Consider the following 111,802-nt stretch of genomic DNA (forward strand, 5'->3'; position numbering starts at 1 on the left):
TTTCCCTTTCCGGCGGTTCCGACTCTATCAGATCCTTTCGGGCCTGATCCCCGGTCAGCGGGGTTTGTCTTCGCGGCTGTTGGGCCGTTCCGACGTTCCTAACCTTAGCGCGCCCTCTCGGCGATTCCCAAATCGAAGCCGTTCGGAGTCGATCAGGTCGTCGAGTCCCAATTCGAATTGAATTCGGGCGTGCCGAAATCAACCCTGTCGGGAGGTCGAGCTGGTGGTTGGGATGCCGCTGCTGCGGCGGAAGTGCTGCCGAAGAACCGTTACGGCTCGGTGGCAACCCGAAGAACTTTACGGATCAGCCAGGGGCGTGTCAAGCGACCCCTGTCAAGATCTTTTCGGCCCCGGGGTCAGTCCAGGTCGGTGAGGCGTCCGCCGGCGTCCGGCTGGGCGTGCTCGACCCGGCGCAGCAGGCGCGTGAGCACCTCGCCCAGCGCCGTGCGCTCGTCGGGTGACAGGTCCTGGAGCAGGTCCTCCTCGAAGACCGTCGCCAGGCGCATTGCCTCCAGCCACTTCTCTCGCCCCTCGGATGTCAGCTCCACGATGACTCGTACGCGGTTCGACTCGTCTCGCTCACGGGTCACCAGAGATTCGGCGACCATGCGGTCGATCCGGTGGGTCATCGCGGCCGGGGTGAGGCCGAGGCGCTTGGCGAGGTCGCTGGGACCCAGGCGGTAGGGGGCCCCGGAGAGGACGAGGGCCTTGAGGACCTCCCACTCCGTGTTGCTGATGCCGAGGGTCGAGGTCTGACGGCCGTAGGCGACGTTCATACGGCGGTTCAGGCGGGAGAGGGCCGAGACGATCTGCTCCACCTGGGGGTCGAGGTCCTGGAACTCGCGCTGGTACGCGGCGATCTGCTCTTCGAGGGTCGGCTCGCTGGGGCCGGGGGTGTCGCCCATGTGCGCAGTATCGCACGGTCGTTCTTTGCCTCGAAGTCCTTGGATCTGTACTCTTTAGCTTCGAACTTTAGTTTCGAAGTCTTCACTCCTAACTAGTGGAAGAGGTGAACGTGACCAGGGCGATGGGCGCAGCGATGCGCCGGATTCACGTGGGCAACGCACTCAGCGCGTTCGGGCTCGGCTTCACGGTCCCGTACCTGTACGTCTATGTGGCACAGGTGCGAGGTCTTGGGGCCATGACGGCGGGTCTCGTACTCGCCGTCTTCGCGGTGGCCGCGCTGGTCGTGCTGCCGTTCGCCGGACGGGCCATCGTCCGGCGCGGCCCGCTGCCGGTGCTGCTCGCCGCCCTGGTCACCGCCGCTCTGGGCGCCCTCAGTCTGGGAATCGCGAGCAGTGCCGCCGCCGTGCTGTTGTCGGCCTCCCTGCTGGGCGCCGGGCAGGCCGTGATGCAGCCGGCGCTCGCGACGATGATCGTCGACTGCTCGTCCGCCGAGACGCGGTCGCGTGCCTTCGCCATGCAGTTCTTCCTGCAGAACCTCGGGCTCGGTGTCGGCGGCCTCATCGGCGGTCACCTCGTCGACACCACGAGCGCGGCCTCCTTCACGCTGCTCTTCGCGATCGAGGCGGCGATGTTCCTGCTGCTGGTCGTGGTGATGGCGACGGTGCGGATGCCGCACGCGCCGCGTATCGGTGACGCGCCCCCGGCCGCGGGACGGAGCAGCTGGAAGCAGCTGCTGGGCAACCGGGCCATGGTGCAGCTGTGCGTGCTGGGCTTCGTGCTGTTCTTCGCCTGCTACGGGCAGTTCGAGTCGGGGCTCAGTGCGTACGGGGTCGAGGCCGCCGGGATCTCGACGTCCGCGCTCGGGACCGCGCTCGCCGCCAACACGCTGATGATCGTCGTCGCGCAGTTCGCCGTGCTGCGGTTCGTGGAGCGGCGCCGGCGGTCGCGGGTGATCGCCGCTGTGGGGCTGATCTGGGCCGTGGCGTGGGTCGTCGCCGGGTACGCGGGGCTCGGGCACGGCAGCCAGGAGATGGCGACGGCTGCCTTCGTCTCGACGTACGCGCTGTTCGGGCTGGGTGAGGCGATGCTGTCGCCGACCGTGGCCCCGCTGGTCGCGGATCTCGCGCCGGAGGGGATGGCCGGGCAGTACAACTCGGCGTTCGCCCTGGTCAAGCAGCTGGCGCTGGCCGTCGGACCGGCTGTGGGCGGACCGCTCGGGGCCTCGCTGCACGCGCCGTACATCGTGGCGTTCCTGGTGTTCTCGCTGGGGATCACCGTCCTGGCCGTGCGGTTGGGGCGGCAGCTGACCGATGTGCAGGACCAGCCGTGGCTCGGGAAGAGCCGGGTCGTGGCCCGGGGCGGGGCGCCCGTCTCCGCGGACGTCTGATTCCTGTCCCCCTCTATGTGACCGGTGTGCGCGGCAGGGCGAACTCGCACCAGACCGCCTTGCCGCCGCCGGGGGTACGCCGGCAGCCCCAGTTCGACGCGATCGTCGCCACGATGGCGATGCCGCGGCCCGATTCGTCGCCCGGTTCCGCGCGGCGGCGTCTGGGGAGGTGGTCGTCGCCGTCGGTGACCTCGATGATCAGGCGTCTGTCGGTGCGGCGCAGACGCAGCCGCATCGGCGGGGTGCCGTGCTGGAGCGAGTTGGCGACCAGTTCGCTGGTGGCCAGGACGCCCAGGTCGTGCAGGTCGGTGGGGAAGCGCCAGCTGGTCAGGACGCCGGAGGCGAAGGCACGCGCGCGGGGGGCCGCTTCCACTCCGCCGAGCAGTTCCAGGGCGGCGTTGCGGAAGAGCTCGCTGTCCGCTCCCTTGCGGGCGGGGTGCTGGAGGACCAGGACGGCCACGTCGTCGTCGTGGTCGGGGGTCACTCCCGCTGAGCGGACCAGGCGGTCGCAGACGACCTGGGGTGTGCCGGTGGCGCCGGCCAGGGCCCGTTCCAGGGCGGCGATGCCCTCGTCCAGGTCCGCGTCGCGCCGCTCGACCAGGCCGTCCGTGTAGAGGACGGCCGTGGAGCCGGGGGCGAGGGGGATCGAGCCCGAGGCGTGCATCCAGCCGCCGGTGCCGAGCGGGGGGCCGGTGGGTTCCTCGGCGCGCAGGACCGTGCCGTTCTCGTCGCGGACGAGGATCGGGAGGTGGCCCGCCGAGGAGTAGATCAGCTTGCCCTCGTTCGGGTCGTGGATGGCGTACGCGCACGTGGCGATCTGGTTGGCGTCGATCTCGGCCGCCAGACCGTCCAGGAGCTGGAGGACCTCGTGCGGGGGGAGGTCGAGGCGGGCGTAGGCGCGGACGGCCGTGCGCAGCTGGCCCATGACGGCCGCCGCGCGGACGCCTCTGCCCATGACGTCGCCGATGACCAGTGCCGTGCGGCCGCCGCCCAGGGTGATGACGTCGTACCAGTCGCCGCCGACCGCGGCTTCCGTGCCGCCGGGGTGATAGGTGGCGGCGATGCGCAGGTCGTCCGGTTCTTCGAGTTCCTGCGGGAGCAGGGAGCGCTGGAGGGTGACGGCCGTTTCGCGCTGGCGGCGTTCGCTGGCGCGCAGGCGCTCCGCGGCTTCGGCGTGGTCGGTGACGTCGGTGGCGAAGACGAGGACGCCGCGGCCCTCGCTGCCGCCCTTGCCGTCGCCCTGGGCGACCGGGGTGCACGTGAAGCTGTAGGAACGGCCGTCGGATGCCTTGCGGGACTTGACCGTGCGCGGTTTGCCGCTGCGCTGGACCTGGTCCAGGAGGGGGAAGAGGCCGAGGGCGTCCAGCTCGGGGAGGGCCTCGCGGGCCCGTTCGCCCAGGGGGCGGATGCCGAAGGCGGTCGTGTAGGCGTCGTTGACGTAGGCGATGCGGTGGTCGGGGCCGTGGACCAGGGCGACGAGGGACGGGACGCGGTCGAGGACCTCACGCACCCGCAGTTCGTCGACGGCGGGAACGGACGGTGTCTCGTCGGTCAGTTGTTCGGCGCGGGCGGCGGGTACGGAGCCTTCCCCCCGCCGGTCCGGGGAGGCCGTCTGCTCGGTCCGCGCTGCGGCGCGGCGCTGCGTTCCGGGGAGCCGGGCGCTCCAGCGCGTGAAGTTCACGAATCCTTGCCTCGTGTAGTGGTCGGCGGCCGGCACCGGAACCGGCCGGGGCCCCGAGGGGCCCGCACCGGGGCGCGTGGTGGCGTACCCACGGTGGTGGACCAGTCTGGCAGGGCGCGGACCGGACCGACATCCGTCAGACGCCGGGCCGGCCGCTGGAGTTCCTGGGTCCGGTCAGGACGACCCCTTCGGGTTGTGCGGGGGGTCTTGAGAAGGCTTTCCACCGGCCGCTAGTTCGAACTCCGCCCGGGGGTGTTCGAGTGAACCCAGGGAGACGATCTCCCGTTTGAACAGCCCGGCCAGCGCCCATTCGGCCAGCACCCGCGCCTTGCGGTTGAAGGTGGGCACCCGGCTGAGGTGGTAGGCGCGGTGCATGAACCAGGCGGGATAGCCCTTGAGCTTGCGTCCGTAGACGTGGGCGACGCCCTTGTGCAGGCCCAGTGAGGCGACCGAACCGGCGTAGGCGTGTTCGTACGTCTCCAGTGGCTCGCCGCGCAGGGAGTGCACGATGTTGTCGGCGAGGACCTTGGCCTGGCGGACCGCGTGCTGGGCGTTGGGGGCGCACTCGCGGCCCGGTTCCGCGGCGGTGACGTCGGGGACGGCGGCGGCGTCTCCCGCGGCCCACGCGTGCGTGGTGCCGTCGACCGAGAGTTCCGGCGTGCACTTCAGGCGTCCGCGGCCGTTGCGGGGCAGGTCGGAGGCGGCAAGGACCGGGTGGGGTTTCACGCCGGCCGTCCAGACGACCGTACGGGTGGGGAAGCGGGCCCCGTCGCTGAGGACGGCGACCCGGTCGGCGCAGGACTCGAGGCGGGTGTGGAGGCGGACGTCGATGTTGCGACGGCGCAGCTCGGTGACGGTGTAGCGGCCCATCTCCTCGCCGACCTCGGGCAGGATGCGGTCCGAGGCCTCGACGAGGATCCACTTCATGTCCTCGGGCTGGACGTTGTGGTAGTACCGCGCGGCGTAGCGGGCCATGTCCTCCAGTTCGCCGAGCGCTTCCACGCCCGCGAAGCCGCCGCCGACGAAGACGAAGGTGAGGGCCGCGTCGCGGATGGCGGGATCGCGGGTGGAGGAGGCGATGTCCATCTGCTCGATGACGTGGTTGCGCAGGCCGATGGCCTCCTCGACGGTCTTGAAGCCGATGCCGTGGTCGGCCAGGCCGGGGATCGGCAGGGTGCGCGAGACGGAGCCGGGGGCGAGGACGAGCTGGTCGTAGGACAGCCGCTGTGCGCCCGTGCCCTCTTCCGCGGTGGCCAGGGTGGCGACGGCGGCGGTGCGTTTCGCGTGGTCGACGGCGGTGACCTCGCCGATCAGGACCCTGCACCGGTCGAGGACGCGGCGCAGCGGTACGACGACGTGGCGGGGGGAGATGGCGCCCGCGGCGGCCTCGGGGAGGAACGGCTGATAGGTCATGTACGGGTCGGGGGTGACGACGGTGATCTCCACCTCGCCGCGGTCCAGCTCCCGCTTGAGTCTGCGCTGCAGGCGCAGGGCCGTGTACATCCCGACGTAGCCGCCACCGACAACGAGAATGCGCGCACGTTCCTTCACCATCCCATGACGCACCCGTCGCTTGCGTTTGTCCACAGCCTCGACGAATTGTGTGACCGGAGCGGGAGAGCGCGCGGAGTTGGCCGGATTAGCGACATGTGGCGCATCCGCGCAGGTCAGGCCGGGTGGTACAGGGGGCGCGCGGGGGTACATTCGGGACGTATGCGGCCCGTACTCCGATCGGTGGGCGCTCTGTGCGGAACGTGCCCCTTCTGAATTGACTCCCACTCAACTATGTTCGTGTGTCGACGGGGTGTAGGGGGATGCGCTCACCGGGGTCCGCGACGGGCGGGCCGCGGAGGGGCCGGTTCCCGCGTCCCGGCATCGTATGGCGGGGAGTCTCCGGGGGGAGACGTCATTACCGGGGGAATACTTATGCATGTTCAGGACTCTCATTGGTCGCCCGCGTCCGCAGTCGCGGCGGGCGGTATGACGATGAGCGCGGCGGGCAGCGGACGCGACGCGTCGCGGACGACGCCACTGCGTGTGGACGCACAGCGCAATCTGGAGCACGTACTGCGGGCGGCGCGCGAGGTCTTCGGCGAGCTGGGGTACGGCGCGCCGATGGAGGACGTGGCGCGGCGCGCGCGGGTCGGTGTGGGCACGGTGTACCGGCGGTTCCCGAGCAAGGACGTCCTGGTGCGCCGGATAGCCGAGGAGGAGACCTCCCGGCTGACCGACCAGGCGCGTGCGGCGCTCGGGCAGGAGGACGAACCGTGGTCGGCGCTGTCGCGCTTCCTGCGGACGTCGGTGGCCTCCGGCGCGGGGCGGCTGCTGCCGCCGCAGGTGCTGCGGGTCTCCGTCGAGGACGGTGCCGGGGGCCCGCGGGTGCCGCAGCAACGGACCCAGCCGGGCACGACGGAGCTGCGACTGGTGCCTGACCAGCCCGTCGCGGTCGCTGCGGTTCCGGCGGTGGCGGCCGAGGACGACGCCGGGACGGCGGCGCTGCTCGAGGTCGTGGGGCGGCTCGTGGACCGGGCGCGTGCTGCCGGTGAGCTGCGGGCGGACGTGTCGGTGTCGGACGTGCTGCTGGTGATCGCCACGGCCGCGCCCTCACTGCCGGACGCCGCTCAGCAGGCGGCCGCTTCGGCCCGGCTGCTGGACATCCTGCTGGAGGGTCTGCGCTCGCGACCGGCCTGAGCCATGGAGACCCGGGGCGACCAGGCCCCGGGTCGGGCTGAGCTTCGGGCTCGGGCGGCATGCGTCCGGGCCCGTAAGTCTGGGTCGGGTGGAGCTGTTCCGGACCGGGTGAAGCTTTCCGGGCTGGGGCGCCACGTCCGGGGCCGGAGCGAAGCGGGAGAGCCTTCCCCGAATGGATGACGGCCAGTACTGCCGTGCGATAAATCCCCACGGATGAGTGATGGTCCGAACTTCGGGCTTCTGACCATAAGCCCATATGGCACGCTGACCCGGTGGTCTGGACGGGTTGGACGGCTGCCGGGGGCTTTCCGCGATGAGCGTTGACGGGCGGGACGAGTCGAGCCGCAGCGGGCACGGCGACGCCACGGCCGGCGGTCCGGTCCCGCCGAAGGTGCCGAGTCAGGGCGGGCGCGCGAGCGTGCCGCCCGCCGGGCACCCGGCCGACGGCTCGGTCCCGGCCCAACGCGACAGGCGCGAGGACGGCGCCCTGCCGCCGCACGAGATGCCGCCGTCCGACGCCGGCCTCATCGACCGGATGCGCGCGGGCGACGACACGGCGTACGAGGAGCTGTACCGGCGCCATGCGCAAGCCGTGCGCCGGTACGCCCGCACCTGCTGCCGCGACGCCCACACGGCGGAGGATCTGACCGCCGAGGTCTTCGCCCGCATGCTCCAGGCGGTACGCGGCGGCGCGGGCCCCACGCAGGCCGTCCGCGCCTACCTGCTCACCTCCGTCCGGCGCGTCGCCGCCTCCTGGACCAGGTCGGCACGGCGCGAGCAGCTCGTCGACGACTTCGCGGTGTTCGCCGCCCGGTCCGCGCACGGGCCGGACGTGTCCGGCGACGACACGCTCGAACTGGGCGCGGACGTCCGGGCGATGCACGAGGCCGAGCAGTCCATGGCCATGCGGGCCTTCCGGTCGCTGCCGGAGCGCTGGCAGGCCGTGCTGTGGCACACCGAGATCGAGGACGAGTCCCCCAGCGCGGTCGCCACGCTGTTCGGGCTGGACGCCAACGGCACGCGCGTGCTCGCCAGCCGGGCCCGCGAGGGGCTCAAGCAGGCCTACCTCCAGGCCCACGTCAGCGCCACGCTCACCGGCGACGAGGACTGCGCACGCTACGCCGACCAGCTCGGCACCTATGCCCGCGGGCGGTTGCGCACCCGCGCCGAGCGGGGGCTGCGCAAGCACCTGGACGAATGCGCCAAGTGCCGGCTGGCCGCGCTGCAGATCGAGGAAGTGGCCGGCGGTATCCCGGCCGTCGTGCCGGTCGCCGTCATCGGCTGGTTCGGGGCCGCCGGTTACGCGAAGGCCGCCGGGCTCATCGCCGGCGGTGCGGGAGCTGCGGCCGGTGCGGCCGGTGCGGCGGCGGGCGGCTCGGCCGGCGGGGCAGCCGCGGGCGGCGGTGGATCGGTCGGCGGGGCCGGTGCGGCGGGTGGCGGTTCGGCAGGTTCCGCCGCCGCGGGCGGCGGTACTTCGGCCGGTGGAGCTGGTGCGGCCGGTGGCGGGGGTGGGGCGGCGGTCTCCGAGGGGGTCGGCGCGCCGGTGAAGGCCGGTATCGCGGCCGGGGTCGTCGCCGTGGGTGTGGTGGCCGCGGTGGTGATGGCACTGACCGGCACCGAGAAACCGAAGGCAGAGTCCGAGGCCGACCCCTCACCCCCTCCGCCGTCGTCGGTGGTGCGCCCGGGCGAGCCCACCCCCAAGCCCTCGCCCTCCTCCTCGTACCCCGGCCCGGGGCCGAGGCCACCGGGGGCCCTGCCCGCGCGTGCCGAGACGCCCGCACCGACACCGAGCCCCAGGACCAGCCCGGGTCCGGACCCGGAAGCGACCCCGACACCGACCCGGACGCCCGCGCCACGGCCCGCGTCCCCGAAGCCGACTCCGCCCCCTGCCCCCACACCGACGCCCGCTCCCCCGCAGCCCCCGCCACCCCCGCCCGCCCCGGTCGTCTACCAGTGGAGCGAACTGTCGTACGACGTCAGCGGCGACGGCACGAAGCCCGAGATGCGGATCGGTTCGAGCAGCTGGGTCTGGCAGCGGTCCGGCCTGTCGGTCGGCGGCCGGCGCTACGCCCACGGTGTCACCGTGCACGGCCACTCGTCCGTCACGATCGACCTCAACCGCGCCTGCACGTCCTACGACGCGCTCGTGGGAGTGGACGACATGACGCTGAGGCTCGGCAAGGTGCACTTCTCCGTGTACGCCGACGGGGTGCGGCTGTGGCGGTCCCCGCTGGTCGAGGGCGGTGATCCGGCCGTGCCCGTCCATGTGAACCTCACCGGCCGCAGTACGGTCCGGCTGGTGGTGGAGCCGCGCAGCGCCTTCGACGACCTGATGCCGGTGGACTGGGCGGAGTCCCGGTTCACCTGCGGCTGACGGTCGTACGGTTCAGGCCACCGGGCCGGTGGCGTATCGGACACACGCCTCGTCCAGCTCGCGCAGGACGTCGTCCGCGGTGAGCGCCGCGCCCCGGGCACGCTCCGCCTCGCAGCGGGCATCGCCCAGAGCGGCACGGGCGGCGGCCTCGGCGCGTCTGGCCGGGGGGATCTCCGGGATGGAACGCGGGCGGCCGGACCGCCAGTGATCGCCGGTGCCGAGCAGCCGGGCCGCACGCGGAAAGTCGCCGAGGTCGGCCAGCAGGCCCGCCGCGCCGTCCACGACCGTCGCCCGGACGATGTCCGAGCACCGTTTCTCCACCGCTTCGCGCAGGGCTTCGGTGGCCTTGGCCAGGCCGGAGCGCGGACCGGACTCCGTCGCGCTGATCGCGGCGTCGAGCAGGCGCAGCATCACCATGAACTGCGGTGGCGGTGTGCCGGGGGCGGTGTTGGCGAGGGCCTCCTTCCACCACGCTCGCGCCCGGCCGGTGTGCCCGTCCTCGAAAGCCATCTGGGTGCGCATCAGCAGGACATACGCCTTGGAGTCCCGCACGCCGTAGCGCTCGGCGGCGGCGGTGGCCTCGTCCAGCGAGGACAGTGCGGACGCCCGGTCGCCCGCCCGGTAGGCGATCTCGGCGAGCCGGGCGATGAGGAACGGCGACTCGGCATGGGCGCCCACCTCGTAGGCGAGCCGCAGGGCCTCCTCGTACTCCCCCTTGGCCTCCTCGAAACGGCTGCGCGCCATGGCGGCCTCGCCCGCCGCGCTGCACACCTGGGCGCGCAGCCAGCGGTCGCCCGAGCGGCGGCTGAGGACCCGCAGTTCGGCGAGGTCGTCGTCGACGCCTTCCAGGGCGCCGGGTCCGTCGACGACCGTGTGCGCGCGGAACATCAGGGCGACGGAGATCTCCCAGTCCCCGCCGTGGGCACGGCAGTTGTCGACGGCGGCGTCCAGGACGGTCCGGACCTCGCTCGGATCGCCCAGGAAGGAGGAGAGGATCGGGCAGACCAGCCCGGGGATACGGGCCGCGTGCGGGCCGCCTTGCGTGTAGTGGGCCCACACCCGCTCCATGTAGGGCAGCCGCTCGACGACGAACGTGTCCATGGCCGCGACTTCGGTCATGAAGAACAGGTGAAGCAGGCGCACGTCCATCCGCAGGGCGTGCAGCGGATGCCCCGCCTCGCCGTCCGGCGCGGTGAGGAAGTGGTCGATGTGGCCGGGTTCGGGCTCGCCGCCGGGCGCCGCACGGCCCGACATGTCCAGGGCCGCACCGAGGCGAAGGGTCCGCTCGAGCCACTCCATGCCCTCGTGCCGGTAGTTGCGCAGCCACCAGAACCAGCCCATGGCCAGGGCCAGGGCGCCGGCTTCCGCCTCTTCCCCGGCGGCGAGGGCCCGGTCGAGGGCCGCGCGAATGTTGTCCAGCTCGGTCTCCAGGCGGGAGATCCACGGCAGTTGCCCGGCGGAGCGCAGCTGCGGATCGGCCCGCTCGGCGAGCGCACGCGCCCAGGCACGGTGCCGGAGCTCGGCGGTGGCGCGCAGTCGCGGGGTGTCGGCGGCGCGCTCGACGGCGTACTCGTGGATGGTCTCCAGCATTCGGTACCGCATGCCGCGGGAGCCGTCGTCCGCGCCGGGGGCCGCCACGACGAGGGACTTGTCGACGAGGGCCCCGATCAGCTCGGCGGCGGGTCCGGAGCACACGGCCTCGGCTGCCGTGAGGTCCCAGCCGCCCGCGAACACGGACACCTCGCGCAGCATCGTCCGCTCGGCGTCGTCGAGGAGGTCCCACGACCAGTCGACGACGGCGCGCAGGGTCTGCTGGCGGGGCAGGACCGTACGGCTCCCGGAGGTGAGGAGGCGGAAGCGGTCGTCGAGGCGGTCGGCGATCTGCCGGGGCGTGAGCAGCCGGAGCCGTGCCGCCGCCAGTTCGATGGCGAGCGGCAGCCCGTCCAGCCGTCGGCAGATCTCCGCCACCGCCTGCTCGTCGCGGAGCACGGCCTGCGCGTCGGGACGGACGGCGGTTGCCCGCTCGGCGAACAGCAGGCGGGCGTGGTCGGGGGGCAGGGGCTCGACCGGGCGGACCGACTCGCCCGGGACGCCCAGGGGTTCGCGGCTGGTGGCCAGGATCGTGAGCCCTGGGCAGCGGGTCAGCAGGGTCTCGGCGAGGTGGGCGGCGGCGCCGATGACATGTTCGCAGTTGTCGAGGATCAGAAGGAGGCCGCGCGGCGCGCAGAACTCCACGAGCAGCTCGACCGGGTCGTCCTGCACGGCCGTGTGCTCGCTGGTCATCAGCATGGTCTCGCGCAGACCGAGCGCGCTGACCACCGCTCCCGGCACCGCCTCGGGCCGGTCGAGCGGGGCGAGCTCGGCCAGCCATGCCTGCGGGAGCCCGGCGGCGGCCTCCTCGGCGAGACGGGTCTTGCCGGAGCCGCCCGGTCCGGTGAGGGTGACGAGTCGGGCCCTGTGCAGGTCGGAACGGATGGCGTCGATCTCGGGTTCCCGGCCGACGAACGAGGTCAGACGCGGACGGATGGCCCCCGGCCGGGTGCGCTCGCGCTCCGGTGACGCGGGCGGGCGCCTCTCGTCCTTCGGGGCGGGGTCGAGCAGTTCGGCGTGGAGGGCGCGCAACCGGGGCCCGGGGTCGGTGCCGAGGCCCTCGGCCAGGGCGCGGCGGGCGGCCTCGTACGCGGCCAGGGCGTCGGCCTCCCGGCCGGTGTCGCGCAGGGCGCGGACGAGGAGGGCGTGCAGCGGCTCGTCGTAGGGGTGTGCGGCGGTCAGTTCGCGCAGTTCGGGTACGACGTCCGGCCCGCGTCCCAGCCGTAGCCGGGCCTCCGCCCTGGCCCGGGTCGCCTCCAGCCGCCTGGCCTCCGGGCGGGTGGCGGCGGAGCGGTCGGGGAGGTCGGCGAGGGCCGGGCCGTGCCAGAGGGCGAGGGCGGCGTCGAGGTGCCGTTCCGCGAGGGCGGGGTCATCGGCGGTGAGGGCGTCGAGGCCCTGCCGGACGAGCCGTTCGAAGACGAAGAGGTCGATGTCTTCCTTGCCGGCGGCGAGTCGGTAGCCGCCCGTCTCCAAGGTGACGGCGTCCTTGCCGAGGGCCCTGCGGAGACGGCCGACGAGGGCCTGGAGGGCGGCGGGGGCGTCCTGGGGCGGGTCCTCGGCCCAGACGTCGTCGATCAGCGCCTGGGGGGCGGCGACGCGGGAGGGGCGCAGGGCGAGGGCCGTGAGCAGGGCACGGAGCCGGGGGCCGCCGACGGGTACGACCGAGCCGCGCTCGTCCTCTGCCGTGGTGACACCCAGGATTCTGTACCGCACGGGGTCATTGTCGCCGGGGTGGTGGTGAGGAGCGGGGGGTTTTCGGTGCGGGGCGTTGCTCGAGGGTGGGTGTGCCGGGTGCTGGGGGTGGTGGCTGGGGCCGGGTGGGTCCGCAGCCCGGCGGATCGGGGTGCGCTGCGCCCACCCGTGCCGCCCTTGGCGGCACGATTGCCCGCAGCTGGGTGAGCCACGACGCGCCCCCACCCGCCGTCGTAAGCAAGGGGCCGTGCCGGGGGGTGTCCGCCCGCAGCGGTTGGCGCGTCGACGCCGGTCAGTCGGTAAGAGGCCCCATCGCGCCGTTCCGAGGACGGACACCCCCCGGCGCGGCCCCGACCCCCACCCGGCGGTCAGGCGAAGGCCCGCACCCCCACCCAGCTCCCGCTCCCGCTCCCGCTCCCGCTCCCGCACAGGCGCTACACCCGCCGCCCACCACCGGCCCCCGCCCCCAAAGCCCCTCGCTGCGGCGCGATCCCCGACGGGACGGCCCGCTGCCGTGCCGGTGTGCCCGTCCAGCACGTGCCGCGGCGGGCCAGGAGGCGGCGCAGCCACAGCTCCAGGGAGACCAGGTCCGCCAGGCCGTCCAGGGGGAGAGGTTCGCCCGCCGCGGCGCCGCGCAGCGCCTTGCGGACCACGCGGGCCTCGATCAGGCCCGCCTCCGCCAGCAGCGGGGTGTCGAACAGGGCGACCAGGGAGTCCGCCGCCACGCGCAGCCCCGTGCGCTCCGTGGCCGCGGCCGTCGCCTGGGTCGGGGCGCCCCAGCCGGGCGGCAGTTCGCGGACCCCGGCCCCTTCCAGCACCGTACGCAGGATCGCCGCCCGCGAACCCGGCCGCACCCGCAGCGCCTCGGGCAGGGCCCGGGCCGCGCGCACGACCTGGTTGTCGAGGAACGGCGCGTGCAGCCGCTGGAAGCGGACCTCCGCCGCCTGTTCCAGCACCCGCAGGTCCGCCGCATGCCGCCCCAGCGCCGCCCGCGCGCGGAAGTCTCCCGGCCGCTGTCCCGGCCCGACCAGCTCCGACCGGTGGGTGGACGCCTGAAGGCGAACCGATACTTCAGCAAGCGCCTCACCGGTCAGCCAGCGAGCCGCCGGCCCGGGTCTGCCCCAGGTCAGCGCGGCGAGCGACGCGTCCAGCGCACCGCCGGGCGCGTCGAGGCCGTCGTCGGAGCGGGGATCCAGCAGCCGCTCGGCGAGGGCCTCGATCCCCGACCGGTACGGCATACGGGACAACCGCCGCGCAGCCGCGTACACGCGCGCGGGCACCAGCACCGACCCGTCGGCCTTGGCGAGGGCGGCGACGGGCCGTACGAGATGCCGCCGCCGGCGGTCCATCAGCAGGTCGGCGAGGCGGGCGGGATGGGCGTCCAGGACCTGGCGCGCACCGTAGCCCGTGAAGTGGTCCGCGCTGCCGGCCGCCAGCCGGGCCCGATGGCGGGCCGCCGACACCAGGCACGGCCCGGGTTCGTCCGTCAGGGGCCCGTCCAGGTCGGCGTAGGGGAGGGTCTCCTCGCCGCCCGTCACCACGACGTGGTGCAGCCTCGGGTTCGCGGCCAGCGCGCCCGCCCGCTCCAGTTCCGCCTCCCGGCCTCCGACGGCGAGGTCGTTGAACGTGACGGCCAGCAGCCGTTCCCCCGCGCCCGTGCCGTGCCCCAGCACCGTGCCCGGCATCCCGGGCAGGCCCGCGGCCAGCAGCGCCAGCGCCCCGGAGGCGGGCCCGCCGGACAGGTCCGCGCCGATCCCCGGCACCGGCATCCCGCGCGCGGCTCGCCGCTCGGCGGGACCCATACCGGGGACGGGGCCGGGGTCTATGTCGGCGCCCGGGACGTGCCGCGGCGCGGACAGCCGCGTCCGCACGGCCTCCACGAGCGCGTCGCGCACCGCGTCGACCGCGCTGTCGGGATCGGCCGGGGGCGCCGCCACGGCCAGCGAGGCGACCGGCTCGTACCCGGCGATCTCGCGCGCCCCGGCGCGCAGGATGAGGGCGTGCCCGGGCGGAATGCGCTTCACGCCGTCGTACGGCGTGGAGTCGTGCAGCGCGGCCGGCACGTCGGGAGCCGCCAGCAGTGCTGCGAGATGCCCGAAGTCGAGGTTGGCCTCGACGAGGTCGGCCAGCGGCAGCGCGGCGGTCGCGTACGCCGTACCGCCGGCCCAGGGCGTGTGGAACACCGGCCGTGCGCCCGCGAGATCACCGCAGACGGTGATCCGCCTGCCGACCTGGACGATCGCGGTGTAGCTGCCCGGCCAGGCGGTCAGATGCCGAAGTGCGCCGCCGCGCGCGGCGAACAGGGCGACGCGCAGCTGCTCGTCGGTGGCGCCGCAGATGCCGAGAACGGCGATCCTGGTCCGGTCGTCGGCCTTCACGACCCGTACCTCGTCGGGGCGCCAGTCACCGACCGCCCACAGCGGATCGGGGTCGCCCCACAGGAGTTGGGACCCCACCGGGTGCAGCGTCTCGCCCTCGGTGCCGGTGGCCCCCGCCGAACCGGCAGCGACGGCTCCCGCGGCGGTGCTGCTCCATCCCACCAACCACCGCATCGCCGCCTCCACAGGCTGTGGACAACCAGTGCACCGTACGAACCGGTTCACCATGCTGCCATGAAGGAGGCGTTCCAGAGGGTGCCGACGCCGCTTGCGCTCCGCCGAATGCGCCCCGGCGGAGCCACCCACACGGTCGCGAACACCCCGAACACCCGGACGCGACAAGAAGATCCGGGCGGAAAGCCGGACGAACCGACGGCCGTCGGCACGGAGGACGAGACGGCCGCCCGCACGGGGGACGAGACAGCAGCCGGGACGAAAGACGGGACGAACGACCGACGGGGATCACGAAACACGAGACACGAGACACGAGACACGAGACACCGAAGGGAAGACGCACAAGACGCCGAAGGGAGACACAAGAGACCGGAGAAAGGCACAGGGGACGCCGGAAGAAGCGGAGCAGAACGAAGAAGCGGCGAAGAATCAAGGCACGCCAGCGACATGTCTGCGGTACTACTGCGACGCGAATGCGCCCCCGAAACGCGCCCCAATCACGCCCGACGCGCCCTCAACTGCCATGGTCGGAGCCCTGATAGCCCGCGACCGGCGGGGGCGATTTTCGGCCAAATCGATGTCACGCGCGCAGCTTCGAACACTCTCCGTACAGGCGCGGCACCCTGCCGCCCGGTCGCGCAGTCCGGGAGACGGAGCACGCCTCCCGGACCGTTCCGCCGCCCGCGGGGATGTAGGCGGCGGTGTCCCCCAGCCCACTGGATCCAGTACAGCGGGCCGACCCACGCGACGACCATGGAACCGCTCCCGCGATGGCCGGAGAAGAGCGCACGGGCGGGCGCACGGCCACACAGTGGGAGCACGTCGCAACAGCCCGTATCTGAACCGCACTTCAGTACGGACCACAATCCCGCCAACCGGAACAATGCCCCTTAACGCTTGGGATGCGGCGAACTACGCTGGGTTTACGAATGCCGCGTGGTTATGCCAGTGCGGCAGCCGTCTGTGTCGAGGGGTGGCGCATGTCCAGGGAGCAACGCGGGCCGAACGAAAAACTCGGCGCCGTTCTCGCCCTCGCGGGAATCTCCAACGCGGGCCTCGCGCGGCGCGTCAACGACCTTGGCGCCCAGCGCGGTCTGACGCTTCGCTATGACAAGACGTCGGTGGCACGCTGGGTGTCGAAGGGCATGGTGCCGCAGGGTGCCGCCCCGCACCTCATCGCCGCCGCCATCGGCCAGAAACTCGGCCGCCCGGTGCCGCTGCACGAGATCGGCCTGGCGGACGCGGACCCCGCACCCGAGGTCGGCCTCGCCTTCCCGCGGGATGTGGGCCAGGCGGTGCGATCCGCGACCGACCTGTACCGCCTCGACCTCGCCGGCCGCCGGGCCGGCTCCGGCGGCATCTGGCAGTCGCTGGCGGGATCGTTCGCGGTGAGCGCATACGCAACGCCCGCCTCACGATGGCTGATAACCCCGGCCGACAGTACGGTCGCGCGCGAGGTGGGCCCCGGCGAGGGCTCCGGCGCACCGCTCAAAGTCGGCCACAGCGATGTGCAGAAGCTGCGGGAGGCCGCCGAGGACGCGCGGCGCTGGGACTCCAAGTACGGCGGCGGCGACTGGCGTTCGTCGATGGTCCCCGAGTGCTTAAGGGTGGAGGCCGCACCCCTGCTGCTCGGCTCGTACTCCGACGAGGTCGGCCGGGCCCTCTTCGGCGCCTCCGCCGAACTCACCCGCCTGGCGGGCTGGATGGCCTTCGACACGGGCCAGCAGGAAGCGGCCCAGCGCTACTACATCCAGGCCCTGCGCCTGGCCCGGGCCGCGGCGGACGTACCCCTCGGGGGCTACGTACTGGCCACCATGTCCCTCCAGGCCACCTACCGCGGCTTCGGCGACGAGGGCGTGGACCTCGCCCAGGCCGCCCTGGAACGCAACCGCGGTCTGGCGACGGCCCGCACCATGAGCTTCTTCCGCCTCGTCGAGGCCCGCGCGCATGCCCGCGCCAACGACGCCCAGGCGGCCGGCGGCGCCCTGAAGGCGGCCGAGAGCTGGCTGGAGCGAGCCCGTCCCGGCGACAACGACCCGAGCTGGCTCGGCTTCTACTCCTACGACCGTTTCGCCGCCGACGCCGCCGAGTGCTACCGCGACCTCAAGGCGCCCCGCCAGGTCCGCCGCTTCACCGAGCAGGCCCTGTCGCAGCCCACGGAGGAGTTCGTCCGCTCGCACGGCCTGCGCCTGGTCGTCTCCGCGGTCGCCGAACTGGAGTCGGGGAACCTCGACGCGGCGTGCGAGCAGGGAGTGCGGGCGGTGGAGGTCGCCGGGCGGATCTCCTCGGCCCGTACCACCGAGTACGTGAAGGACCTCCTGCACCGGCTCGAGCCGTACGGCGACGAGCCGCGGGTGGTGGAGCTCCGTGAGCGCGCACGACCGCTGCTGGTGGCTCCCGCCTGAGCGGGTGCCGGGGTGCCGTGATCTTGTGGCCGCGCGTCGGTCGTGGCTTGTCGCGCAGTTCCCCGCGCCCCTGGAAGACGACGGCTCTCCCGGCGTTTGAAGGCACTGTCAGTGGCGCAGTGCAGTATCGAGGCGGGAGGTGATGTGCGTGCGGACGGCGTACGACTGCGACGTGCTGGTGATCGGCGGCGGCATCGTCGGTCTGTCGACGGCGTATGCGATCACCCGCGCAGCACCGGGCACCCGTGTCACCGTCCTGGAGAAGGAGCCGGGCCCGGCCCGCCACCAGACCGGCCGCAACAGCGGCGTCATCCACAGCGGCGTCTACTACCGCCCCGGCTCCCTCAAGGCCCGCTACGCGGTGCGGGGCGCGGCGGAGATGGTCAAGTTCTGCGCCGAGTACGGCATCCCGCACGCGGTCACCGGCAAGCTGATCGTCGCCACCGACCGTTCGGAGCTGCCCCGCCTGCACGCGCTCGTGCAGCGCGGCCGGAACAACGGGATCCCGGTGCGGGAGCTGGGCGCGTCCCAGATCGAGGAGTACGAGCCCGAGGTGCGCGGACTCGCCGCGATACACGTCGGCACGACCGGCATCTGCGACTTCGTCGCGGTCGCCCGCCAGCTGGCCCACGGCTCCGGCGCGGAGATCCGCTACGGCACCCGGGTCGTGCGCGTCGACCGGCGCCCCGAGCGGGGAGTCGCCGTGCTGACGGCCGCGGGGGACGTCGTACGCGGGCGGGTCCTGGTGAACTGCGCGGGCCTGCAGTGCGACGAGATCGCCCGGCTCACCGGGGACGACCCGGAGGTGCGGATCGTGCCGTTCCGGGGCGAGTACTACGAGCTGGCCCGGCCCGAGCTGGTGCGCGGCCTGGTCTACCCCGTGCCCGATCCGGCGTTCCCGTTCCTCGGGGTGCATCTCACGCGTGGCATCGACGGGGGTGTCCATGTCGGGCCGAACGCGGTTCCGGCCCTGGCCCGCGAGGGATACGGCTGGAGCACGGTGAGCCTGCGCGAGCTGGGCTCGACCCTGGCCTGGCCCGGCTCCTGGCAGATCGCCCGCCGGCACTGGCGGTACGGCGCGGGGGAGCTGCGGCGATCCCTGTCCAAGAGGGCGTTCACCCGGGCGGTGGGAAGGCTCCTGCCCGGGGTGTCCGAGGACGACCTGGTCCCGACGGCCGCGGGTGTGCGCGCACAGGCGGTCCTCCGCGACGGAACCCTGGTCGACGACTTCCTGATCCGCGAGGGTGCCAGGACCGTCCACGTCCTGAACGCACCGTCGCCTGCCGCTACGGCATCTTTGCCGATCGGCAGGGAGGTGGCACGCAGGGCACTGAGCGCACTGTGAGCTTCGCGGACGCTGGGCGTCGCTGCTGAGGCAGGGTGGGTCCGCAACCGGCGTCGCCCGGTACGTGGCGTGGGTGCTGGGGCCGGGTGGGCCCGCAGCCCGGCGTAGCGGGGTGCCTCCCCCAAGCTCTCGGCTTCGCTCGAGCAGGGGGCACCCCCACGCCCACCCGTGCCGCCCCCAGCGGCACGCATGCCCGCAGCCAGGGGCGGCGGCCCCCACGCACCCGCACCCGCCGTCGGACGCAAGGGGACGTGTCGGGGGGTGTCCGCCCGCAGCGGTTGTCGCGTCAACGAACAGTCAGTCGGCACGCAACCCCATCGCGACGTTCCGAGGACGGACACCCCCCGGCGCGGCCCCGACCCCCACCGGCGACCACGCGCCACACCCCAGCCGTAAAATCAGAGGCACTGTGTCTGACTCCGCGAACACCCCCGAAGTCCCGAACCCGCACACGGCCCCGCAGCCCCACGCGGCCCCGCAGCCGCACACGGACCCGCACCCGCACACCCCCGGCGTCTCCGTCCGCCGCACCCGGGCCAAGGGCGAGCCGCGCTTCCCCGACGGGCCGAAGGCCGACCCCGCCGGTTCGCACTTCGAGCGGCGCATCCGCAGTTTCCAGCCCCGCCGCAGCCGTGTCACCGCCGGTCAGGCGGACGCGCTGCAGCGCCTGTGGCCCAAGTGGGGCCTCGACATCGACGGCAGCCGGACCCTCGACCTCCCCGAGCTGTTCGGCAACGACAACCCCGTCGTCCTGGAGATCGGCTTCGGCATGGGCGAGGCGACCGCCCAGATGGCCGCCGCCGACCCCGCCACGAACATCCTCGCGGTCGACGTCCACACCCCCGGCCAGGGCAACCTGCTCAGCCTCGCCGACCGTAACGGCCTGTCCAACATCCGCGTCGGCAACGGCGACGCGATCATCCTCCTGCGCGAGATGCTCGCCCCCGGCTCCCTCGGCGGCCTCCGCGTCTACTTCCCCGACCCCTGGCCCAAGAAGCGGCACCACAAGCGCAGGATCATCCAGCCCGACTTCCTCACCCTCGCCGCCACCCGGCTCCGGCCCGGCGCCCTCGTCCACTGCGCCACCGACTGGGAGCCGTACGCCGAGCAGATGCTCGACGTCCTCACCACGCACCCCGGCTTCGAGAACACACAGGCGGACGGCGGTTTCGCGCCGCGTCCCGACTTCCGTCCGCTGACCCGTTTCGAGGGCCAGGGACTGGACAAGGGACATGTCGTGAACGACCTCCTGTTCCGCCGCGTACAGCACGTGGACCAGCCCCCCGCCGGCGCCTGACCACCCCTGGCACCTTTCCCGCCTGCGGACAGCGCCCATCCGTCGTTAGGGTCAATTCCGTGGCCACCAGCCCTCCGCATCCGTCGTACCCCGTCGGTCCCACCGACGGCGCGCCCTTCGCCGGCTCAGGCACAGCCGGCTCCTCGCGGCACGCCCACTGGTGGCACCGCGCCTGGGTGCGCTACGGCGCGCTGAGCACGCTCCTCGCGATATCCGGCCTGGTCATCCTCGCCCTGGTCCGCGAGGAGACCGGCACGGAGGGGTTCCTGGTCGGGCTGGGGCTTGCCGTCCTGCCGGTCCCCCTGCTGATCGCCGCGTTCCGCTGGCTGGACCGCGTCGAACCCGGCCCCTGGCGGAACCTGGTGTTCTGCTTCGCCTGGGGCGCCTGCGCGGCGGCGCTGATAGCGATCGTCGCCAACAGCTTCGCGACGAGATGGATCGCGACGGCGACGGCGGACCCGTCCAGCGCGGACACCCTCGGCGCGACCGTGATAGCGCCGGTGGTCGAGGAGTCGGCCAAGGCGGCGGCCGTCCTGCTGGTCTTCCTCTTCCGCCGCAGGGACTTCACCGGCATCGTCGACGGGGTCGTCATAGCCGGAGTGACGGCCACCGGCTTCGCGTTCACCGAGAACATCCTCTACCTGGGCACGGCCTTCGGCACCGACCAGCTCACCGGCGGCACCGGCATCGCCTCCGTCACTGCGGCGACCTTCTTCGTACGCATCATCATGTCGCCGTTCGCGCACCCGCTGTTCACGGTCCTCACCGGCATCGGCTTCGGCATCGCAGCACTCGCGGCCCATCGCCGGCCGCTGCGCCGCGTCGCCTTCCCGCTCGGCGGGCTGCTGCTCGCGATGGGCATGCACGCGATGTGGAACGGCTCCTCGGCGTTCGGCGAGTACGGGTTCTTCGCCGTGTACGCGGCGTTCATGGTGCCGATCTTCGGGCTGCTGACGTGGCTGGTGATCTGGACGCGGCAGCGGGAGCTGAAGACCGTGCGGGCGGAGCTGCCCGCCTACGCCGTGGCCGGCTGGCTGCCCCCCGCCGAGCCGTACGCGCTCGGCTCGATGCGGGCCCGGCGGATCGCCCGGCAGTACGCCCGTCGCCACGCGGGCAGGCCGGCGGCCCGGGAGGTGGCCCGGTACGAGGCGTACGCGACGTCCCTGGCGTTCCTGCGGCACCGGGCCCGGCGGGGCGGCGCCCGGGCGGACTTCGCCGTACGGGAGCGGGAGCTGCTCGGCGAGCTGTGGCGGCGCCGGGAGGTGGCCCGCCCGGCGCTGGACCACGCGGCACGGATCACCGCCCCACCGGTCCCGGTGGTGGCCCCACCCTGGCCGGTCCACGGGGTGTACGGCTACGGCTACGGCCATCAGCCGACGCCGTACCCCGCGTACAACCCGTACCGCACCTAGGCCCGGCCCCGAACCCCGCGAAGTCCCGGCCCGCTCACACCGAACCCCGCTGAGCCGACCGAAGCTCAGGCCGAAGCGCGCGTGAGCCGCTCGACCTCGGACTCCGAGAGCGTCAGCTCCCCGACGCCGACCAGTGCGGGCAGTTGCTCCACCGTCCGTGCGGAAGCGATCGGCGCCGCGACGGTCGGCTGGGCGGCGAGCCAGGCGAGAGCCACCGTGGCCACGGGCACGTCGTGCGCCCCGGCGATCTCGTCGAGGGCGCCGAGCACCCGTTGCCCCCGCTCGGTCTCCAGATGCTTGGCGGCACCGCCGGCCCGCGCGCTCTCGACGGTCGTGCCGGTCCGGTACTTGCCCGTGAGGAAGCCGGACGCGAGCGCGTAGTAGGGAACGGCCGCGAGGCCGGCCCGCTCGGCGAGGTCCTGGAGCTCGCCCTCGTAGGTGTCGCGGGACACCAGGTTGTAGTGCGGCTGGAGAGCCACGTACCGGGCGAGCCCCTCGCGGTCGGAGAACTCCAGGGATTCCCGCAGCCGCTCGGCGGAGATGTTGGAGGCGGCGATGTGCCGCACCTTCCCGGCCTTCACGAGGCCGTCCAGCGCGCCGATGATCTCCTCGACGGGCACGTCGGGCCGGTCGAAGTGGGTGTAGTAGAGGTCGATGTAGTCGGTGCGCAGACGCCGCAGGGAGGCGTCTGCGGCGGCCGTGATGTTGGCGGCGGACAGACCTTGGAAGTCGGGGTGCTGGCTGACCTTCGTGGCCACGACGACGTCGGAGCGGTTGCCGCGGGCCTGGAGCCACTGGCCGAGGATGGTCTCGGACTCCCCGCCCCGGTTGCCGTCGGCCCATGCCGAGTAGACGTCGGCGGTGTCGACGAAGTTGCCGCCGGCGGCGGTGTAGGCGTCGAGTACGGCGAACGACTGGTCCTCATCGGCCGTCCAGCCGAAGACGTTGCCGCCGAGGGCGAGCGGGAAGACCTCGAGGTCGGAAGAGCCGAGCTTGCGCAGAGAAGTCATGCTTCACCACAACACCCGTTGAGGAACGCCTCATTCCGCGACCAACGCAAAAGCCCTGTAAACACTCCGGCCCGGTATGCGCCGCCCAGCCCCACACGTCAACGCCGACGGCCCTGCGCCAAACGCCGACGGCCCTGCGCCGGAACGCCGACGGCCCTGACGTCGGGGGTCGCCGTCAGGGCCGTCGGTCTTCAGTGCCGGTGCTTCAACGCGTGCGTACCGCTTACGGGTTCAGTCCCTTGCCGCGCAGCCACGCCATCGGGTCGATGCCGCTCGCGGACCCGCCGTAGTGGACTTCGAGGTGCAGGTGCGCCCCGGTGACGTTGCCGGTGGCGCCCACCCGGCCGATCACGTCGCCGGTGCTGACCTTCTGGCCGACGCTGACGCCGATGGAGGACTGGTGCGCGTACCAGATCTCGGTGCCGTCATCGAGGGTGAGGACGGTCTTGTAGCCGTACGAGCCGTTCCAGCCGGCCTCGGTGATGGTGCCGCTGTGCACGGCCTTGATCGGCGTGCCCGTGGGGGCGGCGAAGTCGAGGCCGGTGTGGTGGCCGGAGGACCAGTAGGCGCCGGCCTCACCGAAGGTGGAGGTGAGGGTGTAGGCGGAGGTCGGCAGCGTGAACTGCTTGGCGAGGGCGGCGAGCCGCTCGGCCTCGGCCTTCTTCTCGGCCTCCTCCTCCGCCTTCTTCTTGGCTTCGGCAGCCTTGGCCTTGGCTTCCTTCTCCGCCTTGGCGACGGCGTCCGCCGCTGCCTTCTCGGCGGCGGCCGCGGCGTCCTCGGCGGCCTTGGTCTCGATCTGTTCCTGCTGGTGCTCGACCTGCGCCATGATCCGGGCACGCAGCGCGTCACCGGCGCCGGCGTGGGCGCCGGACGTGCCCTTCGCGGTGTCCGCGGTGGCGGTGCCGAGGCTGCTGAGCGGGGTGGCGGAACCTTCGGGGGTGTCGTCGTCCGAGATGAGGGAACCCACCGAGGGCAGGTCCGGCACGGAGATGGACACCGGGGGCTTGCCGGTCTGGGCGCTGGCCATGCCGCCGGCACCCACGGCGGCTATGACGCCGACGCCCAGGACGGTGGAGCTGCGGGCGAGGCCTCCGCCGCGCTGCTTGGTGACGCGATGCCGGCCACGGACGGGACGGATGGACTCCTCGGTGGGGTTCCACTCCTGGAACGGGCCCTCGTCGGTGCGCTGACCGCCGTAGCCGAAGGTGTCGGTGTCGCGCGTCGGCGCGTACGGGGCCGCGGGGGCAGGCCGGTTGGACGCCACGTGGGCGTACTCCTTTCCTTCCTTCTCGCCTACCGGGTTAGCTGACGGGTTCGGAGCAGGAAGGTCTCCTACGCGCGTATACCTGCCGTGCTTCCACGGTGGTATCCGCCCGATTCACCCCAAGTGGTGGTTCCCCGGTTCCCTTTCGGGATTCGGCGCGTGCGCGCGGCGCCGTCTTCTGTGACGGCTGGGACGACCGCGCTGCGTTATCGAACGTTAATGGAGGCGCGAGGGGTATTCCAGCGATTCCGCTTGATCATTAACCTTTTTCGCGTGGACTTACCTGCCATGACCGGCTTAAATCGGGCGAGTTGACCGCCCCGCAAGTGACTGACGGGTTTTGACGGTGTGTCAGTTGTTATGCGGAACGCGGTGGTTCGCTCACCGAACGTAATGGGGTGCCGAGAAAAGCACCGAGGGCCGGAATCCTTTCGGATTCCGGCCCTCGGCCTTCAGTAGCGGGGACAGGATTTGAACCTGCGACCTCTGGGTTATGAGCCCAGCGAGCTACCGAGCTGCTCCACCCCGCGTCGTTGTGTCACCAGTGTACGCCATCCGCGGGACCGCTCGCACACACCCACCGTTCCGGCCTGTGCGCAGCTCAGCTCAGCAGGTGGCGGTTCGGGGCCTTGGCCCGCTCCTCGTGCTCCGGGAGGACGAGGACCTCCACCCCCTGGGCCGCCAAGAGGCCGCTGCCGTCGGCGTCCGTCACGAAGGTGTCCGGCTCGCGCCAGGCCGTGACGACCCGTCGGACGCCCGCGTCGAGGGTCAGCCGGGCGCAGGGTGCGGGGCGGGATGCGCGGCGGGCGCACGGCTCCAGGCTGCTGTACACCGTCGCGCCGGGCAGGCGCGGGTCGGCCGGGTCGAGCTTCGCCAGGGCGGCCTCCTCGGCGTGCACCACCGGGTCGCCGCCCTCGCGGGAGTGGCCGCGCGCCAGTTCCGTGCCGTCGGCGGCGACCACGACAGCGCCCACACTGAACGCGGTGTCGGAGGGCGGACAGTGCTCGGCCAGCTCACAGGCGCGGGTCAGCCAGTGGTGGTCGGCGGCGGCGGGCAGGGCGCCGGTGCCCGGGGCGGTCGGCTCGTAGCGCATCAGGACGACGTCCTCGATCCGCCGCGATTCCAGCAGCCGGAGCCGGCCTCCCTGGTAGCCGCCGGGGCCGAAGAGCCGGGGCGCCCGGGGGTCGCCCACGAAGAGCGGGGCGAGGACCAGCTGGAGTTCGTCGGCCAGGCCCTGGGTGAGGAGCTGGGTGTGGATCAGGCCGCCACCCTCGACCATGAGCCGCCCCACGCCCCGGACGTCGTGCAGATGCGTGAGCAGCCGCCGCCAGTCGAGGTCGGCGCCGAGCGGGACGACATCGGTGGCCAGACGGAGCGCGCGGGCACGGTCGGCGCCCTGGTCGGTGGTGTAGAGGACCTTCTCGCCACCCGTGTGCCAGAAGCGGGCGTCCGGGTCGAGGTCGCCGGAGCCGCTCACCGTGACCTTGAGCGGGTACTCGGGTTTGCCGGCGGCCGTGCGGGCGGACCGGCGCTGCTCCGAGTTCACCAGCAGGCGCGGGTTGTCGGCGCGGATGGTGCCGGCGCCGATCAGGATGGCGTCGGCGTCGGCCCGGACCTCGTCGACCCGGTCGAAGTCGGCCGGGCTCGACAGGAGCAGCCGGTCGGGTCCGGTGTCGTCCAGGTAGCCGTCGAGGGAGACGGCGGCGGACAGCAGGACGTACGGGTGAGGCATCGATGCTCCGCGGCTGGTCGGGACGGCGGGACGGGACAGGGCTTGGTTCAAGTTTGAAACAAACCTACACTGGCAGCATGACGACTCGCTGGCTCACCCCCGAGGAGCAGCGCGCCTGGCGCGCCTACATCGCCGCCTCGCTGCTCCTGGAGGACGCGATCGACCGGCAGCTCCAGCAGGACGCCGGCATGCCGCACCTGTACTACTCCATCCTGTCCGTCCTGTCGGAGGCCCCGGAGCGGCGGCTGCGCATGACCGATCTCGCGGAGCGGCTGAAGATCACGCGCAGCCGGCTGACGTACGCGGTCACGCGGCTGGAGAAGGACGGCATGCTGCGGCGCGAGGCCTGCCGGTACGACAAGCGGGGCAGCGTCGCGGCGCTGACCGACGAGGGGTTCGCCGTGCTGGAGCGCGCGGCACCGGGGCACGTCGAGACCGTGCGGAGCTCCCTTTTCGACCGCCTCAGCAAGGAGCAGGTGGGCCAGCTGGAGGAGATCTCCGCGGCGATCGCGCAGGGACTGCAGGAGGACGGGGCGCGGGCGGCGGCGGACGAAGTGCCGTGGCGGCGGAGGTCGTCGACGGCCTGTTCGTGACGCGCGCCACACCGACCCGGTTTCTCGCCGCACCTCGTTGCTTCAAATTTAAAGCACGAGTAGGGTTCCGGTCGTGGATCTGCTTCAAATCTGAAGCAGTACGGCTGTGCAGCCGAACAGGAAACGGAACCCGGAGGCCCCGCATGTCCGACACCCCCGCCGTCCTCGCCACCCCGCGCTCCCGCGTCCGGGTCCCGCTGCGTTTCCACGACGGCTACGAAGCGGACGCCGAGCTCGTCACCTTCCACGGACTGGCCGACGGCCAGGAGCACGTAGCCGTGATCCTCGGCGAGCCCGGCCCGGTCCCGCTGGTGCGGCTGCACTCCGAGTGCCTCACCGGGGACGTGTTCGGCTCCGCCCGCTGCGACTGCGGCCCGCAGCTGCGCGAGGCGGTCGAGAGCATCGCCGAGCGCGGCGGTGTGCTGCTCTACCTCCGCCAGGAGGGCCGCGGCATCGGCCTCTACAACAAGCTCGACGCGTACGCCCTGCAGGACGAGGGGCTCGACACGTACGAGGCGAACGCGGCGCTCGGACTGCCGGAGGACGCCCGCGACTACACGGCTGCGGCCCAGATGCTCCGGGCCCTGGGCATCGGCGAACTGGACCTGCTCTCCAACAACCCGGACAAGGCGGGCCAGTTGCGGTCCCTGGGCGTCGACGTCCGCGAGCGGATCCCCACGGGTGTCTTCACCACCGCCCACAACGTCCGCTACCTGCGCGCGAAGGTCCTCCAGACCCAGCACACGCTGCCGCTCGCCGCGCTGACGGAGCTCCACGCCGGCTGAGCGGCCGCCGGTCCGGCCGGGCACTGAACGGGGCTGCTTGCCCCTCGCTTCCTCGGGTACAGCCTTTGCAAGAGGGTGACCTCATCAGTACCCGGAGCTTTTTGGAAGTGACCGTTCGTGACCGATCTCGGCGGCCCCGGCAACCACCGGGCGAAGGGACCGGGCGAGGGCCCGGAGGCCGTCGCCGCACAGATCGCCGATGCCGTGGAGAGTCTGGCGGAGTTGTGGTCGATCGCCGCCCAGGAGGCGTCCCTGCGCCTGTCACCGCACCAGTTGCGGGCCCTGCACACCGTGCAGGCGGCGCCCGGACTGAACCTGACGGCCCTCGCGGACGGCCTGGACATCGGCCTCCCCACGGCCAGCCGCCTCTGCGACCGCCTGGCGGCGGCGGGCCTCCTGGAACGGACCCCGCACCCCGACACCCGCCGTGTGGTGCAACTGTGGCTCACCTCACACGGACAGCGCGTCCTGTGCGATGTCGCCGGCCGCCGCGCCCAGGCCCTGGCCGCAGCGCTCGCGGCGATGGAACCGGCCGAACGGTCGGCGCTGAGCAAGGGGTTGCGGGGGTTTCTGACGGCTCGGGACGCGCTGGTACCAGGCGCCGACGGGACCGAGTGAGCACGGGAGACGTCGGTACGACGACTTCCACCGGCCGCCGGTGAGCCCGGACAGCGCAGCCCCACCGCAGCGGCACGCAACGGGGTCAGACCCCGCCCCAGGACGGCACACACCACGAGCGCTTCACCGCAACGCCAGCACCACCCCCCGAACCATGGCGGCGCACTCAGCCATCAGCTCGCCCGCGGCAACGCCCTCAGGCCCCGAGCCATGGCGGCACCCACCAGCGCCCGGTTCGCCTCGACGCCCGTCAGACCCCGAAGCCACGGCGGCATCACCGTCAGCAGCAACCGCCCTCAGGCCCCCGAGCCATGGCGGCTCACGCCGCCCGCGGTGAGGACCGCCACGCAGGTGTCGTCCCTGACCGGGCGGGCCGCGCTCCCCGCGTCCCGGAGGACCACCGCGGCCGCCACCGCCGGGTCACAGCCGGGCAGCACCCCGTCGTCGGGCGGCGTCCAGCGGCTGGGCAGGCCGTCGCTGTGCAGCACCAGCAGACTGTCCGCGTGCCAGGGCACCCGCTGCACGGGCACGGACGCCGGCGCCTGCGCGCCCACGATGCCGGGCTGGGACAGCAGCGCCTTCCACGCGCCGTCGGTCCGCAGCCGGGCCCCGACGTTGCCGATCCCGGCGAAACTCAACTGCCCTTCCCGTACATCCAGTTGCGCCACGGCGACGGCCGCGCCCCGGGTGGGGCGCAGGGCCCGGCCCAGACCGCGCAGGATCTCGGCCGGCGGCAGCTCCGCCAGGCCGCGCAGTTCCTTCACCGCCGCGGTGGAGGCCTCGGCGGCCTTCTCCCCGTGACCGAGCCCGTCGGCGAGCAGCAGGGTCAGACGGTCACCCGCGCGTACCCGGCCCCAGGCGTCCCCCGACTGCTCGGCCCGGCCCAGGGGGACGTTGACACCCCCGGCACGCGGACCCGGCGGGGGCGGCCCCTGGTTGCGGACGGCCGGCTCGTGGCCGATCCGGGCCATCACGACGGTGCCCCGGCCCGGCGCGCTGTGCAGATCGAAGTCGTTCGCTATGCGCCGGCACGTCCCGAGCCCGGCTCCGAGCGAGGCGGCGACGGTCGTGCTGTAGCCGTCGCGCATCGCCGCCGCGACGTCCGGGATGCCGGGTCCGTGGTCGAGCGAGACGAGCTGCACGGCCGTCCGGGGGCCGTCGTCGTAGGCCCGCTCGACGATGTTGATCAGCACCCGCCCGCCCTCGGCGTGCCGCAGCAGGTTGGTCGCCAGCTCCGTCGCCACGAGCGCGGCGGTCGCGGTGCGGTTCGGGGGCAGGCCGGCGCAGGCACTGGCCTCCTCGGCCGCCACCCGCACGTCCCGCACCCGCGTCGAGTCGTCCTCCACCGGCATGTCCCAGACCCTGCTCATCACGGCACCGTCCGGGCGGGCGGCACGACGGTGGCCCAGGCGGTGACGGTGACGGTGGTGCCCTCACCGGGCCGGCTGTCCACCTCGAACTCATGCACCAGCCGCTTGGCCCCGCTCAGGCCCAGCCCGAGCCCGCCGCCGCTGGTGTAGCCGTCGGTGAGCGCCTGGTCCAGGTCGCGGATGCCGGGACCGGTGTCGACGAAGGCCAGCCGCAGCCCCTGCGACGAGCCGACGTCCAGCGGGGTGAGCTCCACATGGCCGCCCCCGCCGTGGACGAGGGTGTTGCGGGCCAGTTCGCTCGCCGCGGTGACGAGCTTGGTCTGCTGCACGAGCCCGAAGCCGAGCTCGGCGGCGGCCTGCCGGACCTGCTGCCGAACCCACGCCAGATCGGCGTCCGAGCCGATCGGCAGGCTGGCCGGACCGGCATGGCGGGAAGCCTGCATCACGGACTCCCCTCGCCCCGGCGGATGCTCACGCCGAGGTACTCCATGGCACGTTCGACGTCCAGGGCCGTCCGCAGGCCGGGCAGGGTGAGCCCCAGCTCGACCAGGGTGATCGCCACCGCCGGGCGCATCCCGGCCAGGACGGTACGGGCCGCGAGCAGCTTGGCTCCGGCGGCGATCTCGGCGAGGACCCGGCCGAGGAACGAGTCGACGATCTCCACGCCGGAGATGTCGATCACCACTCCGGTCACCCGGCTGTGCGAGATCCGGGCCGTGATGTCCTGCTGGAGCTGCTCGGCCATCCCGTCGTGCAACTCCCCCTGGAGGGTGACCAGCAGGACATCGCCCAGCTGGAGGACCGGCACGGTGAAACCGTGCCCGCCCACGGGCCCGTGTCCCGCGAGGCCGGTCACCGCGTGCCCGCGTCCGCCGCCGCGCCGGCCGCCCTCAGCGGTGCGATCTCGACCCCCTGCTCGCTGAGCGCGTAAGCGAGCGCGTCCGCCAGGCTGGAGCGGGTGAGCACCGTGCCGAGGTCGATGCCCAGGTGGACGATGGTCTGCGCGATCGCGGGCCGGATGCCGGAGACGATGCACTCGGCGCCCATCAGCCGCGCCGCCGCCACGGTCTTCATCAGGTGCTGGGCGACCAGCGAGTCGACCGTGGGCACGCCGGTGATGTCGAGGATGGCGTACCGGGCGCGCTCGGCGACGATCGCGTCCAGCAGGCTCTCCATGACCACCTGGCTGCGCGCGCTGTCCAGGGTGCCGATCAGCGGAACGGCGACCGTGCTCTCCCAGAGCTTGATCACCGGAGTGGCCACCTCGTGCAGCTGCTCGCGCTGCCGGGCGATCAGCTCCTCGCCCGCGCTGAGGGTCGTCTCCATCACGACCAGGCGCAGCGTGCCCATGAGCACCGTCAGCGCCACCACGGCCTCCTGCGCCTCGGGGGCGTAGGGCTCGGGGAACTCGGCGCGCAGCAGCTCGATCACCGGCTCGCGCAGCGCGGCCACCTCGGTGGCGACACCGTCCGGGTCGATGCCCGTGCGGGCACGGGAGGCCGCCATCCGCCCCAACTGGTCGCGCACGGACTCGAATCCGGACGCCCGGATGTCGTCGAGCCGCCCGGAGGCCGCCACCGCCGCGAGCGCCGCCGTCACGGCCCGGCCCGCCTCCACCGCCTCGTCCCGGGACACGGTGAAGACCGTGCGGAACAGCGCGGCGTCCGCCCACCGCTGGGCGATCTGCTCCCGGCGCCGTTCCAGGAAGGCACTCACCTGGTAGACGGCCGGCTCCTGTTCCGCGTTCTCTTCCGACACCGACACTTGCATCGCTCCCTTGCACGGGCCGGACCGAGGTCGCGCGACGGCGCCTCAGCCGTTACTTGCCGTATGACAAACATTAGTGCCGGCGTGCGGCACCACCAAACAATTGCTCACTGCCGCCCCTGACCTGCGCCTGCCCCGTCCCTTACCGCCCACGCCAGTCCAGGCACACCGCGAGGGCGTCGTCGTCCGGGGTGGACCGGCCGCGGTGGCCCGACAGTTCACGCAGGACGGCCCGGGGCACCTCGGCGGCCGGCAGCAGCCGGGTCGACTGGATCGCCCGGGCCAGAGCGGCGTCCCCGTAGGTCTCACCGCCCGGGGAGGCGACGTCGTAGACCCCGTCGCTGACGAAGACCAGCCGGTCGCCCGGCTCGACCCGGAACTCCTGGATCACGTAGTCGGTCTCCTCGAACATGCCGAGCGGCAACTGGGCCTCGAAGGGCACCCGCTCCACCACACCCCCGCGCAGCCGCAGCATCTGCGGCGACCCGGCGTCCACCGCCCGGACCCGGCCGGTGGCCAGGTCGAAGTCGAGCATCAGCACCGACAGGTAGCAGCGGCCCCGGTAGTGCGCGTACACCGCCTGGTCGGCGAGGGCCGCCTGGTCGTCGATGGACAGCCCGGCCCGGCGCGCGTTGCGCAGCGCGTTGATCGCCAGGTTCGTCAGCAGGGAGGCTTCGATGCCCTCGCCCATGCCGTTGGTGACGTACAGGCTGAGCCGGTCCGCGGAGGCGGACCAGTCGAAGTTGTCGCCGAAGATCGCGTACGCCGGCTCCAGCTGCGCGCCCAGCTCGTACTCGGGGCGGGCGCAGGAGCGGCCCGGCAGGAGCTGCCACTGCATCTCGGCGGCCAGGGTGAGCCGGTCCCGGCGGCGCGCCTGGAGGTACAGGTCGGTGTCCCGCTCGGCCACGACGACCTCGTGCCCGAGCACTTGGGCGATCTCGGCCAGCTCGTCCAGGCACTCCTCGGCCTGCTCCGTCCCCGGCAGGGTCACCGTCAGCACGCCGAGACGGTCGCCGCGCACGGTGACCGGCAGATGCGCCCGCACGAGGTCGCCCGCAAGGGTCTCCACGTACGGCTCCTGCGCACCGAAGGCGCGGCCCGCCGGGCTGTTGTGCACGGACACGGGCTGGAGGGTGTGCGGCAGCACGGACACCGGCTGAAGCACCGTCAGTCCGTAGTCGGCCAGGAAAAGCTCGACGGAGTCCGCCGCGTACTGATCGGTCAGTACACGACGGACCGCGTCCAGCAGCTGATGGGGGGCCGCCGTACGCAGGGCGCGCTCGGCGGCCACGAATCTGCTCGTGATCGTGTTCACGGGGGTTTGTTCACCATCCTCGGTGGGACGCCGGAGCGTCCTCGGAAAATCGGTCCTTGCCCACGGGCCGGTGATGCGGGTCCCGGGCGGTTCGTCTCACGCCTGACGCCGCGACGGGGACGGTTCGTTCCGTCGGGCGGAAGCCGTCTGCCGCGGCACTAGTACGCTGACGGCCATCCCGGTGCCTGCGAGAGTGTGACTGTGACTTCCCTCCGACCCCGCCCTGAGCCGACCGAGGTCGCCCGTGTGACCTCCACGGCCGCGGAGTTGCTGGAGGTCCTGTGGGGCCGGGCCTCGACCGCGCCGGCCTCCGCGTCCCAGCTGCGGGTGCTGCTCATGCTCGAACACCACGAGGGCATCAACCTGCGCACGCTCGCCGACTCCCTCGCCTCCACACCGCCCTCGACCAGCCGGCTGTGCGACCGGCTGCAGGCGGCCGGGTTCGTCGAACGCGAGGTGAGTCCGGCCGACCGGCGCGAGGTCCGCCTGCACCTCAGCGGCCGGGGCCGTGCTTTCCTCGCCGACCTGCGTGTGCGCCGGGAGCAGGCGCTGCGCGCGGTGCTCGACCAGATGCCCGCGGCGAAGCGGGTCGCACTGCTGCAGGGGCTGGAGGCGTTCTGCGACGCGGCGGCGGCCCAGATACACGACGACTCCGAAGACTCCCGCTCGTCCGGTACCCGGACTGCCTGACTGACGCACCGTCGCGCGGAGTCGTCCCTTCCGGTCTCTTCCCCGCGCACGTGCGGCAGGCCTAGGCTGTTGCTCTCCACCTATAGTTGTCAAACGGCAACTGTCCGCTTCACAAACCCTGCGGCCTTCTCTCGCGCACCCCACCGCCCACCCTCCCTGCCCGTACCGTCGCAGCACAGGTCCGGGTACCCCGCCACCGCCTCGACCTGCGCCGACTGTGGCCAACGTCTCGCCGGGGCATATGCGGGGCATGACCGCGGCGAGGGCGGGTAACGGCGCTGGAGGTGGCCTGTCGGGGGAACGGAGCGGGCCGGACTGACAGGGAGGGCCCGTGACGGCGACCATGCGCATCGGCACGACGACGGATTCCACCACCTACACCGGTGAGGAGCTGCCGCAGATCGCCGAGCCCCAGAAGCTCGCCCCGCAGGACGCGCGCGAGCTGACCGGCCAGTTCCTCGGCCGGCTCGCCGTGCTCGAGGAGGGCACGCCCGAATACCAGTACGCCCGCAACACGCTCATTGAGATGAACATGTCGCTGGTGCGTTTCGCCGCCCGCCGGTTCCGCACCACCGGCCAGTCGATGGAAGACGTCGTCCAGGTCGGCGTCATCGGCCTGATCAAGGCCATCGACCGGTTCGAGGTCTCCCGCGAGGTGCAGTTCACCAGCTTCGCGGTGCCGTACATCATCGGCGAGATCAAGCGCTTCTTCCGCGACACCTCCTGGGCCGTGCACGTGCCGCGCCGCCTTCAGGAGGCCCGCACGGAACTCGCCAAGGCCACCGAGGAACTGGCCTCCCGCCTCGGCCGCGCCCCGAAGGTGGCCGAACTGGCCGCCCTGATGAACCTGTCGGAGGAGGAGGTCGTCGAGGCCCAGATCGCGGCCAACGGCTATCTGTCCTCCTCCCTCGACGCGGCGGTCACCGGCGACCCGGACGAGAGCGAGACGACGCTGTCGGAGTTCATCGGCGAGGAGGACCCGGCCCTCGAACTCGTCGAGGACTTCCACGCCCTGGCCCCCCTCGTCGCCGAACTCGACGAACGCCAGCGCCTCATCCTCCACCTGCGCTTCGTGGAGGAGCTGACCCAGGCGGAGATCGGGGCCCGGCTCGGTATCTCGCAGATGCACGTCTCCCGGCTGATCTCCCGCACGGTGGCACGGCTGCGGTCGGGGATGCTGACCACCGGCTGACCCGCCCCGACAACGACAAGAGCCCCGGTCCGGAGACGATCCGAACCGGGGCTTCCTTGTAGGCCCTGTGGGACTCGAACCCACAACCAATGGATTAAAAGTCCACTGCTCTGCCAATTGAGCTAAGGGCCCAGGCGATGTTGCCCCCACGAGCATAGCCGGACGACGCCCGGACTCCGATCGGGTATCCGCCTCCCGGCCGTGCCGGCGGGACGAACAGGGCGGATGAGGGCCGGAAAGGGCCACGGATCGACCCGGTCCGGGCGTGTCCCCACCGCCACCACAGGGACCGCGCCTCCACGACAGAGCGCCGTGGCCCGCCCGTTGGGCGGAGCCACGGCGCTCCTCATGCACTGATGTCAGCGGTCAGGCGCTGATGTCAGCCGTTGCGCTTCCAGCGCGGCTTGTCCTCGCGGCGCTGGAACGAGCCGCCGCCACGGTGGTCGTCACGACGGCCGTACGGGCGGTCGTGGCCGGGACGGTCGTGCCCGCCGGAGCGGAACCCCGGACGGTCGTCACGGCGGTCACGGTTGAAGGGACGGTCGCTGCCCCGGTGCCCACCGCGCTCGTCACGGCGGAAGCCGCCACGGTCACGGTCGCGGTTGAACCCGCCACGGTCGTCACGGCGCTCGAACGAACGGCCACCACGGTCGCCACCGCGGTCACCACGGTCGTCCCGGCGGAAACCGCCGCGCTCGCCCCGGTCACCACGGTCGGCACGATCGTCGCGACGGAAGCCACCGCGGTCACGGTCACGGTCGAAGGAACGGCCACCACGGTCGTCACGACGCTCGAACGAACGGCCACCACGGTCGCCACCGCGGTCGCGGTTGAACCCGCCACGGTCGTCACGACGCTCGAAGGAACGGCCACCGCGGTCGTCACGGCGCTCGAACGAACGGCCGCCACGGTCACCACCGCGGTCACCACGGTCGTCCCGGCGGAAACCACCACCGCGATTGTCGTCACGACGCTCGAACGAACGGCCACCACGGTCGTCCCGGTCCGCCCGGTCGACGTCCTGCGCCGCCGGCTGCTCGGGCACGGACACCTCGGCCGCCGCGGCCGCCACCGCTGCCTGGGCCTCGGCCACCGCGGCCTCGGGGTCCTCACCCTGCTCGCGGGCGATCCGGGCGATCAGGCGGTCGGCCTCCTCGCGCAGCTCGTTCGCGCGACGCTGCGCCCGCTCCAGCTCCTTGGTGAGCGAGGCGACCTCACGCTCGGCCTGCTGCGCGGCGTTGCCCACGGACTCGGCCTGGACCTCGGTCATCGACCGGGCACCGGTGATCTCGGCGACCTCCGGGTCGAAGGCGCCGGCGCCCTGGATGATGTGGCGCGAGGCGTCGACGCCCGCGTCCTCCATCAGCCGGAAGATCTGACGGCGCTGGTGCGGCAGCGACAGGGACACGACCGTGCCGGAGCGGCCCGCGCGAGCGGTACGGCCGGAACGGTGCAGGTAGTCCTTGTGGTCACCGGCCGGGTCCACGTTCAGCACCAGGTCGATGCCGTCGACGTGGATACCGCGCGCGGCGACGTCGGTCGCGACGAGCGCGTTGACGTAGCCCTTCTTGAAGTCCTCCAGCACGCGGGTGCGCGCGCCCTGCGTCATGCCGCCGTGCAGCGCGTCGGCCTTCACACCGGAGTCGCACAGCTGCTCGGCGATACGGTCGGCGCCCAGCTGGGTGCGGACGAAGATGATCGTGCGGCCCTTGCGGGAGGCGATCGCGGCGGTGACCGGCGCCTTGTCCTTGGGCTTCACGATGAGGATGTGGTGCGACATCGTCGTGACGTTGCCCTGGGCGCTGTCGACCTCGTGCGTGACGGGGTTGCTCAGGTAGCGCTTGACCAGCGTGGAGATCTCGTTCTCCATCGTGGCCGAGAACAGCATCCGCTGGCCGCCGGCGGGGACCTGGTCGAGCAGCTCGGTGACCTCGGGCAGGAAGCCCAGGTCGGACATCTGGTCGGCCTCGTCGAGGACGGCGACCTCGACGTTCTCCAGGGAGCAGGCGCCACGGTTGATGATGTCGCGCAGCCGGCCCGGGGTGGCGACGAGGATGTCGACGCCACGCTCGAGGGCGTAGATCTGGTTGCCCATCGACGTGCCGCCGCAGACGACCTTCATCTTCAGGCCGACGACGTCGCCGTACGGCTGAAGGGCGTCCGCGACCTGCATCGCGAGCTCACGGGTCGGGGTGAGGATGACCGCGCGCGGCTTGTGCTTCTCGGTGCGGCCGCCGGCGAGACGCGCCAGGGTCGGCAGACCGAAGGAGAGGGTCTTGCCGGAGCCGGTACGGCCCCGGCCGAGGATGTCCTTGCCGGCCAGGGCGTCCGGGATGGTCGCGGCCTGGATCGGGAAGGGGGTGGTCACGCCGTTCTGCGCAAGCTTGCGCACGACGCCTTCGGGGAGACCGAGGTCCGCGAACGTGACCTCGGGGGCGTCCTCTGCTGCCTCGTTCTGGGGCACGACGACGTGATCAGTACTGGCGATGGACATGCGAATGCGAAACCTTCCGGAGTCTCAGTCGGCACGCGCCCGTCAACTCCGTGATTCGCGAATCGCAATACGACCGCCTCAATGCGGTCCACCACGGCAAGGGAGAGTACGCGCCACACGGCGCGCTCTGCAGTGGCGCCGGGCAAGATGGGATCAAACGATCTGCCACCATACGCACTCCGGGCCCCACAAGGCAAACCGGACTGTGCAGGGGACAGCGGGCCACTGCCCGACGGCCGGACAGCACCCGATCTCCCCCAACCACCGTCCAGCCGGGATTCTTCCCGCCCCCGGCAGAAAACTTCGCCCCCATGTACGCATCCCCTACGCCGGAGCCCCGGCCTCCGGCGCCGGCTCCCGCTGCTCGAGCTGCGGCCCCGGCGGCTCATGCGCCGACGACGACGGCTCCGGCGTCGGCTCAGGAGACGCCGTCGGCTCCTGCGGCGTCGGCGTGGGCTCCGGTTCGACGGTCCGGGTGGGCGTCGGCGGCGCCGGCGGCTTCGGGGTCGGCCGAGCCGGCTTCCCCGGCCTGTCACCCCCCGGCCCCGGCGGACTCGCCTCGGCACTCGGCGACACCTCGGGCGCGGCCGGCTTCCCCGCCCCGCCGCCCTTGCCCTTCTTGCCCTTCCCGCCCTTGCCGCGCCCCCGCTCGCCATCGGCCCCGACCACACCCGAACGTGCGCCGCCCCCCGACACCGCCGGGCCGCCCCCGGGCGCCTCGCCACCCCGCTGCCCGGCGGAATGCGACGGCTTGACGCTCCCGCCCGCATCGTCGTCACCGACACTCATGCAGCCGGCGGCAGCGGCAACCGCCACGACCGTGACGGCCAGTCGGACGGGTACGTACAAGGGGCGCACGGGGCCACCTCCGGAACGGGTGATGGAGTCAACACCTCCAACTCCCGCCGCCCACAAGAGGACACGCGGCCCGTATTCACAACCCGGTCAGCCGTACCCCAGGGCGTGAAGACGCTCGTCGTCGATGCCGAAGTGGTGCGCGATCTCATGCACCACGGTGACCTCCGTCTCGGCGACCACGTCCTCCCGCGACTCACACATCCGCAGAGTCGGATTCCGGTAAACGGTGATCCGATCCGGCAGCACGCCGGCGTACCACTCACCCCGGTCGGTCAGCGGCGTCCCCTCGTACAGCCCGAGCAACTCGGGATCGTCCGCCGGCGGCTCGTCCTCGACGAACACCGCGACGTTGTCCATCAGTCGCGTCAACTCCGGCGGGATCCGGTCGAGCGCCTCGGCGACCAGCTCCTCGAACTCCTCGCGCGTCATCTCCAGCACAGGCCCATTGTCGGCCACGACCCCGCCGTACGAGAGCCTCCCGCCGCCGCATATCCGGCCGCGGACTTGGGCATACGGGATCAATGGCCCGCGTCCCCGCCGCAGTCCTGAGTGTCCTGAACCCGATCCGCAACGCCCCGCGCGCCCTGGCCCGCCGCTACCGCTCCCGCCAGGCGCCCACCACCATCGAACTCGTCGCACAGCCACACCCGTGGACCCGCGCCGTCGGACTCGTGGCGGTCGTCCTCTGCGGCGCGTGGCTGGGACTGCTGGTCGTGGGCAACGTCCGGGTCCCCGTCGGCCCCATGGACACCACCATGACGCTGCGACCGTCACTCACCGGCGGCACCAAGATCAACATCTCGCCTCTCGGTGCCCTGCAGCTCGACAGCCACATCGCCCCCGTCCGCCTCGACGTCAACGTGGACCAGCTCGACCCCGACCGCTCCCAGGCCCTCGTCGACCACCCCGAACGCCTCTCCGGACTCCAGGACGAAGTCACCCAGGACGTCAGCCGCGGCACCCTCGACCTCGCCGTACGCTCCGGCGTCGCCGTCGTCGCCGGGGCCACCGCACTCGGCCTCGCCGTCTACCGCCGCCCCCGCCGCGCCCTGGCCGCCGGCGGCCTCGCCCTCACCCTCCTCGCCGCCTCGGGCGGCACGGCCTACGCCACCTGGCGCCCCGACTCCGTCCTCGAACCCAGGTTCTCCGGCCTGCTCACCTCGGCCCCCTCCCTGGTCGGCAACGCACGCAGCATCGTCACGGAATTCGACGTCTACCAGAAGGAACTGGCCCGCCTCGTCACCAACGTGACCAAGCTCTACGACGCCACCTCGACACTGCCCGCCTACGCACCCGACCCCTCCACGATCCGGGTCCTGCACGTCTCCGACATCCACCTCAACCCGGCGAGCTGGAAGATCATCGCCTCGCTCGTGGAGCAGTACCAGGTCGACGTGATCGTCGACTCCGGCGACACGATGGACCACGGCACCGCCGCCGAGAACGGCTTCCTGGACCCCATCGAAGACCTCGGAGCCCCCTACGTCTGGGTCCGCGGCAACCACGACTCGATGATCACCCAGCGCTATCTGCAGGGCCTGAAGAACGTCCACGTCCTGGACGACGGCAAGGCACAGACGATCAAGGGCCTGCGCTTCGCCGGCATCGGCGATCCGCAGTACACCCCCGACCGCTCGCGGCAGACCGGCGCCCGGCAGTCCCAGGAACTGGCCGGTGCCCGCCTCGCCACGGCCCTGGGCGACCAGAGCACCGCCGGCACCCCGGTGGACGTCGCCGTCGCCCACGAACCCGCCGCCGCTCGCGAGGTCGACGGCGAGGTCCCCCTGGCCCTCGCGGGCCACCTGCACCACGACGAGATGGAGATGCTCCCCTACGGCACCCGGCTGCGCATCGAGGGCTCCACCGGCGGCAGCGGACTGCGCGCCATCGAGGGCAAGCACCCCGACCCCATCGAGGCGTCGATCCTGTACTTCGACCGGGACACCCGCCATCTCCAGGCCTGGGACGAGATCGAACTGGGCGGCCTCGGCCTCACGACGGCGGAGGTCAGCCGTCACCTCCCGGAGGAGAACCAGCCCGGCGCGACACCCGCCCCCAGCACCCCCTCGGGGGCCACCCCGTCACCCTCCCCCTAAACCGTTTTGGCGATAGCTCCCGCCATCCCATATGCTTCTCACGTCCCCGACGCGCTGAGAAGCGCGCAGGCGGGCCGATAGCCCTCATCGTCTAGCGGCCTAGGACGCCGCCCTTTCAAGGCGGTAGCACGGGTTCGAATCCCGTTGGGGGCACGCACCACCCTGTGCGACACTGTCGTACGAAGCTTGGTCCTGTGGAGCAGTTTGGAGTGCTCGCCACCCTGTCAAGGTGGAGGCCGCGGGTTCAAATCCCGTCAGGACCGCTGAGGTTTCACGTGAAACCTCGTGGCTGGGTAGCTCAGTTGGTACGAGCGTCCGCCTGAAAAGCGGAAGGTCGCCGGTTCGACCCCGGCCCCAGCCACAGCCAAGGCCCCGATCTTCGGATCGGGGCCTTGTTTCATGTCTGATGGATCACTCCCACGGTACGAGCGATCGCGTCCGCTACCGGAGAGATGGAACTCTCCGACTCGCTGCTCGCCCCGTCGATGGCTTCGGCGGAAGCGGCGCATCCAGCCCCTACGCGATCAGCGTGAGGGCAGGGACCTGTGACTCGGCCCCGCAGACCCAGGTCCACCAGCCGCGGCCGGCGATGACGTGGGACGCATTCAGGTCCGCGTGCTCAACGAAGCCGCAGTTCCTGCACGAGAACACGGCCTGTGCCGGCCGGTTTCTCTTGTCGATGTGATGGCAGCGGGAGCACTCCTGGCTGGTGTAGGCCGGATGGACGTGTACCACCGGCACTCCGGCCCGGCGCGCCTTGTATGCGATGAAGGCGCCGAGCTGGGCGAAGGCCCAGGAGTGGATCGTGACGCGTTGGGGCTTCTTCAGCCGTGCCCGTTCGCGGATGCCGCCCAGGTTTTCCAGGGCGATGCCGCGACCGGTGCGTTGGGCCTCCGTCACGATGTGTTTGCTGATCTTGTGGTTGATGTCGCGGGTTCGCCGGGCTTCTTTGCCCGCGCGGCGTCTGGCTCGCCGTTTGGCAGACCGGGTCTGCTTCTTTGCGAGGTTGTCTCGGTTGCGGCGGTCGTTCTGCCTGCTGCGGTTGAGGCGTCGGCCGCTGTGTCGGTGGCCGGTCGAGGCGGTGGCGATGTTGGTGATGCCGAGGTCGATGCCGATGAATCCCTGTGGGGCCTGGGTGGGGCGCTCCGGGATGTCGATGGTGGCCAGGAGGTACCAGTGGCCGTTCTGGCTGGTCAGGTCGGACTCGCCCTGGCGGTGGTGGGCGAGGAGGGGAGTTGGTTCTCCTCTCCTGTGAAGGCGAGTCGCTTCATGCGTCCGGAGACGGTCCAGATGGAGACGGTTCGTTGTTCCATCTGCCAGGACAGCATGCGGTCGTCGTAGGGCTGGGCGCCTTGGGGTCGGAAGGTGATGGGTTTTTCGGTGGCTCTGCGGAAGCGTCGGGAGCCGGGTTTGCCGAGGTTTCCGGCTTTGAGGTTGCCGGCGAGTGCGGTGTAGGCGTCGCTGGTCTTCTTGATGACGTGCTGGGCGGCTTGCGCGCCGAGGGACCATCGGGCCTTGAGGTGGGTGTAGGTCAGGGCGCGTAGTTCGCGGTTGCGTGTGGTGCCGGCGGTGAAGGCGGTGTGGGAGACGTGGTTGGCTGCCGCGTTGCAGGCGTGGAGGGTCGCCTGTAGTGCCGAGGCCTGTTCGTTGGTCGGCAGGAGTTTGACGCGGATCACGAGCTTCACGTTCAGGGAATTTAGGGTCCGGCCGGGCGTCCGGTCAGGTGATCGACCTTCGGCCACTCGATCGAATGACTGATCGATCAAGCGCTCGGGGACTGTCGGCGCGCTCTCGCGGAAATCCGTTCGCCTCTGTTTTGCGGAGGATGAGATCCTGGATCCCGTATGTCTACGCACCCTGCCCCCGCCCTCGGCGCCCTCGCCCCCCGCCTGACCGAGCTGTCGCTGCGCGATGCGCACCGGCTCGGGCGCAGGCTCGAAGGTGCGCGCAAGATCCGTAAGCCGGAGGCGCAGGCCGCCGTGCTCGCCGAGATCGAGGCGGAGGTAGGCAGGGCCGAGGAGCGGATGGCCGGTCGGCGTGCCCTCGTGCCCGAGGTCACGTATCCCGAGCAGCTGCCGGTCAGCCAGAAGAAGGACGAGATCGCCGACGCCATCCGCGACCACCAGGTCGTGATCGTCGCCGGCGAGACCGGTTCCGGCAAGACGACGCAGATCCCCAAGATCTGTCTGGAGCTGGGGCGCGGTGTGCGGGGCATGATCGGTCACACCCAGCCGCGCAGGATCGCGGCCCGGACGGTCGCCGAGCGTGTCGCCGAGGAGCTGGACACGCCGCTCGGCGAGGCCGTCGGCTGGAAGGTGCGGTTCACCGACCAGGTGAACCAGGACGCGACCTTCGTCAAGCTCATGACGGACGGCATCCTGCTCGCGGAGATCCAGACCGACCGCGAGCTGCGTGCCTACGACACGATCATCATCGACGAGGCGCATGAGCGGTCTCTGAACATCGACTTCCTGCTGGGCTATCTCGCCCAGCTGCTGCCCAAGCGCCCGGACCTCAAGGTCGTCATCACCTCGGCCACGATCGACCCCGAGCGCTTCTCGCGGCATTTCGGTGACGCCCCGATCGTCGAGGTCAGCGGGCGTACGTATCCGGTGGAGGTGCGCTACCGGCCGCTGCTGGAGGAGGACGGCGACGACGCCGACCGGGATCAGATCACGGCGATCACGGATGCCGTGGAGGAGCTCCAGGCAGAGGGCAAGGGCGACATCCTCGTCTTCCTCTCCGGCGAGCGGGAGATCCGGGACACGGCGGACGCGCTCACCAAGAAGAACTACCGGTTCACGGAGATCCTGCCGCTCTACGCCCGGCTCTCCCATGCCGAGCAGCACCGGGTCTTCCAGCAGCACACCGGTCGCAGGATCGTTCTGGCCACGAATGTCGCCGAGACCTCGCTGACCGTCCCGGGCATCAAGTACGTGATCGACCCGGGTTTCGCGCGGATCTCGCGGTACAGCCATCGCACCAAGGTCCAGCGGCTGCCCATCGAGCCGGTGTCGCAGGCGAGTGCCAACCAGCGCAAGGGCCGCTGCGGGCGTACGTCCGACGGTATCTGCATCCGGCTGTACAGCGAGGACGACTTCAACGCCCGGCCGGAGTTCACGGACGCGGAGATCCTGCGGACGAATCTCGCCTCCGTCATCCTGCAGATGACCGCGGCCGGTCTCGGCGACATCGAGAAGTTCCCCTTCATCGATCCGCCGGACCATCGCAACATCCGCGACGGTGTCCAGCTGCTGCAGGAGCTGAACGCCCTCGACCCGGTGCAGAAGGACCCGCGCAAGCGGCTCACGGACACCGGCCGCAAGCTGGCCCAGCTGCCCGTCGACCCGCGGCTGGCCCGGATGGTCCTGGAGGCGGACCGCAACGGCTGTGTGCGCGAGGTCATGGTGATAGCCGCCGCGCTGTCCATCCAGGATCCGCGTGAGCGCCCCGCCGACAAGCAGGCGCAGGCCGATCAGCAGCACGCCCGCTTCAAGGACGAGACCAGCGACTTCCTCGCGTACCTCAACCTCTGGCGCTATCTCCGCGAGCAGCAGAAGGAGCGGGGCTCGTCCTCGTTCCGCCGGATGTGCAAGCAGGAGTACCTCAACTTCCTTCGCATTCGCGAATGGCAGGACATCTACACGCAGTTGCGCACGGTCGCGAAGCAGATGGGCATCCATCTCGCCGAGGACGACGCCCCGGCCGACCGTGTCCATCTCTCCCTGCTGGCCGGTCTGCTGTCGCACATCGGCATGAAGGACGTGAAGGAGGGCGCGAAGAACGAGTATCTGGGCGCCCGGAACGCCAAGTTCGCGGTCTTCCCCGGGTCGGCGCTCTTCAAGAAGCCCCCGCGTTTCGTGATGTCCGCCGAGCTCGTCGAGACGTCCCGCCTCTGGGCGCGCGTGAACGCGAAGATCGAGCCCGAGTGGGTCGAGCCTCTCGCCGCGCACCTCGTCAAGCGCACCTACAGCGAGCCGCACTGGGAGAAGGACCAGGCCGCGGTGATGGCGTACGAGAAGGTCACGCTGTACGGCGTGCCGATCGTGGCGCAGCGGAAGGTCAACTACGGGCGGATCGACGCGGAGATCAGCCGTGAGCTGTTCATCCGGAACGCGCTGGTGGAGGGCGACTGGCGCACGCACCACAAGTTCTTCTCGGACAACCGCCGTCTTCTCACCGAGGTCGAGGAGCTGGAGCACCGGGCCCGGCGGCGGGACATCCTGGTCGACGACGAGACCTTGTTCGACTTCTACGACCAGCGGATTCCCGAGCACGTGGTCTCCGGGGCCCACTTCGACTCGTGGTGGAAGCGCAAGCGGCACGAGCAGCCCGACTTCCTCGACTTCGAGCGCGAGATGCTCATCAACGAGAAGGCGGGGGAGGTCACCAAGGCCGACTATCCCGACTCGTGGCGCCAGGGCGATCTGAAGTTCCGGGTGACGTACCAGTTCGAGCCGGGGGCGGACGCCGACGGCGTGACCGTGCACGTTCCGCTCCAGGTCCTCAACCAGGTCACGGGCGAGGGCTTCGACTGGCAGATCCCGGGGCTGCGCGAGGAGCTGGTGACGGAGCTGATCCGGTCCCTGCCCAAGCCGATCCGGCGGAACTACGTCCCCGCGCCGAACTTCGCGAAGAGGTTCCTGGACCGGGCCGTGCCCCTTCAGGAGCCCCTCACCACGACGATGACCCGCGAGCTGCGGCTCATGGTCGGTGTGCCGTTCGAGGCGGACGACTTCGACCTGGCCAAGGTCCCCGACCATCTGAAGGTCACCTTTCGGATCGTCGACGAGCGCCGCCGCAAACTGGCCGAGGACAAGGACCTGGAGGCGCTGAAGCTCCGGCTGCGCCCGAAGGCCCGCAAGGCGCTCTCCCAGGCGGCCGCGGCGACCGCCGAACGCTCCGGCGGTGAGTCCCTGGAGCGCTCGGGTCTGACGGACTGGACGATCGGCACGCTCACCCGGGTCTTCGAGACCCGCAGGGCCGGGCAGCCGGTGAAGGCGTATCCGGCGCTGGTCGACGACGGCGACACGGTCTCCGTGCGCCTCTTCGACACCGAGGCGGAGCAGGCGCAGGCGATGTGGAAGGGCACGCGCCGGCTGATCCTGCGCAACATCCCGGTGAACCCGGCGAAGTTCACGAGCGATCGCTTGACGAACGCGCAGAAGCTGGCCCTGTCCGCCAATCCGCACGGCTCGATCCAGGGCCTGTTCGACGACTGCGCGATGGCCGCCGCCGACAAGCTGATCGGGGACTTCGGCGGACCGGCCTGGGACGAGGAGTCGTACCGGAAGCTGTACGAGCGGGTGCGTGCCGAGATCGTCGACACGACGGTCCTTACGGTGGACCGGGTGCAGCAGGTCCTGGCGGCCTGGCAGGCCTGTGAGCGGCGGCTGAAGGCCGTCCGCAGCCCGGCTCTGCTGGCGAACCTCCAGGACGTGCGGGGGCAGCTGGACGCTCTCGTGAGGCCGGGCTTCGTGACGGAGGCGGGGCTGCGGCGCATGCCGGACCTGATGCGTTATCTGGTGGCGGCCGACCGGCGACTGCAGCAGATGCCGACGAACGTCCAGCGGGACACCACGCGGATGCAGAAGGTCCACGAGATGCGGGACGAGTACGCCTGGCTGCTGGAGCAGCTGCCGCAGGGCCGGCCGGTGCCGTCGTCGGTGCTGGACATCCGCTGGATGATCGAGGAGCTCCGGGTCAGCTATTTCGCCCACGCGCTGGGCACGGCGTACCCCGTCTCCGACAAGCGGATCGTGAAGGCGATCGACGCGGCGGCGCCGTGACGGGCCCGGCACGCAGGGTGAGTTCGACCCGGGGCTCACCCTCCTGTACAGTCTCTTCTCGCAGCGCAACGCACGAATAGCGCCGCGAAACCTGGTCCTGTGGAGCAGTTTGGAGTGCTCGCCACCCTGTCAAGGTGGAGGCCGCGGGTTCAAATCCCGTCAGGACCGCAGTGAAAGAGCCGGATCTTCGGATCCGGCTCTTTTTGTTGCGCTCGGGCCTTCCGGCCCAGGCCCTCTCGCTGCCCCCGGCCTTCGAGAACCGGGCCCGTTTCCTGCGCCTGACCTCCGTGGACGCTCTCGGGCCCCCACACGCCGTCTTGACGCCCCCTCAATCCCTCGGTACCCCAGAACCAGGGCCGTTCCCCGTACGGCCTCCTGGAGGTGGCGTATGGCGACAGCGGCCAGGCACGAGACGCGGGCTCTGCTCCGTGCGCACCTGTCGGCCGCGTCGTCGTACCGGCACCTCACACGGCACTGCCCGATCTGCCATCGGCTGCTGCGGCTGGCGATGGAGTCCGCTCCGCGCACCACCCGGGCCCCGGCCCCGGCCCGGGAGGACGAGAGTCCGGCGCCGGCTTGATCCACGGGCGGTCCCAACACCCGTACGCACGCGGGCTGCTGGAGAGGGAGGCTCCTCTACCGCACCCGAGGAGTAGCTAACAAGCCGCTTGGTATGTGACGGGTGTCACCGCATGAGTTTTGGAAAGTGGGTTACTTACACCCCGCCTACAAAGGGTCAATTTAATATGTGCAATTGCACCCTGCCCGGGGTGCAGCGCACAAGGGATCCGACACCCCTCCCCAGGCTCCTACAAGGCCGCTCACAGACGTATCGGCAGAACCGTCGTGGGCGCACAAAAAAGATCGCGCTGGACCCGGCGGAGTCCAGCGCGATCGACGACGCACCCTGTTGTATGCCTGAGAAGCTCTGACTGGCGTGGGCGTGGGGCCTGTTGGGGCAGGACCCGCGTCGCTTGGAGCTGTGGTTCCGGGCGCCGCGACCAGTGGGGGACCGGCCGGTTTTGCCCGGTTATTCAGTTGTTCAGGCCTCGCTGCGCTGCTGCGGGATGCCCGCGAGCAGAGCGCGGACCTCGGCCTCGCGGTAGCGCCGATGCCCGCCGAGCGTGCGGATCGACGTGAGCTTGCCGGCCTTCGCCCACCGCGTGACCGTCTTCGGGTCCACACGGAACATGGTGGCGACCTCAGCCGGGGTCAGCAGCGGCTCGGCATCAGGGGTGCGAGCGGTCATGAGCGGCCTCCTCGGGAGAACCGAACCTTCTCGGTTCTTTCCTCTAAATTCTGCACCTTGACCCGCGTTGCCCGAAATGGCGGACGCGAGTCGAGTCGGTTATAGGACGAACGGCTTGTCCTCGGCACTACAACTACACCATCTGTCCAGCCGCGTCGGCCAAACCGATGGAATTGCCCCTCCAGGTGTTCATCAGCGACGGAAGCCGATGGACCATGCCATAGCGGACAGTCACACCGCTGTGACGATCAGTCACAGGGTGATCAGGAAGTCACCAGACCCCCCAAAGCGTGCAATGCTGAGATTCCGCCCATAGTGCAGCACCATGGGACGGAAGGAGCCCTCCCCGGACTCCTTGTCCTATTTTGGCATGAGGAGGGGCAAGGGGCGCAAGAGCCTCGTACGTGTAGTCCGTCACGCTTGGCCTACTTGAGAGATCTGCCCGGATCGGGTCCTACGTCCCTTGTTGACGAAGCCTCAGGAGACGCACGGCCCGCTTCAGGAACTCGGTGCGAGGACGAAACCCCAAATCGGGCGGTTCGTCAAACGTCAGTTCGTGACCGGATGCGAGCGGTGTGTACGGACATCAAGGTCAGGGGTCAGTTGGCCGACCGAAGATCCCGCACCGAGCGCCAGCGCTCCACGAGCCGGGCGTACGCCTTCCCGGCGGCCTCCCCGTCGCCCCTGCGCAGGGCGGCGATGCCCTCGGCCACGTCCGCGGCCGAATGATCGTCCTCCAGCGTGCCCGCCGGCAGCGCGTGCACCAGACCGCCGTAGTCCAGCTCCACGAGGGAGCGCGGGTGGAACTCCTCGAGCCAGCGCCCGACGTCCATCAGACCGTCGATCAGCGGCCCCTCGTCCATGGCCTCCTTCAGGGCGCGCAGGCCCCGGGCCACACGCCGGCGGGCCTGGACCATGGGGGTGCGGTAGCGCAGCACCGGCGGGCCGCCGGCCGCGGCGCCGCTGTCGTACTCGCGCTCCTCGTCGGAAACCAGGACGAACCAGTTGATCGGCACCTGCCAGGTGGCCGTGCGGATCCACGGCCGGGCGTCCGGGTTGATCGCCAGCCAGCGCTCGTAGTCCTGGGCCGCCTGGCGCCGCAGGAGCGGGGGCAGGACCGCGTCCATGACCGGCGGAGGGAGCTCGCCGGCGAGCTCGTCCAGGGCCAGCCAGCCGCGCAGCCGGGTGCGCCAGGGGCAGACGCAGACGACACCGTCGACGTCGAGCACGAAGGCGTCCTCGCTCTCGTGCACCGGCACCGGGACCGGCGGGACCGGCGCCAAGTCGGCCAGAGCACGGCGGAGTTCGTCCTGATACGTGGGACGGTCGGCACGGTCGGCGTAGCGGGCCCACTGGCTGCGCTCCGGCTCGGGGAAGGCGGCCAGCGGTTCGTACACGCGCAGATAGGTCGCGTAGGGGACGATCACCGAGGTCACCTTGGGCACGCCTGCTCCCTCCCCCGCGCACCGCCGCGAAAACCTGCGGAACCCACTCACGATCGCGCGGGAAATCTATGCAAATCGTCGCACGGGTGTACTCCGGTCGGAGGTGATCCTGTGCACTGTGCGGTCGGCGGGGCCAGCCAGGCTCTAATCTCATGCTCAACAGTCCCCGCCACCCGCACGGGAGCTGGTCTCCACCCGCCGCACCTACTCAGGAGTCACCACAGTGACCGACGTAACCGGCGCACCTGCTGATGTACTGCACACCCTGTTCCACTCGGACCAGGGCGGACATGAGCAAGTCGTGCTCTGCCAGGACCGGGCGAGCGGCCTCAAGGCCGTCATCGCCCTCCACTCCACCGCCCTGGGCCCCGCGCTCGGCGGTACGCGCTTCTACCCGTACGCGAACGAGGCCGAGGCCGTCGCCGACGCGCTGAACCTCGCACGCGGCATGTCGTACAAGAACGCCATGGCCGGTCTCGACCACGGCGGCGGCAAGGCCGTGATCATCGGGGACCCGGAGAAGATCAAGAGCGAGGAGCTGCTCCTCGCCTACGGCCGGTTCGTGGCCTCGCTCGGCGGCCGGTACGTCACCGCCTGCGATGTCGGTACCTACGTCGCCGACATGGACGTCGTGGCCCGCGAGTGCCGCTGGACGACCGGCCGCTCCCCCGAGAACGGCGGCGCCGGGGACTCCTCCGTCCTCACCGCCTACGGCGTCTACCAGGGCATGCGCGCTTCCGCGCAGCACCTGTGGGGCGACCCCTCGCTGCGCGGCCGCAAGGTCGGTATCGCCGGTGTCGGCAAGGTCGGCCACCACCTGGTGGAGCATCTGCGGGCGGAAGGCGCCGAGGTCGTCATCACGGACGTGCGCGAGGACGCCGTGGGCCGGATCCTCGCCGCGCACCCGACGGGCGTCACGGCCGTCGCCGACACCGCGACCCTGATCCGCGCCGAGGGCCTCGACATCTATGCCCCCTGCGCGCTCGGTGGCGCCCTGAACGACGACACCGTGCCGGCGCTGACCGCCAGGGTGGTCTGCGGCGCCGCCAACAACCAGCTCGCCCACCCGGGCGTGGAGAAGGACCTCGCCGACCGCGGGATCCTCTACGCGCCGGACTACGTGGTCAACGCCGGCGGTGTGATCCAGGTCGCGGACGAGCTGCACGGCTTCGACTTCGAGCGGTGCAAGGCGAAGGCGGCGAAGATCTTCGACACCACGCTGGCCATATTCGCACGTGCGAAGGAAGACGGTATTCCGCCGGCCGCGGCGGCCGACCGGATCGCCGAGCAGCGGATGCACGACGCGACCCTGGCCCGCCGGGCGCGCTGACCCCGGGCGATGCGGGACTGATCCACAAAGTCTCGTACGTTTGGCCGGTACCCGTCGGTGGGCAGTTAGAGAGAACTCTCACTTCTACCGGCGGGTCGACCGCCGATAAGTGGTTAAAATCGCGGTTGACCAGCGAGGACGGGGCGCCTCGAAGGTCCTGGGCGCGGGCACGTCATGCGGGCGACGTACCGTATGGGCGCGGGCTCAGGTACCGTGGAAGCCCTACGGACCGGTCTCTCCGCGGAGAGTCCGTGCCGGACCATGAACGCGTGTCAAGACTCTGGGGCCGTCGAGCCCCGTCGTTGAGGGGGTCGAGCCATGGGGCGCGGCCGGGCCAAGGCCAAGCAGACGAAGGTCGCCCGCCAGCTGAAGTACAACAGCGGTGGGACTGACCTCTCACGCCTGGCCGAGGAGCTGGGTGCATCGCCTTCGAATCCGCAGCCGCCTAACGGCGAGCCGCTCGAAGACGATGATCAGGATGAGGACCTGTACGCACGGTACGCCGACCTCTATGAGGACGACGACGACGAGGACGGCCAGTCCTCGCAGCATCGTCGCGGCGCTTGACCCTGCACTAGAGCATTGACCCGGTCGGTGACTCCGGTCACCGACCGGGTTCTGTGCTGCCCGCAGGGCAGGACTGCCGTGTCTCAGCTCGCGTAGTCACCGATCAGGGCGGCACCGGTGGGGTGCTCGCCCCGGTCCGTGATCTCTCCGGCCACCCAGGCGTCCACGCCACGGTCGGCGAGGGTCGCCAGGGCCACGTCCACGGACTCCTGCGGCACGATCGCGATCATGCCGACGCCCATGTTCAGGGTCTTCTCGAGCTCCAGGCGCTCCACGCTGCCCGTGCGGCCGACCAGGTCGAAGATCGGCGCCGGGGTCCAGGTGGAGCGGTCGACGACGGCGTGCAGCCCGTCGGGGATGACCCGGGCGAGGTTGGCCGCGAGCCCGCCGCCGGTGATGTGGCTGAAAGCGTGCACCTCGGTGGTCCGCATCAGGGCCAGGCAGTCCAGCGAGTAGATCTTGGTGGGCTCCAGCAGCTCCTCGCCGAGGGTGCGGCCGAGCTCCTCGATGTGCGCGTCCAGCGCGAGGCCCGCCTGGTTCAGCAGGACGTGGCGGACGAGGGAGTACCCGTTCGAGTGAAGCCCGGAGGCCGCCATGGCGATCACCGCGTCACCCGTCCGGATGCGATCGGCGCCGAGCAGCCGGTCGGCCTCCACGACGCCCGTACCGGCACCGGCGACGTCGAAGTCGTCCTCGCCCAGCAGGCCCGGGTGCTCGGCCGTCTCGCCGCCGACCAGGGCGCATCCGGCCAGCACGCAGCCCTCGGCGATGCCCTTGACGATGGCGGCGACCCGCTCGGGGTGGACCTTGCCGACGCAGATGTAGTCGGTCATGAACAGCGGCTCGGCGCCGCAGACCACGATGTCGTCCATGACCATGGCGACCAGGTCGTGGCCGATGGAGTCGTAGACACCCAGCCGGCGGGCGATGTCGACCTTGGTGCCGACGCCGTCCGTGGCCGAGGCGAGCAGCGGCCGCTCGTAGTTCTTCAGGGCGGAGGCGTCGAAGAGGCCGGCGAAGCCGCCGAGGCCGCCGAGGACCTCGGGGCGCTGGGCCTTCTTCACCCACTCCTTCATCAGTTCGACGGCGCGGTCGCCCGCTTCGATGTCGACGCCCGCGGCTGCGTAGCTGGCACCAGTTGTGTCAGGCATGACGATGTGAACCTTCGTGTTGTACGGCAGGCGTTTTGAAAAGGCAGAGCACGGGCCGTCTACGGGCGGCGGATCGCGTCGGCGGCGGCCGTGGCGGCCGGGCCGGCGGCCAGCTCCGTCTCCAGCAGCTGCTTGCCGAGCAGCTCGGGGTCCGGGAGCTCCATCGGGTACTCGCCGTCGAAGCAGGCGCGGCACAGGTTCGGCTTGGCGATGGTGGTCGCCTCGATCATGCCGTCGATGGAGATGTAGGCCAGGGAGTCGGCGCCCAGGGAGGTGCCGATCTCGTCGATCGTCATGCCGTTGGCGATGAGCTCGGCGCGGGTGGCGAAGTCGATGCCGAAGAAGCAGGGCCACTTCACCGGGGGCGAGGAGATCCGGATGTGGACCTCGGCGGCGCCCGCCTCGCGGAGCATGCGGACCAGGGCCCGCTGGGTGTTGCCGCGCACGATCGAGTCGTCGACGACGACCAGGCGCTTGCCCTTGATGACTTCCTTCAGCGGGTTCAGCTTCAGGCGGATGCCCAGCTGGCGGATCGTCTGCGAGGGCTGGATGAATGTCCGGCCGACGTAGGCGTTCTTCACCAGGCCGTTGCCGAAGGGGATGCCGGAGGCCTCCGCGTAGCCGATGGCGGCGGGGGTGCCGGACTCCGGCGTCGCTATCACCAGGTCGGCCTCGACCGGGGCCTCCTTCGCCAGCTTGCGGCCCATCTCCACACGGGAGAGGTACACGTTCCGGCCGGCGATGTCGGTGTCGGGGCGGGCCAGGTACACGTACTCGAAGACGCAGCCCTTGGGCTTCGCGTCCGCGAATCGTGAGGTCCGCAGGCCGTTCTCGTCGATGGCGACGAACTCGCCCGGCTCGATCTCGCGGACGTAGCTGGCGCCGCAGATGTCGAGGGCCGCGGACTCGGAGGCGACGACCCAGCCGCGCTCCAGGCGTCCGAGGACCAGCGGGCGGATGCCCTGCGGGTCGCGGGCCGCGTACAGGGTGTGCTCGTCCATGAAGACGAGCGAGAACGCGCCCTTGACCTTCGGGAGGACCGCGTGAGCGGCATCCTCGATGGTCAGCGGCTTGCCGTCCTCGTCGACCTGGGCCGCGAGGAGCGCGGTGAGCAGGTCGGTGTCGTTGGTCGCCGCGACGCGCGGGGTGCGTCCGCCTTCCTGCTTGGGCAGGTCGGCGACCATCTCGGCGAGCTGGGCGGTGTTGACGAGATTGCCGTTGTGGCCGAGCGCGATGGATCCGTGTCCGGTCGCGCGGAAGGTCGGCTGGGCGTTCTCCCAGACGGAGGCACCGGTGGTCGAGTAGCGGGCGTGACCGACCGCGATGTGACCCTGGAGCGAACCGAGGGAGGTCTCGTCGAAGACCTGGGAAACCAGGCCCATGTCCTTGAAGACGAGGATCTGTGAGCCGTTGCTGACCGCGATTCCCGCGGATTCCTGGCCTCGATGCTGGAGGGCGTAGAGCCCGAAGTACGTGAGCTTGGCGACCTCTTCGCCCGGAGCCCAGACACCGAAGACGCCACAAGCGTCCTGGGGGCCCTTCTCACCGGGGAGCAGGTCGTGGTTGAGTCGTCCGTCACCACGTGGCACGCCACCGAGTGTAGGCGAGGTCGACCACTGGTCCGAATTGGGGATACCGGACTTTCCGGTGGATCACCGCTCGGCGACCGCTCGTACGCTCACGCCGTTTTCGCTGGTCAGCGTAAGGGTTTGGTGATCGACTTCGTACTTCGGCTTTCCGTCGAAAAGACGCAGCAGCTTCTTCTCGGCGTCCATGAGTGAGTCTTCGCACATCATTCGGGTCGTGGCGGGAGGGCCGAGGGTGATATGGCCGTCGCGGACCGTGGCCTTGGCGTTCACCTTGTTGCAGCCGAGGCTGCCGGAGACGGTGCCCTTCTTCTCGTCGAAGGTGAGGTGGGCCCGGCCGTCGGCGTCCGGGGTCGTGACGGTCCACTCGGTGCCGGCCAGCGGGGTGTCCTTCGCCTTGGTCAGGCGGACGGTGTCGCCCTCGCCGGTGGTGAGGGTGAGCCGGTCGTCGTCCGTCGTCGCCTTCAGGTCCTGGCCCGAGAGGGCCTTCGCGAGGGTCGTCTCGAAGGCGACGGGCGTGTCCTCGCAGGCCATCTCGGTGGCGCGGGTCTTGCCGAGCCGGACGCGGTCGCCGTCGACGGTGGCCTCGGCGCTGAAGTTGTTGCAGCCGAGGCTGCCCTCGGCCCGGCCCTTGTCGATGGTCATGTGAGCGTCGGAGGGGGCCTTCTGCGTCCTGCCGTCCGCGGTGACGCTGTCCACGTTCCACCGCACACCGGTGATCGGCTTGCCGGCACCGACCGAGCCGCTGCCGCCGCCCGCGTTCTCGCTGCCGCAGGCCGCCAGGAGCGGGACGAGCATGGCGGCGGCCGTCAGGGTCATACGCTGCTTCTGCCTGTCCATGCCACTTCGACGGACGACCCGGGTGGATCGGTTCCGCCTATTTCATCAGGGGCAGATGGGCCGACAGGTCCGCCCGCTCTCCGCTCGCGCTGACCTTGGCGTCCTGGACGGCCTGCTGCCATCCCAGCCGCCCGGTCGCGAGGCGGATCCAGGTCAGCGGGTCCGTCTCGACGACGTTGGGCGGGGTGCCCCGGGTATGCCTCGGTCCTTCGACGCACTGCACCACCGCGTACGGCGGCACCCGCACCTCCGTGGAGCCGCCGGGCGCCTTCGCGGCCAGCGCGTCGGCGAGCAGCCGGGTGCAGGCGGCCAGGGCCTGACGGTCGTGGGGGATGTCCAGGCCGGGGACGGCGGCGTTGAGGTCGTCGGTGTGGACGACGAGTTCGACGGTGCGGGTGACGAGGTGGTCGGCGAGGAGCATGGCACCCGTCCGCGTGGCCAGGACGCGGGTGCCGGGTGCGTCCTGGAGCTTCCCGGCCAAGCGCTCCGCCGTCTCGGCGAACAGGGCGTCGAGGTCGGGGTGGGCCTCGGCGAGCCGACGGGTGCCGTCGTCGATGTCCCCGGCCCGGGCGGCCGTGGCGAAGGGCCAGTCGAGGAGGGCGAGCTCCGGTTTCGCCGGCTCCTCGCGGTCGAGGTTGCGGCTGACGCTCTCCACGGCCATGGTCAGGTGGGCCGCGAGCTCCCGGACGCTCCAGTCGCCCAGCCGGGTGGGCAGGGCGAGCTGCTCGGGCGTGAGGCCGGCGGCAGCGGCACGGACGTGCCCGAACTGCGCGAGCACCGCCGTGCGGATCTTGACGGGGTCGTAGCTGCGGGTGCGTTTCCTGGCCGGGGGCATGGGGTTCAGCCTAGGTGCGGGCGGTGACAGGGGGAGCCGCGTCGAAGGTCTCCCCGTTCCGGGGCACCCCGACGCCCCGCCACGTGAAGGGGACACCCCGGGCCGCGTCCGGGTCCGGGTCGTCCATCAGCTGGAAGTGCAGGTGCGGTTCGGAGGAGTTGCCGGAGTTGCCGCAGCGGGCGATCACCTGCCCGGGCCGCACCCGGTCGCCCTCTCGGACGGTGAGGGAGCCGCGCCGGAGGTGGGCGTAGGCGGCGTAGGTGCCGTCGCCCAGGTCGAGGACGAGGTGGTTGCCGAGGATGCGGTGGACCCCCGACATCTCGCGTATCGAGCCTTCGACGAGCATCAGGTACAGCAGGCCGGGCAGGGAGGTGCGGCTGAGGTGGTCGCGCTGTCCGTCGGAGGCTCGTACGACCGTGGCGTCGGCGACCGCGAGGACGGGGGCGTCGAACGCCGGGAAGTCCTGGGGCCGGCGGGCGAGCGGCCAGAGCCGGCCGAAGGCCGGGCGGGCGCCCGGCTCGGGCTCGGCGAGGACGTCGATGGCGTACGTCTGCCCGTGGGCGTGGACGCCGTGGCTGGGGGTGCGGTCGGCCGGGCTGTTCAGCGCGGACCAGCGGCCGGCGACGGGCACGGCGACTTCCAGGGGCTCGCGGGCGACGCCGGGGCCGTCCGGTGTGCCGCCCCAGCGGTTGGTGACGGTGATGACGGCGTAGGCCAGGACCAGCGGCAGGAAGTCCCACAGGACGCTGTAGCTCCAGCCGAGGCAGACATGGGCGACCACCAGGGCGATGAAGCCCAGTTGGAGGCCCCGGAAGGCCATCGCGCCGATCTTGCGTGCGGACATTCGTTCCCCAGTTCCGTCGCTGCTACGGGCGGGTCGTCGCCAGTGCCACCAGCAGCGGCACGACCCTCGCCGGCGGGACCTCGTAGCGGCCCCGGCCGGGGGTGTGCAGCCAGCCGGCGCCGGTGAGCTGGCGCAAGTGGTGGTAGATCTGGCCGGTCGTGCCGACCTCGTCCAGCTCGGCGAGTTCGGCGGCGGTGCGCAGGCCGCCGAGGACCTCGCGCAGGAGCCGGAGCCGGACCGGATGGCCGAGCGCCGCGAACGACTCGGCAGCCGTGGTCCAGTCCGTCTCCAGCAGTCCTTCCGTCAGGGCGCCCATCTGCCAGGCGTACGGCTCGCCCGTGGGCAGGCGCACCGAGCCGGTGTAGAGGATGCCGCCGCCCTCGGCGCCGAGCTCGGACAGCTTCTCCTTCAGGCCGTTCAGCGCCCAGAAGTCGCTGCCGTCGAGCCGGGACGTGTCACGCCGGGCACCTTCCAGGGCGGCCAGGCGGCGCTCCAGGTCGGCGACGCGTTGTTCGAGTTCCACTCCGTGGATATTACGGAACTACGTAACTTCGTACAAGGGTCGGATCGTGAGCGTCGTCCGGGCACGGCGAAGCCCCCGCCCGGCGGACCGGGCGGGGGCTTCGGAGCGGATGCCTACTTCAGCAGCGCCGGGATCGTGCCCTCGTGCGCCTCGCGCAGGTCGGCCAGGGGGAGGGTGAACTCGCCCTGGACGTCGACCGTGTCGCCGTCGACGACACCGATGCGGGTGACCGGCAGGCCACGCGCGCCGCACATGTCGTTGAAGCGGACCTCTTCCGAACGCGGTACGGCCACGACTGCGCGGCCCGCCGACTCGGAGAAGAGGAAGGTGAAGGCGTCCAGACCGTCCGGGACGATCAGGCGGGCGCCCTTCTCCCCGAGCAGGGCCGACTCGACGACCGCCTGGATCAGACCGCCGTCGGACAGGTCGTGCGCGGAGTCGATCATGCCGTCGCGGGAGGCGGAGATCAGGATCTCCGCCAGCAGGCGCTCGCGCTCCAGGTCGACCTTCGGGGGCAGGCCGCCGAGGTGGTCGTGCACGACCTGGGACCAGGCCGAGCCGCCGAACTCCTCACGCGTGTCGCCGAGGAGGTAGAGCAGCTGGCCCTCCTCCTGGAAGGCGACCGGCGTGCGGCGGGCCACGTCGTCGATGACGCCGAGGACCGCGACGACCGGGGTCGGGTGGATGGCGGCCTCGCCGGTCTGGTTGTAGAGCGAGACGTTGCCGCCGGTCACCGGGGTGCCGAGCTGCAGGCAGCCGTCCGCCAGGCCGCGCACGGCTTCCGCGAACTGCCACATCACCGCCGGGTCCTCGGGCGAGCCGAAGTTCAGGCAGTCGGAGACGGCCAGCGGCTTGGCGCCCGTGGTGGCGACGTTGCGGTACGCCTCCGCCAGGGCGAGCTGGGCGCCGTGGTACGGGTCGAGCTTGGCGTACCGGCCGTTGCCGTCCGTGGCGATGGCCACGCCGAGGCCGGTCTCCTCGTCGATCCGGATCATGCCGGAGTCCTCGGGCTGGGCGAGGACGGTGTTGCCCTGCACGAAGTGGTCGTACTGGCTGGTGATCCAGGACTTGGAGGCCTGGTTCGGGGAGGAGACCAGCTTCAGGACCTGGTCCTTCAGCTGCTCGGACGTCTCCGGGCGGGGCAGCTTGTTCGCGTCGTCCGCCTGGAGGGTGTCCTGCCAGTCGGGCCGGGCGTACGGGCGCTCGTAGACCGGGCCCTCGTGTGCGACCGTGCGCGGGTCGACGTCGACGATCTTGCCGCCGTGCCAGTAGATCTCCAGGCGGTCGCCGTCGGTCACCTCACCGATGACGGTGGCGATGACGTCCCACTTGTCGCAGATCTCCAGGAAGCGGTCGACCTTCTCCGGCTCGACGACCGCGCACATGCGTTCCTGCGACTCACTCATGAGGATTTCCTCGGGCGAGAGCGTGGAGTCGCGCAGCGGTACGTCGTCGAGGGTGACGCGCATGCCGCCGGAGCCGTTGGAGGCCAGCTCGCTCGTCGCGCAGGACAGGCCCGCCGCGCCGAGGTCCTGGATGCCGACGACCAGCTTCTCCTGGAAGGCCTCCAGGGTGCACTCGATGAGGAGCTTCTCCTGGAAGGGGTCGCCGACCTGGACGGCCGGGCGCTTGCTCGGCTTGGCGTCGTCGAAGGTCTCGGAGGCGAGGATCGAGGCGCCGCCGATGCCGTCGCCGCCGGTCCGGGCCCCGTACAGGATGACCTTGTTGCCCGCGCCGGACGCCTTCGCGAGGTGGATGTCCTCGTGCCGCATGACGCCGATGGCACCGGCGTTGACCAGCGGGTTGCCCTGGTAGCAGGCGTCGAAGACGACCTCGCCGCCGATGTTGGGCAGACCCAGGCAGTTGCCGTAGCCGCCGATGCCGGCGACGACGCCCGGAAGGACGCGCTTGGTGTCGGGGTGGTCGGCCGCGCCGAAGCGCAGCGGGTCGACCACGGCGACCGGGCGCGCGCCCATCGCGATGATGTCGCGCACGATGCCGCCGACACCGGTGGCCGCGCCCTGGTAGGGCTCCACGTACGACGGGTGGTTGTGCGACTCGACCTTGAAGGTGACCGCGTAGCCCTGGCCGACGTCCACGACACCGGCGTTCTCGCCGATGCCGACGAGCATCGCGTCGGACCGGGGGGCCTTCTCGCCGAACTGGCGCAGGTGGACCTTGCTGCTCTTGTACGAGCAGTGCTCCGACCACATCACCGAGTACATGGCGAGCTCGGCCCCGGTGGGCCGGCGGCCGAGGATCTCCACGACCCGCTCGTACTCGTCCTTCTTCAGGCCCAGTTCGGCCCAGGGCAGCTCGACGTCGGGGGTCGCGGCCGCGTGCTCGACCGTGTCCAGAGGCGTCCGGCTCATGCGTTGACCAGCTTCTTGAGGATCGAGGTGAAGAAGGGGAGACCGTCGGTGCGGCCGGTGCCGATCAGCGGCTCCACGGCGTGCTCGGGGTGCGGCATGAGGCCGACCACGTTCCCGGCCGCGTTGGTGACGCCCGCGATGTCCCGCTGCGAGCCGTTGGGGTTGAAGTCCAGGTACCGGAAGGCGACCCGGCCCTCGGCCTCCAGCTGGTCGAGCGTGTACGCGTCGGCGACGTACTGCCCGTCGTTGTTCTTCAGCGGGATGTGGATCTCCTGGCCGGCCGTGTAGTCGGTGGTCCAGGAGGTCTCGGCGTTCTCCACCCGCAGCTTCTGGTCGCGGCAGATGAAGTGCAGGTGGTCGTTGCGCAGCATCGTGCCCGGCAGCAGATGGGCCTCGGTGAGGATCTGGAAGCCGTTGCAGATGCCGAGCACCGGCAGACCGGCCTTCGCCTGCTCCAGCAGGGGCTCCATCACCGGCGAGAAACGGGCGATGGCCCCGGCGCGCAGATAGTCGCCGTAGGAGAAACCACCGCACAGCACCACGGCGTCGACCTGCTTGAGGTCCTTGTCCTTGTGCCAGAGGGCGACCGGCTCGGCACCGGCGACGCGGATCGCGCGCTGGGTGTCACGGTCGTCCAGGCTGCCGGGAAAAGTGACGACGCCAATACGAGCGGTCACTTCGCGGCCTCCGCGACTTCCTCGACCCGGATCGAGAAGTCCTCGATCACGGTGTTCGCGAGGAAGGACTCCGCAAGATCATGAATGCGGGCGAGGGCGGCCTCGTCGACCGGCCCGTCAACTTCCAGTTCGAAACGCTTTCCCTGGCGGACGTCCGAGATCCCCTCGAAACCCAGCCGCGGCAGTGCGCGCTGCACCGCCTGGCCCTGGGGGTCGAGGATCTCCGGCTTGAGCATGACGTCGACTACGACGCGTGCCACTGGCACTCCCGGTGTGTGGTGCTGAGCAGGTTCCTTCAGACTACCCGCACAAAATTTCTACGCGCGTTGACTTGTAGGAAACTACGTGACCGTCATCACGATCCGGCATCGGCGGACCCACACGGGAAGTTTTCGGGAAAGATTCCGGATCGACACCCGAAACCTATTGCCTTCGGACACGCGGAAGGATTTAGTCGGGCTTCACAATGCATTGCCAGGCACGGTACAAATGAATTGGCATAGTGCCGTATGAAGGGACCGATATTCGTGGCGCAGAAGGTCGTGGTCACTCTCTCTGACGACATCGACGGCTCGGAAGCGGCGGAAACGATCGCCTTCGGACTGGACGGCAAGTCGTACGAGATCGACCTGAGCGAAGGCAACGCCGGAGAACTGCGGAAGGCGCTGGCCCCCTACGTCGAGGCCGGCCGCAAGCGGTCCCGCTCGGGCAAGGCGTACCGGCAGACGGAGGTCGCCCCCGACCCGTCGGCCGTGCGCGCCTGGGCGCAGGCCAACAAGATGGACGTCCCCGCGCGCGGGCGCATCCCCAAGAAGGTCTACGAGGCGTTCACCGCCGCGCAGTGACGGTCCGTCGTGCCCGGACCGATGCCCGGTCACCCGCCCCTCGCGGCAGCCGACTTGCGCAGCACCCCTGCTGATCAGCTAGAGTCTGGAGCACGCCGAGGGGCGAGGCCGAAAGGCCCAGCTCACGGAAACATGCGGGTGTAGTTCAGTAGTAGAACATCCCCCTTCCAGGGGGAAGGCGCAGTGTGCGATTCCTGTCACCCGCTCTGCATCGCCGTACCGGTCGCTCTTGTCGATCAGGTAGGCTGGTGCCCGCACCGGTCAGTGCAAGCTGATCGGGAGCAAATGCGGACGTAGCTCAGTTGGTAGAGCGCAACCTTGCCAAGGTTGAGGTCGCGAGTTCGAGCCTCGTCGTCCGCTCGGAAATGAAGGCCCCGGTCCATCAGGACCGGGGCCTTCATCGTGTTCCGCACGCCCCTTCCGGCCTTCTGACATTTGTCATGCCGAGTGATGACAGCGCGCACTGCTTCCGGGCCCGCACGACCGGGACGCTTGAATCATGGAAACCAACGGACACGAACACGTGATTGAGGTCACTGACCTGCGTCGTGTGTACGGGGGCGGGTTCGAGGCCGTGAGCGGAATCAGCTTTTCCGTCCGACGCGGCGAGATCTTCGCGCTGCTCGGCACCAACGGCGCGGGCAAGACGTCGACCGTCGAACTCCTCGAGGGACTCGCGCGGCCGGCCGGCGGGCGGGTGCGGGTCCTCGGGCACGACCCGTACACCGACCGGGCCGCCGTACGGCCCCGGACCGGCGTCATGCTGCAGGAAGGCGGCTTCCCCTCCGAACTCACCGTCGCGGAGACCGCCCGGATGTGGGCGGGATGCGTGAGCCGGGCACGACCTCCGGCGGAGGTACTGGCGCTGGTCGGCCTGGAGGCGAAGGCCGGCACCCGGGTCAAGCAGCTGTCCGGCGGCCAGCGGCGCCGCCTCAACCTGGCCCTCGCCCTGCTCGGCGACCCCGAGGTGCTCTTCCTCGACGAGCCGTCCACCGGCCTGGACGCCGAAGGCCGCCGGGACACCTGGGAGTTGGTGAGCGCGCTGCGCGACGGCGGGACGACGGTGCTGCTGACCACGCACTACCTGGAGGAGGCCGAGAACCTCGCCGACCGGCTCGCGATCATGCACGAGGGCCGTATCGCCACCACCGGTACCCCGGCCGAGGTGACCGCCGCGGAGCCGTCGCGGATCTCCTTCGAACTGCCCGACGGCTACTTCGTCGGCGACCTCCCGCCGCTCGGCGAACTGGGCGTGACCGGCCACGAGACCGACGGCCGGATCGTCCGGCTGCGCACCCATGAACTCCAGCGGTCGGCCACCGGCCTGCTGATGTGGGCCGCGCAGGCCCGGGTCGAACTGCGCCGCCTGGACGTGCGCTCGGCCTCCCTGGAGGAGGCGTTCCTCGGGATCGCCAAGGACGCCTCCGCACAGCCGGCCATGGGCATGACGACGAAGGAGTACGCGGCATGAGCGCCACGCACACGACACCCCGCCCGGCCGCGGTGGCGACGACCCCGCTGAGCCGGATGACCTCTCTGGCCCGCGCCGAACTGACCCTGCTCGGGCGGACCCGTGGCGCGCTGTTCGCCGCCCTGTTCGTGCCGCTGGTGATGCCGGTCAGCGTGAAGGCGGCGTCCGAGGACATGGACCTCGCCGGGGCGGGGCTCAGCCCCGGCACCCTGGTGCTGCCCGCCGCGGTCGGCTTCTCCCTGCTGTTCGCGGTCTACTCCGTGCTCGTCGGCGCGTTCGTCGTGCGGCGTGAGGAGCTGGTGCTCAAGCGGCTGCGCACCGGTGAGCTGCGGGACGTCGAGATCCTGGCCGGGACGTCACTGCCGGCGGTCCTCACCGGGCTCGCGCAGTGCCTGCTGCTGGTGGTGGGGTGTGCCCTGCTGATGGACCTCTCCGCGCCGTCGGCACCGCATCTGGTCGTCCTCGGGCTCCTGTTGGGGCTCGTGATGAGTGCCGCCCTCGCCGCGGCCACCGCGAGTTTCACCCGGACCGGCGAGAGCGCCCAGGTCACGCCCATGCCGCTGCTGATGGTCTCGATGATCGGCTCCGGCATGTTCGCACCGCTGGAGCTGTTCCCGGACCGGGTGGCCTCCGTCCTCGAACTGCTGCCGCTGACGCCCGTCGTCACGCTGGTGCGCGGCGGCTGGACCGGCGACCTCTCCGCGTACGAGGCACTGGGCGCATCCGCGACCGCCATGGCCTGGATCCTCATCGCGGTGTTTGCTGTACGGCGGTGGTTCCGCTGGGAACCGCGGCGTTGACCGAAGGGGAGTGACGGGGCGCATGCGCACGCCGGGCAGGTGGTGGCGGCACAAGACCACGCCGGAGAAGGTCGAGTCGTACACGCGGTGGTCGTTCCACTTCTTCGCCGTGATGGAGTTCTTCTCCGTCGGGATCACGTCCGTGGCCCCGCTCGGGCCGCGGCTGGGTTCGGCCGTGATGCTGGTGGTGGCCGTGCATGCGGCCCTCTGCTTCGTGACCGTGTCGCGGGCGGTCGACTGGACCCGTGGCCGCAGGCCCCAGCCCACCGGACTGATGTGGACCCTGGCCGCCGTCACCGCCGCCATCGCCGCCGCCGCGATCGGACTCGCCGAGCTCGGACCCGAACGCGAGGGCATCGACACCGCCGCCGGTGGCGTCTTCGGAGTGATCCTGATCTTCGGTCCCGGCATCATCGCGCTCGGCGTCCGCTCCCGGCGGCGCGCCTTCGGCATCGCGGGAGGCTTCGCGGCGGGCACCTGGGTGGTGGCGACCGCGCTCGGCGCCCCCGCGCTCACGGCGCTCTTCACATCTCTGATCGTGCTGATCGGCGGCGTGTTCATCGCCTTCACGGCCGTCTTCTCGGTGTGGCTGCTCAATTCCGTCTACGAGCTCGACGAGGCCCGCGAGACCCGGACCCGGCTCGCCGTCGCCGAGGAGAGGCTGAGGTTCGGGCGGGATCTGCACGACGTCATGGGGCGCAATCTCGCCGTGATCGCCCTCAAGAGCGAACTGGCCGTGCAGCTCGCCCAGCGGGGACGTCCCGAGGCCGTGCCGCAGATGGTCGAGGTGCAGCGGCTCGCGCAGGAGTCGCAACGGGAGGTGCGGGAGGTCGTGCGCGGCTACCGGGAGGCCGACCTCGGCTCGGAACTCGCCGGCGCGCAAGGGGTGCTGGCGGCCGCCGGCATCGACTGCACGGTCGCCGGGGTGCCGGCGGCCGGCCTGCCGCCCGCGGTGCAGTCCGCCCTGGGCTGGGTGGTCCGGGAGGCCGCGACCAACGTGCTGCGGCACGGGGACGCGCGACGGTGCGAGGTACGACTAAGGGTGCTGGAGGGGCGGGTGGTGTTGTCCGTGGAGAACGACGGAACGAGCGAGACGGGGGCGCAGTCCGGGTCCGGACCGTCCGGCTCGGGGCTCGCCGGGCTGCGGGAGCGGCTGGCGGAGATCGACGGGACCCTGGAGGCCGGGCCCCTGGGACGAGGGCTGTTCCGGCTGACGGCGCAGGTTCCGCTGCCGTCGCCCTCCACCTCTTCCGGCGCCGCCCCGGCCGCCACCACGGCACGTGCTGTGAGCGAGGTCACCCCATGACGGCCGTGGAGCCCGTCCGGCTGCTGCTCGCCGACGACGAGCACCTCATCCGCGGGGCGCTCGCCGCGCTGCTGTCCCTGGAGGACGACCTCGTCGTGATCGCCGAGGCGGCCACCGGACCCGAGGCGCTGGCGATGGCCCGGGCGCACCGGCCCGATGTCGCCGTGCTGGATCTCCAGATGCCCGGCGCCGACGGTGTGAAGGTCGCCACATCCCTGCGGTCCGAACTGCCCGGCTGCAAGGTGCTCATCGTCACCAGCCACGGGCGGCCCGGACATCTGAAGCGGGCGCTGCAGGCCGGTGTGCGGGGGTTCGTGCCCAAGACCGTGAGCGCGCAGCGGCTCGCGGAGCTCATCCGGACCGTGCACGCCGGGAACCGTTACGTCGACCCGGAGTTGGCCGCCGACGCGATCGCCGCCGGGGACTCGCCGCTGACCGCGCGGGAGGCGGAGGTCCTGGAACTCGCCGCCGACGGAGCGCCCGTCGCGGAGATCGCCGAGCGGGCCGCATTGTCGCAGGGCACCGTGCGGAACTATCTGTCGTCGGCCGCCTCGAAGCTCGGTGCGGAGAACCGGCATGCGGCGGTACGGCTCGCACGGGAGCGAGGTTGGGTATAGTGGTTCTCGCGCCACGGCGCATGCGAACGTAGCTCAGTTGGTAGAGCGCAACCTTGCCAAGGTTGAGGTCGCGAGTTCGAACCTCGTCGTTCGCTCCATCGAGAAGCCCCCCGGTTCCGGCCGGGGGGCTTCTTCGTGTCCTGGGGACTGTCCCGAGGACTGTCCTGACGGCCGGGTCCTACGACCAGCTCGTGCCGGTCAGGCGCTCGTACGCCTCCACGTACTTGGCACGGGTGGCGTCGACGACCTGCTGGGGCAGGGCGGGCGGGGGCTGCTCGCTCTTGCGGTCCCAGCCGGACTCCGCCGAGGTCAGCCAGTCCCGGACGAACTGCTTGTCGTACGACTGCTGCGCGCGGCCCGGCTGCCACTGGTCGGCCGGCCAGAAGCGGGAGGAGTCCGCGGTGAGCACCTCGTCGGCGAGGACCAGGTCGTCGCCCTCGAAGCCGAACTCGAACTTGGTGTCGGCGAGGATGATGCCCCGCTCCCGGGCGATGTCCCGGCCCCGCGAGTAGACCGCGAGGGTCGCCTGGCGCAGCCGGGCCGCGGTGTCCGCGCCGACCTGGCGGGCTACCTCCTCGTAGGAGACGTTCTCGTCGTGCTCGCCGACGGCGGCCTTGGTGGCCGGGGTGAAGATCGGGGCGGGCAGTTCACTGCCGTCGGTCAGGCCTTCCGGCAGGGCCAGGCCGCAGACCGTGCGGGTCTCGTTGTACTCGGCGAGGCCCGAGCCGGTGAGGTAGCCGCGGGCCACGCACTCCACGGGGACCATCCGCAGCGACTTGCAGATCAGGGTGCGGCCCGCCCAGTCGGCGGGGGCGCCGTCGGGCAGCTCCGTGCTCAGCACGTGGTTCGGGACCAGGTCGGCCAGCCGCTCGAACCACCACAGGGACAACTGCGTGAGGATCCGGCCCTTGTCGGGGATCTCGGTCGGCAGCACCCAGTCGTAGGCGGACATGCGGTCGCTGGCGACCATCACGAGGTCGCCCGCCTCGTTCCGGTACAGCTCGCGCACCTTGCCGGTGTGCAGATGCACCAGGCCCGGAACCTGGATCGGCTCGGGCTTTTCGACGAATCCGGACACGGTTCCTCCCCGTGGTTCTGTCCAAGTGGCTCGATTCTCCCGTATCCGAGCCCGATCACGGACAGTGGGTCAGTCGCGTTTGCAGATGCGGTCCAGGAGATTGGCGGTGGCCCGCTGGATACGTCCGTCCACGTGTCCGGGCCGGTCCAGGGCCGGGGACCAGGCGAACGTTCCTGCTGCGAAGACCCATGCGCCGGAGGGGGCCCGGTACAGGGACGTCTCCTGGTGGCGCGCGGCGCCTTCCTTGCCGGTGTACGGGGAGTGGGCGAGCAGCGTGCGCTCCTCGTGCTCGGGCAGCGCGGTGCGCGGGAAGTAACGGTCCGCCTCACCCGCCACGAGGTTCTCGATCTCGTCGCCCTCGTGCGCCCCGGTGGCCTCCCACAGCCAGTGTCCGGCGTTGCGCACGATCAGCGGGTGCGGCTCGGGGACGGGCCCGGCGTACTGGATGCCCAGGAGCTGCTGCTCCGCCCGGTCGGTCTCCCGCCACAGCACCGGCTTGCCCGGCCCCTGGCGCTTGCGGCAGGTCAGCAGCCGGTCGGGCACGCCGGACGGGGAGGGGCCCAGCTCCACCTGCCAGTACATGGAGTTGGCGGAGAGGAAGACCAGCGAGGTGCCGGCGTCACGGCCGCGCTCCACGGTGGTGCGCATGGCGGCCGACCAGTACTCGTCGTGGCCGGGGAAGACCAGGCCGCGGTAGTGGGTGGGGTCGACGCGGCCCGCGTGCAGGTCGCTCGCGTGGGCGTAGGCGATGTCGTAGCCGTAGCGCTCGGCCCAGCGGATGAAGTCGTAGGCGTGGCCGACGTGCAGGGGGAGGCCCGCGCCCGCGTACGGGCGGTCGAAGGAGACCGTCGTGGCAGCCTGGGACTCGCCGAGCAGCCGGCCCTTGTCGTCCCAGGCGTGGTAGAGGCTGGCGCCCGTGCGCCCGTCCTCCGGATACAGGTTGTACGCCTGCCAGGTGACGTCGGGCAGCACGAGCAGCAGGTCGGCGGGCTGGTCGTGGCGGACGGTGAAGGGGACGTGGGAGCGGTAGCCGTCGGCGGTGGTGAGGACGGCGACGTACGCGCCGATGTTCCAGTACGAGGGGACCTGCAGCCGCCAGGACAGCCACCAGTGGTGGCAGGAGACCGTACGGTCCGCGGTGAGCGGCGCGGGCTGGACGATGCCGGACAGGCGCGGGCTGGTGGTGATCTTCGCGGCGCCGTCACCGCCGTAGTGGCCGATGCGGTAGATGTCGACGGCGAACTGCTGCGGCGGGTCGACGGTGATGTGGAAGTCGATGGCTTCGCCGGGCGCCACCGCGCCGGTGGAGGTGAAGCCCTTGATCTGGCGGTTCACGTCGTCGGCCGCGCGGGGGCCGCCCGAGCGGCTGCCCTTCTTCGGCGGATTCGACGCGTCCTGGTCCACGTACCAGGGGACGACCTGGCCCGAGTCGTCGAAGTACGTCACGTTGCCGCGCAGCCACGGAACGGGGCCCTGTCCGAAGGGATCCGTCACGGCATGTGCCAGCGCTCCCGACTCCCAGCGGCGGATCTGCTCCGAACCCATGATTGCTTCCCCTCCCCTTGACCCCCGTGGTGATGCGTGCCGGTGTGGCTTGTGGCCGGTGCGGTGTCCTGTGGTGCGGGCGCCTTTCCGTGGTGGGTGCGGCGCGTTCGCGCCTATGTGTTTGTCGTATGTCGCACGCTCTTGCCATACACGCGAACGGTCCAAGCACATCACATAACGCACGCACTTCGTCACTGTTCGTTTCGAATTGGCCAGAACCGGAAGTGGGCGCTCCGGTGTCAGCCGAGGCGAACCGGCTTCTCCGGGCGTATGCCGAGCTGAGACAGCCAGACCCGCAGCGGGGCGGCGTCGCCGTCCTCGATGAGGGTGAGGATCTTGGGCGCCAGATCGGCCGTGCGCTCGCCGTCGACCAGGAGGGTGGGGCCGTCCAGCCAGTCCAGACCCGGCGTCGCACCGGCGGTGTCCATCGCGGCGCAGCAGACCATCGCGGTGAGGTGGTCGGCGAGCAGCTCTCGGGCGGTGCGCGGGGGCTGGAGGGGGAAGAGGGGAAGGGCCCGGTCGTCCCAGAGGGCGGCGAGGTCGGTGGTGGGGGACGGCGACGCCGGTGCGGGGGGCCCTGCCGGGGAGGGAGCGGCTTCCTCCCTGGCCAGTTCGGCGCTGAGCCGGGCGGCGAGCGTGGCGCTGGGGGCCGTCGTACCGGAGAGGTCCTCGTCGTCCAGGAGGTCCGGTGAGGTGGTGTCCGGGGCGGTGCCCGGGATGGTGCTTGTGGTGCTCGTGGGGCTGCTTGTGGTGCTTGTGCTGATGCCTGTGGTGGTGCTTGTGGTGCCTCCGGGGCCGGGATCGGGTGTGCCGGGGGCTTCGGGCGGTGCGGTGTCCGGTCTGGAACCGGGCGGGTGTGCGGGGCCGGCCGTCGGGCCCGCGGCGGTCTGTTCGGCGGTCCGGTCCTCGGCGGTCCGTTCGGCCGTCCGGGCCGCGGCCGGTTCCGCCGGCGGGGGCGCTGCGGGGCCGCCGGCTCGGGCGGTCCCGGTCGTACCCGCGGGGCCCGTGGCCGTGAGGTGGTCGAGGACGCGGGACAGGGTCGGGGCGTCGGTGGCGGAGGACGCGGGGCCGGTGGCGGGGCGGACGCCCATCGCGTCCAGGACGCGGTGCAGCCGGGCCGCGTCGAGGCGCCATTTGCGGTCCACGACCTCGTCCGGATAGTCGCTCCAGTCCACGGGTGACCAGTCGGGCCCGGGTGTTGCGGGGCCGCCGTGGAAGAGGCGGGCGGCGAGGAGGGAGGCGGCTTCGTCGACCGTGCCCGGCTCCTCCAGCAGATCGCAGGCCGGCCGCTCACCCAGCCGGGACGCGAAGCCCTCGGCCAGACGGTCGCGCCGGGACAGCTCCGTGAGCGCCGCGACCACACCGGCGTCCAGCCGGGACGGCCAGCGGCCCATCCGCCAGGCGGGCAGCGCGACCCGGGTCAGCAGCCGGTCCCAACCCGCGTAGGCAAGGCCCACCTGCTCCTGGGCGACGATCCGCAGCCCGTAGTCCACAGCCTGTGCACGCTCCGCGGCCGCGGCCGCCACGCCCCGCTCCATCTCGGCGGCATGGATCCGGCACCCGCGCAGCAGAAGCCGGGCGACCCGGCCGACCCCGGCGAGCACCGCCCGCGACAGCGGGTCGCGGCGGGGCTCCGACGCCACGGCCACCGCGGCGTCCAGGCCCCGGACGAAGCGCCGGGCGGCGGCTATGTCCGGGTGGGCCGAGGGCCCCGTGCCGGCGATGACGGGGGCGAGGACCGCGCGCAGCTCGCCGACCCGCATCCACCACAGGAACGGGGAGCCGATGACGAGGACCGGCGCGACGGGTTGCCGGCGCTGCGCCTGCTTGCCCGCCCCCGCTATGTCCTGGTGCTCCTCGACCGGCGGCGGGGCGTGGGACCGGTGGGTGCGGTCCTCCAGCCAGCTGTCGCAGTCCGGGGTGAGCGCTATCGCGGAGGGCGCGGGGACGTCGAGGCGGTCGGCGAGGTCGCGCACCATCCGGTACAGATCGGGGGCCGCCTCCTCGGCGACCGGGACGGTCGGGCTCATGGCGGGCCGGGCCCGGGCGACGACCAGGGCGATCCCGGCCGCGGCGAGCAGCACGAGGGCCGCGACCGGTGTCAGCACCGCCCGGGCCGCGTCCCAGCCGGGGCCCTCCAGACGGTCACCGGCGGCGCCCGCGAGCAGGATCACGGCGACGGCGGCCGGCAGCAGGGCCACGGCCAGGGCACGACTGCGGATGCGCAGCACGGCCAGTGCGCGTGCCCGCGCGACCTGCGCGCCTGCCTCCACACCCATTCCGGTCACGACCGACCTCACCCCCTCCCCGTTGACCCGATGCTTGCCTTGCTCACTCCCCCACTGTGGCACCCGCCACTGACATCGCAATGCCGGTGGGCCAAGTGCCGGAACGCTTGCGCCGCACCCTAGTTGGGGCTCCGCCCCCCGTCAGCCGGATGCGGCATCGGTCACCCGATGGAATGGCTTTGGGGAGAGGTGAGTGACGGACGGTGAGCATCAGGCCCCCGTCTCCCGCACAGTTCAGGCCACCCCTTCCCCACACGTCTGGCCACTGCTTCCCGATACGTGAGACCACTGCCTCGCCCGCACGTCAGGCCACTGCCGGCTCCCTCTGCAAGGCCACTGCCGACTCCAGATGCAAGGCCCCGGATCCTGAGACGGATCCGGGGCCTGTGGGGTTCATCGGCGGCGGTGGTTCGCCTGCCGGGCGCGGGCGTCGGTTACGCGCCTGCCGCCTTCGCGGCGATGTCGGTGCGGTGCTGGGAGCCGTCGAGACGGATGCGGCCGACGGCCGTGTAGGCGCGGTCGCGGGCCTCGGTGAGGTCCTTGCCGGTGGCCGTCACGGACAGGACGCGGCCGCCCGCGCTGACGACGGCGTCGGCCTCCTGCCGGGTGCCGGCGTGCAGCACGTACGCGTGCGGGGCGTCCTGGGCGGCGACCTCGTCCAGACCGGTGATCGGGTCGCCCGTGCGCGGGGTGCCGGGGTAGTTGTGCGAGGCGACGACCACGGTCACGGCCGCGTCGTCGCTCCAGCGCAGCGGCTCCAGGTGGGCGAGGTTGCCGGTGGCGGCCGCCATCAGCAGACCCGCCAGCGGCGTCTTCAGCCGGGCCAGCACGACCTGGGTCTCGGGGTCGCCGAACCGGGCGTTGAACTCGATCACGCGGACACCCCGGGAGGTGATCGCGAGACCGGCGTAGAGCAGGCCGGAGAACGGTGTGCCGCGCCGCTGCATCTCGTCCACGGTCGGCTGCAGCACGGTCTGCAGCACCTCGTCGACCAGCTTGGGGTCGGCCCACGGCAGCGGGGAGTACGCGCCCATGCCGCCGGTGTTGGGGCCCTCGTCGCCGTCCAGGGCCCGCTTGAAGTCCTGGGCGGGCTGGAGCGGTACGACTGTCTCGCCGTCGGTCACGGCGAACAGGGAGACCTCGGGGCCGTCGAGGTACTCCTCGATGACCACGCGCTCGCAGGCCGCCGCGTGGGCCCGGGCCGCTTCGAGATCGTCGGTGACGACGACACCCTTGCCGGCGGCGAGCCCGTCGTCCTTCACGACGTACGGGGCGCCGAAGGCGTCGAGGGCCGTGTCGACCTCTTCCGCCGTCGTGCAGACGTACGACCGGGCCGTGGGCACCTCGGCCGCCGCCATGACGTCCTTGGCGAAGGCCTTGGAGCCTTCGAGCTGCGCGGCCGGGCCGGACGGGCCGAAGACCGGGATGCCCGCGTCGCGCACGGCGTCGGCGACACCGGCGACCAGCGGGGCCTCCGGGCCGACGACCACGAGCTCCGCGCCGAGACGGGTGGCCAGCGCGGTGACGGCGGCGCCGTCCAGGGCGTCGACCTGGTGCAGCTCGGCGACCTCGGCGATGCCGGCGTTGCCGGGCGCGCAGTGCAGCGCGGTGACGTCGGGGTCGTGGGACAGGGAGTGGCACAGGGCGTGTTCGCGGGCGCCGCTGCCGATGACGAGGACCTTCACGGGGGTCAGCCTAACGGGAGCCGCCGGCTTCTCCTTGTGCGGGCTTCCGAAGGGAGGGGGGATCTTGAGCTGGAGGTTCCTCCAAGACGGGTGCGAGTGTCTTGGCGGCTGGGGGTCTCCACGTGCGGGGTCGCGCTGGCCGGTCGCGGGCCCGGGGGGCGTTCCTGCCGGGCTGGTCGGTCGCGGGCCCGGGGTGGTGGTTCCTGCCGGGCTGGCCGGTCGCGGGCCCGGGGCGTTCGTTCGTGCCGGGCTGGTCGATCGGCTCCGAGCTGGTCGGTCGTCGGCTCCGGGCTCGTCGGTCGTCGGCTCCGGGCCGGCCGGTCGCGGGCCCCGGGCTATTCGTTCGTGAACTCCTCTACGACCGTCGCCCCCAGCTCCCGGACGATCAGCTCCTGGCCGGAGAGGGCCGACTCGTCGAGGTCTGGGTCGTCGTCCTCGGGGATGTCCTCCTCGACGGAGACGTGACGCGGCTGCGGGGCGGACGGCTGCGGGACGGAGGCGGTCGGTGAGGAAGCCGGGGTCGAGGTCGCGGCGGGAGTGGGGCCACTCGGCTGCTGGGCGGGAGCGGTCGGAGAAGCCGACGAGGGCGGGGCGGAGCGCTGGGCCGTGGCCGTACCGCCACCCGCGTTGTATCCACTGCCCCCGCTGTATCCACCACCCGCGCTGTATCCGCCGCCGGAGTCGTAGCCACCAGCGCCGGAGCTGTGGCTGCCTGCGCCGGGACCGCCGGAGGCGTTGTGACCGCCACCGCCGCCGAACCCGGAGGGGCCGCCGCCCGGCGCCGGAGGGGCGGAGCCGCCCGACGGGTCGACGATCGCCTCGATCTTCCACTGGACGTTGAACTGCTCGCCCAGCGCCTGCCGCAGCACGTCTTCGCTTCCGCTGCTCAGGAAGTTGTCCCGCGCTCCCGCGTTGACGAAGCCGAGCTGCAGGGTCGTGCCGTCGAAGCCTGCCACCTGGGCGTTCTGGCTGAGCAGGATCCAGGTGAAGCGCCGGCGGTTCTTGACCGCCTCCAGGATGTTCGGCCAGAGCATGCGGGGGTCGAGCCCGCCACCGCCCATGGGAGCGGGACCGGGGACGGGGGCCGGAGCCGTCGGGGCCGGAGCCGAGGGCTGGGCCGCCGGTGGGCCGCTGGGCGCGGGGGCGCTCGTCCGCGGGGTGGGTGCCGGTGGGGTGTTCGAGGCGGGGCCGCCCGAGGCTGCCGTGGGCCAGCCGCCGGGGCGACGGCCGCCGCTTCCGGCGGAGGCGGCGGTGGGCCAGGCGCCGGGGGCGGCCGGGGCCGGGGCCGACTGGGCGGGTTCCGCGGGAGCGGAGGCGGCCGGGGCTTCGGCGGCGGCCCGGGCGGGATCCGGCCCGTCGGGGGCGGAGGGCCCGCCGTGCGTGCTGGGAGCGGGGGCAGGGGCCGGGGGCGTGCCTGGTGCCGACGGCGACGTGCCCTGGCCCGCCGCCGAGGAGCCGGACCCGGCCGCAGGGGCGGAACCTGTCCCAGGGCCGGAACCTGTCCCAGGGCCGGAACCTGTCCCAGGGCCGGAACCTGCCGCAGGGGCGGAACCTGCCGCAGGTGCCGTATGGCCGCCTCCACCGGCACCACCACCACCGCCGTTGCCCGGCGCTCCGGACGCACGGACCGCCGCACGGGCCGCGGCCGGGCCACCGCCCGGTGGCACCGGAGCTCCACCACCCATCTGGGCCGCGGCGGCACCGCCCCCCTGAACCGGAGCGCCACCCCCCTGAACCGCGGCGGCCGCTCCCCCGTGGCCCTCCGGCCCGGGCGCGTATCCCATGGCGGGCATGCCGGCGGGGCCGGCGGAGTAGTTCACGCCGCGCTCGATCCGGTCGAGGCGGGCCATGACGGAGCGCTCGTCTCCGTAGGCGGCGGGGAGCAGGACGCGGGCGCAGATCAGTTCGAGCTGGAGGCGGGGCGAGTTGGCGCCGCGCATCTCGGTCAGGCCTTCGTTGACGAGGTCGGCCGCACGGCTCAGCTCGGCTGGGCCGAAGGTGCCGGCCTGGGCCTGCATGCGCTCGATCACATCGGCGGGGGCGTCGATCAGCCCCTTCTCCGCCGCGTCCGGAACGGCGGCGAGGATCACCAGGTCGCGCAGCCGTTCCAGGAGGTCGGTGACGAAGCGGCGGGGGTCGTTCCCGCCCTCGATCACGCGGTCGACAACCTCGAAGGCGGCGGCTCCGTCCCCGGTGGCGAACGCCTCGACGACGGAGTCGAGGAGGGAGCCGTCGGTGTATCCGAGCAGGGCCGTGGCCATGGCGTACGTCACACCGTCGGCCGTGGCGCCGGCGAGGAGCTGGTCCATGACGGACATGGAGTCACGCACGGACCCGCCGCCGGCGCGTACGACGAGCGGGAGCACGCCCTCCGCGACGGGGATGGTCTCCTTCTGGCAGACCTGCCCGAGGTACTCCCGGAGGGTGCCGGGGGGCACGAGCCGGAAGGGGTAGTGGTGGGTCCGGGACCGGATCGTCCCGATGACCTTCTCAGGCTCGGTGGTCGCGAAGATGAACTTGAGATGCTCCGGCGGCTCCTCGACGACCTTGAGCAGCGCGTTGAAGCCGGCCGACGTGACCATGTGGGCCTCGTCGATGATGTAGATCTTGTACCGGCTGCGGGCCGGGCCGAAGAAGGCCTTCTCGCGCAGGTCGCGGGCGTCGTCCACGCCACCGTGGGAAGCGGCGTCGATCTCGATGACGTCGATGGAGCCGGGGCCGTTGCGGGCGAGGTCCTGACAGGACTGGCACTCACCGCACGGCGTGGGCGTGGGCCCCTGCTCGCAGTTCAGGCACCGGGCCAGGATCCGCGCGCTGGTCGTCTTGCCACAGCCGCGCGGCCCGCTGAACAGGTACGCGTGGTTGACCCGGTTGTTCCGCAGCGCCTGCTGCAGCGGGTCGGTGACATGCTCCTGCCCGATGACCTCGGCGAAGGTCTCGGGGCGGTAGCGGCGGTACAGAGCGAGAGACGACACGCATACGAGGTTATAGGCGCCCAGTGACATCGGGCCCGGCCCGGCCGGGAGGTCTGTCTGGTCCGGGAACGCAGACGCCCCCCACGCACCCGCCAGAGCCGACCTACCCTTGCTGCCTTCCGGCCCTGGGGGAGTTCAGTCAGATAGCGCCGCGTGAGGGGCTGCGCCAAGGTTACCTGATGTCGGGGGCGGGGAACGAGTTCGCGAGCACTCCTCTCGGTCATGTAATGTTCCCAGCGGAGGATTCGCCTAGAGGCCTAGGGCGCACGCTTGGAAAGCGTGTTGGGGGCAACCCCTCACGAGTTCGAATCTCGTATCCTCCGCCAGTGCCTCACCGGGCACGATGTCGAAGGGCCCCACCGTTCGCGGTGGGGCCCTTCGACGCCCAGTACGACGCTTTCGCCCACTCATCGAACTCGGTGTGGTCACCTCGCGGCACACCGAGATAGGTGCCCTCGCCCAGGCACTGAGCGGCCGGTTCGCACCATGTCTGTGAGGTGCCGGGCGGGACAAGGGCGTAGTAGCGGCGGAAGCCGGGATCACGGATCACCGGGGCGCCGGCAAGACACCGGGCCAGCCGATCGCTCACCGTGTACGGGTCAACGCTGGCCACCGCCCGATGCACGATCCGCTCGGGCAGGCGAACCGCCTCGAAGGCCGTCCCCAACGGAAGCACGGCGAGCTTGGCAGTACTACTCCACTCCCCCAGCACGGTGTCGGGGGACGGGTGGGCGGATGCCAGCCACCGCTCAACCGTCCCACAGACCGGCGGACTCGCCGGGGGTGGGCAGGCGGGTCCCGGGAACCTGATCTCTCTCACGTCGGCGCTCCTCAGTAGCGTCGGCCACGCCCCGGGACCGGTCGCACGGTCGCCGGGGTCCTTGCGGGAAGACCCTTGCGCCAGGCGCCACTTACTCCCATCCCAAGCCCTATAGGAGCGCCCTATATTGGAACTATGGGGGACTTCCGCACGGACCTCTGGTCCCATCCCGCACTCGTCTCAGCCGTCACCGACGAAGACTGGGGCCAGGTATTCCGCACCTCATGCTTGGCTCGCCGGGGCGATCTCGTCGACCAGGCCGCGGATGCGCTTTTCGATCTCGTCGCGGATCGGGCGAACCGCTTCTACGCCCTGTCCGGCAGGGTCGGGGAGTTCCCAGTCGAGGTAGCGCTTGCCGGGGAAGACGGGGCAGGTGTCCCCGCAGCCCATCGTGATGACGACGTCGGACGCCTGGACCGCTTCCACCGTGAGCACCTTGGGGACCTCGGCCGTGATGTCGATGCCCGCTTCCGCCATGGCCTCAACCACGGCGGGGTTGACTGTGTCGGCGGGGGCGGAGCCTGCGGAGCGGACCTGGACGCGGTCGCCCGCGTGGTGGGTGAGGAAGGCGGCGGCCATCTGTGAGCGTCCGGCGTTGTGGACGCAGACGAACAGGACGGACGGGGTGGTGGTGTCAGGCATGGGCTGTGTCTTCCTGAGGTGCGGGGGCGGTGGCCGGGGCGGTGAAGTAGCGGCGCGCGTGCAGGGCGACGTACACCAGGCCGATGAGTGCGGGCACTTCGATGAGGGGGCCCACGACGCCGGCGAGTGCCTGGCCGGAGGTGGCTCCGAAGGTGGCGATGGCGACGGCGATGGCCAATTCGAAGTTGTTGCCCGCAGCGGTGAAGGCCAGCGTTGTGGCGCGCGAGTGGTCCAGACCGACGGCGCGGCCCAGGGCCATGGACCCGGCCCACATGACGGCGAAGTAGACCAGCAGCGGCAGGGCGATGCGGGCGACGTCCAGCGGGTGTGAGGTGATGGCGTCGCCTTGCAGGGCGAAGAGGATGACGATGGTGAAGAGCAGGCCGTAGAGGGCGAAGGGGCCGATGCGCGGGATGAGTTTGGCTTCGTACCAGGTGCGGCCCTTGGTCTTCTCGCCGATGCGGCGGGTGAGGTAGCCGGCCGCGAGCGGGATGCCGAGGAAGATGAGCACGCTGCGGGCGATCTCCCACACCGACACGTTCAGGCCGGTCTGTTCCAGGCCGAGCCAGCCGGGCAGGGCGGAGAGGTAGAACCAGCCCAGGGCCGAGAAGGCGATCACCTGGAAGACGGAGTTCAGGGCGACCAGGACGGCGGCGGCTTCGCGGTGTCCGCAGGCCAGGTCGTTCCAGATGATGACCATGGCGATGCAGCGGGCCAGGCCGACGATGATCAGGCCTGTGCGGTAAGCGGGCAGGTCCGGCAGGAACAGCCAGGCCAGGGCGAACATGAGCGCCGGGCCGACGACCCAGTTCAGCAACAGGGACGGGAGCAACAGGCGGCGGTCGCGGGTGACGGTGTCGAGGCGGTCGTAGCGGACCTTGGCCAGCACCGGGTACATCATCACGAGCAGGCCCAGGGCGATCGGCAGGGACACGCCCGTCACCGTCACTTTGGCCAGAGCGTCGCCCAGGCCCGGGACCAGGCGCCCCAGGCCGAGCCCCACGGCCATGGCCGCGAGGATCCAGACAGCCAGGTAGCGATCGACGAAGGACAAGCGTCCCGCCACGTTCCCCTCAGCAGCCGCAGCGCTCACGAGGCGGCCCCGGCAGGCGCCGTGCGGTCGGGCAGCGGTTCTCCTGCCGGGCGGGTCAGGATCGCGGCAAGCCGGTCGGTCATCTCCGGGACCAGCCAGTAATAGACCCAGGTGCCGCGACGCTCGCAGTCGATCAGACCGGCCTGCCGCAGCAGCTTCAGGTGGTGCGAGATCGTCGGCTGGGACAGGTCGAAGGCCGGGGTCAGGTCGCACACGCAGACCTCGCCACCCGCACGTGAGGCGATCATCGACAGCAGACGCAGTCGCACCGGATCACCCAGCGCCTTGAACACCTTGGCCAGCTCCACTGCCTGACCCTCGTCCAGAGGGGTCGTCAGCAGTGCTGGGCAACATCCGTCAGCCGCATCGTCCTGACCGAGCACAACGAACTCTTGATTCGACATTTCCCTATATTGACATCCTTCGATTCAGCGCGCAATGTTGCATCGAAGGACATCAGTGCAACCCGTTGGGAGCCCTACCATGTCTCGCGCTCAGCTCGCCCTCCGTGTCAGCGACCTCGAAGCGTCGATCACCTTCTACTCGAAGCTGTTCGGCACCGAACCGGCCAAGCGTCGCGAGGGCTACGCCAACTTCGCCATCACCGAGCCCCCGCTCAAGCTCGTCCTGATCGAGGGGCAGCCAGGCGAGGAAACACGCCTGGACCACCTCGGCGTCGAGGTCGAGTCCACCGACCGGGTCAACGCCGCCACCACCCGGCTCAAGGACGCCGGCCTCGCCACCTTCGAGGAGAACGACACCTCCTGCTGCTACGCCCTCCAGGACAAGGTGTGGGTCCACGGCCCCGGCAAGGAACCCTGGGAGGTCTACGTCGTGAAGGCCGACGCCGACGACCTCGGCAAGAGCGCCGACCCCAACGCCACCGGGGACGCCTGCTGCACCAGCCAGGCGACCGAGGAGACCCCGGCGGGGGCTGGATGCGCATGCGGCCAGTGATTGGAACGGCCTGATCGGCCGAGTGCCGGTCCGTCTCAGTTTCCGTCTCAGTCAGCGACGGTCGCCACCGTTCATGCACGTCCATCCATCGAGGCACGCAGGATGCGCGGACCGCCATGAACGCAGGTGAACGCCCTGGCGCGAGGCGCTCCGTCGTGCACTGATTGCAGTTTTGGTTGCATTCAGGTCCTCCCATTGTGGATATTTCGGCAAGCGGGCGGCCGGATCTTCTCCCGGCGTCGGCCCGCCTCGTCGGGCTGGGCCCGGCGGGGAGGTGCCGTGGGCTCTGTCTTCGTACGGCATCCGCGGATCATGGAACTGCGCCATCCTTGCCCTTGGCCCCGAAGCGGCTTCGGCCTGCCTGTGACGTTTCCTGTCTGTCGAGGTGCATCCATATGAAGTCCCGATCGACGCTTGCGACCTGGCTGGGCGGACTCGACCGTTCCCGCCTGGCACGCGTACTCGCCAAGCGGAAGGACGCGGTCTCCTCTCCGGAACCACGCTCGGTGGGGGAACTGGCGGACCGTCTCCAACGTCCGGGGGCCGTGGCACTCGTCCTGCCACGGCTCACGCTGCCGTGCTTGCAGGCCGCCGAGGCGCTGGCAGCCCTGGGAACACGAGCGACCCGCGACAGCCTCGCGGAGTTGCTCGACTCGACATCCCCTGCGGCGGTGCACGCGCTGGACGCGACCTTGGAGGCACTGTCGGATCAGGCGCTCGTATGGCACGACGGCAACGAGGCACTCCGTATGTCTGCGCCCTTGCGGCAGGCGTGGAGCAAGCCCCTGGGACTTGACGCCCCGCTGGAGGAGCTGCTGGCCGGCACCACCTCTGAGGAACTGCGCGGCATGCTGGCGGTCCTGGGTATCAGGCCACCCGGCACCAAGCAGCAGCGAATCGCGGCTCTGATGGAGCATCACAGTGACGCGGAGCGGGTCGCCGCGCTGGTGGCGGGGGCACCGGCGGCGACACGGAAGTTGCTTGAGCAGAGCGCCAGGTCCACGCCGCGTCAGTCACTGTTCGTCGGGTTCGGGACTCCTGACCGCGACCTCCCACCAGGCGGCCGATGGGCACTCGACCGCGGGCTTCTGCTCCAGGACCGTGACCGGTACGGGCCCGTCCGGATGCCGGTCGAGGTGGCCCTGGCTCTGCGGGGACCCGATTGGCACGCTCCGTTCGAGCCTCTGCCGCCCGTCCCACAGTTGGTGCCGATCACCTCGGCGGAGGTGGAGCGGGAGGCCTCGGTGGCCGCCACCGCGTTCGCGGCCCAGGCAGCCTCCGTCCTTTCGGCGTGCGCGACCGCCCCACCGGCCCGGCTGAAGTCGGGCGGGATCGGCGCGCGTGAACTGGCCCGGCTCGGCAAGGCCGCCCAAGCGGACGACGCCGTCGTACGCATCACCCTGGAGACCGCGTACGCCGCCGGACTGCTGGCCCGCGACGGCGATCGCGTACCTCCCACCGAGGCGTACGACGCCTGGGCCGAGCAGGAGCCCGCAGAACAACTCGCCGTACTGCTCCGGGCATGGCGGGACCTGCCGCTCACCCCCACCCGGGCGCGCGACGAAGACGACAAGGCGCTTCCCGCGCTCACCGGTGCGCCTGGCTGCGGCGGCTGTCTGCAAGCCCGCCACGGGCTGCTCACCGCGGCGGCGGGGCTCCCGGCAGGACAGGGTGTGAAGGTCACTTCGGAGCTGGGGCCGCTCGTGGCCTGGCACCGTCCGCTGTCCGACGATGCCTCGCCCGAGGGCACGGCACCGTTCAGCACCGTGATCCGCGAAGGCGAACTGCTGGGCGTGCTGGCACGGGGTGTGCTCTCCCCACTCGGTGCCCACCTGGCGGCCCACACCGACGAAGGGCTCGAGATCACGGCCCGGCGGCTGCTGCCGCCCGCGACCACGACGGCCCGGATCGGCGCCGACCTCACCGCCGTCGTCACCGGCACCCCGTCCGCGCGGCTCTCGGCGCTGCTTGATTCGACGGCCGACCGGGAGAGCAGTGGCACGGCGTCAGTATGGCGCTTCAGTGCCGGCAGTATCCGCCGGGCCCTGGACGCCGGCCGCACCCCGGACGACATCGCAGCCGACCTGGCCGGTAGCTCCGCCACGGCCCTGCCACAGCCGCTGACCTATCTCATCGCCGACACCGCGCGAGGTCATGGACGGGTGCGCATCGCCCCCGCGGCCTGTGTCATCCACGGCGACGAACCCGCGCTCCTGGCCGAACTCGCCGCCCACCGCGAACTGTCCAAGCTCGCCCTGCGGCAACTCGCCCCCACGGTCCTGGTCAGCGGCAGCCCGCCGGCGACGACTCTCGCCACGCTCCGTGCCGCGGGCTACGCCCCGGTTGGCGAGACCGCCGGGGGAACGGTACGCATCGAGAAGCGCCTGCCGCAGAGGGCCGCCGCCGTCCCGCCACCGCGAGAGAACGTCGGGCGGCGCGGCCCCCGGACCACCGCGACCCGCGCCTCGGACCCCACCGACACCGGGATGGACGCCCTGGCCGACCTCCTGCTCAAGGCCCCGCCGAGTGCACCGGAACCCGACCCGTTCGGCAGCGGAGTGCCTTTCGCGACAGACACCGAGGAGATCGTCGCCGGATACGCGAAGCACCTGTCATACAGCGACGTCCGCCAGCTTGCCCATGCCATCGACACCGGTGCGGCCGTCACTGTCGAGTACACCGCCACCTCGGGCAACCGGACCGTACGGACCCTCAGCGACCTGGAACTCGACCCGCCCTACCTCGACGCGTGGTGCCACCTGCGCGAAGCGGAACGCGTCTTCACTCTCTCCCGCATCCATGGCGTGATGCCCGCGTAGAACTCGGCGGCCAGGCCGGGTGCCTGGGGTGCCACCCCGCGAGGTGCTGGAGAGTCGGCGCCGCGCCCTGGCGCTCGCCCGACTGCGGACCGCAGCCGGGGACGGCGCATTCGATCTGGAGCTGTTCGAGAGCAAGGGGAACTACCGCCGGTGAACGCGGCCCAGTTCCTGATCGACACCAGCGCGCTCGCTCGGTTCATGCGAGAGGACGCGGAGCAGTACGGCTGGGACCAGGCGGCAGCCGCCGGGCTCATCGCCACCTGCCCGATCACGAGCTTGAGTTCTTCTACAGCGCCCGGTCGGCCGCCGACAGGGCGCGCGGCATCGAGGACACGCGGCTGATCTTCGGTTGGGTTCCCGTCGACGACCGCGCCTACGACCGCGCCTGGCAGGTCCAGGCAGCTCTCACGAAACAGGGAAAGCACCGCAGTGCGGGTGCGGTTGATCTCGTCGTCGCCGCGACGGCCGAGTTGCAAGGGCTCACCCTCCTGCACCGCGACCACGACTTCGCCCGCATCGCGGCAGGGACCGGCCAGGCTCTTCAGTGGTACGGCCCGGAGAGCGGCAAATAGCCGGGGCGGTGGTTGCGGTTCTGGTTGCATGTGCCTCACCGGGCACGATGTCGAAGGGCCCCACCGTTCGCGGTGGGGCCCTTCGACGTTGCCTGCGTCTCCGTGTCCGCCACGGCTCTGCGCGGCACAGGATCCGTTCCGGGATGACCCGACGACCACACCAAGCAGTTCCGCATGCGGGGCGGCACGCGGGCGACTCGGGGCGGCGCCGACGGCCGGCCGCTGGCGTCGACGGCGATCCCCTCGACGTGACCTTCACCTTCCTCGACGTCAACCAGCCGGTGACCGTCCAGGCACCGCCCTCCGAGGGCACCGCCGACCTCGCCGCCGCGGCGGACGAGGTCCAGGCAGGCTGAACGAGCGGGATCAGCGGCAGACCACCGCCTGCCGCCGTCGCCTCGGTCGGCTCAGCTGCCGGCGAGGAGTTCCAGCGTGTCGATCACGCGGTTCGAGAAGCCCCACTCGTTGTCGTACCAGGCGACCACCTTGACGTGGCGGCCGTCGACGCGGGTGAGGGCCGAGTCGAAGATCGACGAGGCCGGGTTGCCGGTGATGTCGGACGACACGAGCGGGTCCTCCGAGTACTCGAGGACTCCGGCGAGCGGGCCCTCCGCCGCCGTGCGGTACGCCGCCAGCACGTCCTCGCGCGTCACGTCGCGGGCGACGGTCGTGTTGAGTTCGACGATCGAGCCCACCGGCACCGGCACGCGGATCGAGTCGCCCGACAGCTTGCCGTCGAGGTTCGGCAGCACCAGACCGATCGCCTTGGCGGCACCGGTCGTGGTCGGCACGATGTTGACGCCGGCGGCGCGGGCGCGGCGGGCGTCGCGGTGCGGGCCGTCCTGCAGGTTCTGCTCCTGCGTGTAGGCGTGCACCGTCGTCATGAAGCCGTGCTCGATGCCCGCGAGGTCGTCGAGCACCTTGGCCAGCGGGGCGAGCGCGTTGGTCGTGCAGGAGGCGTTCGAGACGATCGTGTGCACGGCGGGGTCGTAGGCGTCGGTGTTGACCCCGAACGCGAGGGTGACGTCGGCGCCGTCCGCAGGCGCGCTGACGAGTACCTTCTTCGCGCCGGCGTCGAGGTGGGCACCGGCGGCCTTGGCCGAGGTGAAGCGGCCGGTGGCCTCCAGGACGATGTCGACACCGAGTTCGGCCCACGGCAGCTGCGCGGGGTCGCGCTCGGCCGTCACCCTGATGCGGCGGCCGTCGACGACGAGGGTGTCCCCGTCGACGGTGACCGGGCGCCCGAGCCGGCCGGACGTCGAGTCGTAGGCGAGCAGCCGGGCGAGGGTGGCGGGCTCCGTGAGGTCGTTGACGGCGACGACTTCGAGGTCGCTGCCGCGTTCGAGCAGGGCGCGCAGCACATTGCGTCCGATGCGGCCGAATCCGTTGATCGCGATGCGCGTCATGAGTGGTGTCCCTTCGATCTCTCCGGTTCGCCACCAGCGTCGCGCCGGGCGTCCGCGGGTGACAGCGGCGGGATCGCCAGGGTTCGAAAGGATCGCGCCAGCACGCGCCTCCCGTGTCTCGTGGCACGCATCGACCCGCGCAGGCGAGAGGGGCTACTCGCCGCGGGCGAAGGTGTGCCGATACTCGCTCGGTGTGGTGCCGAGAATGCGCTGGAAGTGCAGCCGCAGGTTCGCGCCGGTGCCCAGACCGACGTCGGCGGCGATCTGCTCGACGCTGCGCTCCGAACGTTCCAGGAGCTCACGGGCCACGTCGATGCGGGCGCGCATGACCCACTGCATCGGCGTGTACCCCGTGTCCTCGACGAAGCGCCGCGACAACGTACGCGCCGAGACCCCCGCGTGCCGCGCGAGCCCCTCGAGGGTGAGGGGCTCGCCCAGCCGGTGCAGCGCCCACTCCCGGGTGGCGGCGAATCGCTCCCCGAGCGGCTCGGGCACGCTGCGCGGCACGTACTGCGCCTGGCCGCCGCTGCGGTAGGGGGCGGCGACCAAACGGCGGGCCGCGTGGTTCGACGCGGCGACTCCGAGGTCGCCACGCAGGATGTGCAGGCACAGGTCGATGCCGGAGGCGGCGCCCGCCGACGTCAGCACGCTGCCCTCGTCGACGAACAGGACGTTCTCGTCGACGCGGACTCGCGGGTGCTTCGCCGCGAGTGCCCGCGTGTAGTGCCAGTGCGTCGTGGCGCGTCTGCCGTCGAGCAGGCCGGTCGCGGCGAGCGCGAAGGCGCCCGTGGAGATGGCGGCGAGCCGCGTCCCCCGGGCGTGGGCCCCGATCAACGCGTCGACGACGGCCTGCGGCGGGTCGTCGCGGTCCGGGAACCGGTAGCCGGGGATGAAGACGATGTCGGCCCAGGCGAGCGCGTCCAGGCCGTGGGCGACGTAGTACGACAGGCCGTCACCGCCGGTCACCAGGCCGGGCGCCGACCCGCACACGCGCACCTCGTACGGCATGCTCGCGCGGGTCGTGAACACCTGCGCGGGGATGCCGACGTCGAGCGGCTTCGCACCCGGGAGCACGAGGACGGCGACGCGGTGCAGGCGGGAGGACGGCACCGGGTAAGGGTACGAGGAGCGGGGCGGGGTCCGAGCCGGGCAAGGGAGCCCCGAGCGGGCAGCCGAGCTGTCGACCGGGGCCCGGGGCCGGGGCCCGGGGGCCCTGGGCAGGGACCGGGGCCGGGGCCGGGGCCCGGGGGCCCTGGGCAGGGACCGGGGCCGGGGCCCGGGGGCCCTGGGCCGGGGCCGAGCCTGGGGCCGAGGCCCGAGCCCAGCCTGAGCCCGACGGCCTGGGCCGGGGGCCAGGGCCCAGCACGGGACCCAGCCCGGGGCCGGGGCCGGAAGCGAGCCCTCAGTCACCCGCCGAGACCCGAGCCGGGGGTGCCCCGTCGCTGCTCAGGCCGATTTTGTGGCGGCCCGCTTCGTACTCCTGGTCTTGCCGGTGCCGGTGCCTGTGCCGGTGCGGCCCGTGGCGTTTCGGCCCGTGGTGGCGGACGCCGTCTTCCGCCTGGGCTTCTCCGCAGGTGCGTCCGTGTCCGATCGCGTAGCCCGTTTCCGTGCCGTCGACCACTTCAGCTCGATCTCCAGCTCGATCTCCCCGTCACCGATCTCCAGCTCGCTGCGGAGGTCGTCGGGGATCCGCAGGCCCAGCGTGCCGGGGCCGAGTTCCAGCTCGGCGTCCCCGCCTACCCGCAGCGCGTCCGCGAGTGCCGTGAGCTGGTCGGCGGCCTCCTGGCGTGACAGGGAGCGCTTCTGCTCGAACTTGAGGTCCTTCATGGGGCCCTCCGATATGGCGGAAAAGAGTGGATACCACCATCTTGGCGTGTTGTGCGGGCTCGCGCGTCAGCCGCCCGTCTCCGGCCCCCAGTGCTCGGGCCCCACCCCACGCCAGTCGATCCACGACACCTCCGACACGTCGGCCGGGTCGATCTCAAGACCCGCGCGGCGGAGGAACTCCGCGACGTCGGTCACGTTGTGGGCGAGGCCGAGGATCTCGCCGTCCACACGCACGCGGCGGCCGCCCGAGGGCGACGGCGGGTGCACGATCACGCGAATCGGTCCGGACATGCCTTCAGGATCATCCGGGACGTACGGTCCCGCAGGCCGGGGCGTCACCGGGGGAGCCGCTCACGCACGTCCCCCGCCGCCCTTCCCAGCTCCCGCAGCTCCCACCACGCCGCCGGGCTCGGCCGTCGCCGCTGCCAGAAGGGGTGGAAGTACGTCTGTGCCGACAGCCGGTACAGGCGTCGGCGCAGTTCGGTGCGGCCGGGCCGATCGGCGAGCTGCCGGTAGGTGGCACTCCACTCCCGTTGCGCCCGGACGAGGTCGTCGGGAAACGTTCGCATGGCCGAATTCAAGCATGTGTTCGATTTTTGAGGCCAGCGGAACGCCTCGCTCACATCTCGGTTCGGGCACCGGACGGGGACAGCCGCAGCGCGAGCGGCCCGCTTGGGCGCATACTGAGGCCAATGACAAAGCCTGCTGCTCCCAAGCGTCATTTGCCTACCAGCCCCTTCAAGGCTCCGGTCGCCCCCGCTCCCAAGCACTTCGCCGTGGGTGACCAGGTCACGCACGACATGTACGGGCTCGGCCGGGTCATCGGCATCGAGGACGGGATCGCCGCGCTCGTGGACTTCGGTTCGGCGCAGATGCGGATCCCGAGCCCGTACGCCAAGATGACCAAGCTGTAGGACCTCCGTGCCCGGTCTGGGCACGCCTGGCCCTGACCTGGGCCAGTACTGGAAAAGAGACCTCTCATCGAACCGACTTCGCTGTTCTCCGCCGTGGAAGGGCAACCCAGCCGTTCCGGCGCGGCGTCGCCACCCCCGGCGACCAACCCGTTCCAGGCCCCGGACTTCGGGGAGGACGAGACCTTCCCGCTCGAGGAGGCGCCGGAGCACCCCGTCGCGACCAGGCGTCCGGCACGCCGCAGGGCGGCTTAGAACCGGCCCGGCGCCCCTCGGTCCGACGTCGGCCAGACGTAGGGCAGGTCGTCGGGGACGCCCGGGAAGAGGGCCGTGTAGGTCTCGGGGTCCTTGCGGACCAGGGCCGAGCGGTGGCTCTCGTGGAAGGGGGCGTCGCCGAGCCAGGGCGGCAGTTCGCCCTCGGCGGCCAGTTGGTGCTGGTCGCGGATCGGGGCGTGCGGCCGGGTCGCCGCGAGGTCGGCCACGAGTGTCGCCGCGCAGGTGTCCTGGTGGCCCTGTTCGCGCCAGACGCGGCAGACCTCCAGGCCGTAGCGCACCAGCGCCTCCTCGTAGCCGAGCCACATCTTCACGGCCGGGTGGCGGCGCCATCCGTAGCCGGGGACGACCAGGCCGCGCAGCACCTGCAACGCCTCGACGCGTTGTTTGCCGAGCCGGCGGCGGTCGAGGGACAGGGCCGTGGCGCGGAAGTCGGGGTGGGGCAGGAAGGTCTGCATGACGTCCTTCGTGGTCCTTCCCTACGCGTCGGTGCGCGTGCCGCGCCTGCCGACTACCAGGGCCAGGCCGGTCATGGCGATGCCCAGGACGAAGTGGAGCCAGTCGTCCGCGGAGTTCAGCGGCACGAAGTCGGCATCGCTGTCATGGCCGACGGACAGGCCGTACACCCACAGCACCAGATAGACGGCACCGCCCACCAGCAGGTACGAGTACGCCCCGGCGGCCGTCCCGGCGAGCATCAGTGCGGCGAGACCGTAGGCCAGGTGCACGAGGTTGTGCAGGATCGAGACCTGGAACAGGCCGAGCAGTTCGGCACCCGACTCGTGGGAGGCGAACTCCAGCGAGCCGTAGTCGGTGGTGATGCCGGGGATGAAGCCCAGCACACCGACCACGAGGAAGACCACGCCGGTCACCGGGGCGGCCTGCTGCACGGGGGCGCGGGCGGCCGGGCGGGACGCGGGTGGGGTCATGGCCGGTGGCTCCTCACGCGGGGGTCAGGGTCTGTTCCGCCCAGATGGTCTTGCCCGTGGCGCTCTGCCGGGTGCCCCAGCGCTCGGTCAGCTGGGCGACGAGGAGCAGACCGCGGCCGCCCTCGTCGTAGGTGCGGGCCCGACGCAGGTGGGGCGCGGTGTTGCCGCCGTCGGAGACCTCGCAGATCAGGCTCGTGTCGTGGATCAGGCGCAGCTGGACCGGTGGCTCGGCGTGCCGGATGGCGTTGGTGACCAGTTCGCTGACGACCAGCTCCGTGACGAACACGGCGTCGGTCAGCCCCCACCGTTCCATCTGCGCCACCACGTCCTTGCGGGTCTGCGCGACCGCGGACGGGTCGGCCGGCACCGACCAGGTGGCGACCTGCCCCGCGTCGAGCGCGCGGGTACGGGCGATGAGCAGGGCCACGTCGTCGGCCGGCCGCGGCGGCAGCAGGTCGTCGAGGACCGTGTCGCACAGGGCGTCCAGCGAGTCGGCCGGACGGCCCAGGGCCTCCCGCAACCGGCCGACGCCGGTGTCGAGGTCGCGGTCGGGGGTCTCGACGAGGCCGTTGGTGTAGAGGGCGAGCAGGCTGCCCTCGGGGACGACGACCTCCGTGGACTCGTACGGCAGGCCGCCCACGCCGAGCGGGGGCGCGGTCGGGAGCCCGACGAGTTCGACGCGGCCCTCGGGGCTCACCACGGCGGGCACGGGATGCCCGGCCCCGGCGAAGCAGCAGTGCCGGGTCACGGGGTCGTAGACGGCGTACAGGCAGGTGGCCCCCAGATCGCCGGCGGGCTGGGCCGAGCCCGTCGCGTGCCCCTGGGCGTCGCTCTCCTCCTCCCTGTTCAGCCGGGCGACCAGGTCGTCGAGGTGGGTCAGCAGCTCGTCGCAGGGCAGGTCGATGTCGGCCAGCGTGCGGACCGCCGTACGCAGCCGTCCCATGGTCGCCGACGCGACCAGCCCGTGGCCGACCACGTCTCCGACGACCAGCGCGACCCGCGCCCCCGAGAGCGGGATGACGTCGAACCAGTCCCCGCCGAGACCGGCGTGCCCGCCCGCCGGGAGGTACCGGGAGGCGACCTCGACGGCGGCCTGCCGGGGCAGCCGCCGGGGCAGCAGGCTGCGCTGGAGCGTGACGGCGGTGGCCCGCTCGCGGGTGTAGCGGCGGGCGTTGTCGATGCTGACCGCGGCCCGGGCCACCAGTTCCCCGGCCAGGACCAGATCGTCGTGCCGGAAGGGTTCCTGGTTGCGGTACCGGACGAAGAAGGCGACGCCCAGGGTGGTGCCCCGGGCTGCCAGAGGCACGGCCATCACCGAGTGGATGCCGAAGGCACGGACCCGGGCCGCACGCACCGGATCGCGGTCGAGCCAGGCGGTGAACGCCGGGTCGGTGGCCTCGTGCAGGGCGGGCCGTCCGGTGCGCAGGGTCTCGAAGGGCATCGAGCCCGCCGGGTAGGCGTCCACGGTCCCGGCCGCCACGGCCGACTCCGGGGCGCCCGGGGTCACCGACCGCAGGGCGGCCCGGCGCAGCAGCAGCGGCCCGTCCGCCGGAACGGCCCGCGCGGGCGGCTCGGACACGTCGTCCAGCGCCGCCAGCAGATCGACACTGGCGAAGTCGGCCAGGGCCGGGACGGTCACGTCCGCCAGTTCCTGGGCCGTGCGGGTCACGTCGAGCGTGCTGCCGATGCGGCGGCCGGCCTCGGCGATCAGCTGGAGGCGCTTGCGGGCCCAGAACTGCTCCGTCATGTCGTGCGCCGCCAGGCAGACGCCCCGGACGGTGCCCTCGTGGTCGCGCAGCGCGGACAGCACGACCGACCAGGCGTGCTCATGGCCTTCGCCGGGGGCGCGCAGGTAGTTCTCCTCGTACTCCGGCTCGCCGGTCCGCAGCACCCGGGCCATGTCGTGTTCCGCCCGCCGGCCGGCGTCGCCGTCGGAGATCTCGGACACGCGCAGGCCCCGCATCTCCTCCTCGGTGAGCGCGGTGGCGCGTTCCATGTCGGCGTTGGCGCGGAGCAGCCGCAGCCGGGTGTCGTAGATCGCCAGGGCGCAGCACGGGGACTGGGCGAAGCTCCAGCTCACGAGGGACTCGTCGAGACCGGCCGGTGGCTGCCGGTCGGTGAGGGCGGAGAGGACGAGCCAGGCCGGGCCGTCGTCGCCCGGTGGTCTGTGGTGGGCGAGGATCCGGACCGTCAGCGTCCGGCCGTCCCGGTGCCGGAGCGCGACGTCACCGTTCCAGCGGGGCAGGTCGGCGAGTGTGGGCAGGCCGCCGCGCACCGGGATCGGCTCGGCCAGCAGATCCGCGGCGCGGCGGCCGGTGACCTGCCCGGCCGGGTAGCCGAGGAGCCGCTCGGCGCCCGCGTTCCAGCCGGTCACGATGCCGTGTTCGTCGAGGGTGACACGGGCCGTGAGGGAGGCGCCGACGAGGGCTTCGAGGTCTTCCGGTTCAGCTCCGTACGACCGGGTGGCCCGGCCGGCGGTGACGGGCTGTTCCATGATCGGTCATCTCACTCTCGGGGGATTCAGCCGTAACCCCGGATTTGCACAGATATCACCTGCTTACCCCGATAGAGGCGGGTATCACCGTGTCGTCCCCGTCGAGAAGGCGAGCCTGCCGCCGCCCGGCCCGGGTAACCGCTCCCCCATGGGTCAGATCCGCGTGGGCACGTGTTCCTGGACCGACCGGGCGCTGGTCGGCAGCGGCTGGTACCCCCCGGGGCGGCGGGACGCCGAGGGCCGGTTACGGCACTACGCCGAGCGGTTCGAGGTCGTCGAGGTCGACGCCTCGTACTACGCGCTGCCGGGCGAGCGGAACAGCCGGTTGTGGGCCGAGCGGACACCGGACGGTTTCGTCTTCGACGTGAAGGCGTTCTCGCTGCTCACCGGGCATCCGACCCGGCAGGCGGTGATGCCCGGGGGGCTGCCCGCGGAGCACCGGGACCCGGCGGTGCTCGACGCGGTGTGGGCCCGGTTCGCGGCCGGGATCGAGCCGCTGCGGGAGGCCGGGCGGCTCGGGAGCGTGCTGTTCCAGTTCCCGCCCTGGTTCCGGCCCGGGCAGCGGGCGGAGGCGTTCCTGCGGGACTGCGCGGAGCGGACCGCCGGCTGGCCCGTCGCCGTCGAGTTCCGGCATCCCTCCTGGTGGGAGCCGGAGCGGGCCGAGGCGACGGCAGGGCTGCTCGCCGGGCACGGCATGGCCGCGGTCGCCGTCGACATGACGCAGACGCTCGCGTCGTCCGTCCCGCCCGTCACTCCGGTGACCTCGCCCAGGCTCTCCGTCGTCCGCTTCCACGGCCGCAGCACCGCCTGGGGAACCGGCAGCAAGGAGGACCGGTTCCGGTACGCCTACGACGAGGACGAACTCGCCGAGTGGCTGCCCCGCGTGCGGCGGCTGGCCGAGCGGACCGAGCAGGTCCACGTCCTGTTCAACAACTGCTGCGGCGACACCGCCGTGCGCGACGCCGAGACGATGACACGGCTCCTCGAACGGGACCCCGCGGCGGTGCTGCCTAGGGCGCGATCCGCACCCGGCGCTCCACCGTCACCTGGTCGACGTCCGACACCCGCACGGTCGTCTTCATCGTCCAGTTCCCGGCGAGCGGCAGGTTGACGGAGTTGGTGCTCCAGTACCCGCCCTGGTCGGTGAGTTCGGCGTCGATGGGGCCGACCTTCCGGGAGGGCAGGGTGAAGGTGATGCGGATCTCGGGCAGGACGACCAGGCCCTTGTCGGAGCCGGCGGCCACGGCCTGGATGCCGTTCTCGCCGACGCGGGCCGGGTCCAGGGTGACCTGCACGGTGCCGCGTCCGTTCACGGATTCCGTGCCCGTGTCGTAAGGCACTGTGATCAGAGTGGTGGGCGGCAGCGCGCCCGCCGGGGCCTGCCGGGCCGCCTCGGCCTGCGCACGGGCCGGAAGGGTGCCCGTGAGCACGGTCGTGATCATCAGCACCACCGCGGCGACGGCGACCTCCACGAGGACGGAGCGGCGCAGGCGGCGCCGGACGTCCGGGTCGGCCCGGGACGCGGGAGGCTCCTGGGCCGCCTGGTCCGGCGTCCCGGGTCCCTCGGGGCCGTCGTGTTCCTCACGGCCGTCGTGTTCCTCACGGCCGTCGTGCTCCTCGGGGCCGTCGTGTTCCTCGGGGCCGTCGGGTCCCCCGGGGCCGTCGGGGCCCGCCGGTGCCCCGACCGGCTGCGGGACCCGTGTGTGGACCGCGGCCGTCCGGGTGACGGCCGCGGGGGCCGCGATCCGCGCCGTCCAGCGCCTCGAGTACCTCGCCACCAGCAACAGCACGGCCACCCCCGCCAGTTTGGCGAGCAGCAGACGGCCGTACGACGTGCCGGTCAGCGCGGAGAGGGAGCCGAGGCCGCGCCAGGACTGGTAGACGCCCGTGACGGCCAGGACGGTCACCGAGGCGAAGGCGATCCGCGAGAAGCGGGGCACGACCTCCGTCATGTCGTCCGCCCCACCGTCGCCGGACGAGCGGCGCAGGGTCAGCAGCAGTGCCACGAGGCCGCCGAGCCAGACACCGGTCGCCAGCAGGTGCAGCACGGACGACGTCATCGCCAGGGGCACCTGGATCCCGGCGGAGGCGTGCTCGGCCGCCGCCCAGGTGAGGGCCAGGGCGGCGGCCAGGACGGTGCCGATCGCCAGGGCGAGGGGCCGCTCCTTCGGGTCACGGCGCCTGGACAGCCACAGCAGGAAGGCCGCGGTCAGCAGGAGGAGGACCAGCCGGGCGACCAGGGCCAGGCCCGGGCGGCCGGTCAGGGTGCGGCCGAGGGCGGAGGCGTCGAACGCGGCGGCCGGGCCGGTGCCCGCCTCGTACGGGGCGCGCAGCAGGAGCAGGACGAGCGTCGAACCCAGCAGCGTCCACCAGGCCGCCACCAGCGGCCGGCGCAGGGCGGCGGTGTCCGCCGGCCGGCAGAGCAGGACGAACGCGGCCAGGCCGACGAGCAGCGCGGCCGCGAGGTAGGCGAGGTAGCGGGCGGCGTCGTTGAGGCCGCCGGTGAGCGGATCCTCGGTCGAGCCCGTGTCGACCTGGACCGTCGTCGCCGAACGCTTCCCCACGGAGAAGGAGAAGGCGCCGGAGACGGGGTGGCTGTCGGCGGAGACGACCCGCCAGGCCACCGTGTACGTGCCCTGGGCGAGCTTGCCGGGCAGGCCGACCCGGGCCGTGTCGGAGCGGCCGTCCGCGTGGGTGGCCTCACCGGTGTGGACCCGGCGCTGGTCGGGGCCGAAGACCCGGAAGGAGTCGTCGAGCAGCCCCACGGACTCGGTGAAGGTCAGGGTGACGTGACGGGGTGCCTGCCGGACGAGGGACCCGTCGTCGGGGTCGGTGCCGCGGAGGGCGGCGTGGGCGGAGGCGGGGCCTGCTCCGGCGAGGAGCAGTGCCAGCACGGCGCCGAGCAGCACCAGGGCTTGGAATCGCCGGGGTTGTCCGCCATTGCGATCCTCGTTCCGCCGTTGGTCCACGTGGGTCTCCGGGGTCGGGCTGTACGGCTACGAGTGAAGTACGGACAGGATCGGTGTAGTGCTCACCGGGCTCAGGACGCAGACCTGGACAATCCCTCGATCTCGTCGGCCACGGCCGGATAGCGGGCCGTCAGGTCCGCGGCGTCGCCGTGCTCGTAGCCGTCGAAGGTGAAGCCGGGTGCCATCGTGCAGCCGAACAGGGCCCACCGCCCCTCCCCGCGCACCCTCCCGCCCATCCATGTGCCCGCCGGGACCGTGAACTGGACGTGCTGGCCGCCGAGGACGTCCGGTCCGAGCACCACCGTCCTCGTGGTGCCGTCCGGGGCGAGCAGCAGGAGCTCCAGGGGATCGCCCCGGTAGAAGTGCCAGATCTCGTCCGTCGGCAGACGGTGGAGGGCGGAGAAGTCGTCCGCGGTCAGCAGGGCGACGATCGCCGTGCCCTCGGGCCTGCCGTCGGGGCGTTCGGGGGCGGCCCAGGTCTGGCGGAAGAGACCGCCCTCGCGCGGGATCGGCTCCAGGCCGTAGTGGGCGATGAGGTCCTCTGGCGTCACCCGGGGAACAGTATCTCCCGGTCCAGGAAGGCGAGCTGGGCCTGCTTCTGCGGCAGGTACACGTCCGGCAGGTCGATCTCCGGCAGCACCACCACCGGCCCGGGGGTGAAGCCGAGCGCCAGGAAACGGGCGATCGCCTTCTCGTTGCGCACGTCCGGGTCGACCACGACCCGCCGGCGGTCCAGGCCGAGCAGGACGTACGCGGCGATGGCCGCCACCAGCCGGGCCGTCCAGCCACGCTGTCCGCCGCCCGGTCCGGCGGGGGCGAGGAGCAGGTGGACACCGATGTCGCCGGGGCGGACCTCGTAGCACTCGCTCACGCGGTCGGCCTCCGGCTCGTAGGTCTGGAGGAGGGCGACCGGTTCACCGTCCCGGACGACGAGGTGGGCGTGGTGGGTGTCGAGCGGGGCCATGTGGGCGTAGACGTCCGCGACCTGTTGTTCGGTCAGCTCGGTCATGCCCCAGAAGGCGGCCCGGTCCTCGCCGGCCCAGCGGTGGATCACGGGGGCGTCGGCCCCGGGGTCCAGCGGCAGGACGCGGACGGTGCCGAAGCCGTCGGTCACCTGCTCGTGGACGGGCGTGCGGGAGGCGTAGGGGTCAGACATCGGTTTCCTTCTCCAGCCGGGTCCAGTCGGTGACGACCGGGACGAGGTCTCCCGCGAGCCACAGGGGCAGCTGGTCGCGGTGGTGGGGCGAGCCGGGGACGCCCGAGGCGCCGAGCGGGACCACCCAGCGGCTGTCCTCGCGCCGGGCCAGGTCCCAGACGTAACGGGCGGCCGGGCCCCGGGCGGCGCGGTCGGTGAGACCCGGCACGCCCGAGGTGCACAGCACGCAGTCGTGGTCGCCGGACAGCCCGGGTTCGTCGTAGGGATGCTCCGGCTCCAGGGCCCGCCAGGGGGCGAGGCGGTGGGTGTCGCCCCAGACCCCTGTCGGCGGGCGCAGGGCCACGTCCTCGATCGCCGCACGGACGGCCGCCGGGCGGTCGATGCCGTACAGGTCCTCGGCCCGCAGCAGGTGTTCGAGGGCGAAGCCGACCCGGGGGACGAGGGCCAGCCAGGGCCGGAAGACCTCCGGGTACGCCGGTGGTGCGGTGAGCGCGGCGAAGGCCGGGTGCGCCGCGAGCCGCCGTACGACCGCTCCGCGCACGGCCGCGTAGAGGGCCGCGTCGGCGCTGCCCGCGTCCATGCGACGGTCCCAGCCGAGGAGCCGGTCCCGGAGGGCGGCGGCCTCGGGGGTGAGGTCGTCGAGGGCGGCCAGGTGGTCCAGGAGGGGGGAGGCGGAGGCCAGGTGGGTGTCGGTGTGGAGGGCGGGCATGTCGGCGGCGGACCAGCGCTCCTTGCCCGCGAGCAGCGCGGCGATGCGATCGGAGCGGTGCGGCGGGGCGAACTCGACGCCGAGGGGCTCGGCCGGGCCGCGCTGGTTGGCCATGACGGCGACGCCGTCGGTGAGCCCGGCCCGTGGTGACACGTGCCGGCCCCGCCACTCGTGGCCGGGCTCCCAGGCGGGCACGATCCGCAGGGAGTTGACCCCGGCGCGCACCGGCACCCGCCCGGCCACGCGGTGCAGGACACCGCCCTCGGTGTCGGCGGCCTGCACGACGTTGACCGGTTCGGCCCAGCGGTCGAGGGCCCGGTCCACGTCGGCGACCCGGCGGGAGCGCAGCAGCGGCAGCAACGCGCCGAAGCCGAGGTCGCCGGTGACGCGGGGCGGGTAGCGCAGGCTGATCGCGGTGGGCGGGGCGAGGGGGTCGGCGGGTTCGGCCGGACCGCCGGGAAGCGCCGGCCCCGGCCGGGCGCCCGCACCCGTACCCACATCCACACCCGCACCCGCACCCGCACCCGTCGGGTCGTCGCCCGGCAGCGGCGGGCCCGACGGGTCTCCCTGCGCCGCCGGTCGTGACGGACCGCCGCCGGACGCCAGGTCCGCCGGATCGCCGTCGATCCCATCCGGGCCGCCGATGATCACCGGGCCCCGGTCCGTCTCGATCACCTCGACCTCGACCGGCTCCGCGCCCGCCACCTCGACCGTCTCGGTGTGCCGGGCCGCCCGCCGCCAGACCCCGTCCGGGCCGAGGGCCTCCACCCCGGCGCCGGTGCGCCGCAGCCGCTCCCGGTAGAGGTCCTGGTAGTCGGCCATGGCGTTGGTGATGGCCCAGGCGACCGTGCCGGTGTGCCCGAAGTGGGCGATGCCGGGGACACCGGGGACGGCCAGTCCCACGACGTCGAACTCCGGGCAGGACAGGTGGATCTGCTGGTAGACGCCCGGGTCCTCGATCCAGCGGTGGGGGTCTCCCGCGATGAGGGCCTGCCCGGTGACCGTCCGCTCGCCACCGACCAGCCAGCCGTTGCTGCCGGAGGTGCCGGGACCGTCGGTGGCGAAGAGGCCGACGGCGTCCGCGTCCAGGTGGGCGGCGACCTGCTCGCGCCAGAGCTTGGCCGGGAAACCGGCGAAAAGGATGTGGATCGCGAGCCAGACACCGAGGGGCGTCCAGGGCTCCCAGCGGCCGGGGGTGAGACCGCTGCGGGCGAACTCGGGGGCGGTGGCGCCGGCCAGTCCCTCGTTGACCCCGTCGACGTACGCCCGCACCCATCGCGCCGCCCGGGGGTCCCGTCTCTCCAGGTCGGCGAAGCAGCGTCTCGCGGTGTCGTCGAGCCGGGCCCGTCTCGCGAAGCTGTCCCAGGCCAGCGCGTCCTCGCCGAGGAAGGACGCCGAGGTGCCCTGCGCCCGGTGACGCTCGACCTCCAGCTGCCAGGCCCGGTCGCGGGCGGTGACGAGGCCCTGCGCACGGGCGAGTTCGGCCGCGCTGCCCGCACGCAGATGCGGAATGCCCCAGGCGTCACGGTAGATCTCGGTGGCCACGCTGTACCCCCACTTCCCTTTAGGTTAGCCTTGCCTAAGTCAAAGCTGTGGCCGGAATCGTACGCGAGGGGCTGAAACACGATGGGGCAGGGGCGGGGTTGGGAGGGCGCGGTCCTCAGACTGCTGCGCGCCAAGGACTTCGAGTTCACGGTGACGGACGTCGAGGACGTCACCCCGGACTACCGGCGGCTGCGCTTCACCGACGGCGGTCTGCTGGCAACGACCGGAGTGCACCCCACCATGTGGGTACGGCTGTGGTTCGACAACGCGGGCAAGCCGCACCAGCGGGCCTACACGCTGGTCGACCCGGACGCCGAGGCCGGCACCTTCGGCCTGGAGTTCGCCCTGCACGAGGGGTGCGCGAGCGACTGGGCCAGGGCGGCGAAACCGGGCGACACCATCGAGGCGACCGTCCAGGGCACCGGCTTCGAGCACCCGAGCCCCGCACCCTCGCACGTCTTCGCCGTCGGCGACCCGGCCTCGCTCCCGGCCGTCAACTCCCTCCTGGACGCCCTGGGCTCCGCACCGGCCACCGTCTGGTTCGAGGGCGGCGACGACGCCCTGCCGTTCCGTGCCGACCCGGAAAGGCACGAGCTCCGGAAGGTGCCCCGCCGGGACTCCGGCGCCCACCTGGTCGACCGGGTGAAGTCGGACCTGCCCGCCCTGCTCCAGGACACGGCCGACCCCTACGTCTGGATCGCCTGCGACACGGCGACGACCCGGGCCCTGGCGACCTACGTCCGCAAGGAACTGGGGCTGCCCAAGCAGCGGGTCCACGCGCTGGGCTACTGGCGGGCCACCTGAGCAGCGGATGCACGCGCCGGGCTGCCGGTGGGTGGCCTGAGCAGCGGGCGGGCCCGGCCCGGGGGATGATCGGGGCATGGACGTCACTCTTCACCTCGCCCAGGATCCCGAGGCCGACGCGCTGCTCGGCCGCAGTCCGCTCGCCGCGCTGGTCGGCATGCTGCTGGACCAGCAGGTCCCCATGGAGTGGGCGTTCAAGGGCCCGGCGACGATCGCCCGGCGACTCGGCGCGGACGACCTGGACGCGCACGAGATCGCCGCGCACGAGCCGGAGGCCTTCGCCGCGCTGCTCTCCGAGAAGCCGGCGGTACACCGCTACCCGGGCTCCATGGCCAAGCGGATCCAGCAGCTGTGCCAGTACCTCGTCGAGCAGTACGACGGTGACGCCGAGGCCGTCTGGAAGGACGCCGGCACCGGCAAGGAACTGCTGAAGCGCCTCGCCGGACTGCCCGGCTTCGGCAAGCAGAAGGCCCAGATCTTCCTCGCCCTGCTGGGCAAGCAGCTCGGTGTGCGCCCCACGGGCTGGCGCGAGGCGGCGGGCTCCTACGGCGAGCCGGACTCGTTCCGCTCGGTCGCCGACATCACGGGCCCCGAGTCGCTGGTCAAGGTACGGGCACACAAGCAGGAGATGAAGGCGGCAGCGAAGGCGGCGAAGGCCTCCGGCAAGTAGGCCCGGCCCGGTAGGCCCGGCCCGGTAGGCCCGGCCCGGTAGGACCCCGGCCCGGTAGGCGCCGCCAGAACGAGAACGCCGACTTCCCGGGCCGCCGACCGGGGCGGCGGGCCGGTCGGCCAGTCGGTGGGGGCGGGGCAGCGGGCCGGTCAGTCGAGGTGGGGCGGCGGGCCGGTCGGTCGCGGCGGGTCGGCCGGTCGAGGCGGGGGCGGGCCGGTCGGCCGAGGCGGGGCGGTGGGTCCTCGTTCTTCCTGCTGGGCTCCGTCGCCGCCGACCACGGCGAGCTGCGCTGGACCTTCGGCCTCGGCGCCGTGCGGCCGGGGCGGCGGGCCGGTCGGTCGAGGCGGGGCGGCGGGCCGGTCGGTCGAGGCGCGGGCGGGCCGGTCGAGGCGGGGGCGGGCCGGTCCGCCGAGGCGGGTCGGCGGGTCGGCCAGGTCGGTCGGCCGGGCGGCGGGTCGGTCGGCCGGGCGGCGGGTCGGTCGGCCGGGCGGCGGGTCGGTCGGGGCGGGCACGTCAGCCGCATGGTCGTTCCGGGTGGCGGCCGCTTGCGGCCCGTTCGCAGCATGGACCATGACCGAGCCACCGAGCGGCTCCCGCGCGTGGGCCGAGCGAGCGGATCTCGCCGTAGGCGGGACGGACGGCGTGGCCGCCGCGGGGAACAACCTCCCGTGACCCCCACACCGCGGCCGGCCCCCCGCGGCCCGCGCCGGCACGCCTGGCTGCGGGTGCTCGTCCTGCTGCTCGCCCTCCTCGTCCCGGGCGCCCACGCCGAGGCCCACTCGGGGTGGACGGCCCCCGTGTCCGGGGAGAACACCACCGTCGAGTGCGACCTCCTCGACACGGCCCTGCGCCCACCGGCCCGGGGCGTCCGCCGCGTCGCCGCCCCGCCGGCCCCGGCCCCGCTCCCGAACCCCGGACCCGCGCACGCCACACAGCGGTCCGTGCGCGTACCGCCGAGCGCGCCGCACGGCCCTCGCCCTCCGCGTTCCGAAGTTCTGCGCTGCTGACAGGACCGGCCACACAACGGCCCGTCCGCCCGTCCCGCACGCAACCAGCACGAACGACGAGGAACGACGAGGAACCAGCCATGCTCCAAGACCCGTACGCGGTCCTGCGCGCCCTCCTGCGCGCGGAGGCCGCCCGCAGCGCCCCCAAGCCCCACACCCAGCCGGACACCCGGAAGCCGCCACAGCCCCCGAAGGGAAGAAGAGAAGACCGCGGCTGACCCACCACACGGCGGAGGCGAACCCACGCCTCCGCCGCCCCGAAGCCCTCCCCCTCCGGCCCGACGCCTCCGCCACCTGACAGAACCGGCGACCTGACGCCCCACCACCCCGACGAACTCCCCGAAGCACCCCCGGCCTAACGCCCCCGTCGCCCTTTGCGCCGGGCCGTGCCGAACAGTGACCTGGTGATCTCCCGCCCGATCTGCGTCCCGACCGACCGGGCCAGGGACTTGAACACCCCGCTCCCGACCACCTGCTCCACGGCGGACGGCCGTTCCTCTTCCCGGGGTCCCGGGGAAACCGCGTCCCGCATCTCGTCGGGCCCCTTCGCGCCCCGGCCGCGCTCCAGTCGCTCGTACGCGGACTCCCGGTCGACGGCCCTCGCGTACCGCTCGTACAGCGGCGACCGAGCGACGGCCCGCTCCAGGGCCTCCTGCCCGAGCGGCCCCATCAGCGACTCGGGTGCCCGCAGCCGGGTCGCGGCGACCGGGGTCGGGGCGCCCTTCTCGCTCAGCACCGTCAGCACCGCCTCCCCCGTCCCCAGATTCGTCAGCACCTCCTCGAGGTCGTAGGGCGATTTCGGGAAGGTCCGCACCGTGGCGCTCAGCGCCTTCTGGTCGTCGGGGGTGAAAGCCCGCAGCGCGTGCTGGACACGGTTGCCGAGCTGGCCCAGGACCTCGGCCGGTACGTCCTTCGGGGACTGCGTCACGAAGAAGACCCCGACCCCTTTCGAGCGAATCAGGCGCACGGTCTGCGTGATCGACTCCAGGAACGCCTCGGAGGCGTCGTCGAAGAGCAGGTGCGCCTCGTCGAGGAAGAACACCAGCCGCGGCTTGTCGACGTCGCCGAGCTCGGGCAGATCGTGGAAGAGATCGGCGAGCAGCCACATCAGGAACGTCGAGAACAACTGAGGCCGGTCCTGCACGGCGCTCAGCTCCAGGACCGACACGACGCCGCGTCCGTCCTCACCCGTACGCAGCAGCTCGGCCGTGTCGAACTCCGGCTCCCCGAAGAAGCCGGACGCGCCCTGCGCCTCGAAGGCGGTGAGGGACCGCAGGATCACCCCGGCCGTGGCCGCCGACAGACCGCCGGTCGTCCTCAGCTCCGGGCGGCCCTCGTCCGAGGTCAGGAACGTCACCACCGCCCGGAGGTCCTTCAGGTCGATCAGCTCCAGGCCCTTGCTGTCGGCGTAGTGGAAGATCAGCGCGAGCGACTGCTCCTGGGTCCGGTTCAGCCGCAGCACCTTGGCCAGCAGTACCGGCCCGAAGCCCGTGACCGTGGCCCGGACCGGGACGCCGCGCCCGATGCCGCCGAGGGCGAAGTACTCGGCCGGGAAGCCGGTCGCCGTCCAGCTCTGGTGGACATCCGCCGCCCGGCCCTCGACCCGGGCGTCCGGGCGGCCGGGCTCGGCGATCCCGGAGAGGTCGCCCTTGATGTCGGCCAGGAAGACCGGCACGCCCTGGGCGGACAACTGCTCGGCGATCAGCTGGAGCGTCTTGGTCTTGCCGGTGCCGGTGGCGCCGGCGACCAGCCCGTGGCGGTTGAGCATCGCCAGCGGCACCCGGACCTGCGCGTCCGGCAGGCACTGCCCGTCCCACAGCAGGGCACCCAGATGCAGGGCCGGGCCGGAGAAGGCGTAGCCGGAAGCGATCCGCAGGGCGTCCTGCGGGAGGGCGGCGGCACGGGCGGACACCTCGGGGGCGGCGGCCGACGGCATGGTCTCGCGGTCCGGCATGTTCACGCCCCTGTTCCTGGTTCGTACCGCCTTGCGGGGTTTTTTTCAGCGTCGCACCTCGGCGCCATGGCTGCGCCCGGAAGGTCTTGACCGGTAGGCTTTCCGTGTGATCTTCAAGCGCATCGGAAACGGCCGGCCGTACCCCGACCACGGCCGGGAAAGCACCCGGCAGTGGGCGGACGTCGCGCCGCGCCCGGTCCGCCTCGATCAGCTCGTGACGACCAAGGGTCAGCTCGATCTGGAAACGCTGCTCGCCGAGGACTCGACGTTCTACGGCGACCTCTTCGCGCACGTCGTGAAGTGGCAGGGCGACCTGTACCTGGAGGACGGACTGCACCGCGCGGTGCGCGCCGCGCTCCAGCAGCGCCAGGTGCTGCACGCCCGGGTGCTCGAGCTCGACTGATCCCCGCCGGTCGCGGGTTGGCCCTTTCGGGTTCCGCTGGGCGATGTCGAATGATCATCTAGTAGGCATCGTCGCCCAGGCGCACTACGCTGCGCTCATGAGCATGCTGACTCCCCCCGGCATGGGCGGCAAGTACCGCATCACGGGCAACAAGTACCCCAAGATGCGTCGGCCCCGGCGGCGCGGCAGGCTCGTCGTCCTGACCGTCGCGTCCGTCGTCGTCCTCGGCGTGGGCGGGTGGGGCACGCTGCAGCTCATCGACGTCTTCACCGGCGGCGGCAGAAAGGCTTCGGCGGCCGGTGACGGGACGGACTGCGGCATCAAGACCAAGGCGAGCCCCTCGCCGAGCGCCAAGGCCCTGCCCGAGCCGCGCACGATCACCGTCAACGTGCTCAACGCCACCACCCGCGGCGGCCTGGCGAAGAAGACCGCCGACGAGCTCAAGAAGCGCGGCTTCAAGATCGGCGACGTGGGCAACGCGACCAAGCAGTACGACAAGAAGGTCAAGGGCGCCGGCCTGCTGCTCGGGCCCGCCGCCGCGCTCGACACCTCGCTGCCCGTGCTCGGCACGCAGCTCCCGGGCGCCGAACGGCGTACCGAGGCGGCCCGCAAGGGCGCTGCCGTCGACCTCGTCATCGGGGACCGCTTCAAGGAGCTGGCGAAAAGGCCGGACGCCGACCGGGCGCTGACCGAGCTGGCCACGCCCGAGCCGGCGCCCACGACGAAGAAGGGTTGCTGAGAGGCCGTCCGGCCTACTCGGCCGCCCCGTACATACGGTCCCCCGCGTCTCCGAGGCCCGGCACGATGTAGCCGTGCTCGTTCAGCCGCTCGTCGACCGAGGCGGTCACCACCGTCACCGGCGTGCCGGCCAGCTCGCGCTCCATGATCTCGACGCCCTCCGGCGCGGCCAGCAGCACCACGGCGGTCACGTCGTCCGCGCCACGCCGGATCAGCTCGCGGATCGCCGCGACCAGCGTGCCGCCGGTGGCGAGCATCGGGTCCAGCACATAGACCTGACGGCCCGACAGGTCCTCGGGCATCCGCGTCGCGTACGTGGAGGCCTCCAGCGTCTCCTCGTTGCGGATCATGCCGAGGAAACCCACCTCGGCGGTCGGCAGCAGCCGGACCATGCCGTCCAGCATGCCGAGCCCGGCCCGCAGGATCGGCACCACCAGCGGCCGCGGGTGCGACAGCTTGACGCCCGTGGTCCGCGCGACCGGCGTCTGGATGTCGACCTGTTCGGTGCGCACGTCACGCGTGGCCTCGTAGGCGAGCAGGGTGACCAGCTCGTCGGCGAGACGGCGGAAGGTCGCGGAGTCGGTGCGCTGGTCGCGCAGCGTGGTGAGCTTGTGGGCAACCAGAGGGTGGTCGACGACGTGGAGACGCATGTCCACAACATTAACCGTGCGGGCCGCACCGGCCCGCACGGCAAGCCCGCCGTCCGGCCGTCACCCGGTCACCGGCGTCAAACCGCCCGTCCGGGGGAAGGCGGAAGGGACGGACTAGGGGTGGTGAACCTGATGCCGGACCGGAAATTCCGAGACGATCCACTGCCGCGCATGTGGCCGGGGACGGGCCCGACGCCCGACCGGACGGACGGGACCGACGAGTCCGACGCCGAGCGGCGCCGGCGTCGCGCCCGGTTCCTGCGCGATCTGGCCGAGGCCCGGGCGCTGCGCGACCGCGTCCAGCCGCGCCGCGTCAAGACGGCCCGGCTGCGGCACGCCATGCGCATGCGCACCTTCCGCTGGTAGGGAACGGGTGAGGAAACCCCCGGCAAAGATCACGAACCGCGCGGAGATTCTCGCGGGTGACCGTGCGTGCAGCGGGGCAAAGCCGCGTACGATCCGCAGGTGGCGGCAACGGGCGTGCGAGCAGAAGTGCCGGACACAGGGAGCCGAAGACGTCCCCTGAACGCCTTGTTTCTGCCACGATTCCGAGTGGGCGGGGCTCGGACGAGCACTCCCCGCCCGTAACCTCCGCCGGGGGGACCCCCAACCGGCACGCCTATGACCAGTGGGAGAGTCACGGTGTACTTCGCCGCACTGCTCGCGCGCACCGAAGACGGGTGGGAAGCGAGCGACACAGAGCTCGACGATGTGGAAACCCTGTCGGATCTCGCCGACCTGGCCCGTGAAGCCTCTCCCGACGAGGACACGGTGCTCGTGCTGATCGAGCAGGAGGACGCCTGGTTCGGCGTCGTCCGCGTGGACGGTGAGGAGGACCCTCGCATCTACGTCTCGGACGCCGCCGCCGCTGCCCGCAGCAGCTACGGCGAGATCCTGCTGACCGACGAGCTGCTCGGCCGGGACCCGGACGACGGGGACGATCTCGACGCCCTCGATCTCGACGGCACCGAGGACGGTGAGTCCGACGGGGACGACGACGAGGATGCCGAGGGCGGCTCCGGGGCCGCCGTCGCCTCCGATTCCGTGCCGCACGGCCCGGTCGGCGACGCGCTGATCCTCGACGACCTCGGCGTGAGCGAGACGGACCTGCGGCTGATGTCGACGGACGCCGTCACCGAGATCGCCGAGTCCCTGGGCGCCTCGGAGACCCTGGAGACCGTCCGCTGACCGGTCGTGGCAGCGCGGGAGTGCCGGACCCTGAGGACCGCCCGCCGACCAGTGGTGGCAGCGCGGGAGTGCCGGACCCTGAGGACCGCCCGCCGACCAGTGGTGGCAGCGCGGGACTGCGGGATCCGGTCCGGGACCCATGGCGGCCGGCGATGCGGCACGCCCTGGACGAGGCCACCGGGGCCGTCCGTGGCGGGGACGTCCCCGTCGGCGCCGTCGTCCTGGCCCCGGACGGCACGACCGTGCTCGCGGCCGGCCACAACGAACGCGAGGCCGGCGGGGACCCCACGGCCCACGCGGAGCTGCTCGCCCTCCGGCGGGCCGCGGGCGCCCTCGGCACGTGGCGGCTGACCGGCTGCACCCTCGTGGTGACGCTGGAGCCCTGCACGATGTGCGCGGGCGCGATCCAGCAGTCCCGCGTCGACCGGCTGGTCTACGGCGCCCGCGACGAGAAGGCCGGCGCGGCCGGATCCCTCTGGGACCTCGTCCGCGACCGACGGCTCAACCACCGGCCCGAAGTGATCGAGGGCGTGCTCGCCGAGGAGTGCGCCGGGCTGCTCACCGACTTCTTCCGCGGTCGCTGAATACCGATTTCAAAGCAGGCGGCTCCTTGCTGTAAGGTCTCCCTCGGTAGCGTGTCCGAGCGGCCGAAGGAGCTCGCCTCGAAAGCGAGTGTGGCGCAAGTCACCGAGGGTTCAAATCCCTCCGCTACCGCTTGTGAAGGGCCCCGTCGTCAGACGGGGCCCTTCGTGCGATCAAGCCCTTCGTGCGATCTGCCACTTCGGGTGATCGGCCCTTCGTGCGATCATGTGCGCTGCATGGGACACCAGTGACAGGGGAGGCCGCGGTGGCGGTGAACGCGAAGAAGGTCGCCGTCTACGTCGTCGTGGTCTTCGTGATGTACGTGATCGTCACGGACCCGAGGAAGGCATCCGAGTACGTTCTTGTAGGGTTCCAGGGCATATCGGACGCCGCCGGGGCTCTCGGCGATTTCGCCACATGGGTTGCGAACGGAGCAAAGTGATGATCCGCCACCTGGTGCTCTTCAAGCTCAACGAGGGCGTCGAACGTGACGACCCCCGGGTCGTGAAGGGCGTCGAAGCCTTCCGCGCGCTCGGCGACAAGATCCCGGAGCTCCGCTTCTGGGAGCTCGGCTGGAACGTCAGCGACCGTCCCATCGCGTACGACTTCGCCATCAACTCGGCCTGCGACGACGCGGACGCGCTGCGGCGGTACGTGGAGCACCCGGACCACCAGGCCGGGGTCGCGCTGTGGCGGGAGTTCGCCACGTGGGTGATCGCTGACTACGAGTTCTGAGACCGGCTCCGAGACCGGCCGCCTCCGCCCCCTGTCGCCTCGACAGGGGGCTTTTGTGTTGCGCGAGTTGATTCGTGCGGCTTTCATCACTCAACACGTAGTTATGGGGTGCTTGCACACAGAGTACATGTCTTGTGATGCTATGACCGCTTTTGATGGAAGAGTTGACGGATGCGTTGACGACGACGAGGTGGAGTTGACCGTGCTGGCCAGTACCGCACCTCAGGCACCGTCCCCTCAAGCGTCACCCTCGTCCACCCCCCAGGGAGCACCCCCTCAGGCGGCATCGCCGGAAGACGCTCCGGCCGCGCCCCAGCGGAGCAGCCGCGGCGCCGACACCCGCGCTCTCACCCAGGTCCTCTTCGCACAGCTCAAGGAGCTCCAGCCGGGCACCCCGGAGCACGACCGCGTGCGCGGGGCGCTCATCGAGGCGAACCTCCCGCTCGTGCGCTACGCGGCCGCCCGGTTCCGCTCCCGCAACGAGCCGATGGAGGACGTCGTCCAGGTCGGCACGATCGGGCTCATCAACGCCATCGACCGCTTCGACCCGGAGCGGGGCGTGCAGTTCCCGACGTTCGCGATGCCGACCGTCGTCGGCGAGATCAAGCGGTACTTCCGCGACAACGTCCGCACCGTCCATGTGCCGCGCCGGCTGCACGAGCTGTGGGTGCAGGTGAACAGCGCGACGGAGGATCTGACGACCTCCTTCGGGCGGACCCCGACGACCTCGGAGATCGCCGAGCGGCTGCGCATCACGGAGGACGAGGTGCTGTCCTGCATCGAGGCCGGGCGGTCGTACCACGCGACCTCCCTGGAGGCCGCACAGGAGGGCGACGGCCTGCCGGGGCTGCTGGACCGGCTCGGCTACGAGGATCCCGCGCTGGACGGCGTGGAGCACCGGGACCTCGTCCGGCATCTGCTCGTCCAGCTGCCCGAGCGGGAGCAGCGGATCCTGCTGCTGCGGTACTACAGCAATCTCACGCAGTCTCAGATCAGTGCGGAGCTCGGCGTTTCGCAGATGCATGTGTCGCGGCTACTCGCGCGCAGTTTCCAGAGGTTGCGGTCTGCGAACCGTATCGACGCGTAACCGCAAACGTTAGCGAGAGGTCACCGTGAGGAGGGAATCGCTCATCAGGGCGGTTGCCGACAGTTGAAAGCCGAAAAGTCGTCAGACCCCTTGTTTGCAGGGCGTATTCGCGTCTCAGATGTCGACATGTCACTACAGCGTGTTGCCGACATGTGACATTCTGCGGGAAGCGCGTTTGCCGGAGCTTCGGCTCCGGTATTCAGGTGAAGGCTGCGTTCCTCAAGCGGGGGCGTTCGCCGCGACCGTCCCGCGACCCAAAGGGGGTGGCATGTCCGCAGAACAGGGCAGCTCGAAGGTGCTCACGCTCGCGGAGAGCGAGACAGCTCCCCATGCTCTCGACTCACTCGGCTCCATCGATGAGGTACCGGCCCTCCCGGCCGAGCCCGTTCCGGTCCTTCCGGCTGCGGGCGCCATCGACACCCGCACCCTGTCCCGCTCCCTGTTCCTGCGGCTGGCCGCGCTCGACGAGGACAGCCCCGAGCGTGCGTACGTCCGTGACACGCTCATCGAGCTCAATCTCCCGCTCGTGCGGTACGCCGCCGCGCGGTTCCGGTCCCGGAACGAGCCGATGGAGGACATCGTCCAGGTCGGCACGATCGGGCTGATCAAGGCGATCGACCGGTTCGACTGCGAACGGGGCGTGGAGTTCCCGACGTTCGCGATGCCGACGGTGGTCGGGGAGATCAAGCGGTTCTTCCGGGACACGTCGTGGTCGGTGCGGGTGCCGCGCCGGCTGCAGGAGCTGCGGCTCGCGCTGACCAAGGCCAGCGACGAGCTCTCGCAGAAGCTGGACCGGTCGCCGACGGTGACCGAACTGGCCGCCGTGCTCGGGGTGTCCGAGGAGGACGTCGTCGACGGGCTGGCGGTGGGGAACGCGTACACCGCGTCCTCGCTGGACTCGCCGGCGCCGGAGGACGACGGTGGCGAGGGGTCGCTGGCGGACCGGCTGGGGTACGAGGACACCGCGCTGGAGGGCGTGGAGTACCGGGAGTCGCTGAAGCCGCTGCTGGCGAAGCTGCCGCCCCGTGAGCGGCGGATCATCATGCTGCGGTTCTTCGCGAACATGACGCAGTCGCAGATCGGTGAGGAGGTCGGCATCTCGCAGATGCACGTCTCCCGGCTGCTGACCCGGACGCTGGCGCAGCTCCGGGAAGGCCTGATCTCGGACTGAGCGGGTCCTGACGGAGTCCGGCGGGGTCTGGTGAGGCCTCGCAGGGTCTGGTGAGGCCTGGTGGAGTCTGGTGGAGGGCTGGGGCGCGGTCGTTTCGGCCGCGCCTTTTGCCTGTGCCGGGTGGGTGGGGGTGTGGTGCGCCTTCCGCCTGTGCCGCTTCGGTGGGGGTGCGCGGCTTTCGCCCTGTGCAGGGTGGGTGCGCGGCTTTCGCCCTGTGCAGGGTGGGCTGCGCGGCTTTCGCCCTGTGCAGGGTGGGCTGCGCGGCTTGCCGGGTGGGGGTGCGCGTCCCCCGCCTTCGCCGGGTGGTGGGTCGGGGCCGCGCCGGGGGGTGTCCGTCCTCGGAACGTCGCGATGGGGTTGCGTGCCGACCGACTGTTCGTTGACGCGACAACCGCTGCGGGCGGACACCCCCCGACACGTCCCCTTCTCGCCGTACGCGGGCGCGGGAGCGTCGTGGCTCGCCCAGCTGCGGGCATGCGTACCGCTCCCGCCGCTGCGGGCATGCGTGCCGCTAGGGGCGGCACGGGTGGGCGCAGAGGCACCCCGCCCCGCCAGGTTGCGCACCCGCCCGGCCCGGCGCCAACGCCGGGCACCGCGCTGCTCAGGGCCCAGCAGCAACGGCCGGCGCCCGGAAGCGACAGCAGGCGTACGCGTTACGCCAGCGCCAGCCAGGCGACCGCCGCGATGACCGCTGCCGCGACGACCACGCCGAGGATGAGGCCGACGCGCGGGCCGCTGCTGGTGGGGGCCGCTGCCTGACGGCCCTGCGGGGCCTCGTCGACGAACGCGCGGAACATCTGGGTGCTGCCGGCGGGGTCGTGATTGCCCTGCGGGGCCTGGTTGTTAGCCATGGCCCGAGACCCTAGCGAAAACGGCGGGGCTCCCCAAGTGGGGGTTCGGGTTCCGTTCGGGGGTGAGTGACCCTTACCGCCGGGCTCACCACCAGCGTGTTTACTGCCGCAATACTTGCCTTTGCCAAGTTTTTATACCGTACCCACCCTCTTTTATTTGCCTGCAGCAACCAACAGCTTCTATGGTTGCCCCAAGCAACGAAAGCGGGAGGTGTCATGGCCGAAAAGGCGCAGTACGAAGAGCTGGTCCGCCAGTTCAGCGCCTTCGGCGCCGTGAAGCGGGAACTCGGACGGCTCATGCCCGCCGAGTGCCCCGGCGGGTCGGCGGCCGTGCTGACCCTGCTGGGCCGTCACGGCGACATGCGCATGAGCAAGCTCGCCGAGCTGCTCGCGGTGGACATGTCGGTCACCAGCCGCCACGTCGCGCACGTCGTGGACCGGGGCTGGATCGAACGCTCCCCCGACCCGGCGGACAAACGCTCACGCATCCTGCGCCTCACACCCGCGGGCCACACACAGCTCGACGAGCTGTCCCGGCGGACCACCGAGCTCCTCGCCGAGCGCCTGAGCGACTGGACCGACGAGGAGGTCGGCCAGCTCACGGACCTCATGGCGCGGCTGAGGGAGAGCTTCGACTGCCGTTCCGGGCCCCGGGCCGCACCACCCGCTTTCGACCAGACCACCCGTACACCCGCAAGCACGTAAGAAAAGGAAGCCCATGGCAACGACCACACCAGCCGGTGTGCGGGCTCATGCCAAGCACGGGGGAGGCTCCCACGGCTCCCACGGCGACGGCGCTCCCATGACGCACCGGCAGATCATGGAGGCCCTCACCGGCCTTCTGCTCGGCATGTTCGTCGCGATCCTGTCCTCGACGATCGTCTCCAACGCCCTGCCCCGCATCATCGGCGACCTCGGTGGCGGCCAGAGCGCCTACACCTGGGTCGTGACCGCGTCCCTGCTGACGATGACGGCCTCCACCCCGCTGTGGGGCAAGCTCGCCGACCTGTTCTCCAAGAAGCTGCTGATCCAGCTCGCGCTGGTCGTCTTCGTCCTGGGTTCGGCTGCGGCGGGCATGTCCCAGAACCCGGGCATGCTCATCACCTTCCGCGCGGTCCAGGGCATCGGCATGGGCGGCCTGTCCGCGCTGGCCCAGATCATCATGGCGGCGATGATCTCGCCGCGTGAGCGCGGCCGTTACAACGGCTACCTCGGCGCCACCTTCGCCACCGCCATGGTCGGCGGCCCGCTGGTCGGCGGCGTCATCACCGACACCGACTGGCTCGGCTGGCGCTGGTGCTTCTACGTCGGCGTGCCCTTCGCGGTGATCGCCCTGATCGTGCTGCAGAAGACCCTGCACCTGCCCGTCGTGAAGCGGAAGGTCAAGGTCGACTGGGCCGGCGCCTTCTTCATCACCGCGGCCGTCTGCCTGCTGCTGGTCTGGGTCACCTTCGCCGGTGACAAGTACGACTGGCTCTCCTGGCAGACGTACGCGATGGTCGGCGGTTCCGTGGTGCTGCTGGCGCTGTTCGTCCTCGTCGAGGCGAAGGCCAGCGAGCCGATCATCCCGCTGCGGCTGTTCCGCAACCGCACCATCACGCTGGCCTCCGTGGCCTCCCTGTTCGTCGGCGTCGCGATGTTCTCCGGCACCGTCTTCTTCAGCCAGTACTTCCAGCTGGCGCGGGACAAGTCCCCGACGATGTCCGGCGTCATGACGATCCCGATGATCGCGGGTCTCTTCGTCTCCTCCACGGTCTCCGGGCAGATCATCACCCGGACCGGGCGCTGGAAGGGATGGCTGCTGGGCGGCGGCGTGCTGGTGACGGCCGGCCTCGGTCTGCTGGGCACGATCCGGTACGACACCGAGTACTGGCACATAGCGATCTTCATGGCGCTGATGGGCCTCGGCATCGGCATGATGATGCAGAACCTGGTGCTCTGCACGCAGAACCAGGTGGAGCCGGGCGACCTGGGCGCCGCCAGCTCCACGGTGACCTTCTTCCGGTCCCTGGGCGGTGCCGTGGGCGTCTCGGCGCTGGGCGCGGTCCTGGGCAACAAGATCACCGACTACGTCAAGGACGGCCTCGCCGACCTGGGCGCGAAGGGCGCGGCCCTCGGTCACGCCGGTACGGGCGGGGGCAGCATCCCCGACCTGGACGCCATGCCCGCGCCGATCCGCACGGTCGTCGAGAGCGCCTACGGGCACGGTGTCGCGGACGTGTTCCTCTACTCGGCCCCGCTGGCGCTGCTCGCCCTGCTGGTGTCGCTGTTCATCAAGGAGGTCCCGTTGAAGACGAAGGGTGGGCTGGCGCAGGCCGCCGAGTCCGAGACGCCTGCCGTGGCTCCCGCCGAGGCGGTCGCCGTCGAGACCCCCGCCGCGGAGAAGACCGCGCCGAGCTGGGCCGAGACCGGGGCCGCCGACGGAACCGGGCCCGAGGGCACCCAGCGGCTCGCCGCCGTCGCCACGGCGGAGCGTCCGGAGGGGGCCTCCGGTGGTGTTCCGGTGCGTGGTTTCGTGCGTGGCAACGAGTCCGCGCCCGTGCCGCAGGCCGCCGTCACGCTGATCTCGCTGGGCGGGCGTCAGCTGGGCCGGTCCGTGGCGCAGGCCGACGGCTCGTACGCCGTGGACGCCCCGGGCGCCGGCTCCTACGTCCTGATCGCCTCCGCCGACGGCTTCCAGCCGCAGGCCTCCACGGTCGTGGTGAACAGCGAGCCGGTCGCCTACGACATCCTGCTCAGCGGCACCAGCGGGCTCACCGGCCTGGTGCGGGCCGCCGAGAGCGGCCGGCCGGTCAAGGACGCCATGGTCATCGTGACCGATGTGCGCGGGGACCTGCTGGCCAACGGGACCACGGGTGAACAGGGCGAGTTCTCCTTCGCCGAGCTGGTGCCGGGGGCGGTGACCGTCGCGGTGAACGCCGCCGGGTACCGGCCGCGTGCCCTGCCCGTCGAGGTGGGCGGCACCGGGGTCACCCGGGTCGAGATCGACCTGGACTCGGGCGCCCGCGTCCAGGGTGTCGTCCGCGCCCCGCACGGCCCGCTGGCCGACGCCCGGGTGACGCTGGTCGACCAGGCGGGCAACGTCGTCGGCTCGGCCACGACCGGCACGGACGGGGCGTACGCCTTCACCGACCTGGACGGCGGCGAGTACACGGTCATCGCCACGGGCTACCCGCCGGTGGCCACCGCCCTGACCGTCGCGGGCCCCGGCACCGACGGCCACGACATCGAACTCGCCCACCCCGGCGAGTAGTCCGACCCCGGCCCGTGGCAGTGGGGCGCGCTCTGAGCGGAGGTGCGCCCCCTGTCGCGGGCCGGTTTGTTTTCAGAGGAGTTGGGTGAGATGGGACTGACCGCGAGGATCCGTACCCGCGACGGATGGGCCGTGTCGCACGCGGTCGTCACGGTGGCGGACATGACCGGCGCGCAGGTGCTGCGGGCCGAGGCCGACGCGGAGGGCGCCGTGCGGGACACGACGCCGATGGAGGCGGGGGCTTACACCGTCATCGTCACGGCTGTGGGCTACGCGCCCGCGGCCTCCAGTGTGATCGTCACCGCGAGCGGGCGGGCCGAGGTCGGCACGGTGACGCTGGCCCGGCAGGGCGGCACCGAGCTGCCGCCGCCCGGGCCGTGGACCGTGGACCCGGTGCACTCCAGCGTGGCCGCCGTGGCCCAGCACCTGGGCATCTCCAGCGTGCACGGCCGGTTCACGGAGTTCTCCGGCGCGATCGAGATCGCCCCGGACGACGTCACCAAGTCGCGGGTGGAGGCGGTGATCCGGGCGGCGTCGATCGACACCGGCAACGGCATGCGCGACGGGCACCTGAAGTCGCCGGACTTCCTGGACGTCGAGCGGTTCCCGGAGATCACCTTCCGGTCGACGGGGCTGACGGCGGCCGGGTCCGACCGGTGGACCGTCCGCGGCGAGCTGGGCATGCACGGGGTCGTACGGCCCGTGGACCTGGACCTGGCCTACCTCGGCACGGGCCCGGACCCGTGGGGCGGCACCCGGGCGGCGTTCCGTGCCACGACCGAACTGCACCGCGAGGACTTCGCGATGAACTACAACCAGGTCCTGCAGGCCGGCATCGCCGCCATCGGCACCACGCTGAAGGTGGAGCTGGACATCCAGGCCGTGCAGGGCGAGTCACTTCCGGCGGCGTGAGTCCGGGGCGGACACCCGCGCCACCAACTGGCCGCACAGATCGCGGAGTTTGACGTTCCGGTCCTGCGAGGCCCGGCGCAGCCGCTCCAGCGCGCTGTGCGCGTCGACGCGCTCCCGGGCCATCAGGATGCCGATCGCCTGGTCGATGACGCTGCGGGAGAGCAGCGCGGTGCGCACGTCGGCCGCCGACTGGTGCCGGCGCTCGATGCGCAGCGCCACGTCGATGGCGTCCCCGGCCCGGGCCGCGAAGGCACGGGCCGCGTCCCGGCCCGGGTCCAGCGCCCCGGCCCGCAGTCCGTAGAAGTTGAGCGCGGCGCCCTTCTCGCTCTCGACGACGACCGGCACCGCCAGCACACAGCGCACGCCCTCGGACAGCGCGTACTCCGTGTACGCGGGCCAGCGGGACTCCTCGGCGAGATCCGGCGCGTACTGCTCCTCCCCGGTCTCGGCCGCGTCGACGCAGGGGCCCGAGCCGTTCTCGTACTGGCGCAGGTCCAGGCCGCTGGGCATGCCGTCACTGCCGGCCAGGGTGAGCAGCCGGCCGGCGCGGCGCACGGTGATGCTGCACGCGTCGGCGCCGGGCACGTCCTGCACCGCGCGGTCGGTCAGATCGCGCAGCAGGGTGTCGAGACCGCTGCTGCGCACCATCGCCTGGTCCAGCGTGTCGGACGTCTCGGAGCTCATGGCCGTACGGGTATCCCGTCCTCGGCCGAACACGCCCCTGAAGTAATCCACCTCACGTCAGGGGGTGTTGCCGCCCACGATCCGGCGGGCGAGGTCGCGCAGTTTCACGTTCTCCCGCTGGGAGGCCCGCACCAGGCTCTCGAAGGCCGCGGCCGCGTCGATGCCCTGGCGTTCCATGAGAATGCCGGTGGCCTGGCCGATCAGGTCCCGGGTGTGCATGGCTTCGGTGAGCTGCTCGCGCACGGTGGCGGAGTCCAGGGCGATGCTGACGTGCGCGCTGAACAGCCGGCCCACGCGCGTGGCCTCCTCGTCGAAGGCGCCCGGTTTTCGCGCGTAGGCCGTGAGCACGGTCAGCTTGCGGCGGTCGGCGCGCAGCCGCAGCGACAGTGCCGAGCGCAGTCCCAGGGCCGCGAGCACGTCCCAGCCGTCGTCGGCCTCGCTGTCCGTTATCCGCGCGATGGGGTTGTTCCACAACTGGTCCCACAGTTCGTGCTGTTCGCGGCCGGTGTGCCGGGCCTCGGCGGAGCGCACGACCTCGTCGGTCCAGGCCAGCGTGCGGAGCTTGTTGCCGCGCTCGATGACGGAGATGCCTGCGTGCTCGGCGCCCGGCAGGAGATGCACGGCCAGCCGGACGGCCGTGCGCAGTGTGCTGTGGGGCGTGAGGGTTTCGTGCAGTTGCTGAGAAGCCACCGTGAGGGCCTCGGCCAGCTCGACGCCAGCCGGAAAAAGGGGCAAATCAGGAAACTCGGACGCAGCCACCACGAACCTCTTCGGCATGCACGGCCATGGCCGTGCGCAGGAGAGCTCCGCAGCACATTCCCGACTGCGAGCACAGGACGGACAGCACTCTAACTGCTCGGTTGCCTCCGGGTGACGTCCGGCCGACGGCGCCGCCGGGAGCTTCCACCGCCCGCCCCCCGCATGGTGGAATGGCCTTCGGGTCAGGAAGCGGCCTTACCGGAATCCGGACGAACGTCTGCCAGGTGAGCCGTGACCCTCTTCACGAATCCCACAGAACCGCGCGACCTCCCCGGCCGCGTCCACCTCGCCATGCCCG

99 protein-coding genes, 11 tRNA genes, 1 other RNA gene, 1 pseudogene and 1 riboswitch (1 of these 113 cut by a window edge) are annotated in these 111,802 nt (G+C 71.8%); of the genes and pseudogenes, 55 read left to right on the plus strand and 57 right to left on the minus strand.

Going from position 1 to position 111,802, the window contains the following annotated elements:
• Positions 1-356 precede the first annotated feature (356 nt).
• Positions 357-905 carry a MarR family winged helix-turn-helix transcriptional regulator gene (locus ACFCXS_RS36075; protein ID WP_104778914.1) on the minus strand — a complete coding sequence of 183 codons (549 nt, stop codon included), beginning with the start codon at positions 903-905 and terminating at the stop codon, positions 357-359.
• Positions 906-1,027: 122 nt separating this feature from the next.
• On the opposite strand from ACFCXS_RS36075, the gene ACFCXS_RS36080 reads away from it, so the two are divergent.
• Positions 1,028-2,293 carry an MFS transporter gene (locus ACFCXS_RS36080; protein WP_376647670.1) on the plus strand — a complete coding sequence of 422 codons (1,266 nt, stop codon included), beginning with the start codon at positions 1,028-1,030 and terminating at the stop codon, positions 2,291-2,293.
• Positions 2,294-2,306: 13 nt separating this feature from the next.
• On the opposite strand, the gene ACFCXS_RS36085 is transcribed toward ACFCXS_RS36080, so the two are convergent.
• Positions 2,307-3,974 (minus strand): SpoIIE family protein phosphatase, encoded by a 1,668-nt coding sequence (locus ACFCXS_RS36085; RefSeq protein WP_376647586.1) that lies wholly within the window; start codon positions 3,972-3,974, stop codon positions 2,307-2,309.
• A 174-nt stretch (positions 3,975-4,148) separates the two neighbouring features.
• A complete protein-coding gene (locus ACFCXS_RS36090; RefSeq protein WP_376647587.1) occupies positions 4,149-5,528 on the minus strand; it encodes an NAD(P)/FAD-dependent oxidoreductase in 1,380 nt (459 codons plus the stop codon).
• Between the two features lie 372 nt (positions 5,529-5,900).
• Between ACFCXS_RS36090 and ACFCXS_RS36095 the strand changes: the two genes are divergently transcribed.
• Positions 5,901-6,665: a TetR/AcrR family transcriptional regulator gene (locus tag ACFCXS_RS36095; RefSeq protein ID WP_104778918.1), complete on the plus strand. Its 765-nt coding sequence runs from the start codon at positions 5,901-5,903 to the stop codon at positions 6,663-6,665.
• 313 nt (positions 6,666-6,978) lie between these two features.
• Entirely contained in the window at positions 6,979-9,039 is a 2,061-nt protein-coding gene (locus ACFCXS_RS36100) for a sigma-70 family RNA polymerase sigma factor (protein ID WP_376647588.1), read from the plus strand.
• A 12-nt stretch (positions 9,040-9,051) separates the two neighbouring features.
• On the opposite strand, the gene ACFCXS_RS36105 is transcribed toward ACFCXS_RS36100, so the two are convergent.
• Positions 9,052-12,342, minus strand: coding sequence for a BTAD domain-containing putative transcriptional regulator (locus tag ACFCXS_RS36105; RefSeq protein ID WP_376647589.1), 3,291 nt, complete (start codon positions 12,340-12,342; stop codon positions 9,052-9,054).
• Positions 12,343-12,755: 413 nt separating this feature from the next.
• A complete protein-coding gene (locus tag ACFCXS_RS36110) occupies positions 12,756-14,873 on the minus strand; it encodes an asparagine synthase-related protein (RefSeq protein ID WP_376647590.1) in 2,118 nt (705 codons plus the stop codon).
• Positions 14,874-15,853: 980 nt separating this feature from the next.
• Here ACFCXS_RS36110 and ACFCXS_RS36115 point away from each other — a divergent pair.
• The 4 genes from ACFCXS_RS36115 to ACFCXS_RS36130 all read left to right on the plus strand — a co-directional run bounded on the left by ACFCXS_RS36115 (position 15,854) and on the right by ACFCXS_RS36130 (position 21,332).
• Complete coding sequence (locus ACFCXS_RS36115) at positions 15,854-17,278, plus strand: MFS transporter (RefSeq protein WP_376647591.1); 1,425 nt, start codon at positions 15,854-15,856, stop codon at positions 17,276-17,278.
• 142 nt (positions 17,279-17,420) lie between these two features.
• Positions 17,421-18,623, plus strand: coding sequence for an L-2-hydroxyglutarate oxidase (gene lhgO / locus ACFCXS_RS36120; protein WP_376647592.1), 1,203 nt, complete (start codon positions 17,421-17,423; stop codon positions 18,621-18,623).
• A 409-nt stretch (positions 18,624-19,032) separates the two neighbouring features.
• On the plus strand, positions 19,033-19,920 hold the full coding sequence (gene trmB / locus ACFCXS_RS36125) for a tRNA (guanosine(46)-N7)-methyltransferase TrmB (protein WP_376647593.1): 888 nt from the start codon (positions 19,033-19,035) through the stop codon (positions 19,918-19,920).
• Positions 19,921-19,979: 59 nt separating this feature from the next.
• Complete coding sequence (locus ACFCXS_RS36130) at positions 19,980-21,332, plus strand: PrsW family intramembrane metalloprotease (protein ID WP_376647594.1); 1,353 nt, start codon at positions 19,980-19,982, stop codon at positions 21,330-21,332.
• A 65-nt stretch (positions 21,333-21,397) separates the two neighbouring features.
• On the opposite strand, the gene ACFCXS_RS36135 is transcribed toward ACFCXS_RS36130, so the two are convergent.
• The 4 genes from ACFCXS_RS36135 to ACFCXS_RS36150 form a co-directional block, all read right to left on the minus strand.
• On the minus strand, positions 21,398-22,342 hold the full coding sequence (locus tag ACFCXS_RS36135; RefSeq protein ID WP_376647595.1) for an aldo/keto reductase: 945 nt from the start codon (positions 22,340-22,342) through the stop codon (positions 21,398-21,400).
• Between the two features lie 223 nt (positions 22,343-22,565).
• The gene (locus tag ACFCXS_RS36140) at positions 22,566-23,606 is read right to left on the minus strand and encodes a M23 family metallopeptidase (RefSeq protein ID WP_376647596.1); all 1,041 of its coding nucleotides are present in this window, start codon (positions 23,604-23,606) and stop codon (positions 22,566-22,568) included.
• Between the two features lie 11 nt (positions 23,607-23,617).
• A riboswitch (cyclic di-AMP (ydaO/yuaA leader) is annotated at positions 23,618-23,774 on the minus strand.
• A 288-nt stretch (positions 23,775-24,062) separates the two neighbouring features.
• A tRNA-Met gene (locus ACFCXS_RS36145) sits at positions 24,063-24,136 on the minus strand.
• Positions 24,137-24,207: 71 nt separating this feature from the next.
• Positions 24,208-25,338, minus strand: a complete 1,131-nt coding sequence (locus ACFCXS_RS36150; protein ID WP_376647597.1) for a dihydrofolate reductase family protein — start codon at positions 25,336-25,338, stop codon at positions 24,208-24,210.
• 77 nt (positions 25,339-25,415) lie between these two features.
• Here ACFCXS_RS36150 and ACFCXS_RS36155 point away from each other — a divergent pair, with 77 nt between their 5' ends.
• The 3 genes from ACFCXS_RS36155 to ACFCXS_RS36165 all read left to right on the plus strand — a co-directional run bounded on the left by ACFCXS_RS36155 (position 25,416) and on the right by ACFCXS_RS36165 (position 27,334).
• Complete coding sequence (locus ACFCXS_RS36155) at positions 25,416-25,931, plus strand: MarR family winged helix-turn-helix transcriptional regulator (protein WP_376647598.1); 516 nt, start codon at positions 25,416-25,418, stop codon at positions 25,929-25,931.
• 143 nt (positions 25,932-26,074) lie between these two features.
• The gene (gene ribA / locus ACFCXS_RS36160) at positions 26,075-26,716 is read left to right on the plus strand and encodes a GTP cyclohydrolase II (RefSeq protein WP_376647599.1); all 642 of its coding nucleotides are present in this window, start codon (positions 26,075-26,077) and stop codon (positions 26,714-26,716) included.
• A 117-nt stretch (positions 26,717-26,833) separates the two neighbouring features.
• A complete protein-coding gene (locus ACFCXS_RS36165; protein ID WP_376647600.1) occupies positions 26,834-27,334 on the plus strand; it encodes a MarR family winged helix-turn-helix transcriptional regulator in 501 nt (166 codons plus the stop codon).
• A gap of 296 nt (positions 27,335-27,630) precedes the next feature.
• Here the strand turns inward: ACFCXS_RS36165 and ACFCXS_RS36170 are convergent, their stop codons facing one another.
• The 5 genes from ACFCXS_RS36170 to ACFCXS_RS36190 all read right to left on the minus strand — a co-directional run bounded on the left by ACFCXS_RS36170 (position 27,631) and on the right by ACFCXS_RS36190 (position 31,786).
• Positions 27,631-28,704 (minus strand): SpoIIE family protein phosphatase, encoded by a 1,074-nt coding sequence (locus tag ACFCXS_RS36170; protein WP_376647601.1) that lies wholly within the window; start codon positions 28,702-28,704, stop codon positions 27,631-27,633.
• Positions 28,704-29,147 (minus strand): anti-sigma regulatory factor, encoded by a 444-nt coding sequence (locus ACFCXS_RS36175; RefSeq protein WP_376647602.1) that lies wholly within the window; start codon positions 29,145-29,147, stop codon positions 28,704-28,706. The genes ACFCXS_RS36170 and ACFCXS_RS36175 overlap by 1 nt, the downstream gene beginning before the upstream one ends.
• The gene (locus ACFCXS_RS36180) at positions 29,147-29,560 is read right to left on the minus strand and encodes an STAS domain-containing protein (RefSeq protein ID WP_376647603.1); all 414 of its coding nucleotides are present in this window, start codon (positions 29,558-29,560) and stop codon (positions 29,147-29,149) included. The genes ACFCXS_RS36175 and ACFCXS_RS36180 overlap by 1 nt, the downstream gene beginning before the upstream one ends.
• A complete protein-coding gene (locus tag ACFCXS_RS36185) occupies positions 29,557-30,468 on the minus strand; it encodes an STAS domain-containing protein (protein WP_376647604.1) in 912 nt (303 codons plus the stop codon). Before ACFCXS_RS36185 ends, ACFCXS_RS36180 begins: the two co-directional genes overlap by 4 nt.
• Positions 30,469-30,613: 145 nt before the next feature.
• Positions 30,614-31,786 carry a PP2C family protein-serine/threonine phosphatase gene (locus ACFCXS_RS36190; protein ID WP_376647605.1) on the minus strand — a complete coding sequence of 391 codons (1,173 nt, stop codon included), beginning with the start codon at positions 31,784-31,786 and terminating at the stop codon, positions 30,614-30,616.
• Positions 31,787-31,981: 195 nt separating this feature from the next.
• Here ACFCXS_RS36190 and ACFCXS_RS36195 point away from each other — a divergent pair, with 195 nt between their 5' ends.
• Both ACFCXS_RS36195 and ACFCXS_RS36200 read left to right on the plus strand, forming a co-directional pair.
• Entirely contained in the window at positions 31,982-32,476 is a 495-nt protein-coding gene (locus ACFCXS_RS36195; protein ID WP_376647606.1) for a MarR family transcriptional regulator, read from the plus strand.
• Between the two features lie 331 nt (positions 32,477-32,807).
• The gene (locus ACFCXS_RS36200) at positions 32,808-33,668 is read left to right on the plus strand and encodes an RNA polymerase sigma factor SigF (RefSeq protein ID WP_376647607.1); all 861 of its coding nucleotides are present in this window, start codon (positions 32,808-32,810) and stop codon (positions 33,666-33,668) included.
• A 59-nt stretch (positions 33,669-33,727) separates the two neighbouring features.
• On the opposite strand, the gene ACFCXS_RS36205 is transcribed toward ACFCXS_RS36200, so the two are convergent.
• The 4 genes from ACFCXS_RS36205 to ACFCXS_RS36220 form a co-directional block, all read right to left on the minus strand.
• Positions 33,728-33,800, minus strand: a tRNA-Lys gene (locus ACFCXS_RS36205).
• Positions 33,801-34,047: 247 nt separating this feature from the next.
• On the minus strand, positions 34,048-36,162 hold the full coding sequence (locus ACFCXS_RS36210) for a DEAD/DEAH box helicase (RefSeq protein WP_376647608.1): 2,115 nt from the start codon (positions 36,160-36,162) through the stop codon (positions 34,048-34,050).
• A gap of 324 nt (positions 36,163-36,486) precedes the next feature.
• Positions 36,487-37,020, minus strand: coding sequence for a hypothetical protein (locus ACFCXS_RS36215; protein ID WP_376647609.1), 534 nt, complete (start codon positions 37,018-37,020; stop codon positions 36,487-36,489).
• A gap of 87 nt (positions 37,021-37,107) precedes the next feature.
• Positions 37,108-37,458: a metallopeptidase family protein gene (locus ACFCXS_RS36220; protein ID WP_351629589.1), complete on the minus strand. Its 351-nt coding sequence runs from the start codon at positions 37,456-37,458 to the stop codon at positions 37,108-37,110.
• Positions 37,459-37,541: 83 nt separating this feature from the next.
• On the opposite strand from ACFCXS_RS36220, the gene ACFCXS_RS36225 reads away from it, so the two are divergent.
• From ACFCXS_RS36225 to ACFCXS_RS36240, 4 genes are all read left to right on the plus strand, one after another.
• Positions 37,542-39,116: a metallophosphoesterase gene (locus ACFCXS_RS36225; RefSeq protein ID WP_376647610.1), complete on the plus strand. Its 1,575-nt coding sequence runs from the start codon at positions 37,542-37,544 to the stop codon at positions 39,114-39,116.
• Positions 39,117-39,196: 80 nt separating this feature from the next.
• Positions 39,197-39,269: transfer RNA gene (locus tag ACFCXS_RS36230), tRNA-Glu, on the plus strand.
• A gap of 35 nt (positions 39,270-39,304) precedes the next feature.
• A tRNA-Asp gene (locus tag ACFCXS_RS36235) sits at positions 39,305-39,379 on the plus strand.
• A 24-nt stretch (positions 39,380-39,403) separates the two neighbouring features.
• Positions 39,404-39,477, plus strand: a tRNA-Phe gene (locus tag ACFCXS_RS36240).
• 155 nt (positions 39,478-39,632) lie between these two features.
• Here the strand turns inward: ACFCXS_RS36240 and ACFCXS_RS36245 are convergent.
• Positions 39,633-40,625, minus strand: coding sequence for an RNA-guided endonuclease InsQ/TnpB family protein (locus tag ACFCXS_RS36245; RefSeq protein ID WP_376647611.1), 993 nt, complete (start codon positions 40,623-40,625; stop codon positions 39,633-39,635).
• 335 nt (positions 40,626-40,960) lie between these two features.
• Between ACFCXS_RS36245 and hrpA the strand changes: the two genes are divergently transcribed.
• The 3 genes from hrpA (at position 40,961) to ACFCXS_RS36260 (ending at position 45,485) form a co-directional block, all read left to right on the plus strand.
• Entirely contained in the window at positions 40,961-44,905 is a 3,945-nt protein-coding gene (gene hrpA / locus ACFCXS_RS36250) for an ATP-dependent RNA helicase HrpA (RefSeq protein WP_376647612.1), read from the plus strand.
• 93 nt (positions 44,906-44,998) lie between these two features.
• Positions 44,999-45,073 (plus strand) — tRNA-Asp (locus tag ACFCXS_RS36255).
• A gap of 220 nt (positions 45,074-45,293) precedes the next feature.
• Positions 45,294-45,485, plus strand: coding sequence for a DUF6274 family protein (locus ACFCXS_RS36260; protein ID WP_376647613.1), 192 nt, complete (start codon positions 45,294-45,296; stop codon positions 45,483-45,485).
• A gap of 462 nt (positions 45,486-45,947) precedes the next feature.
• Here ACFCXS_RS36260 and bldC read toward each other — a convergent pair whose 3' ends face one another.
• Positions 45,948-46,154, minus strand: coding sequence for a developmental transcriptional regulator BldC (bldC, locus tag ACFCXS_RS36265; RefSeq protein ID WP_003949541.1), 207 nt, complete (start codon positions 46,152-46,154; stop codon positions 45,948-45,950).
• A gap of 599 nt (positions 46,155-46,753) precedes the next feature.
• Positions 46,754-47,599 (minus strand): hypothetical protein, encoded by an 846-nt coding sequence (locus ACFCXS_RS36270; RefSeq protein WP_376647614.1) that lies wholly within the window; start codon positions 47,597-47,599, stop codon positions 46,754-46,756.
• Between the two features lie 223 nt (positions 47,600-47,822).
• On the opposite strand from ACFCXS_RS36270, the gene ACFCXS_RS36275 reads away from it, so the two are divergent.
• Together ACFCXS_RS36275 and ACFCXS_RS36280 are read left to right on the plus strand one after the other, a co-directional pair.
• On the plus strand, positions 47,823-48,929 hold the full coding sequence (locus ACFCXS_RS36275; RefSeq protein ID WP_376647615.1) for a Leu/Phe/Val dehydrogenase: 1,107 nt from the start codon (positions 47,823-47,825) through the stop codon (positions 48,927-48,929).
• A gap of 318 nt (positions 48,930-49,247) precedes the next feature.
• Positions 49,248-49,496 (plus strand): DUF3073 domain-containing protein, encoded by a 249-nt coding sequence (locus tag ACFCXS_RS36280; RefSeq protein ID WP_185008035.1) that lies wholly within the window; start codon positions 49,248-49,250, stop codon positions 49,494-49,496.
• A gap of 83 nt (positions 49,497-49,579) precedes the next feature.
• Here the strand turns inward: ACFCXS_RS36280 and purM are convergent, their stop codons facing one another.
• From purM to purS, 9 genes are all read right to left on the minus strand, one after another.
• A complete protein-coding gene (gene purM, locus ACFCXS_RS36285; protein ID WP_376647616.1) occupies positions 49,580-50,647 on the minus strand; it encodes a phosphoribosylformylglycinamidine cyclo-ligase in 1,068 nt (355 codons plus the stop codon).
• A 59-nt stretch (positions 50,648-50,706) separates the two neighbouring features.
• A complete protein-coding gene (purF, locus tag ACFCXS_RS36290; RefSeq protein WP_376647617.1) occupies positions 50,707-52,236 on the minus strand; it encodes an amidophosphoribosyltransferase in 1,530 nt (509 codons plus the stop codon).
• 63 nt (positions 52,237-52,299) lie between these two features.
• Positions 52,300-53,073, minus strand: a complete 774-nt coding sequence (locus ACFCXS_RS36295; protein WP_376647618.1) for an META domain-containing protein — start codon at positions 53,071-53,073, stop codon at positions 52,300-52,302.
• 37 nt (positions 53,074-53,110) lie between these two features.
• A complete protein-coding gene (locus tag ACFCXS_RS36300; RefSeq protein WP_376647619.1) occupies positions 53,111-53,908 on the minus strand; it encodes a sterol carrier family protein in 798 nt (265 codons plus the stop codon).
• A 10-nt stretch (positions 53,909-53,918) separates the two neighbouring features.
• Entirely contained in the window at positions 53,919-54,752 is an 834-nt protein-coding gene (locus ACFCXS_RS36305) for a M23 family metallopeptidase (protein WP_376647620.1), read from the minus strand.
• Positions 54,753-54,774: 22 nt separating this feature from the next.
• Positions 54,775-55,275 carry an ArsR/SmtB family transcription factor gene (locus ACFCXS_RS36310; RefSeq protein ID WP_376647621.1) on the minus strand — a complete coding sequence of 167 codons (501 nt, stop codon included), beginning with the start codon at positions 55,273-55,275 and terminating at the stop codon, positions 54,775-54,777.
• Positions 55,276-55,388: 113 nt separating this feature from the next.
• Positions 55,389-57,647, minus strand: a complete 2,259-nt coding sequence (gene purL, locus ACFCXS_RS36315; RefSeq protein ID WP_376647622.1) for a phosphoribosylformylglycinamidine synthase subunit PurL — start codon at positions 57,645-57,647, stop codon at positions 55,389-55,391.
• Entirely contained in the window at positions 57,644-58,324 is a 681-nt protein-coding gene (purQ, locus tag ACFCXS_RS36320; RefSeq protein WP_215120454.1) for a phosphoribosylformylglycinamidine synthase subunit PurQ, read from the minus strand. Before purQ ends, purL begins: the two co-directional genes overlap by 4 nt.
• A complete protein-coding gene (gene purS / locus ACFCXS_RS36325) occupies positions 58,321-58,584 on the minus strand; it encodes a phosphoribosylformylglycinamidine synthase subunit PurS (RefSeq protein WP_031109675.1) in 264 nt (87 codons plus the stop codon). Before purS ends, purQ begins: the two co-directional genes overlap by 4 nt.
• Before the next feature lie 267 nt (positions 58,585-58,851).
• On the opposite strand from purS, the gene ACFCXS_RS36330 reads away from it, so the two are divergent.
• From ACFCXS_RS36330 to ACFCXS_RS36365, 8 genes are all read left to right on the plus strand, one after another.
• The gene (locus ACFCXS_RS36330) at positions 58,852-59,169 is read left to right on the plus strand and encodes an Lsr2 family protein (protein WP_344460887.1); all 318 of its coding nucleotides are present in this window, start codon (positions 58,852-58,854) and stop codon (positions 59,167-59,169) included.
• A 134-nt stretch (positions 59,170-59,303) separates the two neighbouring features.
• Positions 59,304-59,375: transfer RNA gene (locus tag ACFCXS_RS36335), tRNA-Gly, on the plus strand.
• An 81-nt stretch (positions 59,376-59,456) separates the two neighbouring features.
• Positions 59,457-59,529: transfer RNA gene (locus tag ACFCXS_RS36340), tRNA-Gly, on the plus strand.
• Positions 59,530-59,668: 139 nt separating this feature from the next.
• A complete protein-coding gene (locus ACFCXS_RS36345) occupies positions 59,669-60,640 on the plus strand; it encodes an ABC transporter ATP-binding protein (protein ID WP_376647623.1) in 972 nt (323 codons plus the stop codon).
• On the plus strand, positions 60,637-61,440 hold the full coding sequence (locus ACFCXS_RS36350) for an ABC transporter permease (RefSeq protein ID WP_376647624.1): 804 nt from the start codon (positions 60,637-60,639) through the stop codon (positions 61,438-61,440). Before ACFCXS_RS36345 ends, ACFCXS_RS36350 begins: the two co-directional genes overlap by 4 nt.
• A 22-nt stretch (positions 61,441-61,462) precedes the next feature.
• Positions 61,463-62,746: a sensor histidine kinase gene (locus ACFCXS_RS36355; RefSeq protein WP_376647625.1), complete on the plus strand. Its 1,284-nt coding sequence runs from the start codon at positions 61,463-61,465 to the stop codon at positions 62,744-62,746.
• A complete protein-coding gene (locus ACFCXS_RS36360; protein ID WP_376647626.1) occupies positions 62,743-63,363 on the plus strand; it encodes a response regulator in 621 nt (206 codons plus the stop codon). Before ACFCXS_RS36355 ends, ACFCXS_RS36360 begins: the two co-directional genes overlap by 4 nt.
• 22 nt (positions 63,364-63,385) lie before the next feature.
• A tRNA-Gly gene (locus ACFCXS_RS36365) sits at positions 63,386-63,461 on the plus strand.
• An 80-nt stretch (positions 63,462-63,541) separates the two neighbouring features.
• Here the strand turns inward: ACFCXS_RS36365 and ACFCXS_RS36370 are convergent.
• The 6 genes from ACFCXS_RS36370 to ffs form a co-directional block, all read right to left on the minus strand.
• Entirely contained in the window at positions 63,542-64,441 is a 900-nt protein-coding gene (locus ACFCXS_RS36370) for a phosphoribosylaminoimidazolesuccinocarboxamide synthase (protein WP_376647627.1), read from the minus strand.
• Between the two features lie 69 nt (positions 64,442-64,510).
• Positions 64,511-65,986: a N,N-dimethylformamidase beta subunit family domain-containing protein gene (locus ACFCXS_RS36375; RefSeq protein ID WP_376647628.1), complete on the minus strand. Its 1,476-nt coding sequence runs from the start codon at positions 65,984-65,986 to the stop codon at positions 64,511-64,513.
• Between the two features lie 239 nt (positions 65,987-66,225).
• Complete coding sequence (locus ACFCXS_RS36380; protein ID WP_376647671.1) at positions 66,226-68,265, minus strand: hypothetical protein; 2,040 nt, start codon at positions 68,263-68,265, stop codon at positions 66,226-66,228.
• Positions 68,266-68,708: 443 nt separating this feature from the next.
• Entirely contained in the window at positions 68,709-69,959 is a 1,251-nt protein-coding gene (gene purD / locus ACFCXS_RS36385) for a phosphoribosylamine--glycine ligase (protein WP_376647629.1), read from the minus strand.
• 335 nt (positions 69,960-70,294) lie between these two features.
• The gene (locus tag ACFCXS_RS36390; protein ID WP_376647630.1) at positions 70,295-72,934 is read right to left on the minus strand and encodes a DNA polymerase III subunit gamma and tau; all 2,640 of its coding nucleotides are present in this window, start codon (positions 72,932-72,934) and stop codon (positions 70,295-70,297) included.
• A 69-nt stretch (positions 72,935-73,003) separates the two neighbouring features.
• An RNA gene (ffs, locus tag ACFCXS_RS36395) (signal recognition particle sRNA small type) lies at positions 73,004-73,100 on the minus strand.
• 72 nt (positions 73,101-73,172) lie between these two features.
• On the opposite strand from ffs, the gene ACFCXS_RS36400 reads away from it, so the two are divergent.
• Positions 73,173-73,260 (plus strand) — tRNA-Ser (locus tag ACFCXS_RS36400).
• A 716-nt stretch (positions 73,261-73,976) separates the two neighbouring features.
• Here ACFCXS_RS36400 and ACFCXS_RS36405 read toward each other — a convergent pair.
• From ACFCXS_RS36405 to ACFCXS_RS36415, 3 genes are read right to left on the minus strand one after another with little or no spacing between them, the layout of a single operon-like run.
• Complete coding sequence (locus tag ACFCXS_RS36405; RefSeq protein ID WP_376647631.1) at positions 73,977-74,396, minus strand: arsenate reductase ArsC; 420 nt, start codon at positions 74,394-74,396, stop codon at positions 73,977-73,979.
• Positions 74,389-75,462 (minus strand): ACR3 family arsenite efflux transporter, encoded by a 1,074-nt coding sequence (arsB, locus tag ACFCXS_RS36410; RefSeq protein WP_376647632.1) that lies wholly within the window; start codon positions 75,460-75,462, stop codon positions 74,389-74,391. The genes ACFCXS_RS36405 and arsB overlap by 8 nt, the downstream gene beginning before the upstream one ends.
• 23 nt (positions 75,463-75,485) lie before the next feature.
• A complete protein-coding gene (locus tag ACFCXS_RS36415; RefSeq protein ID WP_376647633.1) occupies positions 75,486-75,893 on the minus strand; it encodes an ArsR/SmtB family transcription factor in 408 nt (135 codons plus the stop codon).
• 79 nt (positions 75,894-75,972) lie between these two features.
• Here ACFCXS_RS36415 and ACFCXS_RS36420 point away from each other — a divergent pair, with 79 nt between their 5' ends.
• The 5 genes and pseudogenes from ACFCXS_RS36420 (at position 75,973) to ACFCXS_RS36440 (ending at position 80,193) form a co-directional block, all read left to right on the plus strand.
• Entirely contained in the window at positions 75,973-76,446 is a 474-nt protein-coding gene (locus tag ACFCXS_RS36420; protein WP_376647634.1) for an ArsI/CadI family heavy metal resistance metalloenzyme, read from the plus strand.
• 395 nt (positions 76,447-76,841) lie between these two features.
• Positions 76,842-79,265, plus strand: coding sequence for a helicase-associated domain-containing protein (locus tag ACFCXS_RS36425; protein WP_376647635.1), 2,424 nt, complete (start codon positions 76,842-76,844; stop codon positions 79,263-79,265).
• A 28-nt stretch (positions 79,266-79,293) separates the two neighbouring features.
• The gene (locus ACFCXS_RS36430; RefSeq protein WP_376647636.1) at positions 79,294-79,419 is read left to right on the plus strand and encodes a hypothetical protein; all 126 of its coding nucleotides are present in this window, start codon (positions 79,294-79,296) and stop codon (positions 79,417-79,419) included.
• Positions 79,416-79,837, plus strand: a pseudogene (locus ACFCXS_RS36435) (PIN domain nuclease). The gene ACFCXS_RS36430 and the pseudogene ACFCXS_RS36435 overlap by 4 nt, the downstream one beginning before the upstream one ends.
• A 143-nt stretch (positions 79,838-79,980) precedes the next feature.
• Positions 79,981-80,193 carry a hypothetical protein gene (locus tag ACFCXS_RS36440; RefSeq protein ID WP_376647637.1) on the plus strand — a complete coding sequence of 71 codons (213 nt, stop codon included), beginning with the start codon at positions 79,981-79,983 and terminating at the stop codon, positions 80,191-80,193.
• Between the two features lie 51 nt (positions 80,194-80,244).
• Here the strand turns inward: ACFCXS_RS36440 and gap are convergent, their stop codons facing one another.
• The 5 genes from gap to ACFCXS_RS36465 form a co-directional block, all read right to left on the minus strand.
• A complete protein-coding gene (gene gap / locus ACFCXS_RS36445; RefSeq protein WP_376647638.1) occupies positions 80,245-81,243 on the minus strand; it encodes a type I glyceraldehyde-3-phosphate dehydrogenase in 999 nt (332 codons plus the stop codon).
• 153 nt (positions 81,244-81,396) lie between these two features.
• Positions 81,397-82,353: a GlxA family transcriptional regulator gene (locus tag ACFCXS_RS36450; RefSeq protein WP_376647639.1), complete on the minus strand. Its 957-nt coding sequence runs from the start codon at positions 82,351-82,353 to the stop codon at positions 81,397-81,399.
• A gap of 336 nt (positions 82,354-82,689) precedes the next feature.
• On the minus strand, positions 82,690-83,070 hold the full coding sequence (locus ACFCXS_RS36455; RefSeq protein WP_376647640.1) for an amphi-Trp domain-containing protein: 381 nt from the start codon (positions 83,068-83,070) through the stop codon (positions 82,690-82,692).
• A gap of 66 nt (positions 83,071-83,136) precedes the next feature.
• Positions 83,137-83,361 (minus strand): hypothetical protein, encoded by a 225-nt coding sequence (locus ACFCXS_RS36460; protein WP_376647641.1) that lies wholly within the window; start codon positions 83,359-83,361, stop codon positions 83,137-83,139.
• 44 nt (positions 83,362-83,405) lie between these two features.
• Complete coding sequence (locus ACFCXS_RS36465) at positions 83,406-83,639, minus strand: hypothetical protein (RefSeq protein ID WP_376647642.1); 234 nt, start codon at positions 83,637-83,639, stop codon at positions 83,406-83,408.
• A 123-nt stretch (positions 83,640-83,762) separates the two neighbouring features.
• Here ACFCXS_RS36465 and ACFCXS_RS36470 point away from each other — a divergent pair, with 123 nt between their 5' ends.
• Positions 83,763-83,984 (plus strand): hypothetical protein, encoded by a 222-nt coding sequence (locus ACFCXS_RS36470; protein ID WP_376647643.1) that lies wholly within the window; start codon positions 83,763-83,765, stop codon positions 83,982-83,984.
• 248 nt (positions 83,985-84,232) lie between these two features.
• Here the strand turns inward: ACFCXS_RS36470 and ACFCXS_RS36475 are convergent, their stop codons facing one another.
• The 3 genes from ACFCXS_RS36475 to ACFCXS_RS36485 are packed head-to-tail and all read right to left on the minus strand — an operon-like array spanning position 84,233 to position 87,677.
• Positions 84,233-84,712 (minus strand): MSMEG_6728 family protein, encoded by a 480-nt coding sequence (locus ACFCXS_RS36475; protein WP_376647644.1) that lies wholly within the window; start codon positions 84,710-84,712, stop codon positions 84,233-84,235.
• A 21-nt stretch (positions 84,713-84,733) separates the two neighbouring features.
• Complete coding sequence (locus tag ACFCXS_RS36480) at positions 84,734-85,183, minus strand: DUF4383 domain-containing protein (protein WP_376647645.1); 450 nt, start codon at positions 85,181-85,183, stop codon at positions 84,734-84,736.
• 13 nt (positions 85,184-85,196) lie between these two features.
• Positions 85,197-87,677, minus strand: coding sequence for a SpoIIE family protein phosphatase (locus ACFCXS_RS36485; protein WP_376647646.1), 2,481 nt, complete (start codon positions 87,675-87,677; stop codon positions 85,197-85,199).
• Between the two features lie 148 nt (positions 87,678-87,825).
• On the opposite strand from ACFCXS_RS36485, the gene ACFCXS_RS36490 reads away from it, so the two are divergent.
• On the plus strand, positions 87,826-88,788 hold the full coding sequence (locus tag ACFCXS_RS36490) for a DUF72 domain-containing protein (protein WP_376647647.1): 963 nt from the start codon (positions 87,826-87,828) through the stop codon (positions 88,786-88,788).
• Here the strand turns inward: ACFCXS_RS36490 and ACFCXS_RS36495 are convergent.
• From ACFCXS_RS36495 to ACFCXS_RS36510, 4 genes are all read right to left on the minus strand, one after another.
• Positions 88,688-90,586 carry a copper resistance protein CopC gene (locus ACFCXS_RS36495; RefSeq protein WP_376647648.1) on the minus strand — a complete coding sequence of 633 codons (1,899 nt, stop codon included), beginning with the start codon at positions 90,584-90,586 and terminating at the stop codon, positions 88,688-88,690. The genes ACFCXS_RS36490 and ACFCXS_RS36495 overlap by 101 nt on opposite strands.
• Before the next feature lie 131 nt (positions 90,587-90,717).
• Entirely contained in the window at positions 90,718-91,197 is a 480-nt protein-coding gene (locus ACFCXS_RS36500) for a cupin domain-containing protein (protein WP_376647649.1), read from the minus strand.
• The gene (locus tag ACFCXS_RS36505) at positions 91,194-91,802 is read right to left on the minus strand and encodes a GNAT family N-acetyltransferase (protein ID WP_376647650.1); all 609 of its coding nucleotides are present in this window, start codon (positions 91,800-91,802) and stop codon (positions 91,194-91,196) included. The genes ACFCXS_RS36500 and ACFCXS_RS36505 overlap by 4 nt, the downstream gene beginning before the upstream one ends.
• Positions 91,795-94,056, minus strand: coding sequence for a penicillin acylase family protein (locus tag ACFCXS_RS36510; protein ID WP_376647651.1), 2,262 nt, complete (start codon positions 94,054-94,056; stop codon positions 91,795-91,797). Before ACFCXS_RS36510 ends, ACFCXS_RS36505 begins: the two co-directional genes overlap by 8 nt.
• Before the next feature lie 81 nt (positions 94,057-94,137).
• Between ACFCXS_RS36510 and ACFCXS_RS36515 the strand changes: the two genes are divergently transcribed.
• Together ACFCXS_RS36515 and ACFCXS_RS36520 are read left to right on the plus strand one after the other, a co-directional pair.
• Positions 94,138-94,860, plus strand: a complete 723-nt coding sequence (locus ACFCXS_RS36515; protein WP_376647652.1) for a siderophore-interacting protein — start codon at positions 94,138-94,140, stop codon at positions 94,858-94,860.
• 76 nt (positions 94,861-94,936) lie between these two features.
• Entirely contained in the window at positions 94,937-95,530 is a 594-nt protein-coding gene (locus ACFCXS_RS36520; protein WP_376647653.1) for an HhH-GPD-type base excision DNA repair protein, read from the plus strand.
• Positions 95,531-95,679: 149 nt separating this feature from the next.
• Here the strand turns inward: ACFCXS_RS36520 and ACFCXS_RS36525 are convergent, their stop codons facing one another.
• Positions 95,680-96,042: a hypothetical protein gene (locus tag ACFCXS_RS36525; RefSeq protein WP_376647654.1), complete on the minus strand. Its 363-nt coding sequence runs from the start codon at positions 96,040-96,042 to the stop codon at positions 95,680-95,682.
• A 156-nt stretch (positions 96,043-96,198) separates the two neighbouring features.
• Here ACFCXS_RS36525 and ACFCXS_RS36530 point away from each other — a divergent pair, with 156 nt between their 5' ends.
• Together ACFCXS_RS36530 and ACFCXS_RS36535 are read left to right on the plus strand one after the other, a co-directional pair.
• A complete protein-coding gene (locus ACFCXS_RS36530; RefSeq protein WP_376647655.1) occupies positions 96,199-96,537 on the plus strand; it encodes a hypothetical protein in 339 nt (112 codons plus the stop codon).
• An 80-nt stretch (positions 96,538-96,617) separates the two neighbouring features.
• Positions 96,618-96,755: a hypothetical protein gene (locus ACFCXS_RS36535; protein WP_376647656.1), complete on the plus strand. Its 138-nt coding sequence runs from the start codon at positions 96,618-96,620 to the stop codon at positions 96,753-96,755.
• Between the two features lie 137 nt (positions 96,756-96,892).
• On the opposite strand, the gene ACFCXS_RS36540 is transcribed toward ACFCXS_RS36535, so the two are convergent.
• Positions 96,893-98,491 (minus strand): helicase HerA-like domain-containing protein, encoded by a 1,599-nt coding sequence (locus ACFCXS_RS36540; RefSeq protein ID WP_376647672.1) that lies wholly within the window; start codon positions 98,489-98,491, stop codon positions 96,893-96,895.
• Positions 98,492-98,597: 106 nt separating this feature from the next.
• Between ACFCXS_RS36540 and ACFCXS_RS36545 the strand changes: the two genes are divergently transcribed.
• Positions 98,598-98,894 (plus strand): type II toxin-antitoxin system VapB family antitoxin, encoded by a 297-nt coding sequence (locus ACFCXS_RS36545; RefSeq protein WP_003999914.1) that lies wholly within the window; start codon positions 98,598-98,600, stop codon positions 98,892-98,894.
• A gap of 121 nt (positions 98,895-99,015) precedes the next feature.
• Positions 99,016-99,633, plus strand: a complete 618-nt coding sequence (locus ACFCXS_RS36550; RefSeq protein WP_376647673.1) for a LytR C-terminal domain-containing protein — start codon at positions 99,016-99,018, stop codon at positions 99,631-99,633.
• A 13-nt stretch (positions 99,634-99,646) separates the two neighbouring features.
• Here ACFCXS_RS36550 and upp read toward each other — a convergent pair whose 3' ends face one another.
• A complete protein-coding gene (upp, locus tag ACFCXS_RS36555; protein ID WP_104778992.1) occupies positions 99,647-100,282 on the minus strand; it encodes a uracil phosphoribosyltransferase in 636 nt (211 codons plus the stop codon).
• Positions 100,283-100,414: 132 nt separating this feature from the next.
• Between upp and ACFCXS_RS36560 the strand changes: the two genes are divergently transcribed.
• From ACFCXS_RS36560 to ACFCXS_RS36595, 8 genes are all read left to right on the plus strand, one after another.
• Positions 100,415-100,648 carry a hypothetical protein gene (locus tag ACFCXS_RS36560; protein WP_376647657.1) on the plus strand — a complete coding sequence of 78 codons (234 nt, stop codon included), beginning with the start codon at positions 100,415-100,417 and terminating at the stop codon, positions 100,646-100,648.
• Between the two features lie 276 nt (positions 100,649-100,924).
• Positions 100,925-101,470, plus strand: a complete 546-nt coding sequence (locus tag ACFCXS_RS36565) for a hypothetical protein (RefSeq protein WP_376647674.1) — start codon at positions 100,925-100,927, stop codon at positions 101,468-101,470.
• A gap of 152 nt (positions 101,471-101,622) precedes the next feature.
• The gene (tadA, locus tag ACFCXS_RS36570) at positions 101,623-102,054 is read left to right on the plus strand and encodes a tRNA adenosine(34) deaminase TadA (RefSeq protein WP_376647675.1); all 432 of its coding nucleotides are present in this window, start codon (positions 101,623-101,625) and stop codon (positions 102,052-102,054) included.
• 45 nt (positions 102,055-102,099) lie between these two features.
• Positions 102,100-102,184 (plus strand) — tRNA-Ser (locus ACFCXS_RS36575).
• A 133-nt stretch (positions 102,185-102,317) separates the two neighbouring features.
• Positions 102,318-102,494, plus strand: a complete 177-nt coding sequence (locus ACFCXS_RS36580) for a hypothetical protein (RefSeq protein ID WP_376647658.1) — start codon at positions 102,318-102,320, stop codon at positions 102,492-102,494.
• Positions 102,494-102,787: a Dabb family protein gene (locus ACFCXS_RS36585; RefSeq protein ID WP_031105389.1), complete on the plus strand. Its 294-nt coding sequence runs from the start codon at positions 102,494-102,496 to the stop codon at positions 102,785-102,787. The genes ACFCXS_RS36580 and ACFCXS_RS36585 overlap by 1 nt, the downstream gene beginning before the upstream one ends.
• Positions 102,788-102,989: 202 nt before the next feature.
• Positions 102,990-103,874: an RNA polymerase sigma factor SigF gene (locus tag ACFCXS_RS36590; RefSeq protein WP_376647659.1), complete on the plus strand. Its 885-nt coding sequence runs from the start codon at positions 102,990-102,992 to the stop codon at positions 103,872-103,874.
• A 268-nt stretch (positions 103,875-104,142) separates the two neighbouring features.
• Positions 104,143-105,045, plus strand: a complete 903-nt coding sequence (locus ACFCXS_RS36595) for an RNA polymerase sigma factor SigF (protein WP_376647660.1) — start codon at positions 104,143-104,145, stop codon at positions 105,043-105,045.
• Positions 105,046-105,698: 653 nt separating this feature from the next.
• Here ACFCXS_RS36595 and ACFCXS_RS36600 read toward each other — a convergent pair.
• Positions 105,699-105,896, minus strand: a complete 198-nt coding sequence (locus ACFCXS_RS36600; RefSeq protein WP_376647661.1) for a hypothetical protein — start codon at positions 105,894-105,896, stop codon at positions 105,699-105,701.
• Between the two features lie 216 nt (positions 105,897-106,112).
• Here ACFCXS_RS36600 and ACFCXS_RS36605 point away from each other — a divergent pair, with 216 nt between their 5' ends.
• The 3 genes from ACFCXS_RS36605 (at position 106,113) to ACFCXS_RS36615 (ending at position 110,061) form a co-directional block, all read left to right on the plus strand.
• Positions 106,113-106,601, plus strand: a complete 489-nt coding sequence (locus ACFCXS_RS36605; RefSeq protein ID WP_376647662.1) for a MarR family winged helix-turn-helix transcriptional regulator — start codon at positions 106,113-106,115, stop codon at positions 106,599-106,601.
• Between the two features lie 13 nt (positions 106,602-106,614).
• Entirely contained in the window at positions 106,615-109,149 is a 2,535-nt protein-coding gene (locus ACFCXS_RS36610; RefSeq protein WP_376647663.1) for an MFS transporter, read from the plus strand.
• Between the two features lie 90 nt (positions 109,150-109,239).
• Complete coding sequence (locus tag ACFCXS_RS36615; RefSeq protein ID WP_376647664.1) at positions 109,240-110,061, plus strand: YceI family protein; 822 nt, start codon at positions 109,240-109,242, stop codon at positions 110,059-110,061.
• On the opposite strand, the gene ACFCXS_RS36620 is transcribed toward ACFCXS_RS36615, so the two are convergent.
• A complete protein-coding gene (locus ACFCXS_RS36620) occupies positions 110,044-110,745 on the minus strand; it encodes a GAF and ANTAR domain-containing protein (protein WP_376647665.1) in 702 nt (233 codons plus the stop codon). The two genes, ACFCXS_RS36615 and ACFCXS_RS36620, sit on opposite strands and share 18 nt — an antisense overlap.
• 57 nt (positions 110,746-110,802) lie before the next feature.
• Positions 110,803-111,522: a GAF and ANTAR domain-containing protein gene (locus tag ACFCXS_RS36625; RefSeq protein WP_376647666.1), complete on the minus strand. Its 720-nt coding sequence runs from the start codon at positions 111,520-111,522 to the stop codon at positions 110,803-110,805.
• 273 nt (positions 111,523-111,795) lie between these two features.
• Between ACFCXS_RS36625 and ACFCXS_RS36630 the strand changes: the two genes are divergently transcribed.
• A protein-coding gene (locus tag ACFCXS_RS36630) for an STAS domain-containing protein (RefSeq protein ID WP_376647676.1) crosses the window boundary here: on the plus strand, positions 111,796-111,802 show its beginning. The gene runs 287 nt beyond the window's last position; only the first 7 of its 294 coding nucleotides appear in the window; the start codon lies at positions 111,796-111,798; its stop codon lies off the right edge, out of view.

The sequence above is a fragment of the Streptomyces sp. NPDC056373 genome (genome assembly GCF_042262425.1).
Taxonomy (GTDB): Bacteria; Actinomycetota; Actinomycetes; order Streptomycetales; family Streptomycetaceae; genus Streptomyces.

Excerpts from the sequence above, each read along its gene's own strand:
- ACFCXS_RS36075 (WP_104778914.1), bottom strand. The coding sequence starts at position 905 with ATGGGCGACACCCCCGGCCCCAGCGAGCCGACCCTCGAAGAGCAGATC.
- ACFCXS_RS36080 (WP_376647670.1), top strand. The coding sequence starts at position 1,028 with ATGGGCGCAGCGATGCGCCGGATTCACGTGGGCAACGCACTCAGCGCG.
- ACFCXS_RS36090 (WP_376647587.1), bottom strand. The coding sequence starts at position 5,528 with ATGGTGAAGGAACGTGCGCGCATTCTCGTTGTCGGTGGCGGCTACGTC.
- ACFCXS_RS36095 (WP_104778918.1), top strand. The coding sequence starts at position 5,901 with ATGCATGTTCAGGACTCTCATTGGTCGCCCGCGTCCGCAGTCGCGGCG.
- ACFCXS_RS36100 (WP_376647588.1), top strand. The coding sequence starts at position 6,979 with ATGAGCGTTGACGGGCGGGACGAGTCGAGCCGCAGCGGGCACGGCGAC.
- ACFCXS_RS36110 (WP_376647590.1), bottom strand. The coding sequence starts at position 14,873 with ATGCGGTGGTTGGTGGGATGGAGCAGCACCGCCGCGGGAGCCGTCGCT.
- ACFCXS_RS36115 (WP_376647591.1), top strand. The coding sequence starts at position 15,854 with ATGTCCAGGGAGCAACGCGGGCCGAACGAAAAACTCGGCGCCGTTCTC.
- lhgO (WP_376647592.1), top strand. The coding sequence starts at position 17,421 with ATGTGCGTGCGGACGGCGTACGACTGCGACGTGCTGGTGATCGGCGGC.
- ACFCXS_RS36135 (WP_376647595.1), bottom strand. The coding sequence starts at position 22,342 with ATGACTTCTCTGCGCAAGCTCGGCTCTTCCGACCTCGAGGTCTTCCCG.
- ACFCXS_RS36150 (WP_376647597.1), bottom strand. The coding sequence starts at position 25,338 with ATGCCTCACCCGTACGTCCTGCTGTCCGCCGCCGTCTCCCTCGACGGC.
- ACFCXS_RS36155 (WP_376647598.1), top strand. The coding sequence starts at position 25,416 with ATGACGACTCGCTGGCTCACCCCCGAGGAGCAGCGCGCCTGGCGCGCC.
- ribA (WP_376647599.1), top strand. The coding sequence starts at position 26,075 with ATGTCCGACACCCCCGCCGTCCTCGCCACCCCGCGCTCCCGCGTCCGG.
- ACFCXS_RS36170 (WP_376647601.1), bottom strand. The coding sequence starts at position 28,704 with ATGAGCAGGGTCTGGGACATGCCGGTGGAGGACGACTCGACGCGGGTG.
- ACFCXS_RS36175 (WP_376647602.1), bottom strand. The coding sequence starts at position 29,147 with ATGCAGGCTTCCCGCCATGCCGGTCCGGCCAGCCTGCCGATCGGCTCG.
- ACFCXS_RS36210 (WP_376647608.1), bottom strand. The coding sequence starts at position 36,162 with ATGTCCATCGCCAGTACTGATCACGTCGTCGTGCCCCAGAACGAGGCA.
- ACFCXS_RS36225 (WP_376647610.1), top strand. The coding sequence starts at position 37,542 with ATGGCCCGCGTCCCCGCCGCAGTCCTGAGTGTCCTGAACCCGATCCGC.
- ACFCXS_RS36245 (WP_376647611.1), bottom strand. The coding sequence starts at position 40,625 with ATGGTCCCTCGGCGCGCAAGCCGCCCAGCACGTCATCAAGAAGACCAG.
- hrpA (WP_376647612.1), top strand. The coding sequence starts at position 40,961 with ATGTCTACGCACCCTGCCCCCGCCCTCGGCGCCCTCGCCCCCCGCCTG.
- ACFCXS_RS36260 (WP_376647613.1), top strand. The coding sequence starts at position 45,294 with ATGGCGACAGCGGCCAGGCACGAGACGCGGGCTCTGCTCCGTGCGCAC.
- bldC (WP_003949541.1), bottom strand. The coding sequence starts at position 46,154 with ATGACCGCTCGCACCCCTGATGCCGAGCCGCTGCTGACCCCGGCTGAG.
- ACFCXS_RS36280 (WP_185008035.1), top strand. The coding sequence starts at position 49,248 with ATGGGGCGCGGCCGGGCCAAGGCCAAGCAGACGAAGGTCGCCCGCCAG.
- purM (WP_376647616.1), bottom strand. The coding sequence starts at position 50,647 with ATGCCTGACACAACTGGTGCCAGCTACGCAGCCGCGGGCGTCGACATC.
- ACFCXS_RS36295 (WP_376647618.1), bottom strand. The coding sequence starts at position 53,073 with ATGGACAGGCAGAAGCAGCGTATGACCCTGACGGCCGCCGCCATGCTC.
- ACFCXS_RS36300 (WP_376647619.1), bottom strand. The coding sequence starts at position 53,908 with ATGCCCCCGGCCAGGAAACGCACCCGCAGCTACGACCCCGTCAAGATC.
- ACFCXS_RS36305 (WP_376647620.1), bottom strand. The coding sequence starts at position 54,752 with ATGTCCGCACGCAAGATCGGCGCGATGGCCTTCCGGGGCCTCCAACTG.
- purL (WP_376647622.1), bottom strand. The coding sequence starts at position 57,647 with ATGAGCCGGACGCCTCTGGACACGGTCGAGCACGCGGCCGCGACCCCC.
- ACFCXS_RS36345 (WP_376647623.1), top strand. The coding sequence starts at position 59,669 with ATGGAAACCAACGGACACGAACACGTGATTGAGGTCACTGACCTGCGT.
- ACFCXS_RS36350 (WP_376647624.1), top strand. The coding sequence starts at position 60,637 with ATGAGCGCCACGCACACGACACCCCGCCCGGCCGCGGTGGCGACGACC.
- ACFCXS_RS36355 (WP_376647625.1), top strand. The coding sequence starts at position 61,463 with ATGCGCACGCCGGGCAGGTGGTGGCGGCACAAGACCACGCCGGAGAAG.
- ACFCXS_RS36360 (WP_376647626.1), top strand. The coding sequence starts at position 62,743 with ATGACGGCCGTGGAGCCCGTCCGGCTGCTGCTCGCCGACGACGAGCAC.
- ACFCXS_RS36375 (WP_376647628.1), bottom strand. The coding sequence starts at position 65,986 with ATGGGTTCGGAGCAGATCCGCCGCTGGGAGTCGGGAGCGCTGGCACAT.
- ACFCXS_RS36380 (WP_376647671.1), bottom strand. The coding sequence starts at position 68,265 with ATGGGTGTGGAGGCAGGCGCGCAGGTCGCGCGGGCACGCGCACTGGCC.
- ACFCXS_RS36405 (WP_376647631.1), bottom strand. The coding sequence starts at position 74,396 with ATGCCTGACACCACCACCCCGTCCGTCCTGTTCGTCTGCGTCCACAAC.
- ACFCXS_RS36415 (WP_376647633.1), bottom strand. The coding sequence starts at position 75,893 with ATGTCGAATCAAGAGTTCGTTGTGCTCGGTCAGGACGATGCGGCTGAC.
- ACFCXS_RS36420 (WP_376647634.1), top strand. The coding sequence starts at position 75,973 with ATGTCTCGCGCTCAGCTCGCCCTCCGTGTCAGCGACCTCGAAGCGTCG.
- ACFCXS_RS36425 (WP_376647635.1), top strand. The coding sequence starts at position 76,842 with ATGAAGTCCCGATCGACGCTTGCGACCTGGCTGGGCGGACTCGACCGT.
- ACFCXS_RS36440 (WP_376647637.1), top strand. The coding sequence starts at position 79,981 with ATGACCCGACGACCACACCAAGCAGTTCCGCATGCGGGGCGGCACGCG.
- gap (WP_376647638.1), bottom strand. The coding sequence starts at position 81,243 with ATGACGCGCATCGCGATCAACGGATTCGGCCGCATCGGACGCAATGTG.
- ACFCXS_RS36455 (WP_376647640.1), bottom strand. The coding sequence starts at position 83,070 with ATGAAGGACCTCAAGTTCGAGCAGAAGCGCTCCCTGTCACGCCAGGAG.
- ACFCXS_RS36460 (WP_376647641.1), bottom strand. The coding sequence starts at position 83,361 with ATGTCCGGACCGATTCGCGTGATCGTGCACCCGCCGTCGCCCTCGGGC.
- ACFCXS_RS36465 (WP_376647642.1), bottom strand. The coding sequence starts at position 83,639 with ATGCGAACGTTTCCCGACGACCTCGTCCGGGCGCAACGGGAGTGGAGT.
- ACFCXS_RS36470 (WP_376647643.1), top strand. The coding sequence starts at position 83,763 with ATGACAAAGCCTGCTGCTCCCAAGCGTCATTTGCCTACCAGCCCCTTC.
- ACFCXS_RS36475 (WP_376647644.1), bottom strand. The coding sequence starts at position 84,712 with ATGCAGACCTTCCTGCCCCACCCCGACTTCCGCGCCACGGCCCTGTCC.
- ACFCXS_RS36480 (WP_376647645.1), bottom strand. The coding sequence starts at position 85,183 with ATGACCCCACCCGCGTCCCGCCCGGCCGCCCGCGCCCCCGTGCAGCAG.
- ACFCXS_RS36485 (WP_376647646.1), bottom strand. The coding sequence starts at position 87,677 with ATGGAACAGCCCGTCACCGCCGGCCGGGCCACCCGGTCGTACGGAGCT.
- ACFCXS_RS36490 (WP_376647647.1), top strand. The coding sequence starts at position 87,826 with ATGGGTCAGATCCGCGTGGGCACGTGTTCCTGGACCGACCGGGCGCTG.
- ACFCXS_RS36505 (WP_376647650.1), bottom strand. The coding sequence starts at position 91,802 with ATGTCTGACCCCTACGCCTCCCGCACGCCCGTCCACGAGCAGGTGACC.
- ACFCXS_RS36515 (WP_376647652.1), top strand. The coding sequence starts at position 94,138 with ATGGGGCAGGGGCGGGGTTGGGAGGGCGCGGTCCTCAGACTGCTGCGC.
- ACFCXS_RS36520 (WP_376647653.1), top strand. The coding sequence starts at position 94,937 with ATGGACGTCACTCTTCACCTCGCCCAGGATCCCGAGGCCGACGCGCTG.
- ACFCXS_RS36535 (WP_376647656.1), top strand. The coding sequence starts at position 96,618 with ATGCTCCAAGACCCGTACGCGGTCCTGCGCGCCCTCCTGCGCGCGGAG.
- ACFCXS_RS36540 (WP_376647672.1), bottom strand. The coding sequence starts at position 98,491 with ATGCCGGACCGCGAGACCATGCCGTCGGCCGCCGCCCCCGAGGTGTCC.
- ACFCXS_RS36550 (WP_376647673.1), top strand. The coding sequence starts at position 99,016 with ATGGGCGGCAAGTACCGCATCACGGGCAACAAGTACCCCAAGATGCGT.
- upp (WP_104778992.1), bottom strand. The coding sequence starts at position 100,282 with ATGCGTCTCCACGTCGTCGACCACCCTCTGGTTGCCCACAAGCTCACC.
- ACFCXS_RS36560 (WP_376647657.1), top strand. The coding sequence starts at position 100,415 with ATGCCGGACCGGAAATTCCGAGACGATCCACTGCCGCGCATGTGGCCG.
- tadA (WP_376647675.1), top strand. The coding sequence starts at position 101,623 with ATGCGGCACGCCCTGGACGAGGCCACCGGGGCCGTCCGTGGCGGGGAC.
- ACFCXS_RS36585 (WP_031105389.1), top strand. The coding sequence starts at position 102,494 with ATGATCCGCCACCTGGTGCTCTTCAAGCTCAACGAGGGCGTCGAACGT.
- ACFCXS_RS36595 (WP_376647660.1), top strand. The coding sequence starts at position 104,143 with ATGTCCGCAGAACAGGGCAGCTCGAAGGTGCTCACGCTCGCGGAGAGC.
- ACFCXS_RS36600 (WP_376647661.1), bottom strand. The coding sequence starts at position 105,896 with ATGGCTAACAACCAGGCCCCGCAGGGCAATCACGACCCCGCCGGCAGC.
- ACFCXS_RS36605 (WP_376647662.1), top strand. The coding sequence starts at position 106,113 with ATGGCCGAAAAGGCGCAGTACGAAGAGCTGGTCCGCCAGTTCAGCGCC.
- ACFCXS_RS36610 (WP_376647663.1), top strand. The coding sequence starts at position 106,615 with ATGGCAACGACCACACCAGCCGGTGTGCGGGCTCATGCCAAGCACGGG.
- ACFCXS_RS36615 (WP_376647664.1), top strand. The coding sequence starts at position 109,240 with ATGGGACTGACCGCGAGGATCCGTACCCGCGACGGATGGGCCGTGTCG.
- ACFCXS_RS36620 (WP_376647665.1), bottom strand. The coding sequence starts at position 110,745 with ATGAGCTCCGAGACGTCCGACACGCTGGACCAGGCGATGGTGCGCAGC.
- ACFCXS_RS36625 (WP_376647666.1), bottom strand. The coding sequence starts at position 111,522 with ATGCCGAAGAGGTTCGTGGTGGCTGCGTCCGAGTTTCCTGATTTGCCC.